The organism is Flavobacterium sp. TR2 (assembly GCF_025252405.1).
Classification (GTDB): Bacteria; Bacteroidota; Bacteroidia; order Flavobacteriales; family Flavobacteriaceae; genus Flavobacterium.
In genome coordinates this window covers 4,266,764-4,382,106 of the sequence record NZ_CP104307.1, presented here as the reverse complement: position 1 = coordinate 4,382,106, position 115,343 = coordinate 4,266,764, and the positions used below count along the sequence as shown (strand labels likewise).

Here is a 115,343-nt window from a genome sequence, read left to right as displayed (position 1 = left end):
GAAAAAGTAATATTGTTTCTACAAAAGCGAATTTGGTAAATGAAGGTATTTTGTCTGGTTTTCGTGATGAGAGCAATGTTAAATACTTGTGGAATAAAGTCAAAAATGCATATACAGTAAATGGAGAAGAAAATGGCAAAAAGTATCCTGTAGAACCTATAAAGACTTTAAAAGACAATCCAGTAATTTGGCTTATTTATAATTATTCTGAAAATTGTAAACAAATAAAATATATTCATACCAGATATGATCAAATTACTGCAATTATAGCTGAGAAAGATAAAATAGCGGCGCAAGAAAAATTAGAAACCTATATTAGGGCAATTAGCATTATAACGGCTAAAGAAGATCCTAATATTTATTCAGGATTTTTAGGTTGTGATAATGATGAAGGGGGAAAGAGTAATAATGTTTTTGCTATAAATAAATCAACATTTAGTTTGCCAGACGAGTATTCTGTTGTTGCATCTGATGAGAATGAAATTAAAGATAATATGCCGATTATAATTGACAATGATAGGCGAGGGGCAAGGATAGATAATGAGGAACAAGATCGAAGTTCAAGTACAAGTTTGTTGCCATCGAAAAAAAATAATGCAGAGGAAATTTATAAAGAAGTAGCAACCTTGTGGAATAATTATGAAAATTCAATTTATGAAACTCATTTAGCTGTTACAGATTTTGATTCTATTAATAGGGCTGCTTTTGCTAAAGAACTAAAAAAATTAGATGGTAAAAAATTATTAATGCCTTCATTAATTAAAGATAAAACATTGGAAAGGGTATCTGAAAAATTCCTTCAAGATTTTTTTGAAAATAAAATTAAAGGTTTCATGAATACTTCAACTGGACTTTATAATTTATATAATAGTGAAAATAGAATAAATTACGGAACAGCTGGTGCTACTTTACTTCATCATTTTTATCAGAAAGCAGGGGGCGACTATTATAAAATGAAGGTAATAGCTGATGCTATTTATAAAGCACAAAAAGGCAAAGAGAGTATTGATAATATGATAAAATTAATAGATCAAGTTTTTCAACATAAAATGAAAGAGGCAAAAATTGAACTTGATAATAATAAATTTTTGGATAAACCATTGGATAATGCTTGGTTTAGTAAAGGAATTGCCCAGCAAACTTTTCCTAGTTTTGAATCAGATGTTTTATTGAATATAAATTTTCAATCAGGTATGCCACAGACGAGAATTGATGAAGAAGTTTTTGGTCTACTATGTATTGGTGGAACACAGGCGGCGAAAGTAGCCGTGAAAGATTTTAAACCTATAATAGACGAAAATAGTTTAGGTTATGAAGCTACCGTAATACTACAATATTTAGATACTTTCGGTGTATCGGAAGGTGATTTTACAAAAGATTTAAAGGAAAAAGGAATATTAAATCTCAGTAGTTTTAATTATAGAGGAGGAGTAATGGCACAGTGGGTGCTTCAGCACCAATACGGGTATAAACCTTTTGATGATTATTTGACATATATTATAAAAATGAAAAAAACATGGAAAAAATAAAAGAAATATTTAAGCATTTTTATGTCTCAGAAATTCCATTCCTAATTTTATTTACTTATTTATTGGTATTTATAAAACAACCAGGAGAACTTTTTGTTTTATTTATGATTATATATCTGGTTCAATTTTCAATATATAATTTAATCTTAACGATATTATTTTATTTTTTTAATAAAACTGTATCAAAAAAAACATCGCTTATTTTCATAGTTTTATTTTCGGGCCTTTTAATATATCTATTTTGTCAGAAAAATTATTTTGAAGGGCTTTCAATTGATTATTATAATTATCATAGAAAATATATAATTTCTTTTCTTATAACTCATATAGGACAAGTCATGCTCTGGTTATGTCTAATAATAAATCAGTTTTTAGTTAAATTTTACTATATAATTTGGGCAAAAATCATAAAATCACTGAAGAAACATTAAGTATCCTTTAATTTCGAATGTACAGAGATGTTAAAAGAAGATATAAGTTTATTGACTAAAAATATGCTCAACGATTAAGATATAATGAAAGCAATACTAGAAGATATTTTAAACGACAATAATTTGCTAAATATTAATAAAGTTTATCATTTTTTTGAAAGAACAAATGATATTTTAATTATTAAGTATGATGGAATTAGAGATAAAAATAAATATACGATAATTATAATTGGAAAAGAATCAAGATTTGAAACTATCAATGTCGAAAATGATGATTTGCAAATCGGACTCAGGAATGTACTTGTTAAATATAAAAATCATGTTATTTAGTAAGGTATTGTGTTGAAGTATTATATAATTAAACATGATTTTTATATCTGCAATCATTCTATATATTAATAAAAAACTATGAAAATAACATACTCAATAATTTCAAGAGGGCATTTGATAATTAATTATGGTGATATGTCTGTGACTATAACTGGAGAGCTTATTTTAGATCCTCCTACATTTTATGCAGATATAATTGCTTTAAAGGCATGGGAAGTGCCAAATTATCAGGAAATAACAGAAGAAGAAAAGAAAGACATGATTGATTATATCACAAATAGAAGTTTTGATGAAATAGGCACAAAAATAATATTCGATTGAGAAATTTAGTTGTTTTATCATGTTGTTAACGCGAGTATTTCATTCGTGAACACAAAGTGATATATAAATTAAAAAACGTTCATTGAAATAGAATAAATACAATCTTGCAAAAGATTGAAAAGTACGAAGTTTGAAGATTTGGTAGCGCGTGTACGAGCGAGACGCTCGCACCAGCGTGAGGGGAATTTTGATTTTTGATTACTCATTTGAATTAACTCTTTCTGAAAAAATAAAGTTTTATGGAGAATAGAAAAAAAATATTAAATGAATTAATGATTAGATTAGGTTTAATTGTAACAACTATAGTGCTAGTTTTTTTCAATAAGTTTTGCAATTGATATATTTTCTGATTTTTCTATTTATTTAAATAGAGATGAGTATAAACGTGGAAATATGATCGTTACTAGGATTGGCGAAGATTCATACGAAAGTCCGCATCTATTTGCAAATGGAAAAGTGGAGAATATTAAAACTTCTATATATTTAGGATTAGAAAAAGAAGTTGAGATTAAAAATTATTACCCTATTTTATATAAACGAGATGGAAAGCAATCTTTTTTGATCACTAAAGATTTCAAAGAAGCTCAGAAAGCGGGGAAATTAGATGAAATGATAGAAGCTTTCGAGATTTTTAGAAAAAATAATATTAAAAAACCATGTTTATGAAATTAGATAGTCAACACTTTTATAAAGCTTTAAAAAGTAATACAGAAATTATAGCAACAGAATTAGAAGAACTTAATTATGGTCGAATGTTTTGGAAATTCGATTTTCTTGTAAATAATGAAAAAATCGATATTCCATTGTTGCAATGTGAATTTGAAGGACTTTTTGTAAATCTGGATCATTTTAAAATGGAGTCTGAAAATGGAAGATACATTTACATTCCAAAATATAACCCTGTTATATTCAATACAGATTCTAAAGAATTTATAGAGTATAAATCTCCTATTGAGCCTCGGAATAATGATTTTGTGAGAAATTATTTTTTTGATAACAATTTGATTATTCTTCACGAAAGAAGTGTTTATAGAATCAATTTGGAGACAGGTGATATTGCACATATTTCATTCGAATTCGGAAGTGTTCTGTTGAATGATATTTATTTTTTAGATGGAAAATATGTACTAAAGTTTAAGAATTTGAGCAATTACGAAGATGAGGAAAAAGAAATTAAATTGTAGTATGATGAAAAAAATTGTAATTCTATTTTTTGTATTGCATTCGTGCTTTTCTTATTCACAATGCCTTAAGTTTTTGATGGAAGATTTAGCAATAAATGGTAAAGAATTTAAAGCGCTCGTTAATGAAAATTCAGGTTTTAAGGCTTGGCAAGTTTTAGCGCAACATGCTCCATCGCTTCGTACAGATTTGAATGAGTTAAATTTAGTATCTAAAAACTTAGAAGCTATTGAAAAAGCTGGAGGTTATACGAAATGGAAAGGATTGAAAGGTGTTGGAGAAACTAAAAATCTTAGTAAATTAATTACAAAGTATGAATATGGAGAAGTTTTTGTGTTTCTCGAGGATGGAGTTAGTCAGGTAGGATACGGTTTTTTGGAGGGAAAATATATTAAGTTAGAAATTAATGTAAAAATTGGAGATGAAGGTGCTAGACTTGCAAAAGGATCTGATGTATTTAATGAGTTATTAAAAACTATAAAAGAGAATGCCGTTAATATGGAAATAAAGGGAATTTCAGGTACATGGATGGATGGACTAGCCGATAATTTAAATACGTTTAATGATCTGATTCTAACAAAAGTGAATAAGGGATTAATGACAGAGAGTGAAGCCGCTCTAAGTACGTTTACTGGAAAAATGGCAAGCAAAAATGGCTATACAAAAGTTGAGAGTATAAGTGGACCAAAGAATGCAGATGGTTCATATAAATATGTTACATCAGTAAAATTCGTAAAATAATGTTTGAAGTATATGTAAGTAAGCAGAATAATGATCATTTAAAAAGATTTATTATACCTAGAAATAAAGGATATAATATTTCTACTTGGATTTTGATAACTATTAAAGGGAATAAAGAATTCCTTATGGAAAGATTTTTTGAAGAACTGGAAATAATAGAAGAAGAATGGGAATTAAAATCAAATTATGCTTTTCCATCAGCACTTATGAATGAGTTTTTAAGGTTAGATTTTGATGATGAAAATCTTAAATCTTATTTGTAATATGTATGGTTGATGGAATTATTATCCTGAAAATTATAATGCTATAAAGTTTAAGATAGCAGAATATACTCCAACAGTTGAAGAAGTAGTAGATAAAGCTTTGATTTACAAAACTATTCAGTTATAAAAAGAAAAATATTTGCTAGTGAGGATGTTGCTCGTGAACGCAAAGGGATATTTTAATTATAAATACGTTCATTGAAATAGAATAAATGTTTTTATTAGAGATTAGAAAGAGTATATAGTCAGGAGACTGCGCATAGGAGGAGTTATGGCACAGTAGGTACTTCAGCACCCATACGAGTATAAACCTTTTGATGATTTTTGAGATAAATTATAAAAATGAAAAAAAAACATGGAAAAAATAAAAACACAATTTATTATTAGTAATAGTGTAGTTCTACTTATTTCATTGCTAGGCTATTTTGGGTCTAATTCTTCCCTCAAAGAATTAATATTCCCACTATTTATTTTTAGTGTTTTTATAAACTTAATATTATTATATCTTATATACTATTTAAATGGTATTAGTTGGAGCATGCTTTCAGTTTTTCTTTTTATATTGATTTTGAGATTGATGTTCATTATTAAGATAAATTATGATGAATATACTAATTATGAAAATTGGCAATACTACAATCATAAACAAATAATATCGTCTAAAGTGGATTTGATTATTGCTAAGAATTTATTAGGCATACAGTATTTTCTCTTTATGATTTGTCTTAATTTACTAACAAGTTTTATAATGTCGATAATTAGATTTTTAAAAAAAAGAATAGAAAAGAAAAAAGAATAATTTTCCCCTGCTAGCGCGAGCATCTTGCTCGTAAAAGTAGAGTGTATTTAAAATATAAAACGTTTTTTATTTGAGCAAAAAAATGATTTTAAATAAATATGAATAAGTAGTTTTTTACTTACTAGAAAAAGTTAATTTAGCGGCCTAAAACTGTAAGAGAAAAATTGAATATGTTTGATAGTTTTTAGGAAGAGATAGTCTAAGTGAAAAGTAAAATTTAATAAATAAAAGTGCCAATTTGCTTAAAAAGTAAAAGGTGAATATTTGATAAAAAAGAAAAAAAATAAAAATTTACGCGTGAAAAAAAATATTTTAACCCTAATAATAATGCTAATAAGCATTTGTGGGTTTGCACAAAAATTAAAAATTGATAAGGGAGAAATAAAACTTGACGATAAAACGATAGGTTTTGTAGAGGGTAAAAAACCGCTTTTTACCATTTTTAGCCTAGATAAAAATTATTCAATTACAGCCGAACTAAAGAAAGCGCCAAACGAGGAGTCTTTAGTATTGCCGTGGATTGAACTTAAAGTTCAGACTACGGGAAAGAGCAACGAAATTGAATTTAGAAGTAGAAAATTCAGTGCCTTCAACTATGACCGCAGTGTTGTCTACGAATTATTAGAGAGAGATATGATAGGAGCAGAAGGTTTGAACAAAGAAGCAATTGAAAGTTTTATAAATGGAGCATCGGCAGGTATAGCCGCAAAGCGTTTAGGAGTTCAGGGAGAAGTGGATAATGCGAACAGAATTGCAGATACTTACCAATTATCGATTGATGATTATGGCACTATTTTTAGCATTAAAGCTCAAAATCAAAATCCAGACGACAAAAGAATTGGATTTATAAGAATGACTTCGCCTTCTTCAAACGGAGATTTAAAATATGAGGTTGTAGATCTTGATAATAACTTGATAGGAACATGGTTTGCGAGAGGAGGAATGTACTCTGGCTACGAAAAATTATTAAATCAAGAGGTTATCACATTTAATGGAAATGTGTTTAAAGCGGCCTTTGAGAATAGAGGAAATCCAATAGGTTATAAAATGAGTCAAGATGTAACAGCTATGAATATTGTTAGGGTGTTGGTTGGCAATGGCTATACTTTAGGAAGTCAGTTTAAATAAAATAATGAATTAATATATAAAATGGTAAAAATGAAGAAAAGAGTTTTATTAGTAGCAATGCTACAGCTTTTTATGGTGTTAGGTGGGTGTAGTTCAGATTCAGGAAATGATTCAAGTTCTGTGGATAAACAAAAAATAACTGCTGATTATGTCGCTGATGTTGCTAGCACAAGTGATTTTGTAATATCAAATGATAATAGGGTTTATCTATATGGAGAAAAAGATTTCGAATTAAAAGAAATTGATTTAACAGGTAAAGTCACTTCGCTTAAAGCTTTTCTCGATGCAAATTTTTTAAATAGCAGACTGTCAATTTCAAAAACTGGCGAGATTTTTTTAATTAGCCCAGAGAGTGATTTGAACAAGGATAAAATATTTCGTTTTGAGAATAATTTCAAAGAACTGAATATTTTTTACACGATGAAACCTGTAAGCTCTCCTTTCGCAACTAAAATTAAGCTTACTTCAATTGCTGAAAACAAGGATAATACGTATTTCGTATATGATTTTAACAATAAGCAGATGAAAAGATTTATACCAGAATTAAATGGGGATGTCTTTGTTGCAGGATCGGAAAAAAGAGAAATAAAAGATGGAACGGGATTAAATGCTGGGTTTAGTATAGTAACTAAAATACTTTCGCAAAATAATGTTTTATATCTAATTGATAATTTCGATCCAGGAAACAGTGAGAAATCGTTTAGTTCTAATATTAGAAAATTAGAATATGTTAATAATGAGTGGAAAGTAACAACTCTACTTTCGAGTACAACAGAAACTTTTATTGATCTTGCTTTTGACTCTAAGAACGAATTCTATGTTTTAATTAAAGATAAAGGGATATCAAAATTAAATCTTCAGAGCAACACTTTAAGTGCTTTTAAAGAAGGGCAATTTGAAGTTAGAAAAGAAAATCATTTTTATGGTTTTCCTTCTAAAGATATTCAATCAATGAAAATTAAAGGCGACGATATATATATAACGTATGCTAATTATTTGATCAAAATCTCTGATTTCCAAACAAAGTTTGCTGCAGCAGAAAAAAAATAAAATAAAAAAACACTGCAGTTTTTTAATAGCTGCAGTGTTTTAAAATGCCCTGAATGAAAAAAACTTTACTCTTATTTTTACTTATTGTTATTACTTCATGCTATCAGGAAACTGCTATAGCCATAGATGGTGATTTTACGACTTCGTATGTTGATCAGGATGAATCGATACCCGTTATTATTAAAATTGATAGTAAAATAACGGGTGCAGATACGTATGAATGGACATTTGAAGGAGGAAATCCGTCTGTTTCAAGCTCTAAAAATCCGGGTGAGATTTTATATAACAAGCAGGGTACCTATACCATTAAGCTAACAGCAAAAAATGTAGATGGTGAGAGCAGGGAATTTACAAAAACCGTCGTAATAAAAGACGGAATCAATATTGATTTTACTCATGAAATTGTAAAAAGCAATTATTCGCCTGTTGAAGTAATCTTAAAGAATGCCACTGCTGGAGAAGGACTGACTTTTAAATGGGAGTTTCAAGACGGATCGCCAGCTTCTTTTACAGGAAAAACTCCGCCCAATATTGTATTTACGACTCCAGGAGAACACACCATAACTTTGACTGTTTCTAATGGTTTTGAATCTGATAAGCAGACTAAAACGATTACTGTTGCGCCTTATCTAGTAAGTTTGTTTGCCTATGAGCCAAAGTTTGAAGATGACGATTATGAAGCTCCTGTAACCATTAATTTCACTAATAAATCAGTTAGTGCGACAAGTTATAAATGGAGTTTCGAAGGCGGAAATCCTGCTGTTTCGACAGAAAAAAATCCAACAGTTATTTTTGCTAGCGCAGGCACTCATGAAGTTACTCTGGAAGCTATTAATGACAAAACTAGCCAGATTTTTAAATCGACAATTACGGTGCTGTCAGATACAAACCTGCGCACATTCGTAAATGTTAAATTAGGAATTAACTCGGCACACAACGGAAATAATATCGGAGCAATGTTCTCGACTGTTACGCGAGAAGTTTACAAAGCAAACGAAATTAACGATCAGAATAGCAGTTTAATAGATATTGTATTTCAAGGTTTAAACGGCAATTTTACATACAACAGATTCATTTCTCCCGATCAGGCAAACAATTATGGTTTCTTGGCATTAAAAAATGCACAAAGCACCATTTTTGTAAACTCTCAAAATTTATGCAATTGCGGTCTAAATTTTACAGAAGCACAATTTGACAGTATGGTAAATGATGCGCCTTTAAAATCATTAAGTATAAATTATACAGCGGGAGGAGCACAGGAATTTGGTTTTACCTATCCCAGAATCATTTTATTTAAAACGCAAGACGGCAGAAAAGGTGCCATTAAAATTAAAGAAATGGTAAAGAACAGTACCAGTTCTTATATTTTATGTGACATCAAAGTTCAAAAACAATAACCAATAAATGAAGATAGAAAAGAATAGAATCTTGTTTTGGTTATGTATTGTTTTTGCCTGTTGTTTTTGCAGGAAAGGATATGCGCAAGATGTAGATTTGGAAAATTTTTATAAGCCTAATTTTAAAGTTACGGGTAATATTAATGCCAATATGATGTATTATAATTCGAATGTTGAAAATGGGCGTGAACCTTTTACGTACCTGTTTTCGGGAAGTTTAAACATCAGTGCTTTTAATTTTAGCGTACCATTATTTTACAGTTTTACCAATCAGGGAAATAATTTAGGCTATACCGCACCATTTGATTTTAATAGGTTGAGCATTATGCCTAAATACAAATGGGTAAAAGCGTATATCGGAAATGTAAATATGACTTTTTCTCCTTACACCCTAAGCGGTTACCCTTTTAAAGGAGTTGGATTAGAACTTACTCCAACAGGTCCTTTTAAAATTGCCTTAATGGGGGGACAGCTGCTTAAAGCTGTTTCAGAAGAAAATGCTATGGGTGGAGTTCCAGTATACCAGCGTTTTGGTTACGGGGCAAAAGTAGGTTTCGAGAAAGCACAATATAAATTAGGATGGATTGGTTTTTACGCCAAAGACAATGCCAACTCATTAAATATGGTAAATGATAATGGGGTTACACCAAAAGAAAATTTCGTAAACAGTTTGATTTTTAGTACCTCTTTAGTCAAAAACTTAAATTTAAATGTAGAATATGCTTTGTCCGTATTAACAGATGACACTAGGAGCAAAGCCATTTCGGGTGGAGGGTTTCGAGACAAAATATTTTCTAGCAAAGAAAGTACAAGTTATATGAATGCCGTAAATGTCAATTTTGATTACAATATTCAAAAGAGCACTGTTGGATTAACATACGAGCGCATCGATCCGAATTACAATACACTTGGAGCATTATACTTTAATAATGACTTGGAAAATATTGCATTGCGTTTTGCTAGACCTTTTTATCATGATAAAATAACTGTTTCAACCAGTTTAGGATTCCAGAAAGACGATTTGGAGAAAGTAAAAAAGCAGGATACAAAGCGTGTAGTTGGCTCTATTAATATGAACTATAGAGTAACAGATCAAATAAATATTACAGGAAGCTATTCTAATTTTTCAACTTACACTAATAAAAAATTAGACCAGTTTGAACTGATAAACAATCCAAATGTAGTGCAGGCAGATACATTAGATTACAGGCAATTATCGCAGAATGCCAATGTCAATATGTCTTATGCTTTTGGAAAAAAGAGAAATCAAAATTTAAATTTCAACTATAGCATTGCCGGACAGGCCAATGAACAAGGAGGAATAATAAGAAAAGGGCAGGCAAGCACAGTTCAAAACTATAATTTAGCTCACACCGTTAGTTTTCTTGCCACTAAAATTGCCTTAAATAGTTCGCTTAATTATACCAGCAATGAGGTGAGCAGAAATAATAATTCTTCGATGGGAGCTTCAGTTGGGGCTTCAAAGAAATTATTCAAGGACAAGTTAAACACCAATCTTGGGTTTCTGTATAATAACACACAAGGAAACATGAATTCAAGTTCTGTATTTGGTATTAAGTTCAATAATAGTTATGTCATGCTCGAAAGACATAATTTCAGCCTAAATGTTATTTCGATGTTTAGGAGCAGTACGAATACTCAGAAATTTAACGATTTAACGGCAACTTTAAATTACACTTGCTCACTGGATAAGATTAAAATGCCAGCCAAGAAAGAACATAAAAAAGAAAAAGAAGAGGTCTTAGACCCTATTCTAAAAATAAACTACAAAGAGAAGACTTACCAAGGTACAAGAAACGAAATTATTAAGCAATTGCAGGATATGCAGTCAGCGCTTCGCCCAATGCCAAACGAAGATTCAGATGATTTGCAGCATTTGCTGACGCTGACTACTTTGACCCCAGATGAGGATAGTTTTAAAGAGAAAGCTTTAAATTATTTAAAAGCCTATGATTTAAATAATGGCATCTTAGATAAATATGACAATTACATTCTAGAAACTGCAAAAAGTTTAAAAGAAGAAATGATTCGTAAAGACGAAGGGTACGAAAACGATTATGTGATGGCTCTAGGAAGGGTAAATAAACATAAGATGCATGGTGTAAATGAAAAAGACGTAACAGACAAAGTCAGTTATAATTCGTATTTAAAACTCGTAGATCGAAAAAATAAAAAGTTGCAACCTTTAATGGTTCATAGATGGATGTTCAATGAGATAACTATACTTTCAAATACGCCGGTAGATCAGATTTCTAAGAATGAAAATCTTTCTGCCTTTAGCAAAGCAGAACTTGGACATTTCTTTAAGATGATGAAAGAGAAAAAAACGGATGCAGCACTAATTGAGGAAATAAAAATCAAATTGATTCCATTCTATCATGATTTAGCGCTTAAAAATGTAAAAGATGAAGATGTTGATTTTAAGTTTTTAAAGAATAACTAGTAGTCAAAAGAAAATGCGCTATATAGCCAAAGAGCGCATAAAATATAAAAGAAGTTAGTATGCTTTATTTTTCAAAAAAACAGAATGATTTGCTTATGAAAAAGAATTACAAAATACACTTTGCAGCCTTACTGATCTTATTGTCGGTTGTTTTTTCTTATGGGCAGGATATTGCACCTCCTAAAGAATTAAGTGCGGCTTCGAGTTCTATACAAAAGATTGAAGCTTCTGACCGATGGGTAGATAAATTTTCGAATGAAGATTTGGTAGAGCTCCCAATTGGTATTAGAAAAACCATAAGTAACGTTCAGTATTCTATTGGAGTTACAAAGGCTACTTTTACGCCAGAATATACCACTTTGACTGTTTTCTGTCGAGTTGATATTCCGCAGAAAGATAAAAACGGACAGCCGATGCAGCTTTTCTTTGGTGCAAATAATGTTAAGTTATCGCATCAAGGAGGTATTATAGGCGAAGCCAAATTAGTATTGCTAGGCAATGTCGATATTCCTTTTAGCGACAATAAATGGCAAGTATCTCTATATGGCGGTTTTGATATGGCAACTGGCAATGTGAATGATGACTTAACCTATGTCACAATTGACTGCGACGGTTTTAAAGAAATGAAAATTTCAGGAGCAGTTGAGTTTTCAAGGGATTTAATACTTCCAATTGATCCAGTAACCAAAACAGTCGATGAGAAAAAAGCAACAGTTCCTAAAACCTATTATAACGGAAAAACAGCTCAGATTCCTAATCGTGTTAGAGGAGAGTTTAACTTCTTGGCAGGCAGTTGGAATGATATTTTAGTCAATGTGACGCTGCAGCCTTTTGTTATGAAAGACAAGCGCAACGGGAAAGATTTTGAAGGTAATTTTCAGTTTTTAGTCAGTAATGCCGTTTTAGATTTAAGCGATTTAAGAAATAATCCTACCGTAGTTTTTCCGGAGTATTATGCAAAAAATGCACTTTTAGCACCAAGTCAGGAAGCATGGAAAGGAGTATTTGTCCAGACTTTTGATGTAGGCCTGCCAAAAGAATTTCAAACCACAGATACAGCTTCAAGTAAAGAAAGAATTCATGTAGGGGCCCAAAATCTTATTATTGATAAGTTTGGAGTTTCGGGAACTTTTTATGCAGATAATGTTTTTCCGTTAGATCGCGGTATTACGAGTCAGGAAAAATCTTGGGCTTATTCATTAGACCATATCGATGTCACTATTGCGGCCAATACTTTTGTAAAAGCAAATTTAAGAGGTCAGATTCTTTTGCCAATTAGTAAAGTCGCGCAAGAGAAAAAAGAAAAACCAGCGACTCCTGCACCTGCAACTCCTGCAAGTGCCGCAAAACCTGAAAAAGCCCCGCAAACGAATAGAGCGGGATTAGAATACAATGGTTTTATATCAATGGAGGAACAGCAGTTGGTCGTAGTGACAAAAGATTCAATTGCTTTCGATATTTGGAAAGCGAGAGCACTGCTGCTGCCTAATAGTTCTATTGAATTAAAATTAAAAAACGGAAAATTTTTGCCTAAAGCCAATCTAAACGGATCCGTTTCATTTGGTACGAACAAAGCCGCAACAGATGATGATGCTGTAGAAGGGAAAAAGACCGTCGATTTTAAAGGAATTTCTTTTGAAAATCTGCAATTGCAGACCGTTTCGCCAATTATTTCAGTTCGAAATATGGGGTATAAAGGTATGGTTACCTTTGGTAATTTCCCTGTTTCCATCGGTAATATAAATGTGGCCATTAATGGAGATGATTCGAGAATCGATTTTGATTTGGGAATCAATTTGATGGATGAAAATAGCGGTGCTGGAGCTACCGCAAGAATTGGGATCTTAGGCAAAATGGTTGATGATGGGTATAGGCAGCGCTGCAAGTATAACGGATTGGATGTTTCGGCTATAAGCGTTAATTGCAAGTTTAGCGGACTTACCATTAACGGAAGTCTTATCCTCATGGAAAAAGATCCTGTTTATGGAAACGGATTTAATGCTGATCTGGAAGTTGATGTTGCAGAGGTAGTCAATGTAAAGGCAAAAGCTATTTTCGGACGCACGAGTTTTAGATATTGGTATTTTGATGCGTCTGTAAAAATTCATACCACACCGTCGCCTTTTATGATCAATGGTTTTGCTGGTGGCGCCTACTATAAAATGCGTCGAAATGAGGACATAGCCATTAGTGAATTCTCTCCTTCAGGGCTAAGTTATCGACCAGACGAGAAAATAAATTTAGGGGTTAAAGCCTTAATTTACTTTTTTGTCGGTTCTGAGAAAGTTTGCAATGGTGAAGCTGGATTCGAAATCGCTTTTAACTCAAAAGGAGGTGTAAACAGGCTAGCGATTTTTGGTAAAGCAAAAGTGATGGCCGAAATAGAAGGATTGGGAGATATGGCTTCTTTAGTCCAAAAAGTAAAATCTAATTTGACTGCAAAGAAGAGCCTTTTGAATATGAGTACAGGTGAATTGGTAGGTTCTTTTGTGAGTGCCTTTCTTCCGAAAGCAAAAGAAGCGATACCAGAGCCCTTAACAGATGCAGTAGGAATAAAAATGGCATCTGCTATCGAATTTGATTTTCAAAACCATTCGATGCATGGGACAATGGATGTATATATCAATACGCCAGGTAATTTCCTTTCTGGAATTGGAGAAGGCGGAAGAGCAGGTTGGGGAGTTTTCCATAAAGATCCGCAAGATTGGTATATGTACATGGGAACGCCAGATGATCGATGCGGTGTTAAAATTGGGGTAGCAGGAATGTTCTTAAAAACCACAAGTTATTTTATGGCAGGAACATTGCTTCCTGGAAGTCCGCCGCCGCCCGCAAAAGTAGCGAATATTTTAGGTGTCGATTATAAAGAGCTCGACTATATGCGTGATGAGAATGCATTAGCAAATGGAGGAGGTTTGGCCTTTGGAGCAAGTTTAGATTTTGATACTGGAGATTTAAGCTTTTTACTGTTTTATGCTCGTTTTCAAGCAGGAATGGGATTTGATATTATGCTTAAAGATTATCAAGAAGCCAGATGTTCTAACACTGGAAAAACTGTGGGGATAAATGGCTGGTACGCCAACGGGCAGTCTTACGCTTATCTGCAGGGAGAACTTGGAATTAGAGTTAAATTATCATTCTTAAGATTAAAAGTTCCTATAATTTCAGGAGCTGCCGCTGTTTTATTGCAGGCAAAACTCCCAAATCCAGTTTGGATGCGAGGTTATATGGCCGGAAACATGAATATTTTAGGAGGATTGATCAAAGGAAAATTCCGTTTTAAATTTGAAATTGGAGAAGAATGCCAATTTGAAAATGCATCGCCGCTTGGAGGCATAAAACTGATAACAGATGTAACTCCAAAACAAAGTTCTTCAGATGTAGATGTTTTTGCCGTACCGCAAGCCGCATTTTCTATGAAAGTAAACGAAGCCTTTGTAATTCCTGAAGATGCTGGAGATGTGACCTATAAAGTAATTTTAGAGAAATTTAAAGTGTTTGACGGAACAAAAGAAATTCCTGGAACCTTTGAATGGACAAGTATGAAAGACAGAGTCAATTTTGTTTCAACAGATATTCTTCCTCCGCATAAAGAATTGAAAGTTCAGGTTGAGGTGAGTTTCCAGAAAATGGTAAATGGTTCTTTTCAGCCCATAAAAGTAGACGGTAAAGTAGCAACCGAATATGAAGAAAGAATTTTTACAACAGGTGGAGCGCCAAACCATATTCCGCTTACTAATATTAAATATTCATATCCGATTGTAGATCAGAAGTATTTCCTTGAAGAAGAATATCCAAAAGGATATATTCAGCTTAAGCGCGGGCAGGACTACTTGTTTGAAGATTCAAGTTGGGAGACCAGCATTAAGATGGATCAAGATGGAACTTCGAACTCAAAAGCTGTAGCATTTAATTATGATACAAGCTCGAATGAAGTATATTATAACTTGCCAAATATCGATCAGGAAAAGAAATACAATTTTTCAATCGTAAGTAGTTTGAAGCAGAATGCAAACAGAAACACAAGTTCTAGTACAAAAACAAATACGATTAGCAATGAGGGTAATGATATACAAATAAAAGAAAACCAAGCCGATGCTTTATCCAAAGCAGAAGGAACCATTGACCGTTTAAGCTATTCATTCAGTACGAGCAAGTACAAAACTTTTGGATCTAAAATGAATGCAATTAACACGCAGAGCTACAACTTTGGAGTGCTTTACTCAGACGTAATTTATTTGAGCAATACGATTTCTAGTCAGGAAGCATTTGACATAGTTGAGCTTGTAGGAGTAGCTTATAGTGATAATAAACCTGTCGTAACAGCAGAATCTAAATTAAATGACCAGTATTACACAACAGATATTTATCCGTATTTGTACAAAGATTATCCTTTAAACGGTAATTTCACTATAACCAATAGAGATACGAGCGAGTTTGGAGTTATTCCTGCCAAAGCAATACCGCTTAGCGCCTATTATATGACTAGTATAGAGAACGATATTAATCAGTCATGGACAAAAGGTAATTTTCCGTACAAATATAATATGCCATTGCTTTATAAGCAGGATTGGGTTGATTTGAACAATCAGATAGTTAATTCTTATATTAATGGAGAGCCTAGCATTGCAGCGCTTGCTCAGAGATTTATAAACAGCAATTTCCAATTCATGCGTTATGGAAATTACGAAATACTAATGAAGTACAATCTGCCAGGAAATAAACAGGCAAACGAATTCGTTTATAAGTTTAGAAACAATAATAACTTTAGGTAAATTCTAGAAGAGAAATTGTAACCCTATGGTTGTATTTTAGCATAAAAACAAACCCCGTTTGATAACGTTCAAACGGGGTTTTGCATTTTAGCAGCTATTCATTTTTTCTTAATTGGCCGTTAAGAATTATCGTCCCATACTTTAATTAAAACCTTCTCTTTTTAATCGCATCAAGAAGGTTTACGTCATTCTTTCAAAAAGATAAAACATTTAAAGAAAATTTGTAAATTAGTGTTTTGTAATCGGTTGTTTGTTAGGTGAATAACTTAAAAATAGCCGATGGATTTAAAAAAAATAAAGTCTGAATATTATTTCCCCGTCTATCTACGGTTTACGTTCTTTCTGCTTTTTTATGGTTTTAGCTATGTTTCATTCGTTTAAATGATAACTTATGTATAAAAAAAATCAATTCTATTGCCTAACACCTGAATGGCAGGAAGAAATGGCCCGAAAACTTCAGGGAAAATTTATTGATGACAAGATTATAACCTTTCCCGAAACTTTGGGTCGCGGATCTACCTTTTTTATTCAGATTGTTCCTGGTATTGCTGCAGTTCTAATGGATTTTGTATTGGCAGCTCCCTTAAAAATTGATCGGATTGAAGACGAAATTGAACGATATGTTTTTCATTTTGATTTAAGCGAAGGAGAAAACAATATAGCTATTCGCAATAAGAATAAGACAGTTGGAAACGCTGTAAAACTGGGCTTGTCTATTTTTAATAATCAGCAGCAGTACTATTTTGAACCTGCAATAGGATCAAGAGTTTTTGTAGTTCGGCTTTTTGTGGACAAGAAACTGATGAATGAGCTAATAGAAAACAATCCTGAAAGCGAAAATATGCTTCAAAAAATTAAATTCTCAAAAAAGAAACTTTTCTATTCTTCAGATATTGACAGTGAAAGTTTGCTGATGCTGGCCAATTTACGCGAAATCCCTGTTACAGAAACTTCTTTCGATGTACATATTAAGGGCATTGCTTTAAAGTTGCTAGCCAATGTTTTGCTTATCCTTGCAAAACCACAAGAAGAGAGTAATGAGATGACGGTTTCAGAAAGAGAAGGCATATTAAAAACAGGAGAGTACCTGTCTGAAAATGTTCATCAGTCATTTCCATCCATTCAGTTTCTCGCAAGAATAGCAGGCGTGTGCGAAACAAGATTTAAGATTTTGTTTAAAAAACTTTTTCAAACAACCTCGCATGACTTTTTTACCCAAGAAAAAATGATACTGGCCAACAAGCTTTTACAAAGCGGAGATTATAAAACTTTGAATGAAATTATCGAAGAATTGAACTACTCAAGTTCAAATCAATTTACGGTCAAATATCTCAAATTTTTTAAAAGAAAGCCAAGTGAAGATTTTATAAGAAAGTATGATAAAATTAAGGAGTAAGGTTAGCAGAGCTGCAAAATTTAATTAACATCATTTGCCGTTTTATTTTACGCTTTTCTAATAAAGGTGTAAGGAGAAACGCCATAGTGCTTTTTAAATTTTGAAATAAAATAGGAGTAATCTCCAAAATTCAGTTCATCAACTACTTCAGAAATAGTTCGCTTTTCTTCCGATAGAAGTTCCTTCGCTCTATGCATTTTGTTGGTCATAAAAAAAACATTTGGCGTAAGGCCGGTAATTTTGCAAAAAAGTTTTTTAAATTTTGATTCGGACATATTAGCTTCTCTTGCGATCGTGCCTATTGACGGAAAAGGTTTATTGCCATTTTGTATTAAAAAATCCTGAGTTTGTATGATACTTAAAAAATCGATTTGGTTTACTTTTTCTACAATAATGCTATTCTTTAGCATTTGGTCGAGATAGTCAGAAACCAATAAATGTGCAGTAGCAATTAAGCTGAGATCAAATGTGCTGCCCAATGGTTTAGCCTTACGAAACTCTTCTAAAATAAGATTGCTTTTAAATGAAATCCTGTCAAATTTTATAAAAACATTTTTTTCGGGATCCATAATCTTATCAATTTGATCTCGAAAAAGATGATGTTTCTCGGCATATTTTTTTATGTTAATTTTTTTTATAAAAATGCAGAGTGCAAAAGTTCTTGTTCCTTCTTTTACATGATACTGCGTATCCAATATGCTGTCAATAATCGACAAATTATAGCCATAACAGCCAAGATTGTATAAAAAGTAATTATTACTGATGTTGGCTTCTCCGTGAGTAAGATCATAATAAATTCCGACAAAATCATCTTTTGTGTTTTTCTGTAGAAAAAGAATTTCAGTATTATACTTTACATCAATATAGAGTGCAGTAACACCGTCTCCGCAGTCTAAAAAATATCTCACGCCAGTATTAATTTCTTCTGGAACGACAATAAAATTACCTTCTATTTTTCCGTTAAGACTCTCAGTATATGGTTTAACCCAAGTTAAATCTGCACCAAACGAATGTTCAATTGTTTTCATCTTTTCTAAGCCTTTTGACATACAATATAAAAAGTTTAAAACTCAACTGCATAAAAAGATTCTAGGGCAATATTACAATTGTTATAAATTTTTAATAATGGAGAGATATGCTCGCATATTATTCTCAAATTTAGTAAAAATATAAATATAAAGTATTGATTATTATTGATTTATGTTCGATTAAGAATAGGTTTTAAACTATTTCAGACATACCGTGATACAAGGAGGTGTAAATTATTGTGTTTTTCATTTTAGATTTCTAAAAGAATAAAGATTGGCTTATTTCAAAGTTATGAATAAAAGTTGTGGTTATTTTTTAAGTTGTTGGTAATCAATGTATTTTGATTGTTTTTTTGTAAGGTTTTGGTTATATGTATTTTTTATTTGGACTTATTGCAATGTTTTTATGGCTTAATTCTAGACTCTTGAATTTTAGGTACACCTTAAATTTGCCCTTCAAATAACAGCAGATTTTTTACTAATTTTTTTTATCCTTTACTATAGCCGCCCCCTATGTAAAGAATAAAAGCAAGTTTTTTTTCTAAAAATTTATGAAAAGAATTACTCAGCATTATGGGGCGGACTTAGAATGGGTGCATTCTGTCGCAAAGCAATATGGAGGAAAGGTAAAAGGAAATTTTATTGTCGTTCCAGAAGAAATTAGCACTGGACCACGATATTATTTAAAATGTGGAAAGGGAATTGTTGCATTATATTTAGATCTAGAGTATAAGTCTGACTTATGCTTAATCCAAAAAAATCTCAAACATGATTTTTTAGGATTGTATTTTAATCTTTCACAATCGGAAGCGAAGTTTTCATGTGGAGACGATTCTGATACTGTCGGTTCTTGGGCGTACAATCTAGCTTGTATTGATAGCTCTTCAACGTTTCAGTTTGAAGTTAAGGCCGGAAGCCGAGTTTTTTTGTTTTGCATTTTCATAAAAAAAGAGGCAATAGAATTACTCATAAAAAAAAATGGATTAGGCCTTAAAAGTAAAGGAATAAGCAAAATATTAAATCCCTCAAAACAAGATTATATTGAGTGGGATCGAATGAATAATGTCAGTTTCCATATCCTAGATGATTTGCGAAACCAAGAAGTAGGCGATATTCTTTTTGATCTTAATATGATTGGTACTGTGAATATCCTGCTATCAGAATATTTAAGTAAGCTGTCAAACAATAGAATTGTAATTAGGAGCATTAATGAAAAAGACTTACGCAACATTATTCAAGCACAGCGCTATTTGGTTGAGAATTTAGAAAAAAAATTCCCTGGAATAAGTTTTTTGGCATTGGAAGCAAGTATGTCAGAATCAAAATTCAAGAGACTATTTTATCAAATGACAGATATGTCGCCAAATTCCTTCTTTATAGATAACAAACTTGTCAGAGCAAAACATCTTCTGGAAGAAAAAGAGTTGACGGTAACCCAGATTTCAGATCAGTTAAACTTTGGAAGCCTTACTTTTTTCAGTGCCCAATTCAAAAAGAAATTTGGCATACTTCCAAAATTATACTCACTTCAATTGTAATATTATGAAAGAATTAAAACATAGCTATTCGCATGACATAGATTGGTATCATAAATGTGCAAAAGATATTGATGCGAACGTTATCAACGATAAAATTATCATATTCCCTCCAGATATTGGTTCTGGGACATCGTATTTCTTGCCAGTTACAAAAGGAGTTTCGGTTGTGGTCATAGATGCAATATTTACAAATGATATAGTTGTAAAAAGATTAGATTCTCATAATGATTTGTATATCCTGCATTTTGATTTAAGCGAGAAAATAAATCGTGTCAATTTGATAAATGACTCGTCTTGTGAGTTAGGATTGAATGTTACATCAGGTTTTTCTGTTTTTCATAGCGCTGTAGGAAGTGTTCTTCAGCCTTTAAAAAACAGGAGGATTTTTACCGTGCGAATATTAATAGACAGAAGTAAGCTCATAGATTACCTTATAAAAAAAGATAAATCCTTAAAGAATATTGAAAAAAGGATTTTGTTTTATAATCATCTTAATGCGCAAAGCAAAATTCTAATTAATACGCTCAAAGTCAGATCTGTATTTGATACCGATTTTGAATTATATTTAAAAGGGATAACAATGAAATTATTGGCAAACTTCATTGATACCTATACCCATCCAACTAAAAAAGAGATGCGTAGTTCTCAAAAACAGGCACTGAGAGATACCCATGATTTTTTAATTAAGAATGTTTATGGAAAATTTCCAGGCTTGAAAGCCTTAGCCCGAATGTCTCGTACATCTGAGAGCTTGTTTAAAATGAACTTTAAAGCTTTGTACGACGAAACCCCATATAGATATTTTATTAAGGAAAAGATGCTTCAGGCTAGCAAACTGCTAAAAAGCGGGGCTTTTTCAACCATTCGGGAGATTTACATAATGCTCAATTTTGAAGATTTAAGTTGCTTTAATGCTAAGTATTCCGAAATTTTTGGAAGAAAAGCTTCTGCCGATTTTGTAAAAAAAGCAGAAGGAAAAATCTAAATTTAAAATGTAAAAAATCAAAAAAATTAACCCGACAATTTTTTTTGCCAAAATCTCATATTTTTTCATGAGTCAAACCTTACTATAGATAATAGTGTGGTGCAGTGTGTTGTGGTTGAGTTGTTTATGTTTTTAAAGACAACGGTTTTTTGCATCCAATCTAAAATAATATTGTGCCTTATCCTTATTTTTTTTCGCCCGATGTTAACCATCTCGAGCTCTTCATTGGTTGTAGTTTTGCCGAAGTATTTGTAAGAGAGTGTGGAAGTTATGATTCTGAAAGATAAATAAAGAAATCATAATGGGCACCATAAAAAGATTAAAAATTCAGACTTAAAAAAGTCATAGCGCATATTGAAAAGAATATTTTTTAGAAGTAGAAGTAAAATCAATTATAAATGAAGAAAAAGTACATAAGATGAAAGTGATAAATGAAAATAAAAGAGATGTTTTTAATAAGCAGTTGCAGATTTGTAGAGCGGTGTGTTTGAAGGCGGTTGAATATATTATTAAGTAAAGGGGGTAAATTGATACTATGAAAAATTACAATGTTTTTAGGTTTATTGCTGCGTTAGGCTTGTTTTACAGCTTCGAAACCCATGCTCAGGTAAAAATCGGGAGCAACCCTACAAAGATAGATGCAAATGCTAATCTTGAGGTAGAAGGGGCTAACGGCTATAAGGTTTCTGTAAACAGACAAGGCAAACTAATAATTAAAGACGGCTCTGAAGGTGTTGGAAAAGTATTGCTTACAGATGCAAATGGCGTAGCCACATGGGTTAGGCTTATAGAAAACCAATCTGGCAAAACGGGTGCGCCAGATCTGCCAGGCTCAGGACTTCCAGGCGCACCCGCAGAAGGCGTTAATTTTGTAACAAACGACTCCGGCCTGTGGATCTATAATCCGGCTGATAAAGCATGGTCTCTTGTAAAGGGGGCAAAGGGTGATATTGGCATTAGCGGCGGTAATGGAGCGCCTGGAACGGCGGGTTCTGCCGTACCGGGCAATTCAAATTTTTATATTGATCAGTCTACAGGCACTGTATATATACTTGCACCAGGTGCAGATCCTTCTAAACCTGCAAGCTGGCTGCCTATTAATGGCACAAATGGCATTGATGGCAAAAACGGTATCAACGGAGGAAACGGAATGCCGGGAACTTCAGGCACTCCAGCTCTTGACGAAACGGTTCAAATGTATATTGATTATTCGACAGGTATCGTATACGTAAGAGATCCAAAAGATAAAAATAAATGGGTTCCTCTAACAGGAATTAAAGGAGACACAGGAGTCGACGGAAAATCAGCGTTTGATATCTGGAAAGAAATTCCAGGCAACGAGAATAAAACGCAGGCTGACTTTGTTTCGGGAATTACTGGTGCAGCAGGAGCTACGGGTGCGGACGGAAAATCAGCATTTGAAATCTGGAAAGAAATTCCGGGCAACGAGAATAAGACACAAGCTGACTTTGTTTCGGGAATTACTGGTGCAGCAGGAGCTACGGGTGCGTGATCCTGCAGATGTAAATTTGGCATCTGTTAATAATGAGTTTAGTCCAAATGTTGGGGCTGGAGTTTATTTGCATTCTGATAAAACATATATCGGAATATCAGTTCCGGCTTTTTTACAAACCAATAAATATGCAGATAATGACCGTGCAATTTATCTGGACAAAATGCATTTCTACTTAATTGGAGGGCACGTTTTTGATTTGTCAGATAACGTTCAATTTAAGCCTGCTTTTTTATTAAAAGCCACTCAGGGTGCGCCTTTACAGCTTGATTTATCCGGTAATTTTATGTTTAGCGAAAAATTTGTTGTTGGAGGTGCTTGGAGATGGGGAGCAGCAGTGAGTGCCATGGCCGGTTTTCAGGTTACTAGAGGTATGTTTATAGGATATGGATATGATAGGGAAACCACCAATCTGACGCATTACAATTCAGGTTCGCACGAGTTGTTCTTAAGGTTTGAAATATTTAAAAAAGGAGTAGGTTTTGTTTCACCAAGATTCTTTTAAAAACGCTATAACATTATGAAAAAATCAATAAAGTATTTAGCAGTAGCATTCTTATTTGCTTATGGTTCTTACGGACAGCAGAATCAAATGAAAAAAGGAAATAATGATTACGAAAAATGTGCTTATGTAGACGCTGTTAAAGTATATGAAAAAGTATTTGAGCGGGGCTACAAATCAGCTGATATGCTGAAGAAATTAGGGAACGCTTATTATTTTCAGGCAGATTATGCAAATGCAGCCAAGTGGTATGGCGAACTTTTTGCGCTGCCGGACAGCAAGGAAGCAGAATATTACTATCGCTACGCGCAGTCCCTCAAAGCTACCATGAATTATGCTAAGGCAGATGAAGTTTTAAAAGAGTTTTCAAAAATGGATAAGCAAGATTCCAGAGCAGTAATGGCTATGGATCAAAAAAATTATCTTGATGCCATCAAAAAAAACTCTGGCAAGTTTACCGTTAAAGATGCAGGAATTAATTCTGATAAATCGGATTATGGAAGTGCCGTTTTAGGCAAAAAAATAATATTTGCTTCTGCACGCGGGAATAACAAAATGAATGAATGGAACGGTGAAAATTGTACCGACTTATATGAAGCCGATCTAAAAGATGACGGTTCATTTGGTACTCCGTCTAAATTTGGAGGCGACTTGAATACCAAGTACAATGAATCTACTCCGGTATTTACAAAAGACGGTCAAACCGTATATTTTACCAGAAACAACTATATGAATGGTAAAAAACGCATGAACAAGCAAAACATAATATTGCTTAAATTATACAAAGCTACCAAAGTTGGAGACAAATGGGGAAACGTTAAAGAACTTCCATTCAATAGTAATGATTACAGTGTAGCGCATCCTGCTTTAAGTCCAGATGAAAAAACACTATACTTTGTTTCGAATATGCCCGGAACTCTAGGAGATTCGGATATTTTTAAAGTAAGCATCAACGGAAATGATATGTACGGAACTCCGGTAAATCTGGGGTCAGGGATCAATACCAAAGGAAGAGAAAGTTTTCCTTATGTTACAGATGCAAATGAAATTTATTTTGCATCAGACGGACATCCGGGACTTGGAGGATTGGATATTTTTTCCGGAAGTATTGATAGCAAAGGTGCCGTAAGTAACATTCAAAATTTGGGAGCTGATATTAATTCGGCTCAGGATGATTTTGCATACATCATCAATACGGTTACAGGAAAGGGATATTTTTCTTCTAACAAAGTTGGAGGAAAAGGTTCTGATGACATCTATAGTTTTGAGAAGAAAAAATGTACACAGGAATTAAACGGAGTGATCACAGATGCCGAAACTGGAATTATCTTGCCGGGCGCAAAAGTTAGTCTGTTTGAAATGAACGATTTATCATTGAAAAATTCAATGCTGGCTGATGCCTCAGGAAAATATAATTTCACGGTAGATTGTGGGAAGCACTATAATGTAAGGGCCGAAAAACCAGAATACACTACCAAAGAAGTGGCTATCGCAATACCTGAGATAAGCGGAAAAACAAGTTTATCACTGTCAATTTCACTTGAAAAATCAAAATGCAGAGTTGTTGTCGGAGATGATTTAGGAAAATGCTTCAATATAAAAAACATATACTTTGATTTGGACAAATCAAATATTCGTGCTGAAGCCGCTTTGGATTTAGAGAAAATTTTGGTAGTCATGAATGAAAATCCAACAATGGAACTCGACATTCGCTCGCATACAGACTGCCGTGCTTCGAAAGCCTACAATATGGCATTGTCTGACAGAAGAGCCAAATCAACTATTCAATGGTTAATTAAAAATGGTATTGCACCAAACCGATTAACAGGTAGAGGATATGGCGAATCGAAATTGGTAAACCATTGTGAGTGTGAAGGTAAAGTTGCCACTCCTTGTACTGAAGAGGAACATCAGGCCAACAGAAGAAGTGAGTTTATCATCACAAAAATTTAGGAACTAGGTACTTTTATTGATGCAATTTGGTTTGCATTATCTTTCTAAATTAAACAATAAAAAGCTTCGATTTAATATCGAAGCTTTTGTCATAATATTTTTTTTATTTTAAAATTTAATGTTTTGCTAGTAAGACGTTTATATCATAATGTGTTTGGTTTTTTTAAGTTTAAATTTAAACATAGAAGGCTAATTCATTACGCTTTGTTAACTGCTGTCATTTTGTTGCAAATAATTGTTATCGCAATTTGGTACAGCGAAAAAGTTAATCAATCTAAAACAGAAGAAGCTTTAGATTCTGCGAGCACTTTGAATAAAATAGCTCATTTTACAAATAAGATAAATCGTTCATTTATTAATTCTCAAAAGAATTTTAACGATTATAAAGTGCAAAATGATAAGAAATCGTTAGAAAAATATATAGCTTCTCTTAACGGATTAAACAATCTGATTGATAGTTTAAATCTAATATCGAATAACAATGAAGAATTTGCGAAAATTTTAATTGAAAGGAATAAATCGCAAGTAAATATTCAGGTATTAAAAGCAAATATTGATTCTATTATCGATTTGCAGATTAATCCTGATAAAAATAAGATATCAAAATTATTTGTGCTGGATAAATTTGAGTACAAGAAGATTTTAGATAGCATTAAAACAGAATCTTATGTAAAAACAGACAGCGTTACAAAAAAAGGACTGTTTGCAAGATTAGGAAATGCATTAGCAGGAAAAAGTGAAGTTCAGAAGGAACAGGTAAATACAACTATTACAATGAAGTATAATAATAAAATTGTAACCGGAAGTATTGAAGAGCAAATGGCGAACATATTTAATACGACTTACGATTATTATGGACAGCAATTTAAAAACCTAAAAAATAATTTTGCCAATTTAAGAAACCAGGATGCAAGATTAATGGAACTCAATAACCGCTTGCTTACTATAGAAGGAAAATTGTTGCCAACTTACAGCGATTCGATTAGTATTCTTCAAGATAATAATCAAAAACAATTACAGGATAGCTCAGACTCCAATAAAATAGTCAGAAGTTACACGATTGCCATTTTGATTGTAATAATGTTAGTATTATCAATTTTAATTTTCAGTTTTACCACAATTTCATTTCAATATGAAACAAGACTTACTGCTGCTCATTTGAAAATAAAAGAAAATCTAAGTTTTAAAAACAGAATTGTGGGTATGATAAGCCACGAAATTAGATCTCCACTGAGCATAATTTCTATGTATAGTAAAATGATAAGTTCTTCTATAAAAGATCAGGAAATTCAAGAATCCTTTAAATCGATTCAGTTTACAACAAATTCATTGCTTCTGCTCACAAATCAGATTCTGGAATATTCAAAAGATGAAAATCGTACATTGAAATTAAACAAAACAACATTTAAATTAGTAGATGAAATTGATCAAATTATTGTGTCAATAAGTTCCCTTGTAGAAAGCAAGGGAAACAAAATTGAAGTAGAATCTAACTTACTATCCAATTACGAAATCAGTTCTGATCTTATAAAGATTCATCAGCTTTTTTATAATCTGATTGGAAATGCAAATAAATTCACAAAAAACGGATTAATATCAATTGCTGTTGATTTTGAACTTATAGAAGATAAAAAACTTAATCTGAAAGTTGGAATTAAGGATAACGGGATAGGAATCTCAGAGAGTGATCTAAAAAATGTATTCCAATCTTATTATCAGGGAACTGTTTCAGAAAATGTCAAAGATTTAGGAGTAGGTTTGGGGCTAAATTTATGCAAAGAAATAGTTGAATTATTTGATGGAGAAATTAATATTGAAAGTCAGATTGGTATTGGAACAAAGGTTATTTTCAATTTGATTTTGAATGTGGTTTAGAACTGAAGTTTCTTCGGCGAAAAGAACAGTTCTACTAATGTTTTTTTATTAATTTATCTGTAATGCTTACTGTTCGGAACTAAAATAATTCTCTTCAGATTTTTTTTGCGTAACGTAGAATTTGCACTACAAAAACATAGGCTTTTGATCTATACCAGACTGTTTTTTTTATACGCTATTTTGCAAATTAAATTGGTCATTATTCTGTGATTGAAAAAAGTATTCCACAAGAATTTTTGGGCAATGAGAAATAGTACTAGTGACTTTGCAATTAATAGTAAAATGAAATGAAAAAAGAGTTTCAGAATGATGTTCAAGGTTTAGATCAGAATGTTTCAATCCTTAGGGAGCCAATGAAGCAGAGTGAAAAAGGCCTTTTGGGAATTTTCAGTGCAGATAATAATTCTTACAGCTACTTTGTAGAAGTTGAACAGGACATAGGAGTGTTCTATATAGATGAAACCTGCACCGATACAATTCAGTTAGCAAGTAAAAGTTCTAAAGATGATTTTGTGTGTCTTTATTATACTATTTCTGATGAAAATTCGGAACTAGTATTTAAGATTGGGTCCGAAATCATAAAAGGATGGGGATACAATTTTTTTAGCACTAATAGATTTTTGAAAGTTGAACCGAAAAACAAAGAAACGAAAGTCGATGTGTTGTGTATTTTTATGAGAAAAGAAGTGATTGCTAGACACCTTGAGAACATTAAAGGCTTTGAAAAAAAAACGTTTTTTAATGAATATTATAGTCAGAGCAATGCTTTAAGATATGAGCAGATCAGTGGCGAAAGTTTTCAACTTCTCAGAGATCTCCAAAAACTTCGACAACAGGGAGGTTTTAATGATTTTGATGTCATAGGCACTGTTTATCTGCTCTTTGCCGAGTATATTAAAAAAATGTCAGAACAAATGCTTAAAAATTCATTAATCAGCAGAAGAAATGAAGAAAGAGTAATCAAAGCACAATATTATATGCTCAAAAATATAGATAAACAATTTCCAGGAATTGAATATCTTTCGCAGTACTGCGGTATTTCGAGTAGTCTGTTCAAAAGATCATTTAAAGAAGTTACAGGATATACATCCTATAATTTTTTTATAGAAAATAAGCTTTTTAAAGCAAAGGAACTTCTTGAAGAAAGCGATTTAAGTATAGCTACAATTTCAAATGAGTTAAATTTTAGCAACCCATCCTATTTTAGTATTATGTTTAAAAAAAAATTTGGAATGCTTCCTAAATACTACAGGAAATAAATTTCAACTGCTTTGTTATGGCATTTTCGAGCAAGCACTTATAAAATTCAAATTATAGAAAATAGTGCTTTTGGAAGGATAAATGTGCATTTAAAGTATCCTAGAAAAAGATAAAGAAAGGTAATTATAATTCAAGTTTCATTCTACAATGAATTAAAAGAGGGACATTTAGTCCCTCTTTTAATAAGCTCTCCACCGAAAGCGGAGAATTATAGCGCCACTTTCTATTTACTTCATCATAATATCAAAACAAATGCTAATTATTGGAGAAATAAATTAGCATTCCTAATAAAATCATCCATTGGCCTCTTATTAAATTGTTGAAAATACCTTCTGTTTAATGTGCTAGAATTGCAATAATTAAGATCGTTGCTTATCGTATTAAGTGTTGCAAAATTCCCGCTGGTAAGAAGCTTTTTGGCAAGTTTCATTTTTTCAGCTATGAAAAATTTAGCTGGTGAAGTAAAGTTTTGCTGTTTAAAAGCTATTTTGTATTTTGATGTAGACATTCCAGCCATATTAGCCAATACTTTAATAGAAGGAAAAGAATCATGTAAATTGGAAAGCAGGTAAAACTTGGTTTTGTCGACCGCTTCCTTATTCTTAGACATAATTTTAGCAGCATAAGGCGAAGTGCCTCTTTTTAATAAATTAGCCGTTAGCTTCAGTGTAATTCCCTTCAGAAAAGAATCAAAAGATATGTCATGAATGTTTTTATTCTTCAGCTGATGCAGCAAAATAGTGCTATCAATGTCTGTTTTTCCATAGAAATTAAAAATGTTGTGTACAGCAAAAGAATCGTTCAAAGACTTGATTTTTGCGCAATGGTTTTCAAAATCTGGAAATAATCTTTTGTCAATTAAAAGCTGAAGAACAAATGTTTTTTTGCTCAACTGCGGCTCATAGCAATGAGGAATATTATTGTCTGTTATATTATAGTTAGGTTTTTCATAAAAACTCATCTGAACATCTTCATCTTTATCATTGATGTTAGTATCTGTATCGCTTAAATCGTAAGAAACAATAAAAAAGTTTCCATCCGATATTTCTCTGCTAATAGTAAGAGGCGTTTTAGCGTTTAAATTTAGCAAAGAAACAGAAATTCCAGAGATAGCCTGTGTAAAATACAAGTACCCATCGGCTGTATCTTTCGGAAACGCAATTATGGTATTTTTTAAAACCTTGGCGTCTATTTGCTCAGCCAGCTTGTCCAGCCATTGAGGAGTTAAAGTGAAATTGTATGATATTGTTTTCATAATTATTGTTGATTGATTAAAAAAAAAGTATTGTAGCCTTTTGTTAATTTTTCGGACTCTTTATTTATTTTCACTGTATATTAAAAGTAAAATGAAATAATAGTAATATTTGTAGTAACATTTAGAAAACTAATGAAGCGCAAATGCTACACGCTTTAAGTTAAACTGAGCCATATAGACGCTGTTCTAAAAATTAAACAGTATTCAATAGGAAGGGAATGTCATATTTCAAGGAGAGTTGTGGGTAAAATAGGTTATCCTTCGGTTTCCTAATGATTCTATAATCATTTAATACATTAATATGATTCTGATTTAGTAAAATTTCGAAGGATTGTAATGCTGCTTTTTGTTTGAAATTTACTTTTGTAAGTAAAAACTTTATTTTTGCTTAAAAACTTTAAAATGTAAATGCTATGTTATCAGAAAGTTAAATAAAATTTTGAAAAAAAGTCAAAAAATAATCATCAAAAGTCTTGTGCAAGCAAATAAACTGACTACCTTTGCACCCGCTTTGAAACACAAGCGAAGACAGAAGAAACAACGTTCGTAGACATATTGAATTGACAGCCGTCTTATCTGAAAGATAAGGCAACAAAAGAATAAGAGTAATGGAATCGAGAGATTCGAAAAGAACCGATAGGAAAGGCATCGATAATATAATATTAAAATATACGATGAAGAGTTTGATCCTGGCTCAGGATGAACGCTAGCGGCAGGCTTAACACATGCAAGTCGAGGGGTATGCCGATTTATCGGCAGAGACCGGCGCACGGGTGCGTAACGCGTATGCAATCTGCCTTCCACAGAGGGATAGCCCAGAGAAATTTGGATTAATACCTCATAGCATCATGTTCCGGCATCGGGATATGATTAAAGTCACAACGGTGGAAGATGAGCATGCGTCCCATTAGCTAGTTGGTAAGGTAACGGCTTACCAAGGCTACGATGGGTAGGGGTCCTGAGAGGGAGATCCCCCACACTGGTACTGAGACACGGACCAGACTCCTACGGGAGGCAGCAGTGAGGAATATTGGTCAATGGACGCAAGTCTGAACCAGCCATGCCGCGTGCAGGATGACGGTCCTATGGATTGTAAACTGCTTTTGTACGGGAAGAAACACTCCTACGTGTAGGAGCTTGACGGTACCGTAAGAATAAGGATCGGCTAACTCCGTGCCAGCAGCCGCGGTAATACGGAGGATCCAAGCGTTATCCGGAATCATTGGGTTTAAAGGGTCTGTAGGCGGTCTTGTAAGTCAGTGGTGAAAGCCCATCGCTCAACGGTGGAACGGCCATTGATACTGCTGGACTTGAATTACTGGGAAGTAACTAGAATATGTAGTGTAGCGGTGAAATGCTTAGAGATTACATGGAATACCAATTGCGAAGGCAGGTTACTACCGGTGGATTGACGCTGATGGACGAAAGCGTGGGTAGCGAACAGGATTAGATACCCTGGTAGTCCACGCCGTAAACGATGGATACTAGCTGTTGGTGGCAACATCAGTGGCTAAGCGAAAGTGATAAGTATCCCACCTGGGGAGTACGAACGCAAGTTTGAAACTCAAAGGAATTGACGGGGGCCCGCACAAGCGGTGGAGCATGTGGTTTAATTCGATGATACGCGAGGAACCTTACCAAGGCTTAAATGCAGACTGACCGATTTGGAAACAGATCTTTCGCAAGACAGTTTACAAGGTGCTGCATGGTTGTCGTCAGCTCGTGCCGTGAGGTGTCAGGTTAAGTCCTATAACGAGCGCAACCCCTGTTGTTAGTTGCCAGCGAGTGATGTCGGGAACTCTAACAAGACTGCCAGTGCAAACTGTGAGGAAGGTGGGGATGACGTCAAATCATCACGGCCCTTACGCCTTGGGCTACACACGTGCTACAATGGCCGGTACAGAGAGCAGCCACCTCGCGAGGGGGAGCGAATCTATAAAGCCGGTCACAGTTCGGATCGGAGTCTGCAACTCGACTCCGTGAAGCTGGAATCGCTAGTAATCGGATATCAGCCATGATCCGGTGAATACGTTCCCGGGCCTTGTACACACCGCCCGTCAAGCCATGGAAGCTGGGGGTGCCTGAAGTCGGTGACCGCAAGGAGCTGCCTAGGGTAAAACTGGTAACTAGGGCTAAGTCGTAACAAGGTAGCCGTACCGGAAGGTGCGGCTGGAACACCTCCTTTCTAGAGCCTGAAATGTTAGCCGGAAGGCACGTTTGGGAAATGGGATGCCAAGACTGCAGGTTTTGGATCTTGAAATTGCATTACTCTTGCTGTTAATTTAAAGAAATAAACTTTTAAGTAAAAAAAAAACAGAGTCTCGTAGCTCAGCTGGTTAGAGTACTACACTGATAATGTAGGGGTCGGCAGTTCGAGTCTGCCCGGGACTACTTTTTAAAGCTTAAAGAGAAGGAAATTCTGGATGCTGGGATTCGCCAAAAGAAATTAGAGAAGAATAAGAAATCTAAAATCTGAATTCAAAAATCTAAAATTGAAAATGGGGGATTAGCTCAGCTGGCTAGAGCGCCTGCCTTGCACGCAGGAGGTCAACGGTTCGACTCCGTTATTCTCCACCAAGGGCTATAAGCTATAAGCTGTAGGCCGTAAGCTGAGAAAGCCTAAAGCATACTGCTTTAAGCCTAAAGCATAAGAAAGTTCATTGACATATTGGGATAAGAAAATAATAAGAAAGTAGAAAGCGTTTTTATTAGCGATAATAAAAACAAAGAAAAACGGTCATAAATGATTTTATGATTGGTGCAATAAGCAAAATAAGGGCGCATGGGGAATGCCTAGGCTCTCAGAGGCGATGAAGGGCGTGATAAGCTGCGAAAAGCTGCGGGGACGGGCACACACCGACTGATCCGCAGATACCCGAATGGGGCAACCCGCTATATTGAAGATATAGCACACCGATAGGTGGGCAAACCCGCTGAACTGAAACATCTAAGTAGGCGGAGGAGAAGAAAACAAAAGTGATTCCGTAAGTAGTGGCGAGCGAACGCGGATTAGCCCAAACCAGAGCTGTTACGGCAGTTGTGGGGTTGTAGGACCGCGATATTTCATGCATAAGGAACCGGAAGCTTCTGGAAAGGAGCGCCATAGAGGGTGACAGCCCCGTACGGGCAACAAATGTAATGGATAGCGGTATCCTGAGTAGGGCGGGGCACGTGAAACCCTGTCTGAATTCGGCGGGACCATCCGCTAAGGCTAAATACTCCTGAGAGACCGATAGTGAACCAGTACCGTGAGGGAAAGGTGAAAAGAACCGTGAATAACGGAGTGAAATAGATCCTGAAACCATGCGCCTACAAGCGGTCGGAGCCCTTTAGTGGGGTGACGGCGTGCCTTTTGCATAATGAGCCTACGAGTTAACGCTGCTGGCAAGGATAAGTGGTTAAGCCATGGATCCGCAGCGAAAGCGAGTCTGAATAGGGCGCTTTAGTCAGTAGTGTTAGACGCGAAACCGTGTGATCTACCCATGGGCAGGTTGAAGCTGTGGTAACACACAGTGGAGGACCGAACCGGTTGACGTTGAAAAGTCTTCGGATGACCTGTGGGTAGGGGTGAAAGGCCAATCAAACTCGGAAATAGCTCGTACTCCCCGAAATGCATTTAGGTGCAGCGCATAAATAAGTTATATAGAGGTAGAGCTACTGATTGGATGCGGGGGCTTCACCGCCTACCAATTCCTGACAAACTCCGAATGCTATATAATGTTTCTATGCAGTGAGGGCTTGGGTGCTAAGGTCCAAGTCCGAGAGGGAAAGAACCCAGACCATCAGCTAAGGTCCCCAAATATATGCTAAGTTGAAAGAACGAGGTTTGTCTGCCCAGACAGCTAGGATGTTGGCTTGGAAGCAGCCATTCATTTAAAGAGTGCGTAACAGCTCACTAGTCGAGCGGACGAGCATGGATAATAATCGGGCATAAGCATATTACCGAAGCTATGGATTTGCATGTATTTGCAAGTGGTAGGGGAGCATTCTGACAGGGCAGAAGGTATTCCGTAAGGGGTGCTGGACCGGTCAGAAAAGAAAATGTAGGCATAAGTAACGATAATGCGGGCGAGAAACCCGCACACCGAAAAACTAAGGTTTCCACAGCTATGCTAATCAGCTGTGGGTTAGTCTGGACCTAAGGCGAACCCGAAAGGGACAGTCGATGGCCAACGGGTTAATATTCCCGTACTTCTTATTGCTGTGATGGGGTGACGGAGTGATGAAAGCGCCGCGAACTGACGGAATAGTTCGTTAAAGCACCTAGCTATATCTTTTATAGGCAAATCCGTAGAAGATGGCGAAATGCGATAGTACTCGGAGTCTTCGGACAAAGAGATAGTGCGCCTAAGGGCTTCCAAGAAAAACCTCTAAACTTCAGGCAGTAAGAACCAGTACCGTAAACCGACACAGGTAGTTGAGGAGAGAATCCTAAGGTGCTCGAGAGATTCATGGCTAAGGAATTAGGCAAAATAGACCTGTAACTTCGGGAGAAAGGTCGCCCCGAGCAATCGGGGCCGCAGTGAAGAGGTCCAGGCGACTGTTTATCAAAAACACAGGGCTCTGCAAAATCGCAAGATGAAGTATAGGGCCTGACACCTGCCCGGTGCTGGAAGGTTAAGAGGAGATGTTATCTTCGGAGAAGCATTGAATTGAAGCCCCAGTAAACGGCGGCCGTAACTATAACGGTCCTAAGGTAGCGAAATTCCTTGTCGGGTAAGTTCCGACCTGCACGAATGGTGTAACGATCTGGACACTGTCTCAGCCATGAGCTCGGTGAAATTGTAGTAACGGTGAAGATGCCGTTTACCCGCAGTGGGACGAAAAGACCCTGTGCACCTTTACTATAGCTTAGTATTGACCTTGGATAAATGATGTGTAGGATAGGTTGGAGACTATGAAGCGGCGTCGCCAGGCGTTGTGGAGTCATTGTTGAAATACAACCCTTTGTTTATCTGAGGCCTAACCCCGCGATGTGGGGGACAGTGCTTGGTGGGTAGTTTGACTGGGGTGGTCGCCTCCAAAAGAGTAACGGAGGCTTCTAAAGGTTCCCTCAGTACGCTTGGTAACCGTGCGTAGAGTGCAATGGCATAAGGGAGCTTGACTGAGAGACATACAGGTCGATCAGGTACGAAAGTAGAGCATAGTGATCCGGTGGTTCCGCATGGAAGGGCCATCGCTCAAAGGATAAAAGGTACGCCGGGGATAACAGGCTGATCTCCCCCAAGAGCTCATATCGACGGGGGGGTTTGGCACCTCGATGTCGGCTCGTCACATCCTGGGGCTGGAGAAGGTCCCAAGGGTTGGGCTGTTCGCCCATTAAAGTGGCACGCGAGCTGGGTTCAGAACGTCGTGAGACAGTTCGGTCTCTATCTACTGCGGGCGTTAGAAATTTGAGTGGATCTGATTCTAGTACGAGAGGACCGAATTGGACAAACCTCTAGTGTATCTGTTGTCCCGCCAGGGGCACCGCAGAGTAGCTACGTTTGGAAGGGATAAGCGCTGAAAGCATATAAGCGCGAAACCCACCACAAGATGAGATTTCTTTTAAGGATCGTGGAAGATGACCACGTTGATAGGCTACAGATGTAAAGGCAGTAATGTCACAGTCGAGTAGTACTAATAATCCGTAAGCTTATGCACAGACTTTTTCCTCCCGGGCAATCGGGAGGAAGGAACTTTCTAAAAAATAAAGCTTATTTGTTTCTTTATCCCAGTATGTTAAAATATTTGCCCGTCGCGGGCAGTCTTTAAGCCGAAAGATTAAAGCCAAAAGCCGAAAGGCTTTAAAACTTTAAGACTTGTGACTTTGGACTAAAAACCTTAAGGTGGTTATTGCGGCGGGGCTCACCTCTTCCCATCCCGAACAGAGAAGTTAAGCCCGCCTGCGCAGATGGTACTGCAGTATTGTGGGAGAGTATGTCGTCGCCTTTCTTTTGAAAACCCCATCCGTTACGGATGGGGTTTTTTTGTATGCGGAATTTTGGCTCTCCGCAAAAAATGCTCTTGCAGCGCCGCAGGCCCGAAATCCCCCTGCCGCAGGGCTGCGTTAGGGATGGGAGCGGCATCCTTTTGCGGGATATGCAGGACTTCTTTTCCCCGCAGACCCCGACCGCAAAAGATACAGCGGACAGCCCGGCCCGAAGGGAAACGCTATCAGCATTTGAAGCTTGATGCTACTTGAATTTATTTGCCAGTCAATTTTAGAAAGTAATCTTATATTTTTTAGATTTTTTCAAAATAAAACCTAAAAGAGAGGTCCACTGTATAAACCTCTCTTTAATTATATCTTTATCGATAAATCTTTCTAATTTTATCTGTACTTTATATTAATGCTAATAATATCCGAAGTCATATTAGTGGTTCTGGTATAATGACCGTAACGTATCTCTAAAGTGTTCCAGTGTTTAAGGCCAAAAATACCATTTGGCGGAGTAAATTTCATTCCCATTCCAAAGAAACTACTGTCAAACTTTGACAAATCATAATTGCTGGTGTAGAATTCGTCAGCTGCAGTATGTTCTCCATAAGGTTTGAAATACTTGGTTCCAGTTTGGGTGTAATATCTGTAAAAAGGACTTATTGAAAAAGCTTGGGTAAGCTTTACAGGAATTTCCAAATCCGCTGTGTGCGCTTTCAAATTCCAGTCATCAGTATAATATCGATAATATGCTCTAATGATCATATTATCACCCAGAAAATAGCTTGCTCTGATGGCTAGAGGAATTTTAAGTCTGGTGTCGGGCATTTTCTCTTGATGCACGGAGCCATCTAAAAAGTAAACTCTGTGAAATGGAAGACTTAAATAGCCGTTTTGGCTAATTACATCTCCAATTAGCATTATCTGGAGGTTTTTATTTATAACCTGAGAATAGCTTAAAGTTCCTGCAAAAGTATTTCGGCTGGCACTGCCATATCCTTCATTTCCTGAAGGACGAAGCTCAATAGGTTCAATCAGTTTTAACTGATCGATAAATGTCTGGAATTTGGCGGTAAACTCTCCATTTTTGTTTCTTGTTTTCTGAGAGAAGGAAATATTCCCTCCAAACGACTGATAATCAAATTCGGTCGAGGATGAAATCCCTATAGCATAAGCTCTTCCTTTTTCTTCATTCTCTCTTAAATAAGTCAGCGAGGGATAAAAACGATTGTCTGAAGAAGAAGCTGATGAATTGGCACTTAAATCAATCATATCTGACGACGCAGAGGTATAATGGTCAATTCCTGCTTCAATATCAAAAGTATGTTTGATTCCAGTTTCTCCATATTTAATCAATCGAACATCTATTGTATTGGCAATATCAGTAAGATGCTCAGTACCAATTCCTCCTGTAACGGCAGAATTGTTTCCATCTTGCTTATAGTAGCTTGACACTAGATTGACTTCTTCGAGTTTTAATTTTTTGCTTTTATAGCCCGTAGAGTCTGTCGGGACATTCTGTGCTCTTGATTGGAACAATGCCAGAAGAGCAGCTCCTGTAAGGATTATTCTTTTCATTTTTTTTAATATGAAAATTAGTTGCAGCCGCAGCCTCCGCCGCTTTTTCCTGAATTTGCCCCGGAAGCCCCTTCGCGGTAGGATTGGGAGCTAAGTTCCGTTTTTTCAATTTTCCTGTTGGAAAGGACCATTTCAGAATCGTTGAGTTTTCCTTTCTGATATTCCTTTACACTAGTACAGGAGGCAAACAGCAGGCCGGCAAGAGCAGTACTGCATAATAATGCAAATTTTTTTTGCGTTGGCTTTTTCATTTCAGACGTATGTTTTTGGATGTGTAAATTTTGTTGCTATCGTCAATTATAATGCAGTATAGATCAGGTATCTGATCTATTAAAAATAAGCCCGCTCTAATTCCCATAACGGCTATTGGAGTAGCCATTGCATCTGCAAATTCTGCATTTGAAGCGATAATGGTCACGCTTTTGATTCCGGTTATGGGAAGGCCTGTTTTTGGGTCAATTGTGTGCGAATATTTTTTACCGTCAATGGTTATAAATTTTTCGTAATTTCCTGAAGTTGCCACTGCTTTGTTTGATATCTCCATGTAGGAGAAAGCAGCGTTTGGAGAGTTTGGATCTGCCACTCCAATGGTCCATTTTCTGCCGTCTGGCTGCAGTCCCCAAGCAGAGAGATCGCCGCTGGCATTAATGATGCCGCTTTGGACATTGTGTTTAAGCAGGACTTGCTTGGCCATTTCAGCAGCATATCCCTTTCCAATGCCGCCAAAACCAATCCTCATTCCTTTTTCCTTCAGAAAGACAGTTGTATTTTCCCTGTCAAGTATAATATTTCGATAATCAATAAGATGTACCATTTTTAGGGCAGTTGCAACGTCTGGGAGTTTGGTCATGGTTTTGTCAAAATTCCAAAGACTTTTGTCGATGCTTCCATAAGAAATATCAAATGCTCCTTGGGTTATGCGGGAGATTCCGATAGATCTTTCGATAAGATTAAAAACTTCCAAATCTACTTTGACAGGCCTGATTCCTGCATTCTGGTTGATTAGATTCGTCTGGCTGTCTTCTTTGTAAGTCGTCAGAAGTTTTTCAATACGTCTGATTTCTTCAACGGCGAGATTGATATTCTCATTTCCTGTTTTTTCATTGTTGGCAACAACTGTAATGGTAAAGTTGTTTCCCATTAGTTTTAGGGACTGAGAGTATTTATGGCTTTGGCCTATACTATTTTCGGCTTTCACAGATTGCTTTTATTTCGGCTGTCCATTGTTCTGGTGAAGATTCAGGTTTTCCATACCAGGTTTTAATTACTTTACCTTCAGAATCAAGAAGAAGTGTCAAGGGGAAATTTCCTTCTTTATTATATATTTCGGCTAAATCTTCGTTGCGCTTTACCTGCTGGTCTGTTCCAATATTTTTCTTTTTTCGGGGAAAATCAGCGTTAACCAGCACCAGGTTTTCATTTGCCATAGCAGTGAAAACTTCACTTTCAAAATAGTCTTTGCGCAAGACGATGCAAGGTCCGCACCAGTCTGAACCGGAGAAGTTCAATAGAATTAATTCGTGTTTTTCCTTTGCAGTTTTTTTTGCATTATTAAAGTCAGGTTCCCAGTTAATTGGCAGGACTGTCAGTAAAAGGAATAATGTAATTAGTTTCATTTAGCAGTCTGTTTTTAGATATATACGAAATAACGAATTGCATTGAATCTTATTTTCCCATCTTGCTTAAGATTGAATTAATTTTTCTAAGCAGTCTGAACCCCAAAAATGTATCCCACCAAGGCTGATGCTGCCATTGCGAAAGTACCCCAGATACAGATGCGCAGAACAGCTTTCAAAATATTTGATCCTCCTGCCTTAGCTGCTAAAACTCCTGACAAGGCCAAAAAAAGTATCGAAAAGCCATATTGATAAAATACCATATCTTTAATAGGCGCAAAAATAGCAATCAGCAGAGGAAGCAATCCTCCGACGATAAATGATACTGCAGATGCGAGAGCAGCTATTAAAGGATTTGCTCGGGTAACTTCGGTAATTCCAAGTTCGTCTCTGGCATGAGTTTCGAGTGCATTATGTGCAGTTAATTCTACTGCAACTTGATGGGCAAGTTCTTTATTTAGGCCTCTCTTAATATAGATGTCTGCTAATTCTTTCAGTTCCTCCTCGGGCATGGTTTGGAGTGCATATTTTTCTCTTTTTAAATCAGCAGATTCCACATCTGACTGTGAACTTACTGATACATACTCCCCAGCAGCCATAGAAAGAGCTCCCGCAACCAATCCTGCTAAGGCAGCAAGTAAAATAGGCTCTCTCGTCACGCTTGCTGCTGCAACACCGATGGCTAAACTTGTGGTGGAAAGAATTCCGTCATTTGCGCCAAGAACTGCAGCTCTTAGCCAGCCACTTCTGTTGATATAATGGTTTTCAGTGTGCATAGCTTAAATTATAATGATTTAATCGAGTTGGGAATTCTGGTATTTTTCTGCGCTTCTCCAAAATTAGATTTTACTTTTCCATTTTTGAAAATCATAAATATGAATTTGGCGTACATTTGGACTTATACTAAAGGAAATTTTCAAAATAGAATCCCTATATTGCTATAATTCATTTAAGACAGATAGGTTAGTTTTTCTGTAAGACTCTTATCCCAGAAGTTTTTTTGATTGTCTATAAAAAAGTAATTAGGCTACTGTTAGGAAAATCCTTCTTATTTAATTAGGAAATAATTAAAAATACTAGAGATATGCCCCAAAATTGACTTGGGGCGCTTTGCTTTACATTTTTGTAATGATGAATTCGCTTCGGCGGTTGACTTGATGCTGTGCTTCTGTACAGGGAACTCCGTTAGAACAATTATTAAGCAGTTGGGTTTCTCCATAACCAATGGCACTTTCTATTCTTTCGGGAGCGACGCCTTGAGAAATTAAATAATCTCTTGTGGCTTTGGCTCTTCGGTCAGACAATTCCAGATTGTATTGGTCATTGGCGCGGGAGTCGGTATGCGATTCGATTTTGATGACGACAGTATTGTACTGATGCATTAAAAGAACCACTTTGTTTAGTTCGATTGCGGCATCATAACGGATTTCTGATTTATCTAAATCAAAGTAAATAATTCCGATTTTTATTTTTAAAAGACCATTTTCGCGAACAACCAAAGCTGGATCTAAACCAACTATAGCTTCAGTTCTTCCTGAGCTGTTTGCTGTTGTAACGGCTTTAGCATTATTGTTATAATTTTCTTTTGAGACTTCGATTGTATACGGCGTATTGCAATTTACATTGCTATTAAAATCGTATTTTCCGTCGAGTTGAGAAACAGTTTCAGCGACTTTTATTCCGTTTGCATTTTTAAGCGTTACCATAGCTCCGGCAATTCGGTTATTTGAAATTGCATCAAAGACATAACCGCTTATCGCTTGATTGCACGATCTTTCAAAAGAATAAATATCGTCATCGCCTTTTCCTGTTTTTCTATTAGAGCAAACAAAGCCTCTATTGGTAGCTTCGTTTACAATGTAGCCAAAATCGTCCCTGTTGCTGTTTAATGGCGCTCCGAGATTGGCTGGAGCATCAAAAACGCCGTCATTTATTCGGCTTTCAAATACGTCTAAACCTCCTAGACCCAAGAATCCATCAGAAGAAAAGTAAAGTGCCTGATCGGTAATGTACGGGAACATTTCGCGTCCTGTTGTATTTATTTTTTCGCCTAAGTTTTTTGGCTGTGAGAATTGATTATTGCCTAAAATATCCACTACAAAAATATCTGTAGAACCAATTGTTCCAGGCATATCCGATACAAAATATAACTTTTTGCCGTCTTTGCTTACCGACGGATGCCCAACAGAATAGCTGTCACTATTAAAAGGCAGTTCCTGAATATCTTTCCAAGAAACTGTGCCATTGCCGTTTTCAACTGCTGTAGCAGAAAAAATCTTTAGATTATTGATGCCTTTGCTGTCGCGTTTTAATTTTCCGTTATAATTGTTTCGGGTAAAATAAATCGTTTTTTCGTCTGGAGAAAAAGCGATGCAGGCTTCGTGATATTTGGTGGTAATATCCTTTCCAAAGCGTTCTTTAAAAGTGACATTCGATTGTGTTTCGCTTATTTTTCCTAATTGCATATTAAGGTAAGGCTGATCATTCCAACCGTATTTTTCAGTTTTAAAATATGAAGAATCAATTGTCGTAGAGTAGACTAAATCTCCTCTGTAAAACATTGGTCCAAAATCTGAATAGGCAGAATTAATGTCCAAATTTTCAAGGACAAAAGATGGTTTTATATTTTCAATATCTTCTAATGTCACATTTTTAAGAGAAAAGTTCTTGGCTCGTGCGTCTGTCGATTTTTGTTTTTCAGCGAAGCTCTTCATCCATTTCTTGGCAAGTTCATAATTTTGAATCCCTTGCAGCGACTGGGCATAACGAAATAGATACTCAGACGAAACTTCATTAGGATATTCCGCAATCAGTTTGCCGTACCATTTTGATGCGCTTGACATTTTTGTATTAAAATAATAAGCATCTCCAAGCCGCTGAAGCGTTTCTTTTGATGCGTCTCCATTATTGATGGAAAGCTCGTACGATTTTGCGGCTTCCACATAATACATCTTATCAAAAAGAGCATCGGCAGTTTTGTTTTTGGTTTGTGAATGAATCAGCTGTATAACCAATAATGCGAGTATAGTAATTGTTCTTTTCATAGACTATCCGTATTAAAAGAATCTTGGTGATTTTAATCCTTTTTTGCGTGAAACCAGTTCAAAACGAAGCATAATTTCATGTGTGCCGCTGTTGTAATTCTGCAAAGCAGTTGTCGTATAATCATAAGCGTAGCCAGCCATAATCATTGGTGTAATCTGGATTCCGACAAGACCGCTTACAGAATCTGAAGTACGATAAGAAGCTCCAAGTGTCAATACATTATTGAACATGAAATTGGCTGAAAAATCGGCAATCATAGGAGCTCCTGCAACATATTTTACAAAAACGGCAGGTTTAAATTTGGTATGTGCCGAAAGATCAAAGACGATACCTCCAATAAGATAAACGTGTATTCTCTGATTGACTAAATCTTCGCTGATATCGTCATAAGTGTAGCGTTCTCGGGTCATGAAATTCGGAATAGAGACTCCTATATAATCTCTTTCTCCATGCCAGTACAACCCAGCGCCCACAACAGGCAGGAATTTGTTGGTAATGTTTTCACGAAATTGCACATCGGGATCTTTATAGCTTCCTTTAGACCAATCGATATTGATGACACGCCCGCCGCCTTTTAGACCAAAGGAAAGTTTGTGCGTTTCGCCAGATTTAATGGTATAAGAGAAGTTGGCATCTAAGTATTGCTCGTCTGTTGGTCCAATTTCTTCGTTTACAATGGAAATTCCAAGACCTACATTTTTTCCGACAGGAGTGTCTAATGAAAAACTTTGGGTATCTGGAGCGCCTTCTATACCAACCCATTGCGTTCTGTAAATGCCTGTTATGGCCAGATGTCCTAACGAACCCGCGTAGGCAGAGTTTACGGTGAGTGTATTGTACATATATTGCGTGTATTGCGGGTCCTGCTGTGCAAAGGCTCCACATATCGAGAATAGAGTAATTATCGCGAAAACCTTTTTTATATTTTTAATCATAGCCAATTCTATTTTGGTTAATCCTATTCTTAAATTTTTCTTTTTTTGGATGGCTTATTTGAGGTAAACCCATCCAGAGGTCTTTTTAGATCCGTCTCCTAAATCAAGAATATAGAAATAGGTACCCTCAGGAAGCGTTTTGGCAGAGCCGTCTGCTTTTCCATCCCAAGTATTTTTATAGCCTTTTTGGTAGTAAACCAAATTACCCCAGCGGTTAAAGATCTCCAGCTGATTATTTGGATACCTTTCGATACAGTCAATATAGAAGAAATCGTTCTGGCCGTCGTCATTTGGTGAAAACTCATTGTAAATTTTCAGACAGTTTGGCGAAACGGTCGCACTATCCTGATTGTTTGCCGAATTGGTATCGATCTGATCCAGTTTTGTTAAATGTGCTGTGTTCAGATAATCATTAAAATCAACCACTTTAACCGTTATGGTTAAGGTCTGCAGAGTTCCTGCATTAATAGAAGGAATGCTCCAAATACCAGTTTTAGCATCATAAGATCCTGAACTCATAGTTGAACTTACAAATGAATATCCTTTTGGCAGCGCATCTTGAACTTCAACATTTGTGGCTGTTATGCTACCTCGATTTTCTGCTGTAATGGTAAAGGTTACCTGAGAGTCCATTGGAACATCGGTTTTATCTACTTCCTTGTTGATGGCTATATCTGTTGCAGGGACATTGATAAATTCAGAATCTTCATCATCTTCGCTTTGATCTCCGTTATCGTTATTTGGAGTAGAATCCGGATCAAATTGATTGCTGGCAGTTACCTGAGCAATATTCACATAATCTGTACTTTCCAATCCAAGCGGATTAACAACAGTGGCTTGGTAGGTTAATGTAATGCCTCCTACAGGAACAGCGAGATTAACCCATTTTATTTTATTGTTGCTGAAAATTCCGCCATTGTTGATATTAGAAATGTTTTTGAGACCGAGAGGAATTATATCTTCAACGGCAACTCCAGTCGCTACACTTGGCCCATCATTATTAAGCTGAATCGTGTATGTTACAACTTCGTTTACATTTGCATTTTTATTGCTCACAGTTTTTTCAAGACTTAAATCTGCCTGAGAGATTTTGATTGTCAGACTGTCGTAATCGTCTTCTGTTGTAACTCCATTGTTTGGTGTTGAATCAGGGTCGGGAAGGTTGCTGGCGATCACTTCGGTAATGTTTGTGTATTCGCCCGCTGCACCCGTCGGTTTATTTACGGTAGTGTAAATATCCAGTGACTGATCGGTTCCATTTGGAATATTGCCCACATTCCAAACACCTGTAATATAGTTATATAAACCGCTTGTCGGACTGCTGGTTTGATAGGCAAATCCTGGTGGAAGCAAGTCTTTTACGCTTACGCCAGATGCATCTCCAGGCCCGTCGTTGGTTACTGTGACCGTAAATATAACGGTTGACCCCACATCATATACTGCGTTTTGATTTAGTGCAGTTTTATTGATAGACAAATCTGCCATTACAATTACAGGCGTAACCGAAATACTGTCATAATCATCTTCAGTTGTAATACCGTTGCCAGGGGTACTATTAGGATCAGATTGGTCAGCGGTCATAATTTCTGCAATATTCAGATATTCGTCTGGTGTTCCAGTTGGGTTTTTTACTGTAGCTGTTACAATTAAAGTATGGCTATTTCCCGGAAGTATAATTCCCGGTGACCATATTCCTGTTATTGGACTATAGCTTCCTGATGTTGAATTGTAAAAAACATACGTATAACCCGATGGAAGAATATCTTTTATAGTAACGCCGGTCGCAATGCTTGGACCAGAATTTCTTACAGTTACCGAGAATGATATTCGTTGGCCTACAGCAGGAGTGAGTTCGTTGTTTACAACTTCTTTTATTAGCGAAAGATCTGTTAGTGCCGCTACTGGAATTATAAAAGCAGAATTCATATCATCTTCTCCTTCAACCTGATTGTTTGGAGTCGAGTCAGGATCCAATTCATTTGAGGCATAGACTTCAGCAATATTTCGATAATTTCCTGTCGAGTTAACTATTGCAGATATTAATAAAGATTCTGAGCTTCCGTTTGGTATTGTGCCGATATTCCAAATTCCGCTTGTTTCAACGTATTGACCTTTTGTTGCGCTATAGACTAAGTACTGGTATCCGCTTGGGAGCTGATCTATTACTTTAACGCCTGTTGCGTCTTGCGGTCCGCTGTTTGTTACTGTTACCTCAAAAGTGATGGTTGCACCAAATATTGGATGAATATTACCGCCGACAATTGTTTTTGTAAGAGATAAGTCAGCCATATGAACTGTAGGAACGGTTCCAATTTCGGCATAATCATTTTCGGTAGTAACGCCATTTCCAGGCGTTGAATTCGGATCTGGCAGCGCGCTTGCTGTTACTTCGGCAGTATTCAAATAATTTCCTGTCGAATTTACAACAGCAGTTATTCGCAATACTTGTGAATCTCCGTTGATTAATGAACCGATAACCCATTTACCTGTTGCAGCATTATAAGTTCCTTTTGTAGAGCTGTAGTTAGCAAATGTGTATCCAGAAGGAAGCAAATCGGTAACTTCGACTCCTGTTGTGTTTTGAGGCCCGTTATTAGTCACAATTAGCTCAAAAATAACAGAAGAACCTATTAATGGTGTTGCATTATTAACGGTTTTAGTTAAAGATAAATCTGCTGCTTGTGCATTTGGAGTAACCGTTGCGGTAGCATAATCGTCTTCTGTTGTAACTCCGTTGTTTGGCGTTGAATCAGGATCAGGAAGAGCACTGGAAGTAACCTCGGCCACATTTACATAATTTCCTGTTGGGTTTACTATCGCTAAAAGTTGCAAAGTTTCTGATTTTCCATTAATCAAATTGCCGACTGTCCATACGCCACTAGTAGGATTGTAAGTTCCTGTAGAAATGGTAAAATTAGAATAAGTATAACCACTTGGCAATAAATCTGTAACGGTAACTCCAGAGGTATCCTGAGGACCATTATTAGTTACAATTATTTCAAAAGTGACTAGAGAGCCAACTAGCGGGTTATTATTATTTACTGTTTTGGTCAATGATAAATCTGCAGTTTGAGCTATAGGTGTTGTAGTGGCCTCAGCATAATCATCTTCTGTTGTAACGCCATTGTTAGGAGTAGAATCAGGATCAGGCTGGCTGCTTGCCGTAATTTCTGCACTATTAGTATAGTTTCCTGTGGCATTTACCAAAGCAGTTATTTGCAATGTATAAGAATCTGAAACAGGCATATTGCCAACTGTCCAAATACCTGTAGATGGATTGTAATTTCCTGTTGTTGCGCTGTACGATACGTATGTGTAGCCTGAAGGCAGCAAGTCTGTGACAGCAACTCCATTTGCTTCTTGCGGCCCAGAATTGGTCACTTCAATACTGAAGGTTACCTGTGCGCCCACAAGCGGAGTAGCATTACTTACCGTTTTGGTTAGAGATAAATCTGCTGATGTTGGAATAGGTGCTGTTGTAGCTTCTGCATAATCGTCTTCTGTTGTGATTCCGTTGTTTGGCGTTGAATCAGGATCAGGAAGATTGGCTGCGGTTACTTCGGCTGTGTTTAAATAAATGCCGCTAGGATTAACTCGCGCAACAATCTGAAGCGTTTCAGAATCGCCAGTCACTAAATTGCCCACATTCCATATTCCTGTTGCGGTATCGTAAGTTCCGGTAGAAACCGTAAATCCAGTGAACGTATAACCAGACGGAAGCACATCTGTTACCTGAATGCCAAAATTATCCTGAGGCCCATTATTGGTAACCACAATCTGGAAGGTAACAATAGAGCCGACTAATGGTGTCGGATTATTGACTGTTTTGGTTAATGACAAATCTGAAGATTGCGGAATAGGAGTGGTTGTTGCCGTTCCGTAATCGTCTTCAGTCGGTATGCCATTATTTGGTGTCGAATCTGGATCAGGAGTGTCGCTATTAGTTACTTCGGCAATATTAGTATAATCTCCTGTTGGATTTACTATGGCATTGATTTGCAATGTTTCAGATTCACTGCTTTCTAATATATCCAATGTCCATAAACCAGTTGCGCTATCATAGGTTCCGCTAGTAGCATTAAAACTGCTGAAAGTATAACCAGAAGGCAATAAGTCGGTTACCTGAACTTGAGCTGCGTCTTGCGGACCGCTGTTTGTTGTAATAATGCTGAAAGTCACTGTAGAGCCAACTAGAGGAGTAGCATTGCTAACCGTTTTTGTCAATGATAAGTCTGCGGATGGAGGTATAGGTGTTACAATAGCATTATCTTCATCATCCTCGCTTTGATCGCCATCGTCATTATTTGGCGTACTGTCAGGATCGGGCAAATCACTAGCGGTAACTTGCGCAATGTTAAGATAATCGCCCGTAGGCAATACTTTAACATCCAAAATAAGAGATTCAGAAACGCCAGAATCAACCGTACCCACATTCCATATACCTGTTGCACTGTTATATAAGCCAGCAGAAGAACTATAGTTTACATATTGATAGCCTGAAGGAAGCAAATCGGTTACCTGTACTCCAGTTGCGTTGTTCGGGCCGTCATTCTTAATAATAAGTTCAAAAGAAATCTGGCTGCCCACTACCGGGGTCGTATTTCCAGCCACCACGTTTTTAACTAAAGACAAATCAGCAGATGGACCAATAAAAATAACTTCAGCATCATCTTGATCGTCTTCAGTAGGAACATTATTATTTGGGACGCTATCAGGGTCTGGCAAATCGCTAGTGGTTATTTGCGCTGTGTTGACATAACTTCCTAACGGATTGACAAATGCATTAAAAGTTAAATCTATATTCGAATTGGTAGGCAGAGAAAGATCCTTCCATTCCAAAGTAGCGCTTGCTACCTGATAGGTGCCGCCGTTTGAAACAGAGCCGGGTATTAAAGTATAGCCTACAGGAATAATATCTTTTACAGTTACTCCAGTTGCATTTCCAGGGCCTAAGTTGGTCACATTTATAGTAAAAGTAACTTGTTCTCCGGCCGCGGCAGAAGTAGGAGTGACAGATTTCGTAAGTTCTAAATCTGCTGATTTTAAAGAAACTGATACTGTGGAGATATCATCTTCTGGCAATCCATTTCCAGGAGTACTATCTGGATCGAGCTGATCTGCGGTCTGTATTTCTGCCGTATTAAAGTAATCGTTCATTGATGTCACAACATTTACTTTAGCGGTAATCTGCAAAGAAAGTGTATTTCCATTGTTCAAGTTGCCCACATTCCAGATTCCTGTAAGATTATTATACTTTCCTGCTCCATTGTCACTCACGTAGGTGTATCCAGGAGGCAGTTTATCGGAAACTGTTATTCCAGTTGCATTATTTGGCCCGCTATTAGTTACTGAAATGGTAAAAATCACATTGTCATTTATGCTAACTGTAGTCGGAGAAACCGTTTTTATAAGTGATAAGTCGGCTACATCAAGAACTACTGTGGCACTGTCTTGGTCATCTTCGGAAGGGTCTTGGTTGTTAGGCGTACTATCCGGGTCAAATTGATCTGAGGCAATCACCTCTGCAGTATTTACATAAGATCCTCCTGAAGGCAGAATAGTAGCTTTAAAAGATAAATTTAAAATACTGCCACTTGGAATAGTTAAACCGCTCCAAGTAATGGTGTTGTCTCCAACATTGTAAATTCCTGCTGAAGTGACAGATCCCGCTACAAGTGCAAACCCAAGCGGAATATAATCGCGTACGGCAACATTGGTAGCCGTAACCGTTCCGCCTTGAGCGTTGTTATTAAAAACATTAATATTGAAAGTGACTACGTCGCCAGCGCTTCCTGTAGTTGGTGTTACTGTTTTGGTTAATTCTAAATCAGCAACAGCTAATATTCTAAGAGTCATTGTGTCTGATGAAACAGCACAATTTCCGTTTGTTACATTCCATTGAAGCGTATAAAGGCCAGGGATGGTTCCAGTTACGGCTGTTGTTGGGCTAGAAGGATCAGTAAAGCCTATTGTGCTAGGGCCTGCAGTCTGTGTCCAGCTTCCGGTGCCGACTGTTGGAGCAACAGCGTTCATGCTGATAGGTGAAAACTGAGGAACAATCTGATCTGGTCCTGCATCGGCAGTCGAAGGATTGGCATATATCGTTACTAGAACAGAATCTTCAGAGAAACATCCGTTTGAGTTAGTTGTGGTAACAGTCCATTTAAATTCATAAGTTCCTGGTATTAGTCCTAGCATTAAAGAATTTTCATTGTTCGGCGATGCGATACCGGCTGTATTCGGACCAGAAACCTGCGTCCATGTACCTAAACCAGATGTTACTGCTGCAGCATTCATGGTAGCGCTGCCAGGATCGCATAGTTCTTGATCGGGACCAGCATCTGCTATAGATGGTGGCACATCGTTAAAAGTTATTTCTACCTGATCTGAAGTAGGCTGGCAAAGAGAAGGATTCGTAAACGGACCATTAGTTACGGTCCATGTTAAGATGTAGGTGCCCAAAACATCAATATTCGATAAGGTAGTTTCAGGACTGTTCGGATTGTCAATAACAGCATTTCCTCCGGGAGGCTGGGAGAAAAATGTCCAAGTACCTATACCAACTGCTGGAGGAACCGCTGCGGTTTTATAAGTAGTTTGGCAGGCAACAGTATCATCAGGCCCCGCATCGGCAGCACTTGGAGGTGCATTCATCTCAATTCGGACAATATCGGAAAGAGTTCGGCAATTATTGCTTTTGAATACCCATTCAAGAATGTAAAGTCCAGGAACGGTTAGGTTTGAAACTGTTGTCAGTGGTGCCGATGGGGTATCGATAACTGCTACGCTTCCTTGCGGCTGATAGACAAATCGCCATTCAAACGTAGTAACATCTGGAGGAGGGACATTTCCGCTCATTGTGGCAACACCGCCAACATCACTGATACACAAAGTTTGGTCTGGCCCTGCATTTGGATCAATGCTCGCACCGCTGAAAATGGTAATATTTACAGAATCTGAAGTTGCTGTACAAGTCGCACCGTTTGGAAATGTAGTGGTGCTGGTGGTAAATGTAAAAACATAATCATTTCCGGGAACCACAGTCGCATTGGCAATGTAGCTATTTGATGGTGACTGTGTAATGATTACATCTGCAGGATTTCCAGTTGTACTGGTCAGTGACCATGTTCCAGTTGAGTTTTCATTGGCCATAAGCTGTACGCTGGTAACATCGCAATAGGTTTGGTCTGGTCCTGCATTTGCGGCTGGATCAACTACAACAACCACATCATCAAAACTGCCCGGACATAAAAAAATGCTTTTTGCAGTTATTGTCCATCTAAATGTATAGGTGCCCGCTATAAGACCATTAATTGCCGTATTCGGTTTAGAAGGATCTACAATTAAAGGCTGATTAGGAGAACCTGTAAGTACAGACCATTGGCCTGATTCGAAAAAGCTGTCATAGGAGCTACCAGCCATAACTGCGGTAGTGTTGTTGCAAATGTTCTGATCTGGACCTGCCGCAGCTGGATGAGGCGGAAGCCCGATGGTAAGATTGATATCGTCAAATGCCTCGCCGCAGATGCCGGCATCAACCGTCCATCTGAATATATAATAACCGCTATAGTTAAAGGTAAAAACAGCATTTGGGTCATGAATGTCGCTAATGGTATAATTTCCAACACCAGAAATCCTAGTCCATGTACCTGTTGTTCCAGCGCTTTTTATTGCTGCCATAGTTACGGTACTGCCGCAAATTTCTTGATCTGGACCCGCATCTGCAATTGGCGGAGTTTCAGCAACTGTTACAGAAACACTGCTTTCGCTAGGAAGGCAGGTTCTCAATATTGAAATAATTGACCATGTAAAAATATAGGTTCCGTTTCCGGGAACGGTCACCATTGTATTTGGATCATTTACGTCTGTAAAAACAACTCCAGCAGATGGTTGTACGCTCCAAGTACCAGAATCGGTAAGCGCTGGCGTGTTTCCGCTAAGATTAAAAGTTGTTGTGCCTGAAGAATAACAGGCATCTGGTCCTGCATCTGATGTTGTAGGCGCATTATTGTTATTGGTTATAATAGTTACGTTATCAGAAACTGCTCCTCCGCAAGAAGGTCCGGGATGCGAATAAGCAACTGTCCATTGCAATTCATAGGTAGAAGAAGGTGTCAGAAAACCAGAAGCAATAGCATTTGGATCATTTACATCTGAAAAAGTAATGATATCTGGACCTGAAATTTGGCTCCAAGTACCAAATTCTCCACGAGGGGCTTGAACAGCCGCAAGGGGCACTTGCGAACCAGCACACGTTACTTGATCAGCTCCTGCATCGACATTGCCTATTGAACTGTCTGAAACATAAACAGTAACTGTTGCTACCGAAAAACCGCAGGTAGCACCACCGCCTTTTGTAATGTACTGAAAAACATATGTACCCGAAATAAGATTAGTGACAGGCGTATCTACCGCAAAATTATCCGCAATTGTAGCTGTATTGGGACCGCTCAGCTGGCTCCAAAAATGCAAGCCGTCATCTGTGCTTACGCCAGAAAGAACAGTACTCGTGTCGCCGCAAGGCAGACTGACATCGGTTCCTGCATTAGATGGAGTAGGTTCGCCAGAAACCAGTATATTGAGAGTATCAAAGCCAAAATCACATTCAACAGCTAAGGCTCCACTTTGTTTTCTGATAAATTCAACAGTATATTCACCCGGGGCAGTAAGGGTTAAGGTAAGAGAATTTCCAACATCTGCTAAAGCAGTCGGAAAAGGCGCTAAAGGAGAGAGTGGAGGACCGCTTACAATACGGTATTGATTGGAGCCTGTTCCAGTTACCGTAAGCGGAATTGTAAATACAGTAGCATTACAGCTTCCAACAATATCCTTTCCATCATTTGCAACAATAGTCCTAGTTGGGCCATTATATTGCACGATGTAATCTTTGGTAAAAACACAGCCCGTATTATTATTTGTAAGGGTATAGCGAAAACGGTAAGGGTCTCCTCCCTGAAAAATATTGGTAACAAGTGTGGTAGGATTTGTCGGAGAAACAATTACAGCGCCAGTATCTCCCGAAACCTGCGACCAAGCAACAGTTTCACCTGCATACAAAGGTGTCTGCGCGACAAGAGTAACTTGATTTATAGTATTATCGCAAAAATATATATTTTCATCCCCGCCAGGAAGTTGTGTCACATCCTGAGTTGCAGGCGGTACAGTAATTACCACAGTATCATTTCCTGAGGCGCAAGGCCCCGTAACCGTCCATCTGAAAGTATAAGTTCCTTCAACCAGATTTGAAATGCCTGTATTGTAGGCATTTGAGTTGCTTATAGTTGGAGTATTTGGTCCGCTAACAAATGTCCATTGTCCATTTTGTCCGTTAAGTCCGCATCCGCCATAAGTTCCACTTAAGTTAGTAGACTGCGTAGTGGTATAGCAATTGCTTAAAGTCTGATCTGGCCCTGCCGAAACAGGTTCTACACCTCCATAATTGGTTACGGTTATTTGAGAAGTGGTTCGGCAACGCTGCCCAGGGGCATATTCTGGTCCTTCAATAACCCATTGAAGCGTTGTAACACCGCAGCTGGTTGTTGGCAATGTTATTGTTGAGGTAGCTAGATTTGGAAAATTGATGATAACTCCTGCATTGTTTGCGCCTACGATTTCCCAGTATCCTGTTTCTCCAGTATTTTGAGGAGTGTTTGCAATAATGGCTAATGTCCCATTATTATTAGGGCAGCTGGCAATATTGGCACCAGCATTGGCTATTGTTATGGGTTTTACATTAACCACTTTATCCTGATAGGATTGAATCCCATCGCTGCAAGTTGCGCTATATCTGAAAATATAAGTATTGCCTCCTGTATAGCCTGAAACTGTTGTGCTTACGCTAGTCGGCGAATCAATAGTTACTGCAGGTCCTGAAATTTGAGTCCATTTGACCGTGCCGATAATCGGTGTCGGATTATTTCCAGTCAAAACTAAGGCATCAGTTTCACAAATAGTGACATTCAGTACTCCGGCATTTACAGTACAGTTTTGCGCATTTATAGCGATAGAGGTTAAAAACAGCAGAATAAGGAGAGAAAGTTTTCTGTTAAAATTTTTAATCAGCATGAGAAGGTAAATCTGAACCATAAGCAATCAGGATATGAAAGACAGATTTAAAAACTGCCTTATATTAATAATTACAATGTTGCATTTAACTTGCAGTGAAGGTTTGTTAATTTAGACAGGGGGTATTTCAAAATTAGAAAAATAAAAGACTGATTTTTTGTTTTTTATGTTTCAGATTCTAAAATGAAACAACAAAAATGCAATTTTTACCAATAGGGTAGTTGTCTGTAAAAAACTTAAAAACAGTACTTTAAGGTGGTTTTATTTGCTTGGTGAAAGAAATGCACCTATTTTGTAAGCATTTTTTCTAAATAAAAGGATTTTTTAGCAGCGTGTAGACTTATTTTTTTGTTTTTAAGTTTTTTGCTGGCTTATGGCTTTGGTTTCAAGATTTACTTTTATGCTAGAGGTCCTTTATGATTGTCGGCAGCGATTTATCACTAAGGAAATGATCATGGCAACAGTTTCAAACCTAAACGTTTTTGACCTTAATTTTGCAGGATTTCTGTTTTCAAAAACTCAATGTGCCACGATTCAGTCATAGAGATTTTGAGCAGTTAAAAAAATATGAAAAACAATATAAAATAAAAAAGCCTGCAGATCCAAAGATTTGCAGGTTTTGTGGGGAGAGCAGGATTCGAACTATATCATGAAGTCCTGTCTAAACTATGTTTTATAAAATGTCTTTGTACAAAGTGCAATTATTCTGCATCCAAATTCAGATTTTATTATTTCAACATTAAATCATACACAAAATTTAAAAGATGTAACTGTTTGAATTATAGTAGTGGTGTGCTTTTTTGTGTCACAAATGCATTAAAAATATTGAATATTCTGATTAAGAAATTTAATTCTCTGATGTACAGCCCCGAAAGATACCAACTCCATAGTATATTTGATTTTAGTTTAAACTGAAAATTCGGTTTTTTGTGCTATTCCTAAATATTTTACGATTTCATTGCTAATGTTTTCAGCGGTAAAGCCGAATTTTTGATCTAAAACCGATGCTGGAGCTGAGTAGCCAAAATGATCTAATCCATATACAATTCCTCGAGAACCTGCTAAACTTTCAAGATTAATAGGAAGCCCTGCCGTTAAACCGAAAACCAATCCATCTTTAGGAATAATACTTTCTTGATATTCTTTTGGTTGAGATCTGAAAACGCCTTCAGAAATTATAGAAGCAACATTTATTTTTAATTGTTTTGTTTTTTCCAATTCAGAGGCTGCTTCTAAAAGAGTGGCAACCTCAGATCCGTTTCCGATCAAAGTAAGATCTGGATTTTGGTTTTCTTTAATTAGATATCCCCCTTTTTTAGCTTGTGATGCAGTTGCAAATTTTGGATCCTTGTACGGAAGATCTTGGATGTTTTGTCTTGAAAGGATTAATGCGGTAGGAGTTGTTTTATTTTCAACTGCCATTTGCCAAGCTACCGAAGTTTCAGTCGCATCGGCTGGACGCAGTGCCAAAAAGCTTTGACGGCCAGAATGGTTTTTAATTTTTTCTAAAAGCCTGATCTGAGCTTCTTGTTCAATTGGCTGATGTGTTGGTCCGTCTTCTCCAACTCTAAAAGAATCATGCGTCAATACATATTTTACAGGAAGTTCCTGAATTGCAGCAAGACGCATGGCTGGTTTCATATAATCAGAAAAAACAAAGAAAGTGGCTACAACAGGAATTACTCCGCCATGTAAAGCCATTCCGTTTGCAATTGCGGCCATTGTAAGTTCGGCAACACCAGCTTGAAGAAATGCTCCACTAAAGTCGCCTTTTTGCATTACTGAAGTCTTTTTCAAGAAACCGTCCGTTTTATCGCTGTTAGATAAATCTGCAGAAGAAACAATCATGTTTTCTACTTTTTCAGCCAAATAGCCTAAAACCTCCGCAGAAGCATCGCGTGTTGCTGCATTAGCTTTTTGAGTTATAGAACCGAAATCCATTTCAGGAAGTTCTCCGCTGAAAAACTGCTCTATCTTTTTAGCAGATTCAGGATTTTGTTTTTCCCAAGCCAAAATTTTTGATTTCCTTTCTGCAGCATCCTTAGTTTTTTGTTCTAAAACTTTTTTATAATGGCCTTCAACGCTGCTGTAAATGGCAAAAGAATCTTTTGGATCAGCGCCCAAGTTTTCAAGTGTTTTTATAAAGTCAGCTTTTGTTGCTCCAATAGGTTTGCCATGAAGTTCGCACTGTCCTTCGTATAGTGTTCCGTCAGAAGTAACGCAGCCTTTTCCCATAATTGTTCTTCCAATAATAAGCGTAGGTCTTTTTAATTCGGCATTTGCGGCGTTTAATGCGGAGCGTATTTGAGTATGATTGTGAGCGTCAATAGTGATGACCTTCCATCCCCAAGATTCATATTTTGCGGCCGTATTTTCACTCGTTACTTCGTCAGTCATAGAAGATAACTGCACATCATTAGAATCATAAAACATGATAAAATTGTTTAATCCTAAATGTCCTGCAATCCTTCCTGCTCCCTGCGAAATTTCTTCTTGAATACCTCCGTCTGTTATAAAACCATATATTTTGTGATCGAATAGATTATCGAATTTTTCAGATAGGAATTTAGCGGCAATGGCAGCTCCAACACCCATAACATGGCCTTGTCCCAATGGACCAGATGTGTTTTCAATACCTCTCTTTACATCAACTTCAGGATGGCCAGGCGTTACAGAACCCCATTGTCTGAAGTTTTCAAGATCTGTTTTTTCATAATTTCCCAAAAGATAGTACTGAGCGTACATTAAAGCGGATAAATGTCCAGCGTCCATAAAAAAGCGGTCTCTGTAAATCCAGTTCATTTCGGTTGGATCATATTTCAGATATTCAGAATATAAAATGTGCATAAAATCTGCTCCTCCCATTGATCCTCCAGGATGGCCAGAATTGGCTTTCTCAACCATTGATATTGCTAAAGCTCTAATATTATCTGCTGATAATTGGTCTATTGTCTTATTCATTTTTAGGTTTTTTAATAAATGCTAATGATATGCCTTTGACTAAAATTAAAATCCAAAGGCGCTAATGATTAATTATTGTTCTATTTCTAAAGTTTGAATTATACTATTGCTTTTTGTTTGATTTTTTTCATTAGGCTGTGAACCTCCAACTGCAATTTGAATTTTGCTTTCATATGGTTTTAAGGTTCCGTTCTCGGTTACATAAGAAAGGTCTTCTGGAGATAGAGTAAAATTGACCACAGTACTCTGACCAGGCTTTAAATTGAACCTTTCAAATCCTTTGAGGCTTTTTAAAGGAGATTTTATGGATGCATTGGGGGTAATTAAGTATAATTGCGCCACTTCTTCTCCTTCCATTTTTCCTGTATTAGTTACTTTAACAGAAATATTGGCTGGCTGACCCTTTTTTATTTTTGCAGGAGCTTTTACTCCGCTGTATTTAAATTCAGTATAGCTTAAACCATACCCAAATCCGTACAGAGGAGTGCCTTTAAAGTAACGATATGTTTTATTGTCCATTTTATAATCAACAAAAGAAGATAAATCAGAATCGTCTTTGTAAAAGGTAACTGGAAGTCTTCCTGCAGGATTGTAATCGCCAAAAATGACATCGGAAGAGGCCGTTCCAGCAGATTGTCCGCCATACCATATGTTTAGGATAGCTGGAATGTTTTCTGCTTCCCATGGCACAGCTATTGCGCTGCCGGTCATCATTAGAAAAACCACTGGTTTTCCAGAAGATTGAAGCGCTTTTAGAAGTTTTGTCTGTACTTCTGGAAGTAGGATGGAAGTACGGTCTCCACCATTAAATCCAGGCGCATCAACAGGCATTTCTTCTCCTTCAAGCTGAGGAGAAATGCCTCCTACATAAATAAAGGCATCTGCATTTTTATGACGCTCAATTAAATTCGTAAAATCTGTTTTTATAAAATTCCCTGTTTGCAGAGCCACTTCAGCTTTTCCTTCACCTTGCCAATATTCCAACACTAATTTATAAACTGAATCTTTTTTGGTTTGCAGTTTGTAGGTTTTTGCTCCCCATCTGTTTTTTTTCCAGGCATCTATAACTTCTTTACCGTCAACAATAAACCTATAACCGTCATCTGCGGCTACTTCAAAAGTAATAGAACCATCTTCATCTGCTTTAAAATTGGTAGTATAGCGTACCGAAAAATGATTTGCTTTGATGTTTTGGGTAATCATTTCTCCTTCCTGCCAGAAATTATTTATTTCAGATTCAGTTGTTGTAGTTTCAGGTTCGCCAGATAGTGCATTGTTACTAAAATATTCAGCTTTAAAGCCTTGTTTTCCTTCATAAGAATAACAGCTCTTTAGATCTTTGTAAACCAGTAATGTATCATTTGTAAAGGTGATGGCTTTTTCGTAAACCACTTCAGTTTCAGGGCTAACTTTCTCTTTAATGCCTTGTAATACTGTTGTTAGTTTTGATGGAGTTCCATTGTAATTTCCAAGTATTGAGATTGAATTATCTGCATTTGGACCTAAAACAACAATTTTTTTCAGTTTTTTGCTTAATGGAAGCGTATTTCTTTCGTTTTTAAGAAGTACTATAGATTGTCTGGCCATTTTAAGAGCATGATCCTTATGCTCATCTGATTCTAGAACTGAATTTGGAGTCTGTGCATATTTAACCATTGAAACAGGATCAAACATACCCAGTCTAAAACGGATCAAAAAAAGACGTTTTACAGAAGCATCAATCTGTTTTTCAGTAATTTGCCCGTTTTTAACAGCTTGAACAAGCGATTTATAAGCATCAGTTCCGCAGTCAATATCTGTTCCATGAAGTACTGCGTCGGCTGAAGCAGATGCAGCATCAGAATGTGTTTTATGATTTTTGAAAAAATCATCAATAGCCCAGCAGTCAGATGTGACATAACCAGTAAATTTCCATTCATTTCTTAGAATGTCATTCATTAGGATATCACTGGCGCAACAAGGCTGGGTTCTAAAGGCATTGTAAGCACACATAACTCCTGCGACTTTAGAGCTGGTGATTAATTTTTTAAAAGCAGGCAGATACGTGTCCCAAAGTTCATATGGAGTTACATCCACATCAAAAGTGTGGCGTAGAGATTCTGGCCCGCTGTGTACAGCATAATGTTTTGCACAGGCTGCAGCTTTAAGATATTTAGGATCATCTCCTTGAAGACCTTTGACAAATGCATCGCCTAAAATAGCTGTCAGATAAGGATCTTCTCCATAAGTTTCTTGTCCGCGTCCCCATCTAGGATCTCTAAAAATATTAATATTTGGGGTCCAGTAAGTAAGTCCTAAATAACGTTCGTTGGTTCGATTAAGTTCAACAGCTTTATTGTAAATGGCCCTGCCTTCTAGAGCTGAGTAATCAGCCATTTTGAAAAGTGAATTTTTATCAAAAGTAGCAGCCATTGCAATCGCCTGCGGGAAAACGGTTGTTTTAAAAGGAGTTCTAGCGACCCCATGAAGCGTTTCGTTCCACCAGTCATAAGCAGGAATTCCCAGTCGCGGTATAGCAGGCGCCGCATTTAGCATTTGTGCTACTTTTTCTTCTAATGTTAATTGCTCCACTAAGTTTTCTACTCGTTCTTCAAAAGTGAGATCAGTATTTTGAAAAGGAAATTTGGAATCTTTATTCTGTGCAGTGCACCAAAGAGAGATTAATATCAGGATCTGATATTTTATTTTTTTTGTTTTCATATAAATAAATTTTACTGATGTTGCGACTGATGAAGTGCTGTGTTTTTTATTTTAAAATAAATTGCAACCGATTGTGTAAAGAAAAGAAAAATAATTTAACTTTAGAGTGTTATTTGATAAATAATGCCATTTTACTGTTTTTTTTAATTATTTTTGATGATAAATGTTTACGTTTTCTATTGGTTATAAGTAAATTTGTTATAAGTAAATTTGTTATGTAAAACGAAAACAGGCGGTATTGAATTGCTGTACTAACTTTTTAAATTAGATTCAAAATTTACGACTAATCATAATAGTAATGGAAGAAAATAAATATGTAACGATTTATGATATTGCTGAGAGGCTTAATCTGGCAACATCTACTATTTCACGAGCTTTAAAAGATCATCACACGATAAGTGATAAGACGATTAAAAAAGTGAAAAAAACCGCTGAAGAAATGGGTTTTGTCCCGAATACTTTAGCGGCAGGCTTGCGTGGAAACAAAACCAGAACCATTGGCGTTTTGATTCCTACTGTTACACAGCCCTTTTTATCTTCTCTGATTAGCGGAATCGAAATCGCGGCTCAAAAATCGGATTACACCGTAATTATTATGCAGTCGCACGACTCATATGAAGAAGAAGTAAATATGGCCAAATCTTTATATAGCAATCGCGTAAGCGGCGTCATTTGTTCTCTGGCAATGGAAACAAGCGATACAGCTCATTTCCATCAGTTTTCAAATAATAATATTCCGTTGGTTTTTGTGGATAGAGTTCCAAAAGGATATAATACTTTTAGAGTTGTAATTGACAATTATACAGCAGGTTACAAAGCAACTAAACATCTTATTGAACAAGGTTGTATCCGTATTGCCTATTTTTCAGCTGGTTCAGAATTAGGAAACTTGTATAACGAAAGGAAAAGAGGTTATATTGAAGCCTTAAAAGATCATAATATCGAAGTGGAAGAAGAATTAATTATCAACTTAAATTCGGTTACATATGAAGACGGGGTAAAGGGCAGCAACGCTTTATTTGATTTAAAGCCAATTCCGGATGGATTGTTTGCACCAGGAGATATTTTGGCTGTAAGCGCAGTTCAAACTGCAAAAAAACGCGGAATCAGAGTCCCCGAAGAGTTTAAGGTAATTGGTTTTAATAATGATCCAATTTCGCAGATTATTGATCCAAATATATCGACTATTACGCATCCAGCAGAAAAAATGGGAAAAGCAGCAGCTGAAATTATCATTAAGAATTTGAAATCGTCTAAAAATGACGATGCGAAAGAAATCACTTTTTTAAATACAGAAGTACTCGCAAGAGAATCTACCCAGAAATAATTATTTTTTAAGATACGACAGAGCAGGATAGTTTTTGTAATTATCCTGCTTTTTTTGTTAAATAAATTATTTTTTTGAAAAAAAGGCATCCAAAATTTTTTTCTTAAACAACAATCCTATATTTTTACGCAACCGATTGCAATTATTGTTTTATTTAGAATAATGCATTTTTCGGTTCAAAATTTTATTATATGCTTTTAATAAGGAGTAAAATATTGATGTTGTAAAAATGAAATTGTAAAGAATAAATTAAAGCCAATGACTTCATTAAGATTTGTTTTCCTGTTTCTTATTATTTCCTTTTCGACTGTAGCGCAAAAGGATTATAAATTGTGGCTTCAGTATAATACAGTTGCCAATTCAATAGTAGCTTCTGAATACAAGAACAATCTTAAAGGTATTGCAGTATTAGGAAATTCTGAAACCATTAAAATTGCTGAAAAAGAACTCAAAACTGGATTTGTGGATATGTTAGGAAGTATTCCTGAAATCAGAAAAGACGCAAAAGGAGAGAATAATCTAATTGTTGGCTCACAAATGAATTTAAGTTCCGAAATCAAAACAGAATTGCAAGCTGATTTGAATAAAATCAATAATGAAGGTTTTATTATCAAATCCATTTCACTTAAAAATAAAAAGCAAATAGTCATTACAGGAAAGAATGATATTGCTGTTTTGTATGGCGTTTTTCATTTCCTGAGAATATTGCAAACCAATAAATCGGTTAAAGATTTAAGTATTGCTGATTCTCCAAAAACAAATATCAGAATCTTAAATCATTGGGATAATCTTGACAGAACGGTAGAACGTGGTTATGCTGGATTTTCGTTATGGAACTGGCAGAAACTTCCAGATTTTATAGACCAGCGCTATATTGATTACGCTAGAGCGAATGCCTCAATTGGAATTAACGGAACGGTTTTAACCAATGTAAATGCAAACGCTTTAATTCTGACTCCGCAGTATTTGGAAAAAGTAGAAGCATTAGCCAATGTTTTCAGACCTTACGGAATAAAAGTCTATCTAACGGCAAGATTTTCGGCGCCAATTGAAATCGGAAATCTAAAAACAGCCGATCCAAAAGATCCTGAAGTGATTAATTGGTGGAAAAATAAGTCGGCTGAAATCTATAAACGAATTCCAGATTTTGGCGGATTTTTGGTAAAAGCTAATTCAGAAGGTCAGCCAGGTCCTCAAAATTATGGACGAGATCATGTTGACGGAGCCAATATGCTGGCCGATGCCGTTGCACCTTTTGGCGGCGTAATTATGTGGAGAGCCTTTGTGTATTCTGAACATGATGCCAATGATCGCGCCAAACAAGCTTACGCAGAATTTCAGCCGTATGACGGAAAATTCAAAGATAATGTAATCGTTCAGGTAAAAAACGGAGCGATTGATTTTCAGCCAAGAGAGCCGTTTCATCCGTTATTTGGTGCGATGCCAAAAACGCCTTTAATGATGGAATTTCAAATCACACAGGAATATTTAGGTTTTAGTACGCACTTGGTTTTTCTGCCTAAATTATTTCAGGAAGTTTTGGAATCTGATACCTACCAAAAAGGAAAAGGTTCAACTGTAGCCAAGGTTATTGATGGCACTTTATATCCAAATAAACTAACGGGAATTGCCGGTGTTGCTAATATCGGAAACGATTTAAATTGGACAGGACATCCTTTTGCGCAAGCCAATTGGTACGGTTTCGGAAGATTGGCATGGAATCCGTATTTAGATTCTGAAGATATCGCTGAGGAGTGGTTAAGAAGTACATTTTCTAATGATGAAAATTTTATTAAACCAGTAAAAAATATTATGATTGAATCGCGCGAAGCCGTTGTCAATTATATGACTCCGTTGGGTTTGCATCATATTATGGATACGGGACATCATTACGGGCCAGGACCTTGGGTTTCCAATTTATCAAGACCAGAATGGAATCCAACTTATTATCATAAAGCAGACAAAAATGGAATTGGTTTTGACAGATCGAAATCGGGTACAAATGCCGTTTCACAATATGCTCCAGAAGTTGCCAGACTTTTTGATAATTTAGAAACCTGTCCAGAAAAAGATCTTTTATGGTTTCATCATCTTTCATGGGATTATAAATTGAAAAACGGACAAACGCTTTGGAATGGTTTAGCGCTAAAATATCAGGAAGGTGTAAATCAGGTTAGAGAAATGCAGAATGTTTGGGACAAAACTGAAAAATATATAGACAGTGAACGCTTTAGTGAAGTGAAAATGTTGTTAGAAATTCAGCATAAAGAAGCAAAGTGGTGGCGCGATGCCTGTTTGCTGTATTTTCAGCAGTTTTCAGGAAAAGAGCTTCCTGCTGGAGTAGAAAAACCGACACAGACATTAGGGTATTTTAAATCATTAAAATTTCCTTTTGCACCGGGAAATGGATAAATAAATTGGATAATTGTAACATCGATGACGCAGATTCGCTATTGCGAAGACACAGGAAAAAACGGATTTTTTCCAATTAAAATGATAAATAAAAAATCTGTGTAAATCAGCGTTTTTGCAACAGTGAATCCGTTTTATCAGCGTACTAAAAATATAGCATAAAAATTATGAGTAAGAAAACGGCAATTGTAACGGGAGGAAATTCGGGATTAGGTTTTGCAACGGCAAAAAAACTTTGTGACAACGGAATCACAACTTATATAATTGGTAGATCGAAAGAAAAAACAGAAGACGCCTGTAAAGAAATTGGAGAAAATGCCATTCCTGTAATCTTTGATTTAAATGATTTGAAAGGAATTCCGGCAATGATTGAAAGCATTACCAAAAATAGTCCGATTGATATTTTGGTCAACAACGCTGGAATCAATATGAAAAAAGAAATTCCGGAGGTAACTAATGAAGATTTCCTTTCGATAATTCACACCAATTTATTGAGCGTTTTCGCCGTAAGCAGAGAAGTCATTAAAAACATGAAAGAAAACGGAGGCGGAAGCATCATTAATATCAGTTCGATGGCATCGCAATATGGAATTCCAAAAGTAATTGCGTATTCGTCAAGCAAAGGCGCTATTGAAGCGATGACGCGTGCTATGGCTGTTGAATTGGCTCAATTTGGTATTCGCGCGAACTGCATTGCTCCAGGATTCATTAAAACCAAAATGTCATCAACAGCACTTGATAACGATCCGGAAAGAAAAAATAAAGTATTGGGAAGAACGCCAATGGGCTATTTAGGTGAACCTTCAGACATTGCAGATGCGGTTTATTATTTTGCTTTAAGCGAATCAAAATATACTACAGGTACAGTTTTACCTGTTGATGGCGGAAATAGTATTGGGTTTTAATTGAGAAAATGCCACAAAGGCGCTAAGTCACGAAGTTTTATTTTAAAAAACTTTGGAGAGAAAAACTTTACGTCCTAGCGCCTTTGTGGCATTAAAAAAAAGAAGTATGATAAAAATGCAGCAAACCATGCGTTGGTTTGGACCTCAAGACAACGTAAAACTTATCGATATTAAGCAAGCGGGTGCAACGGGAATTGTAACAGCATTGCATCAAATTCCTGTCGGCGAAATCTGGACTGTTGAAGCAATAAAGGAAAGACAGGAAATCATTGGCACTTACGGATTGGAATGGACTGTAGTTGAAAGTCTTCCTGTTCATGAAGAAATCAAACGTGCTTCTGGAAATTATTTGCAATATATTGAAAATTATAAAATCAGTTTGCAAAATCTTGCGGAGTGTGGCATTAAAATCATAACCTACAATTTTATGCCGATTCTGGATTGGGTGCGAACGAACCATAATTTTATAAACGAAGATGGAAGCAAAGCTTTATTTTACAATCAGGATGCATTTACGTTTTTTGATGTTTTTCTTTTAAAAAGACCCAATTCAGAAAACGATTATGCTGATGCTGAAAAAGAAAAAGCGTTACAGTTTGGAAATCAATTATCGGAAGAAGAAAAAGCATTATTGTTTAAAAATGTTTTGTTAGGACTTCCGGGAAGTAAAATCAATTTTACGGCAGAACAAATTTTGTCTCTTTTAGAAAATTATGCTGAAATCGACAATCAAAAGCTAAGAGAAAACCTGATTTATTTTTTATCAGAAGTAACTCCGATTGCGGAGAAAAATGGACAAAGATTAGCCATTCATCCGGATGATCCCCCGTTTTCGGTTTTAGGTCTTCCAAGAATTGTCTCAACAGAAGAAGATTTGAAAGCGATTTTTGATGCCGTTCCATCAACAGCAAACGGATTGTGCTATTGTACAGGTTCGTTAAGTGCCGATCAAAAAAACAATCTGGAAAAAATAATAGACGATTTTGGAGACCGAATACACTTCTTACACCTGAGAAATACCATCCGCGAAAGCGAAACTATTTTTAGGGAATCAGAGCATTTAAACGGTGATGTTAAAATGGAAGTGATTGTTGAGAAATTGTTGATGCTAATGAACAAAACCAAAATAAGCCTTCCAATGCGTCCAGATCACGGTTTTCTGCATAGAGTTGATGAAACTACGGAGACCTATCCAGGCTATTCGTTGACAGGTAGATTGAAAGGTTTGGCCGAATTACGAGGTTTGGAAATGGGAATTGGATATAAATTGAATTTGTAATTAAAGTTTTCTAAATCTAATGTGATGAGAATTTCTCGCAAAGTCGCAGAGTCACAAAGTTTTGTTTTGAAAAAGCTTAAAAAAGAATTGCTTTGCGACTCTGCGATTTTGTGAGATTAAATAAAAAAGTTTGTGACGATATGTGTTCAAAAATTAAAACTTCATACCTAATCCTACTATTTTTCCTAATCGGATTAAGCACAAATTCGTATGCCATAAATCCAGAGAAATATGTAGTCAATCAGGCTTCTAGTGAAAATTTTCCTTTAGTAAGTAATGGGAAAACAGCTTCAATTTTGGTTAACGATAAAGATTATGCAGGAGTTCTAAAAGTGACAGGACATTTAGAAAATGATCTTTTTAAGATTTCCGATTTACATTCGAAGAGAATAAAAAAGATTTCAGAAGCAGAAGATTTTGTTGTTATCATTGGCACGCTTGGAAAAAGTGAAATTATCGATCAATTAGCTAAAAAAGGAAAAATAGACGCGAATCAGCTTCAGGGAAAATGGGAAAAATTTACCACGCAGATAGTTGAAAATCCGTTTAAAGGAATCAAGAAAGCGCTGGTAATTGCAGGTTCAGATAAACGAGGGACGATTTATGGAATCTACGATTTGTCTAATCAAATTGGCGTTTCACCTTGGTATTATTGGGCAGATGTTCCGGTTAAAAAACAATCAGAATTGCATATTCTGCCCGGAATTCATTCACAGGGAGAGCCAAAAGTAAAATACAGAGGAATTTTTATAAATGATGAAGCTCCAGCACTTACAGGTTGGGCATTTGAGAAATTTGGCGGATTCAATTCGAAATTCTATGATAAAGTTTTTGAATTGATTCTGCGAATGAAAGGCAACTATTTATGGCCGGCAATGTGGGGCAGAATGTTTTATGTAGAAGATCCGCAGAATGCTGTTTTGGCCGATGAATACGGAATTGTAATGGGAACTTCGCATCACGAACCCTTAACGAGAGCCCATGCCGAATGGGGAAAATCTAACGGGAAATGGGATTTTACTGCCAATTCAGAAGCTTTGATTCAATTCTGGAAAGACGGAATTAAACGTATGGGAAACAAGGAAACCATCGTTACCATTGGAATGCGTGGCGACGGCGACGAACCTATGACGGAAGGAACTGCGATTGAGTTATTAGAAAATATTGTAAAAACACAAAGAGATATTATTTCACAAGTTACGAAAAAGCCAGCGGAGGAAACTCCGCAAATATGGGCGCTTTACAAAGAAGTTCAGGATTATTATGACAAAGGAATGACAGTTCCCGATGATATTACGCTTTTGCTTTGTGATGATAATTGGGGAAATATCCGCAAACTTCCAGAATTGGATTCGAAACCCAGAAAAGGCGGCTATGGAATTTATTATCATTACGATTATGTTGGCGGCCCAAGAAATTACAAATGGATCAACACGAATCAAATTGAAAGAGTTTGGGAACAAATGGATTTGGCGTATCAATACGGTGTCGATAAAATCTGGATTGTAAATGTGGGAGACATCAAACCAATGGAATTTCCGATTGAATTTTTCTTGAACATGGCGTGGAACCCTGAAAAGTTCAATGCTGGGAATTTAGAACAGTATTATGCAGATTGGGCTAAAAAGAATTTTGACAATCAGTTTACAGCTGAAATTGCAGAGATTTTGAAATTATATACAAAATATAATTCACGAAGAAAGCCTGAATTATTAGACTCAAGAACATATAGTATTACAAATTATAATGAAGCAGATAGGATTGTTGCAGAATATCAGAGACTGGTTGAAAAAGCTAATTCGGTAAATGAAAAATTGAAACCAGAATACAAAGATGCTTTTTATCAGCTGGTTTTATTTCCTGTTTTGGCAAGCGCTAATTTAAATGAATTGTATGTAGCGCAGGCTAAAAATCAATTGTATGCAGAACAGGGAAATGTCGTTGCAAATGATTATGGCGTAAAAGTAAAGGCGTTATTTGAAAAAGATGCCGAGCTCACAAATTATTATCATGCCCAAATAGCCAATGGGAAGTGGAATCACATGATGTCGCAGACACATATAGGTTATGATAATTGGCAGCAGCCTGAGAAAAATGTGATGCCGAAGACTAGAATAATCGAAAGTCCCAATCAAGTCAAAGCAGGAATTTCTGCTAAGAATTCTGCAAAGGAGGAGATGTTAGATGCTAAAAATAGAGATTCAGATCATATTAAAGGTTTTGTTGAAGAGAACGGTTACATTTCAATAGAAAGTGAAAATTATTCTAAAGCAATAAATTCAGATTCTGTAAAATGGACGATAATTCCAAATCTTGGAAAAACATCATCAGGAGTAACTTTAAAGCCTTCGAATAGTAAACCTGTTGAGATTTCGGAACAGTCTCCAAGGTTAGAGTACACTGTTTGTTTTTTTAGCAAAGGAAAAATAAAAGTAAATGCCTATTTTTCGCCAACAATCAATTTTAAAAAGGGAGACGGATTAAAATACGGAATTGCTTTTGACAATGAGAAACCGCAAATCATGAACCTCAACTCAGATACTTCGGAAAAAGCTTGGGCAGAATCTGTTGCGAATAATATTAAAATAATAACCTCAACTCATAAAATTGAAAAAGCAGGAAATCATGTTTTGAAAATTTATGCCATTGATCCTGCTTTAGTGCTTCAAAAAATTGTAATTGAAACCCAAGAAGGAAAAGTTTTACAGTCGTATTTGGGACCGCCGGAGAGTTTTAGGAAGGAATGATTACTATCTCCGTTAAGAAAAAAAACTATTAACTATTTAAACCAAAAAATATGAAATGCATTAAACCTTATTTAGTTGCCGTCACAACTTTGCTGGCTGTCAGCTGTACATCGCAAAAAGAAACTGCTTCATTAAAAGATGCTTACAAAGATGATTTCTACATTGGAACCGCTTTAAGCGTTGATCAGATCGAAGAAAAAGACAAAAAAGTTGATTCTTTGATTCGAAAAGAGTTTAATGCGATTACGGCCGAAAATATCATGAAATCTATGTTTACGCATCCGCAAAAGGACAAATACGATTTTACTTTGTCTGATAAATTTGTGGCGTATGGAGAGAAGAATAAAATGTTTATTCATGGACATACTCTGATATGGCACAGCCAATTAGCACCTTGGATGGAAAAAATTGCTGACAGTATAGAAATGAAAGCGTTTATGCAAGATCATATTACGACAATCGTTTCCAAATACAAAGGCAGAATCAACTCTTGGGATGTTGTAAACGAAGCTTTGAATGAGGATGGAACTTTAAGACAATCTGTTTTTTTGAAAGCATTGGGCGAAAAATATTTGGTTAACGCTTTCAAACTAGCAGCAAAAGCAGATCCAAAAGCAGAATTATATTATAACGATTATAATATCGAAGAACCTGCAAAAAGAGCAGGAGCGATTGCTTTAATCAAAAAAATAAAAGCCGAAGGCGGAAAAGTTTATGGAGTTGGAATCCAGGGACATTGGCGATTGGAAAGTCCATCAATCGAAGAAATAGAAAAAAGCATTTTAGAATATTCGGCTTTAGGACTTAAAGTAGCGTTCACAGAATTAGATATTACGGTTTTGCCAAATCCGTGGGATTTGAAAGGAGCAGATGTCAATCAGAAATTTGAAGGAAATGCAAAAATGAATCCATATCCTGAAAGATTACCCGATTCTGTCCAGACACAATTGGCAGAACGTTACGCATCGATTTTTAAACTATTTTTAAAGCATAAAGACAAAATCAGTAGAGTTACTTTTTGGGGCGTTCATGATGGACAATCTTGGCTAAACGATTGGCCGATTAAAGGAAGAACCAATTATCCGCTTCCGTTTGACAAGCAATTAAAGCATAAACCAGCTTACGACAGTATTTTAAATCTTAAAGAAACTAAATAATAACTGCTAAAAAGAGTTGAATTTTTATAAATTAATTAACAATCGGTTGTGATTTGAAAAATAAATTAAATAAAGAAAAGTAAATTTGTAAAATATGTTTTTTTGTATAATTTTACACAACCGATTGTTTTAATGAAAATTGCTATGATATTAGCAGTTAAAAGGATGAGAAATGATCAAAAAAATTGAATAACTTTATTTTTAGAAACCACTTTTGCTTACGTAACTAATCAATAAAATGACCACAAACCCACGAATGACTAACATTTCACAAAAACTATCCATCAAAGAAAAAATCGGATACAGCTTAGGTGACTTAGCAGCCAATTTAGTTTTTCAAACTTTGATGACGTATTTGGCGTATTTCTATACCGACATTTACGGCTTATCGCCAACAGATTCTTCGATCATTATGCTGATTGTTGGATTAGTAGCAGCTTTTATTTTTAATCCGATTATTGGGGTTTTGGCAGACAGAACCAGTACCAAATGGGGAAAATTCAGGCCGTGGATTTTATTGACAGCGATTCCGCTTGGAGTAGTGGCTTTATTGGCGTTTTCAACTCCCGATTTCTCATACAAAGGAAAAGTAATTTATGCAGTTATCACCTATACTTTGCTGTTGCTTTTTTATGCAGGAAACAACCTGCCATATTCTGCTTTAAGCGGAGTTATTACGGGTGATATGAAAGAACGAAATAGTATGTCATCCTACCGTTTTGTTGCGGTGATGTTTGCCCAGTTTTTCGTTCAGGTTTTTATGCTTGGGATTATCAAAAGTGCCGGAAACGGAGATAAAGCGATCGGAATCGAAAAAGTAATGACTGCGTTGGCCATTATTGGAACAATCATGCTTTTAATTACTTTTTTAACTACAAAAGAAAGAATAATTCCCAAACCAGAACAAAAGTCAAGCGTAAAAGAAGATTTAAGCGATTTAATCAAAAATAGACCGTGGGTAATTATGCTTTCCCTGACGACTTTGGTTTTTGTGACTTTGGCAATGAAAGGCGGTTCGTATGTATATTATTTTGAGAATTATGTAGATAAAGAACAATTGGCTGCTTTTATTCAGCCTATTTTGGATTTTCTAACCAATATTGGGTTGAATCATTTTGGGAATGATCCTGTTTCAGCAGGTTTCGGACTCTTTAATGCAGGCGGAATTATCTTTATGATTGTCGGAATTACATGGTCTAAAAATCTGGCAGACAAATACGGAAAAAGAAATGTTTTTGGGGTGTTTTTATTCATCTCGACTTTATTCATTATTGCATTCTATTTTTATCCCTCAACATCAATTAGTCTGATGTTTTTCTCTCAAATTCTGCACGGATTTTTCTACGGAATTACAATTCCGATTCTTTGGGCAATGATTGCCGATGTTGCCGATTATTCAGAATGGCTCAATAACCGTCGTGCAACAGCAATTATTTTCTCTGCGATGATGGTTGGACTAAAAACAGGATTAAGCATTGGAGGTGCTTTAACCACTTTATTTTTGGGTTATTTCCATTACGTTCCAAATGCACCAGAGCAGTCTCAAACTGCCATAAATGGAATCAAATTACTGGTGAGTATTTTTCCTGCAATTCCATTTTTAATTGGAGCCGGATTGCTGTTTTTCTATAAAATTAACAAAGAAATGGAAGTGCAGATCGAAACCGAACTAAAACAAAGAAGAGCTTAATCATTTAAACAAAATATTACTATGCCTGAAGATAGCATTGAACACATTAATTTTGAGGAAATTAATGACCTGGCGATTTCAAAGCCTTTAGTGTCCCATATGTACACAGCCGATCCTTCGGCACATGTATTCAACGGAAAAATTTACATTTATCCATCACATGATATTGATGCCGGAATTCCGTTTAATGATAATGGCGATCATTTCGGAATGGAAGATTACCATGTTTTTTCTATGGAAGATATTTCATCAGAAGCAATAGATAATGGTGTTGCGCTTCATGTAGATGATGTTGCTTGGGCTGAAAAGCAAATGTGGGCACCTGATGCAGCTCATAAAAACGGAAAGTATTATCTGTATTTCCCAGCTAAACGAGCTAACGGAATTTTTCAGATTGGCGTTGCCATTTCGGATTCGCCAGTTGGGCCTTTTCTTCCTGAAAAAGAAGCAATAAAAGGAAGTTACAGCATAGATCCTGCTGTTTTTGAAGATGAAGATGGTAAACATTATATTTATTTTGGAGGAATATGGGGCGGACAGCTTCAGAAGTACCGTAATAATCAGTACGATCAAAATAACGAAGAACCTTTGGCTGAAGAAAAAGCTTTAGGGCCAATAGTAGCTTTGTTAAGAGATGATATGTTGGAATTTGCGGAAGAACCAAAAGAAATTCAAATTTTGGATGAAAACGGAAAAGTGATTTTGGCAGGCGATAACAATCGTCGTTTTTTTGAAGCTTCTTGGGTTCATAAGTATAACGGAAAATATTATTTCTCGTATTCGACAGGCGACACGCATTTTATTTGTTATGCTATTGGCAACAATCCGTATGGACCATTTACATATCAAGGAAGAATTTTGAATCCAGTTGTAGGTTGGACATCACACCATTCAATTTGTGAAGTAGAAGGTGAATGGTATTTGTTTTACCACGATTCGAGTTTGTCAAAAGGCGTGACACATTTAAGAAGCATGAAAGTGACCAAAATTGATTATTTGGAAGATGGTTCGATTATTACGATTGATCCATACGGAATAAGAAGATTAATTGATTAGGGCTTTTTGCGTAAAAAAATTTCGCAAAAATTACAATCGGTTGTGTTGTGGTGTCTCGACTGATTTTAACGAATTGGGAACCAAAGCAGCGGCATTTATTACGCATGACGAAGAAACAAGGTTTTATGTGCCGACAAAATTAATAATAAGAGAATCATTATAGTATGTATTATATCGGTTATGATATTGGAAGTTCTTCTGTCAAGGCAGCTTTGGTAGAAGCAGAAACGGGTAAAAAAGCAATCGTTTTGAATGAGCCTCAGAACGAAATGGAAATCTTGTCTATTCACCCAGATTGGGCAGAGCAGGATCCTGAAATCTGGTGGAAGCACATTTGCACCGCAACGAAAAGAGCAATTAAAGAGTCAAATATTGATGCATCTAAAATTCAGGGAATTGGCATTTCGTACCAAATGCACGGGTTGGTGATTGTAGACAAAGAAGGCGCTCCGCTGCGGAATTCAATTATCTGGTGCGACAGCCGCGCGGTTGAAATCGGGAATAAGGCTTTCGCCGAAATTGGGCAGGAAAAATGTATGGAGCATTTGCTGAATTCGCCAGGAAATTTCACGGCTTCGAAACTGAAATGGGTTAAAGAAAACGAACCGGCAGTTTACAATAAAATTGCCAAATATATGCTTCCTGGAGATTACATCGCTTTGAAACTGACAGGCGAAGCAACCACTACCAAAAACGGTTTGTCTGAAGGAATGCTTTGGGATTACAAAGAAAACAAAGTAGCCGACTGGCTTTTGGATTACTACGGAATCGATCAGTCTTTGACGCCAAATATCGTTGAAAATTTCACGAATCAGGGAGCTGTCACTGAAAAAGCTTCTGCAGAATCTGGACTTCCGGCAGGAATTCCGATCGTATACAGAGCAGGAGATCAGCCCAATAATGCTTTGTCATTGAATGTTTTGAATCCGGGCGAAGTGGCGGCCACAGGCGGAACTTCGGGCGTTTTTTATGCGGTAAGCGAGATGTCTTCCGGAAAAAGCACTAGAGTAAATAATTTCGTTCACGTAAACTACGAATTGGAAACGCCTAGAGTGGGTAAGCTTTTAAATATTAACGGAGCAGGAATTCAGTACAGATGGCTCCGAAATAATATGGGCAGCGAGAGTTACGAGGCGATGAACGAAAAGGCTTCGAATATTGAAATCGGATCAGAGGGCGTTGTGGTAATTCCGTTTGGAAATGGCGCTGAGCGTATGTTCAACAATAAAACGATCGGAACCCATTTCTTAAACCTCAACTTAAATATTCACAACAGTGCACATTTGTTTAGAGCTTCTCTTGAAGGAATTGCTTTTTCGTTTGTGTACGGAATGGAATGTCTGAAAGAGGATAACGCAGCGATAAATGTCATAAGAGCCGGAAATGATAACCTTTTCCGTTCGGAAATTTTCTCCAATACCGTTGCGACTTTAATCGGTCACGAAATCGAGATTTACAACACAACAGGAGCAGTCGGCGCAGCGCGTGCAGTTGGCTTAAAAGATGGCGATTACAGCAAGTTTGGAGCTCATGTAAGCGACAACGACCATGTCATGACGTTTTTACCGCTTCACAACAAAGAACCGTACGAAGCGGCTTATCAGAAATGGAAAAAAGAATTAGAATTAATATTAACTACTAAATAAAAAAAAATCAAATGATAGTTTTAGGAGATAAAGAATACTACAAAGGCATTAGCCAGATTAAATTTGAAGGGGCAGCATCCGATAATCCTTTGGCGTTTAAATATTACAATCCAGATCAGGTTGTAGCTGGAAAAACAATGCGCGAGCACTTTAAATTTGCTATCGCTTACTGGCATACGTTCTGCGGACAAGGGAGCGATCCATTCGGACCGGGAACTCAAAACTTTGCATGGGATGCTTCGTCAGATCCGTATCAGGCTGCAAAAGATAAAGCAGATGCAGCTTTTGAATTCATAAGCAAAATGGGATTCGATTATTTCTGTTTCCACGATTACGATTTGATTGCTGAAGGAGCCACTTTCGCAGAATCAGAAAAACGTTTGGCTTTTATTACTGAATACTTAAAACAGAAAAAAGCAGAATCTGGAATCAAATTGCTTTGGGGAACTTCAAACTGCTTCTCAAACCCTAGATTCATGAACGGTGCGGCTACAAATCCAGATTTTAATGTAGTGGCAAGAGCGGGTGGACAGGTAAAACTGGCTTTGGACGCAACAATCGCTTTGGGCGGAGAAAACTACGTATTCTGGGGTGGTAGAGAAGGTTATATGTCTTTGCTGAACACAGATATGGGAAGAGAATTGGACCACATGGCGCAATTTTTAGCGATGTCTAGGGACTACGCAAGAGCGCAAGGTTTCAAAGGAACTTTCTTCATCGAGCCAAAACCAATGGAGCCATCAAAACACCAATACGATTTTGACTCGGCTACCGCAATTGGATTCTTGAAAGAATACGGTTTAGACAAAGATTTCAAAATCAATATCGAGGTAAACCACGCTACTTTGGCTCAGCACACTTTCCAGCACGAATTGGAAGTGGCGGCAAAAGCAGGAATGTTAGGAAGCATCGATGCCAACAGAGGAGACTACCAAAACGGTTGGGATACAGACCAGTTCCCAAACAACATTCAGGAGACTACTGAAGCGATGCTGGTTTTCCTAAAAGCTGGCGGACTGCAAGGTGGTGGAGTTAACTTTGATGCTAAAATCAGAAGAAACTCTACAGATTTAGAAGACGTTTTCTTAGCGCACATTGGCGGAGCAGATACTTTCGCAAGAGCTTTACTGACAGCTGATAAAATTATTGCTTCTTCTCCTTACGAAAAATTAAGAAAAGAAAGATACAGTTCATTCGATTCTGGAAAAGGTAAAGATTTTGCTGATGGAAAATTAAGTCTAAAAGATCTTTACACAATCGCGCACGAAAATGGAGAGTTAAATCTTCAAAGCGGTAAACAAGAATTGTTTGAAAACATTATCAATCAATATATCTAATTGCTTTAGATTTTAATATTAAACCTAACAGGTTTTAAAAATCGGTAAGGTTTCTTAAAATAACTTAGTGAGAAATAAATTAAGAGCATCTAAATTTTAAATATGATAGTTATAAAACGTTAATATTAAAAAGAAGGATTCTTCTAGGTGAAAACTTCGAAAATGTGTATTAAGATTATGGCTTTTTTGAATCGAGATTTACGAAAAATAGATTGAAGGTTTAGTTGCTATTTTTTGAAAATTGAAACGAATAAAAAGTCAGTTTGATAAAATAATAGGGAGTATTTTTTATTGAAGGTTTTTTGAAGAGCAGAATCAATCGAAATGCACATTTTTGACTCACTAAAATTTAGATGTACTGCAGTGCGTTTCTCCAATTAATCACAAACCAAAAAAACTTATGAAATTTTTTATTGACACTGCCAACCTTCAAGACATCGAAGAAGCGCAGGCTTTAGGTGTTTTAGACGGTGTAACCACCAATCCGTCTTTAATGGCAAAAGAAGGCATTACAGGAAAAGAAAATATATTAAACCATTATCTGGCTATTTGTAATATCGTTGACGGAGATGTTTCGGCTGAGGTAATCTCAACCGACTTTGAAGGAATGGTAAGAGAAGGCGAAGAGCTTGCCGCTTTGCATCCGCAAATTGTTGTCAAATTACCCATGATTGGTGACGGTGTAAAAGCTTGCAAATACTTTTCTTCAAAAGGAATTCGCACCAATGTAACTTTAGTTTTTTCTGCTGGTCAGGCTTTGCTTGCCGCTAAAGCTGGAGCCACTTACGTTTCTCCATTTTTAGGAAGATTAGATGATGTTTCGACCGACGGAATGCACTTAATTTCTGAAATCAGAGAAATTTATGATAATTATGATTATCAAACTCAAATCCTTTCAGCTTCTGTAAGACACACCATGCACATTATCAATTGTGCGAAAATTGGATCAGATGTTATGACGGGGCCACTTTCTGCAATTAAAGGTTTGCTGAAACATCCTTTAACAGATATTGGTTTAAAACAATTTGTAGAAGATGCGAAGAAGATGAATCTTTAGTGTTTTTATTTCCTTTTTATAGCTTTAAAACTCTCTTCTAGTTATTTAGAAGGGAGTTTTTTTTTATGGAATATAAGCAACCGATTGTTTGTTTTTGGTTTTGAATGAAATATGTTTTTTTATACTCAACTTGTTGATTTATAGTTTGCAAGATTGGAAAACTCTTATTTTATATGGAATTGTGATGGTTTTTGTTTGAAAGATCTTTTATAGTTTTACTACAGCGGTTTAGTATTTTTTCAAAAAATATTAAATTTTAACTTTTTATATTTTTTTTAAGATTTTGAAGTAAACGATTTATTATCTCTAACGTTTTCGTTGTATTAAATCCTGTTTTTAATAATTGTTTAATATTTTGGCAGTATAAAAAAGGAATCTGTTTTTTTAGGAAGGTATTTTTTTTAAAATGACAAATAAAATTAACGCAACCGATTGTGTGTTACGAGTATTTTTTTATATTTGTAATAAATACACTTATAAGGTTAATGGTATATTTAACTGTTAAAGTATTTTGAAGAACTAACCAACAAAAACCAATTTTAATAATTAAATCAGTTTTTATGAATAATTTTTTTATTGCAAGTAAATCAAAGCATATAAAAAGCTTCGGTTTTTTGATCTTATTGTTTTTGGTCTCAATGCAAATTAAGGCACAAACAACAGTTACAGGAACAGTGTCGGACGCGAATGGTCCAATTCCTGGTGTGAATGTCAATCTAAAAGGAGCAAAAAACGGAGTAAGTACAGGTTTCGATGGCAACTATGTTATAAGTGTTCCTTCAAATGGTGTTCTTGTCTTTAGCTTTATAGGTTTTAAAAGCCAAGAGATTAGCGTGAATGGAAAGGCAAAGATTAATGTGCTTCTGGAGGAAGATTCAAATAATTTGAAAGAAGTAGTTGTAATCGGATATGGTACTCAGATTAAGGAGGCTGTTACCGGATCGGTTGCTTCATTAGGGGGAAAAGAATTAAATGAAGTGCCTGCCGCTAATATTACCCAAGCTTTACAAGGAAGACTTGCAGGGGTCGAGATGACGCAAACTTCTTCTAAACCTGGTGCCGCAATGCAGATAAGGATTCGCGGTACAAGATCTCTTACCGGTAGCAATGATCCTTTGGTAGTGCTAGACGGAGTTCCGTTTGCGGGTTCGATAGGAGACATTAATCCTGCAGATATTAAGTCTGTGGATATCTTGAAAGATGCTTCTGCCACCGCTATTTATGGTTCTCGTGGAGCAAATGGTGTAATCTTAGTGACTACTTTAAAAGGAAAGAAAAATCAGAAAGCTACATTTTCATACAATGGTTTTAGCGGAATTAAACAGGTTTTCTCAAAATATCCTATGATGGATGCTACTAAATTTGCTGCTCTTCGTGACTATACAGGTTTATATGTAGATGGTGTTGACGAGAAAAGAAATGTAAATACAGATTGGCAGAATTCATTGTACGGCTCTGGAGAAATGATCAGCCATGATGTTAGCGTTTCTGGAGGAACCGAAACAGGCGCTTACAATGCAGGTCTAGGATATTATAAAGAAGAGTCAGTTCTTCCTGGCCAGAGCTATGAGCGTTTTAGCCTTAGAGCAGGTTTAGACCAGCAGATTAATAGATCTATTCGCATTGGATTTAATACCAATAGCAACTACAGTATTACAAATGGTGATAATATCGGAACAGGAACTATACTGCAGACTTCACCTCTTGCTAATCCGTACAATGCAGATGGCTCTTTGAAAAGAACAGTGAGCATGGCAGCAGATGACCAATGGGTTTATACTAGAAAATCTATTGAAAATTTAGGAGATGCTTATGTTAACTTAAATAGAGCTTTCAGTTCTTACAATAATATTTTTGCGGAAATAAAAATTCCTGGTGTTGATGGTTTGAAATATAGACTAAATACAGGTTTAAACCTACGTACATCAAATGCTGGATACTATGAAGGTCAGGGAGTTTTTGACGTAAACCCGACAACACTTTCTAATGCTGCAATAACAAACGGCTGGTCTACACAATGGCTGTTAGAAAATTTGCTGACTTATGATAAAACGTTTGCACAGAAACATACAATAAATTTTGTTGGTCTGTATTCTAACGAACAATATACCGGACAAAGTTCGAGAGTGACTCGTAACGGAATTACTTCTGATGCTTTCCAATTTTATAATTTAGGGCAAAGCGAAGAAGAAGCTGTAATTAATCCTGCAGATCAGGATTATACGCAATGGGGATTAACATCTTATATGGCTAGGTTAATGTATTCTTATGATAATCGTTACTTTATATCTGGAACAGTTCGTTCTGATGGTTCATCAAGATTATCTCCTGGAAACAAATGGGTAACTTATCCTGCTGTATCTGCTGGTTGGACACTTTCAAATGAATCATTCCTAAAAGATGTGAAATACATTGATTTATTGAAATTGAGAGCTGGATATGGAGAAACTTCAAATCAAGCGGTATCTCCTTATGCAACGTTGGGAGCTTTAAGCACAAGACCATACAATTTTGGAAGCAATAATTCAACAGGAGTATATGTTACTGAGCTTCCAAATCCTAATTTAGGATGGGAGTTTTCAACTACATGGAACTATGGTTTAGATTTCGGATTTTTTAATAACCGTTTATCAGGTACAGTTGAATATTATAAAACAAATACAAAAAATCTATTGCAGCGTGTAGGACTTCCGGCAACGTCTGGTGTAAGCAGTTATGTGGCTAACGTGGGAGAAACTGAGAACAAAGGTTATGAAATTTCATTGAACGGAGTTATTCTTGATAATCCTAAAGGTGTGACATGGTCTGTGGGAGTTAACTTCTATAAAAACGAAAACAAACTTGTTGCTTTGGCATCAGGTGCTAGCCGTGATGAAGCAAACAACTGGTTTGTTGGATATAATATTAATTCAATCTTTGATTATGAAAAGATTGGAATTTGGCAAGAAGGCGATCCATATATGTCAATTCTTGAGCCAGGGCCAACAGGAATTAATCAGCAGGGAACAGTCGTAGGATCTATCAAAGTGAAATATACAGGAGATCATGATGCTAACGGTTCGCCAACTCGTGCTATTAATGCAAGCGATCGTCAAATTATAGAAACAGATCCAGATTTTCAGGGAGGTTTCAATACTAATGTAACTTACAAAGGATTCGATTTTAACGCAGTAGGTGCCTTTAAAAGCGGAGGTGTATTAATAAGCACATTATATGGAGGAGCAAGCTACATGAACCTTTTAAACGGACGTAGAAGCAACGTTGATGTTGACTACTGGACTCCTGATAACAGAGATGGAGAATTTCCTAACCCGAGAGGTATCAGAAGTGGTGATAACCCTAAATATATGTCTACTATGGGGTACTTTGATGCTTCTTATGTAAAAATTAGAGCAATGACTCTTGGATATACTCTTGATCAAGACTTTACAAGAAATTTAGGCATCGATAAATTAAGACTTTATTTCACAGTGCAGAATCCGTTTGTTTTATTTTCTCCATATCATGATAAATCTGGAATGGATCCTGAAACGAATTCATTTGGTGACGAAAATCAGGCTGTTGCCTCTTATCAGAGAAGATTTTCTGTTATCGGCACAAACACTCCTGCAACCAGAAATTATTTATTTGGACTTAATTTAACATTTTAATCAGAACAGATATGAAACTATATATTTTTAAAAATTTAATCATAGGATCAACCGTTTTACTTTCATTAGCAGGCTGTTCCGATATATTGGAGGAAAAACCTCATGATTTTTATGAACCAGGTTATTTTAAAACCGAACAAGGCGTTAAACAGGGATTGACTTCCCACTATGCTCATTTGCGCTGGATTTACGGACAGGCTTATTTTTACAACGCTTGCCAAACAGGGACAGATGAAGCAACGTACGCACAGAGTGCAGACGGGAATTTTAAAGATCACGATTTATCTGGTGTGGGTATTATTAATCCAACTTCAAGCCGTTCAGATGTTTTATGGAATAACTCTTATTATGATATCAATACTGCTAGCGGTATTATCGAAAATGGTGCAGCCGTTGGAGTTGCTAGCAGTTTAATCGCAGAATCTAAATTTTTTAGAGGGTTTGACTATTTTCTTTTAGTGCAGACTTTTGGAGGCATCCCTTTGGATTTAGGCGCTGGGGAATTAAAGTTTAACAGCAAGCCTTCAAGATATTCAAAACGTAATACAGTTCCTGAGGTATATACAAAAGCCATTTTTCCAGATTTGGTTACAGCGGTTAAGGATCTTCCAGATGCGCCTAGATTGACTGGTACGGTAACTAAAACTGTAGCGCGATTATTTTTGGCAAAGGCATATCTTACTTATGCTTGGTGGTTAGAAAACCCAAATAATATTCCAACTTATCCAGATGCTCCAAGAACAGATCCAGATGGACATAATGCGCAATGGTATTTCCAGAAGGCTTATGATCTGGCTGTTGAAGGAATTAATAACCCAGGGTCTTACGGATTGCTTGATTCTTATTATGATGTTAATGCAGGAGCAAATGACAGAAATAAAGAAGTGATGCTTTTTGCAGATCATACGCAAGAAAGCGAGTATTACAATGGAGCTAGCCTTACGTACGGTAGCGGTGGTGCTCCAGATAACTTCTCAGGTTGGATGGTGACTTGGAACTATACTGCTATAAGAAGTAAAAACGGAACAGCGGCAGTTTCTTCAGTACAAAGAGAGGCAAATCAATTTTTAGGACGTCCATGGACAAGAATGGCTCCGCCTATTGAAGTTTTTACGAATACTTTTGCAGATAAAACAAATGATTCAAGATATGATGGAACTTTTACAACAGTATTCAGAGGGAATTGGAACCTTCAAGGGACAGGTCTTACTGGCGTGGCAACATTAACTAATGCAAATGGTCTGACAATTAAACCAGGCGACGCTGTTTTAAGCTTCCTTAATGATGAACCATCAACTGCAATCACTTATCCTTCTGGGCAAGGTGACAGCGGAGTAGGTGCAGGAGTATTGCCAGGAAGAGCAGATTATGTGATTTCTCCAAAAGGCATTAGCAGAATCGTATATCCAGGTTTCTGGAAACTTGGGCCATATAGAACAGACAATGCCGGAGGATTAGGACAGCCGAATGCCGGAAGCACAAGACCATTTCCAGTAGCAAAATTCTCTGAATTATATTTGGTTGCAGCCGAAGCAGCTGTTAAAGGAGCTACAGGATCTTGGAGTGCCAGATCGCTTGTAAATGTATTAAGAGCTAGAGCAGGAAAATGGAAATGGGATAATAATGGTAATACTGCTAAAATTCAGGATAATAGTGCTGCTATGACCAATGCGACTCCAGCCGTAATTGATATTAACTACATTCTTGCTGAACGTTCACGCGAATTTTTTGGCGAAGGTTACCGCTGGTATGACTTGGTAAGAACACAAAAATGGAATGAAATTGCAGGGAAATATTCTATAGGAGGATCCAACTACGGACAGCATACGCCAGAAGTAGTAACCAGAACAATTGATGCGCATCATTACCTAAGACCAATTCCGCAGGGACAAATCGATGGAATGGAAATGTCTGCTGATGAAAAAGCAGCTTACCAAAATCCGGGATATTAAATTTTATTTTTCTAAAAACTAATGCGAAGCAAATAAGATCAATTTTATAAATTATCTTATTACGGTTTATTAATTAGTTTTAAACAAGCCGGGAGAAATCCTCTCGGCTTTTCAATATTTTTCGAATGCACTTTAACAAACCTATAAAATGAGTAATAAAAAAAAGATTTTTATATCAGCTGCTGTTCTGTTTTGCTCTATACTTACGCAGGCTCAGGAAAGCAGTATACAAAAAAAGAAAAGCAGTAAAGACCCAATTTTTTCAAATGCAACTTACGTGGGAGATGATCAGATTTATAAAAATAATCCGTTAAAAGAAGATGAGTTTTATTCTCCAATTCTGCAGGGATGTTATCCTGATCCAGCCATTACAAGAAAAGGTGATGATTATTACATGGTTTGCTCTTCATTTGCGATGTTCCCTGGGGTGCCCATTTTTCACTCTAAAGATTTAGTAAACTGGACCGATTTGGGTGGAGTATTAAATAAAGTTTCAGAGTTCAATCCTCATGATACGGGAATTAGCGCTGGGGTTTATGCTCCTGGCATTACATACAATCCTCACAATGATACTTTTTATATGATTGTTACTGCTTTTACAGGCGGTTTGGGGAATATCATTGTAAAAAGTAAAGATCCTAAAAAAGGATGGGGAAGTCCAATTAAATTAGCTTTTGATGGAATAGACCCTTCTATTTTTTTTGATGACAATGGAAAAGGGTATGTCGTGCATAACGATGCTCCTGATAAAGGAAAAGAATTGTACCAGGGACATCGCGTAATTAAAGTTTGGGAATATGATTTAGAAAAAGATCAGGTTATTCCGGGAACAGATAAAATTATTGTAGATGGCGGGGTTGATCTTTCTAAGAAACCAATTTGGATAGAAGCTCCACATTTGTATAAAAAAGACAATCATTATTATTTAATGTGTGCCGAAGGAGGTACAGGAGGAAATCATAGCGAAGTTGTTTTTATTAGTGACAGTCCAAAGGGGCCTTTCAAACCAGCAAGCAATAATCCAATCCTAACGCAGAGATATTTCCCTCAAAACAGACCCAACAAAGTTGATTGGGCAGGGCACGCAGATGTAGTGCTTGGTCCAGACAATAAATATTATGGCGTGTTTTTAGGAATTCGTCCAAACGAAAAAGATAGAGTAAACGCAGGGCGTGAAACTTTTATGCTGCCAGTAGACTGGTCAGGAACTTTTCCTGTTTTTGAGAATGGTTTAGTTCCAATGGGACCAAAACTTAAAATGCCAAACGGTGTTGTAAACAAAACAGGCAAGGATGGTTTTTTCCCTAATGGCAACTTTACATTCACTGAGAATTTCAAATCAGAAAAATTAGACTACAGATGGATTGGATTGCGAGGGCCAAGAGAGCATTTTATTTCTATTGTTAAAAAGGGTTTACAGATAACCCCATTTGCGGTAAATATTAAAGAATTAAAACCAACGTCGACATTATTTTACAGACAGCAGCATAATACTTTTTCTTTTTCAACTACTTTAGAGTATAAACCAGAATCAGAAAAAGATTTGGCAGGAATAGTGTGTCTTCAAAACGAACACTACAACTATGTTTTTGGTGTTACGAAGAAAGGAAAAGATACTTACATACTGTTGGAAAGAACAGAAAACGGACAATCGGAAATTGTATCAAGCGCAAAAATAGAAATTAAAGGAGCATTACGCTTGCAAGTTAAAGCGACAGGCGACAATTATCAGTTTAGCTATGCTTTGAATGGTGCTGATTTTGAAAATCTTGGCAATCCTGTTTCAGGAGATATTCTCTCAACAAATGTCGCTGGCGGATTTACAGGAGCTTTGGTAGGATTATATGCCACTTCATCTAATAATTCACATCCGAAATAAAAATTTAAAACTCCCATTTATTTCAATTAAAAAAATGATTTATGGGAGTTGTTTTTTAATAGCAGCATTCATCAAATTTTAGTAGAAATGATAAAAAGATATTTAAAATATATATTGCTTTTACAGCTTTTCACTTTAATAATAGGATGTAAGCCCAATCAGCCACTAGCAAATTCTTCCGAAAAAGCAGCCACTGAAAATTGGGTCGGATCATGGGCTTGTGCGCCAATGCTTGTAGAGCCAAACAATATGCCTCCAGCTCCAGGTTTGGCCGAAAATACACTTCGTCAAATTATAAAAGTTTCGATTGGAGGAGAGCATATTCGACTGCGTTTCTCAAATGTATTCAGCGATCAGCCTACAGTTTTAAAAAAGATAAGCATTGCCAATGTTCTTGATGCTCCCACGATTGACAAAAACACACAAAAAAATCTCAGCTTTAATGGAAATCAAGAAGTAACATTAAACCCAGGTCAGGAAGTATTTTCAGATGAGCTGAATTTTCATTTAAAAACAGGTCAACTGCTAGCCATAACCATTTATTATGGAGACGCATCGCAAAAAACAACCGGGCATCCTGGATCGAGAACAACGTCTTATATTTTGTCGGGAGACAATCTCAATAATGACGTTTTCTCTGAGGCTGTAAAAACAGATCATTGGTATTCTATAGTGGGCGTCGATGTCGTGGCATCAAAAGAAACATCAAATATTGTTTGTTTAGGAAACTCCATAACAGATGGCCGTGGATCTGGAACAAACAAACAAAATCGCTGGACAGATATTCTAGCGGCTAGATTGGCAGCCAATAAAGCAACTCAAGATATAGGAGTTTTAAATTTAGGCATAGGCGGAAATTGCGTTGTAAAAGGCGGACTAGGTCCAACAGCATTGGACCGTTTTGACCGTGATGTCCTTTCGCAGAGAGGCACAAAATGGCTCGTAATTTTAGAAGGAATAAATGATATTGGCGGAATTAAACGTGCAGAAGATGCACCTATAAAAGCACAGGAAATTATAGACGCTTACAAAATTATGATAGAAAAAGCACACGCCAAAAATATAAAAGTATATGGCTGTACAATTTTGCCTTTTCAAAAGTCGTTTTACGATGCACCTTTTAAACAGGAAGCAAGAGATGTTGTAAATGCATGGATACGAGACAACCATTTTGATGCAGTAATAGATTTTGATAAAGAAATGGCTTCGGAAACAGACGCTAAAACCATTTTGGCAAATATGCATGACGGTGATTTTTTGCATCCTAATGAATTGGGATATCAGAGAATGGGCGAAGTAATAGATTTGAATTTATTTAAAATTTAATTTAAAACACATAGAAACATAGATTTTTATTGCTTTGGTTAAGATTACCAAAAAAAGCAAGCTTTAACACATAGCTATGTGAATTGAAATTAGTGAAACGCCTTTTTAACGATGCTTCGGGGCTATGTTTCTATGTGTTAAAAGTAATTTCATCCAACGGGGTAATCATTATTTAAAAGATATATTAGCCAGTTTGTTCTGGCAGTAAAAACAACTTTAATAAGAAATCATGAAATCAATAATTAGATTTTTCGCAATAACAGTTCTTTTTTTAACGGGACAGAATGGATATTCTCAAGATCCAAATTTTCATGTTTATTTAAGTTTTGGACAGTCCAACATGGAAGGCGCTGCTCCGATAGAAGCTGAAGACAAAATAAATATTGATCCTCGTTTTCAGGTTCTGGAAGCTGTAAACTGTCCTGATCTGAATAGAGAAATGGGAAAATGGTATACCGCAATACCGCCATTATGCCGATGCAAAACAGGGTTGACACTAACAGACAATTTTGGAAGAACAATGGTTGCCAATCTTCCTAAAAACATAAAAGTAGGAATAGTAAATGTGGCTGTCGGAGGGTGTAAAATAGAACTTTTTGATAAAGATAACTTTGAGAACTACATGAAAACAGCGCCAGATTGGATGCTGGGCATGATCAAGGAATATAACGGAAGTCCGTATGCAAGACTTGTTGAAATGGCAAAAATTGCGCAAAAAACAGGAGTTATAAAAGGCATTTTACTGCATCAGGGAGAATCTAATACAGGAGATACACTTTGGCCTAAAAAGGTAAAAATAGTATACGATAATTTAATGAAAGATCTGAACCTCAATCCTAAAAAAGTGCCATTGCTTTCTGGAGAGACCGTTCATGAAGAACAAAAAGGAAAATGTGCCAGCATGAACAAAATCATTGCAACATTGCCTCAGACCATTCCAACCTCTTATGTGATTTCATCAAAAGGCTGTGCAGTGGCTCCAGATTTCCTGCATTTTAGCGCAGCGGGATACAGAGATTTAGGGAAGCGTTATGCAGAAAGAATGCTTTCGTTATTAGGCTATAAATCAGATAGTCCAAAGGAGCCATTTATAGTTCAGGCACCATTTGGATTTGACCAGTTAAACCCGGCAGTTCCAGCAGGAAAAGTAGAAACGGTAAGCTATGATTCAAAGACAGTTGGAACAGTAAGAAAGGCAACAATTTATACACCACCCGGATTTGGCAAAAACAAAAAATATCCAGTTTTATACCTTTTGCACGGAATTGGCGGAGATGAAAAAGAATGGCTTAACGGTGGAAGTCCGCAGATTATATTAGACAATCTTTACGCAGAGGGAAAATTACAGCCTATGATTGTGGTAATGCCAAACGGAAGAGCCATGAAAGATGACAGCGCTACTGGAAACATAATGGCGCCAGACAAAGTGCAGGCATTTTCAGACTTTGAAAAAGATTTATTGAAGGATTTAATTCCTTTTATTGAAAAGAAATATAATGTTTACAAAGACAGAGAGCATCGCGCCATTGCAGGATTATCTATGGGTGGCGGACAGTCTCTCAATTTCGGATTAACCAATTTAGACAAATTTGCATGGGTAGGCGGATTTTCGTCGGCTCCAAATACAAAGAAAACTGAAGAATTAGTGCCTAATCCTGAAGAAACCAAAAAGAAGCTGAAACTGCTTTGGATTTCCTGCGGAGATAACGATTGGCTGCTTGAAAACAGCAAACGAACTCATGATTACTTATTTAAAAATAATGTACCGCACATTTATTATCTAGAGCCAGGAGTTCATGATTTCAAAGTATGGAAAAACAGTCTATATATGTTCTCACAGTTATTGTTCAAACCAGTTGACGAATCAAGTTTTGCAAAATATACGGTTTTAGGGACCACAGCTCAAACCAACATACGTAATGCAAAATATCCTCAGATCCTGCCTGACAACAGAGTAATTTTTAAAGTAAATGCGCCTGAAGCATCAAAAGTGCAGATCGATTTAGGAAGAAAGTACGATATGCAGAAAGACGGTCAGGGAGTTTGGAATCTTACAACCGATGTGATAAACGGAGGATTTAATTATTACTCCCTCTTGATTGACGGTGTGGCAGTTGCAGATCCGTCAAGCGAGACTTTTTACGGAATGGGACGTATGGCCAGCGGAATAGAAATTCCGAAAAGAGATGGTGATTTCTATGAATTGAAAACCGTTCCGCATGGTGAGATAAGAATAATGAAGTACTTTTCGAAAGGGACTAATTCATGGCGCGAGATGTATGTTTATACGCCGCCGGGATATGAAACTTCAACTGAAAAATTCCCTGTATTATACCTTTTGCATGGAGGTGGAGAAGATCAAAGAGGATGGAGCACACAAGGAAAAGCAAATTTGATTTTGGATAATTTAATTGCCGAAAACAAAGCAAAGAAAATGCTTATTGTAATGCTTGACGGCAATATGGGAAATGCAGGCGGTATTGCTGGTTTTGGCGAAGAAACATTAAAAGCATTTGAAAACGAACTGAAAAATGAAGCCATACCTTTTGTAGAAACTAATTTTAAAATTGCAGCAGGCAACAAAAATAGAGCCTTAGCAGGTTTATCAATGGGAGGGCTTCAGACACTTTACGCAGGAATAAAAAACTCAGATATGTTTTCAAGTCTGGGCATTTTCAGTTCAGGCTGGTGGGCAAACAATCCAAAATTATCAGATCCTCAATATGAGTTTATAAAAAAAAATGCCTCATCTATTAATGCTAATCTAAAAGACTTTTGGATCTCGATGGGAGGAAAAGAAGATATAGCATACGAGAACTGTAAAATTATGATGCAGAAATTCGACCAGCTAGGCATTAAATATAGCTACAGCGAGTATTCTGGCGGACATACATGGCCAGTATGGAGACATGATTTAATGATGTACTCACAGTTATTGTTTAAATAGCAAAATGTATTGTTAAATGAGAAAAAGACATGAAAAAGTATTCATTTAATCTGCTGTTTTTCTTTGGGATTTCCATATTCGCTCAAGCGCAATCAGATCTTAAACTTTGGTACAAAACTCCGTCAGGTGATGTTTGGGAAAACGCATTGCCAATAGGAAATGGTTTTCAGGGCGCCATGGTTTATGGGAATGTCGGAAAAGAAATTCTTCAGTTAAATGAAAGCACCGTTTGGAGCGGAAGCCCTAACAGAAATGATAATCCGCTGGCAAAAGAAGCTTTGGCTCAGATAAGACAATTTCTTTTTCAGGGAGAATATAAAAAAGCCGAAAAACTCATCAATGAGACTATCATTACCAAAAAATCTCACGGCCAGATGTTTCAGCCTGTCGGGAATTTGGAACTGAATTTCCCAGATCAGAAACATTCCGATTATTATCGTGAACTGGATATTGAAAATGCAGTTGCAAAAACAATGTACAAAGTAAATGGAGTGACTTTTACGAGAGAAGCTTTTACCTCTTTTACAGACAGAGTTTTAGTTATTAGACTTTCAGCCGATAAGCCTGGACAGCTATCATTTGCAGTTGGTTTTACATCAGAACATAAGAAGCAAAAAATTATAATTAATAATAATGAAATTTCACTTTGGGGAAAGACAAGTGATCATGAAGGAGTAGAAGGAAAGGTTCAGTTTAATGCATTGGCAAAGTTAAAAGTCGAAGGCGGAAATATAAGTGCAGTTGATAATACTTTAAAAGTCGATAAAGCAGATTCAGCGGTAATCATGGTTTCTATAGCTTCAAACTTTGTAAATTATAATGATTTAAGCGGTGATGAAAATAAACTCGCTAAATCTTATCTCGATAAAGCGTTTGTCAAGAATTATGATAAGATGAAAACCGCCCATATTGCTGCGTATCAAAAGTATTTCAAAAGAGTAAAACTTGATTTAGGAGCTACAGAACAAGCTAAATTGCCTACAGACGAGAGACTATCCAATTTTAGAAATGTTTCAGATCCTTCTTTTGTAACCTTGTATTATCAATACGGAAGATATCTGCTAATTTCTTCCTCACAGCCTGGAGGTCAGGCTGCAAATCTGCAGGGAATCTGGAATCGCAGCATGACACCGGCATGGGACAGCAAATATACCATCAACATTAATACCGAAATGAATTACTGGCCAGCCGAAAAAACAAACCTTTCTGAAATGCATGAGCCTTTGCTGAAAATGATTCAGGAGCTTTCAGAGACAGGACAGGAAACCGCCAGAGTAATGTATGGAGCGAGAGGCTGGATGGCGCATCATAATACCGATATTTGGAGAGTTAATGGCGCAGTTGATGGCGCTACGTGGGGAGTGTGGAATGCGGGCGGAGGATGGCTGAGCCAGCATATTTGGGAACATTATTTATATACTGGCGATGCGGCATATTTAAAGTCTGCTTACGAAATATTAAAAGGAGCAGCTCTTTTTTATGCTGACTTTCTTGTGGAAGACCCTGCAAACGGATGGCTGGTCATAGCACCTGGAAATTCACCTGAAAATACGCCAATAGCACATCAAAATTCGGCAATGACAGCAGGTTCTACCATGGACAATCAAATTGTGTTTGATGTTTTTAGCACGCTGATAAAAGCTTCAGAAGTTCTACAGAAAGACGCAGCATTTGCAGACAGTCTTAAAATACTGAGAAAGAAACTGCCTCCTATGCAGATAGGCAGATACAATCAGCTTCAAGAATGGCTCGATGACGTGGATGACCCAAAAGATAATCACCGCCATATTTCACATTTGTATGGTTTGTATCCGTCTAATCAGATTTCGGCGTATAGAACTCCAGAGCTCTTTGCCGCTGCAAAAAATACACTGCTGCAAAGAAGCGATGTATCTACAGGATGGAGCATGGGTTGGAAAGTAAACTGGTGGGCAAAAATGCAGGACGGCAATCATGCCTACAGCTTAATTCAGAATCAGCTGACACCGCTTGGCGTAAATCACGAAGGAGGCGGAACCTATAATAACCTTTTTGATGCGCATCCTCCTTTTCAGATCGATGGTAATTTTGGCTGTACTTCTGGAATCACCGAGATGCTGATGCAGAGTTCAGATGGAGCAATGCATCTGCTTCCTGCTTTGCCAGATGCCTTAAAAGAATACGGACAAATAAGCGGTTTAAAAGCGAGAGGAGGTTTTGAAATAAAAGATTTAAAGTGGAAAAATGGAAAAATAATCGCTTTAACTATTTATTCTAATCTGGGCGGCAATCTAAGATTAAGAACTCCTAATGAGCTTATACTAAAAAAAAGCAAAGATTTGAAAATAGCATCAGGAGAAAATCCAAATCTATTTTTTGCAGTGGAAGAAACCGAAAAACCAATTATTTCTAAGGAATCAAACCTTCAGCTTCTAAAAATTAACACATCTTATTTGTATGATAGGATGACTGAAAAAGGGAAAACCTATACTTTTTACTTTCAATAACTTCAAACTCAATTTATAATGAAAAAGACAATTTTATTTTGCCTATTCGCCCTATTGATAGGAGCCAAATTATCGGCTCAAATGAAGCTATTTGATTTAAGCGAAGTAAAATTAAAAGAAGGGCCATTTAAAAATGCTCAAGATGTAGATCTAAAGTATATTTTAGCTTTAGATCCAGATAGACTTCTAGCACCTTATTTATTAGAATCTGGGCTTCCGCCAAAGGCAGATCGTTATGGCAATTGGGAAAGTATAGGATTGGATGGGCATATCGGCGGACATTATCTTTCGGCTTTAGCTATGATGTATGCATCTACAGGAAATAAAGGGCTTAAAGATAGATTAGACTATATGCTTTCAGAATTGGCGCGCTGTCAGGCTAAAAATGGGAACGGTTATGTTGGGGGTATTCCGCAAGGAAAGGTTTTTTGGGATCGTATCCATAAAGGAGATATTGACGGAAGCAGTTTTGGACTCAATAATACTTGGGTTCCTATTTATAACATTCACAAACTTTTTGCTGGTTTAATTGATGCTTATCAATACACTGGAAGTGAGCAAGCGAAAGATATAGCAATAAAATTAGGAGATTGGTTTATGGAATTAATCGGACCGCTTTCTGATGAACAGGTCCAGAAAGTCTTAGCTACAGAGCATGGAGGCATAAACGAAACTTTTGCCGATTTGTATATCATTACCAAAAACAAAAAATACCTTAAAACCGCCGAAAAATTATCGCATAAAGCCTTATTAAATCCCTTATTGCAAAAAGAAGACAAACTCACAGGACTTCACGCTAATACTCAAATACCAAAAGTGGTTGGTTTTGAAAAGATTGCCAATATTTCTGATAATAAAGAATGGTCAGATGGTGTGCAATATTTTTGGGATAATGTCACCCAAAAACGCACAGTTGCCTTTGGAGGAAACAGTGTTGGAGAACATTTTAATCCTGTTAACGATTTCAGCGGCATGATCAAATCGAATGAAGGGCCAGAAACCTGCAATTCGTACAATATGGAACGTCTAGCCAAAGCTTTGTTTCTCGATAAAAATGATGTGCGTTATCTGGATTTTTACGAAAGAACACTTTACAATCATATCCTTTCGAGCCAGCATCCCGAAAAAGGAGGTTTTGTATATTTTACGCCTATTCGCCCTAATCATTACCGTGTTTATTCTCAGCCTCAGACAAGTATGTGGTGCTGTGTGGGAACGGGACTTGAAAATCACACCAAATATGGAGAATTAATTTACAGCCATTCGCAAAATGATCTTTTTGTAAACCTTTTTATTCCATCGGTTTTAAAATGGAAAGAAAAGGAAATAGAGGTAGAACAAACCACAAAATTTCCATATGAGAATCAGACAGAATTAGTTTTAAAACTTAAAAAATCAAAAAGTTTTGCTTTGAACATTCGTTATCCAAAATGGGCTGAAAGTTTTGAAATATTAGTGAATGGAAAAGAACAAAAAATCGAATCCAAACCATCTGAATATATTACGATTTCAAGAAAATGGAAATCAGGAGATAAAATAAGTGTCAGATTTAAAACGTCAATACATTTAGAAAATCTACCAGACGGTTCCAATTGGAGTGCATTTGTCAAAGGGCCAATTGTGCTGGCGGCCAAAACTTCGACAGAAGGATTAGACGGATTGTTTGCAGATGACAGCCGAATGGGACACGCCGCAAGAGGCAAATTTATGCCACTTGATAAAGCCTATGCATTGGTTGGGGATAAAGTAGATTATGTATCGAAACTTAAAGAAATAGGGAACTTAAGATATAGGTTAGATTCATTAGAATTGGAACCTTTTTTTGAAGTGCACGATGCCCGTTATCAAATGTATTTTCAAACCTACTCCAAAGAAGAATATAAAGAAAAGCAGGAGTTGCTGAAGAAGCAGGAAATTGAAGCTATGGCGCTTGAAGCCAAAACAATAGATAAAATAAATTGCGGTGAACAGCAGCCAGAAGTCGATCATTTGTATAAAGGTGAAAAAAGCAATTCTGGTTACGAGGATGGAAAGTTCTGGCGAAATACGCGCTCTTATATTTCGTATCAAATGCTGAATAAGAACAGTAAAGGTCAGTTGCTGCAAATCAGTATTTTAGATGAATTCAACAGCGATAACATTATTATTCTCATTAATGAAAAACCAGCTGTAATAACATTATCTAATAAAAAGACAATCAGCATAAAAATAGATAACAAGGAAGTGCTGAATATTAAAATTCTGGCAAAAGACGGAAAAATCAGTCCAAAGTTTTCTCAGCTTAGAATTGTAACAGAGTAACACATCATATTTCCTTTAGAAATGCCAAAAATCGAAACCGAAATGAAAACAAAAGATTTTATATATGCTGTTCTGATAATTTTATTGAACGTATTCACAAGCCAAGCTCAAAAAGACAAAGCCCATAATCCCATTATTTTTGCAGATGTTCCCGATTTATCTATAATTAGGGTTAATGATGCTTATTATATGAGCAGTACTACCATGCATATGAATCCTGGGGTGCCAATTATGAAATCCAAGGATTTAGTGAATTGGGATCTTGTTAATTATGCCTATCAAACTTTAGAAGATCATGATGACCGACTGAATTTAGATTATGGCAAAAATGACTACGGAAGAGGTTCATGGGCAAGCAGTCTGCGTTATCACAATGGTGTGTATTATGTAAGCACTTTTTCGGGAACAACGGGTAAAACTTATATTTTTTTTACAAAAAATATTGAGAAAGGGCCGTGGAAGAGAACTGTTTTAAACAATTCCTATCACGACCATTCTCTTTTCTTTGATGATAATGGAAAAGTGTACTTAGTTTGGGGAGGAGGAAAAATTCAAATTGTAGAATTAAAAGAAGACTTGTCAGAAGTTAAAGAAGAGACTAAGAAAGTTTTAATAGAAAATGCCAATGCTCCGGCGCAGAGTGATATCATGCTGCCGGCAGAAGGATCACAGCTTTTTAAAATTAACGGAAAGTATTATTTATTTAATATCTGCTGGCCCAAAAACGGTATGCGCACTGTAATTATACACAGAGCAGATACTATTGCTGGACCATGGGATGGAAAAATTGGGCTTCAAGATCAGGGCGTTGCCCAAGGCGGGCTTATTGATACTCCAGACGGCAGATGGTTTTCGTATTTATTTAGAGATGCAGGAGGTGTAGGACGTATTCCTTATCTGGTTCCTGTAAAATGGGAAAATGGCTGGCCAATATTGGGCGAAAATGGTAAAGTGCCTCAAAATTTAGATCTTCCTGCCAATAAAAGCTTAATTCCTGGAATTGTAAATTCAGATGAGTTTAATAGTAAAAAAGGACAAAATGATCTGCCTTTGGTTTGGCAATGGAATCATAACCCAGATAATGCAAACTGGTCTGTAAAAGAAAGAAAAGGCTATTTAAGACTAAAAACATCCAGAATCGATAGCAGTTTCACGCAGGTAAAAAATATTTTGACACAGAGAACCTTTGGGCCTGTATGTTCGGGAACTACTATGCTTGAGCTTTCAAATATGAAAGAAGGAGATTTTGCCGGACTTTCATTGCTCCAAAAAGATTTTGGTCTGGTTGGAGTAAAAGTAGATCAGGGAGCAAAAAGAATTGTGATGATGGATGCTGAAAAGGGAAATCCAAAAGAAGTTCAAAGTATTCCATTAAATCAGGACAAAATATATTTTAAAGCCGAATGTGACTTTAGGAATCAAGCAGATCAGGGAAGATTTTATTACAGTTTAGACGGCAAAAAATGGATCAGCATTGGAAAATCTATTAAGATGCCGTATACCATTCCGCATTTTATGGGCTATAGATTCGGGTTGTTCAATTACGCTACTAAAACTGCTGGAGGTTTCGCCGATTTTGATTATTTCAGAATTGATGAAAAGATTTCAGAAGCGAAATAGTCCTCATAAAACGCATAATAAAATGAATATAAAATCTACATTCAGTTTAGCTTTGTTTCTGTTTACGATTGCCTATTCGTATGGACAGAAAGCAGTTTTGACTTCTCCCAATCAAAAAATAGTGGTTGCATTATTTGACAGTCAGAATACTAATTCTGGAAGCTGGTATTTGCAGGTGAATTACGGCAATAAAGACAGACATGACGCAATAATTCCAAAAATAGATTTGGGAATTGTACGAAACGACCAGACCTTTTCAAAAGACTTAAAATTAAAAAAGATTGGCAAAACTGTGCTTATTAAAGAGCAGTACAAAGCATTGCACGGCAAAAAATCGGAACGCTCCAATACGGCAAATGAAGTGGTTTTGTATTTTGAAAATGAATCGAAATCCCTTTTAAACATAATTTTAAGAGTGTATAATGACGGAGTCGCATTTCGTTATGAATTTCCAGAAAAACAAGGAACTTATACCATTTCAGATGAGTTAACGGCTTATTCTATTCCTGAAAGTACAGAAAGATGGCTGGAAAAGTTTGATTTGTCCAATGAAGGGCTTTACAATAGCATGAACAATGGTGATGTACAGCAGGATTGGTGTTATCCAGCGTTGTTTAAAGCAAAAAATAGCCCTTGCTGGTATCTGATTCATGAAGCCGATTTAGACCGAAATTATGCTGCTTCTAAACTGGCTAATACCCAAAATAAAAACCAGTATAAAGTAGCGCTTCCTGGAACAGAAGAAGGCGTAGGAGAGCCTTTTGCTAAAATAACATTGCCTTGGAAATCGCCTTGGAGGGTTGTAATTGTGGGAGAACTTGGAGATATTGTCAAATCTACATTAGTGGATGATGTGTCGAAACCTTCTGTTTTAAATAATACAGATTGGATTCAGCCGGGTGTTGCGTCATGGAATTATTGGTCGAATAACCACGGAACAAAAGATTTTAAAACGGTGACTCAATTTGCCGATTTAGCAGCGGCCATGAATTGGCCTTATACACTTTTGGATTGGGAATGGGATCAGATGGAAAATGGCGGTAATTTAGAAGATGCTATAAAATATATTCATTCAAAAGGAATCAAACCTTTAATGTGGTATAATTCAGGTAAATTTAAATGGATCACTTCTACACCTGTTGACCGAATGCTGACTCACGAAAACCGAGTTAAAGAATTTGAGAAGTTAAATAAGCTTGGCGTTTACGGGATAAAGGTTGATTTTTTTCTAAGTGAAAAACAAGAAATCATAAAGTATTATTTGGATCTTTTAGAAGATGCTGCGAAGTATAAAATCATGGTCTATTTTCACGGATGTTTGGTGCCGCGCGGATGGCAGAGAACTTATCCGCATCTTATGACTTATGAAGCTGTCCGTGGTGCCGAATGGTACAACAATGGGCCTGAATTAACTACGACGGCACCAGAACATAACAATACATTGGCTTTTACCCGTAATGTCGTAGGATCAATGGATTACACTCCTGTAACGTTTACAAATTCTCAATTTCCGCATATCACCTCTTATGGACATGAACTGGCATTAAGTGTTGCATTTGAATCAGGTATACAGCATATGGCTGATAGACCAGAAGGATACTATGAATTGCCAGATGCGGCCAAAACTTTTCTAAAGAGCGTTCCCGCATCTTGGGACGATACAATTTTAGTTGATGGATATCCAGGGAAATATACGGTTATCGCTAGAAGAAAAGGAGCAGATTGGTTTATTGGCGGTATTAATTCAGGAAGAAAAGAAAAAATCCAGAAGTTGAAATTTGATTTTTTACCAGATGGACAAACGTTTAAGCTCACCTTAATTGCCGACGGGAATCATGATAAAGCTTTTAATACCCAATATTTATTGGTAAGCAAAACAAGTTCTGTTGATATTAAAATGTTAAATCAGGGAGGTTTTGCAGCGATGTTAGTAGTAAACAAATAATGAATGTTATATGCTTTTTAAACTTAAACTTATAGCTCCTTTTTTTCTGATATTTTTATTTGGTTTTAAAAATATAGATAAAAGTTATATTCTAGAAAAAGACCGTCTTTTGATTCCGTTAAAAGAAGGAATGCTGCATATCATTCCTATAACGGAGAACTCTATTAGAATTCAGTTACGTGCCGAAAACACAAAAGAACTGCAAGAGCTGATTTTGATAGAGAACCTTGCTGTTCCCGTTTTTAAAGTTGCATCAATAAACAGCAAGGATCATTTCCTGAGATGATAAAGCAACGCAGATTTAAAATTATAAAAATATCTTCAGATCACTTAGAATCAGGTGCATCTGCAAAAGAATTGGAAAAAATAATTAGTTATAACGGAAATCAAATTTCGGTAAAGTTGTAATGAATAATAAAGTATCAAATCATATAATTCAAAATTTTTTAAATTAAATATTATGAATAAAAGCACCCATAAAATTATAGTTTTCTGCTTTCTTATAATGCTTTCTTTTCAAGGAATTGCCCAAAGCGATATTAAGCAAAAGCCGATAATCCAGACAAAATATACTGCTGATCCAGCTCCAATGGTTTACAAGGATACTGTTTTTTTATATACTTCTCATGATGAAGATGATGCAAAAGGTTTCAAAATGCTTGACTGGCTTTTGTATACTTCCACAGATATGGTAAACTGGACCGATAGGGGAGCTGTAGCCTCTTTAAAAGATTTTAGCTGGGCAAGACAAGACAACGGAGCTTGGGCAATCCAGACTATTGAGCGTAATGGGAAATTTTATCTATATGCACCAATGCATGGAAATGGAATAGGCGTTTTAGTTTCAGATAGTCCTTATGGGCCTTTTAAAGATCCATTGGGAAAACGATTAATAGATACTGATCATAAATGGAATGATATTGACCCATCTCCTTTTATAGACGATGATGGACAAGCTTATTTGTATTGGGGTAATCCGGATGTTTATTACGTAAAATTAAATGAGGATATGATCTCTTATTCGGGCGATGTGATAAAAGAACCGACTAAACCGAAGAATTATCAGGAAGGACCATGGATTTACAAAAGAAAAGGAAAATATTACCTGTCTTATGCTTCAACCTGCTGTCCGGAAGGAATTGGATATGCTATGAGCAATTCTCCAACAGGACCGTGGGAATACAAGGGAATGGTCATAGAAGCCAGCGAAAAAACAAGAGGGAATCATCCGGGAATTATTGATTATAAAGGAAAATCGTATGTTTTTGGGCATAGCTATGATGTCATAAAAAGACAAACTTCTACATTTTATGAAAGACGCTCGGTGGATCTGGATGAAATCATTTATAATCCTGACGGAACGATAAAAACACTGTTGTATTTCTCCGTTGATGGACCTACTGCTGTAGGAGATATTAATCCTTTTAGCCGTGTTGAAGCCGAAACAATTGCTTGGAGTGAAGGAGTGAAGTCAGACAAAAAGGATCAAAAAGGAGTTTTTATAACCCAGATTGACAATAATGATTACATAGAAGTTAAAGCAGTTAATTTTAAGAAATCACCAAAAGAATTTTTTGTAAATGCATCTTCTGTTTTGGGAGGTAGAATAGAAATACATCTAGATGATAAAGATGGAGCACTTTTAGGAGTGTGCGATATAAAAAACACTGGAAGCGTGAATAATTGGAAAGATTTTGCCTGTAAGGTTAAAAACGTAAAAGGTCTTCATAATGTCTTTTTTGTATTTAAGGGTGAGGGAAAATCAATGTTTAATTTAGACTGGTGGACTTTTAAATAATTTTTAGTTCTAGTTTAAAAAGTAAAAAATAAGGAAGATGTCAATTAAAATTTATTTAAAAAATTTAAGGTTTTTAACAGCATTTAGCATTTCTGTATGCGGTTTTGCCCAAAACCCTATTGTACAGACAAGCTATACAGCAGATCCGGCGCCAATGGTTTACAATAATAAACTGTATTTGTATACTTCGCATGACGAAGACCATTCTACTTGGTTTACCATGAACGACTGGAAATTGTACACTACAGAAGATATGGTAAACTGGACAGATCATGGAGCGGTATTATCGTATAAAGATTTTAGCTGGGCTAAAATGAATGCTTGGGCAATTCAATGCATAGAAAGAAAAGGGAAGTTTTATTTGTATGCGCCAATTACAGATAATCAAGGGCGAAATGGCATTGGTGTTGCAGTATCTGACAGTCCGTATGGGCCATTTATAGATCCGTTAGGAAAACCTCTGGTGCAAAATAGTGACGCAGATATTGATCCAACCGTTTTTATCGACGATGATGGACAGGCTTATTTATTGTGGGGCAATCCGGTTTGCCATTATGTGAAATTAAACGAAGACATGATTTCTTATACCGATGAGGTAAAGATATTTCCAAACACAATTGAATCGTTTGGAAAGCGTACCGGAAAAGAAGATCCCCGCAGACCTACCACTTACGAAGAAGGGCCGTGGCTTTATAAAAGAAACAAATTATACTATCTATTTTTTGCTGCTGGACCTATTTCCGAGCATATAGGGTATTCTACAAGCAAAAGTCCGATTGGGCCGTGGAAATATCAAGGAGTTGTAATGCCAACACAGGGAGAGAGTTTTACCAATCATCCTGGAGTAGTAGATTTTAAAGGAAAAACATATTTCTTTTACCATAATGGAGCTTTACCAGGAGGCAGCGGTTTTACTAGATCTGTGGCAGTTGAAGAATTGTTTTTTAATTCTGACGGTAAAGTCAAAGAAATGAACATGACAGAGGGAATTAAAAAAGGAATCGGAACTCTGAATCCGTATGCTAAGTCAGAAGCAGAAACGATAGCTTGGTCTAAAGATGTAAAATCTATGCAGAATAAGGAAGTTGGCGTTTTTATTACAGCTATGAAAAACAATGCCTTCACGAAAGTCAGAGATGTTGATTTTCGTGAATCGGGTGCTTCAAAATTTATAGCTCGTGTAGGTACTACGCACAATGGAAATGTATCAATGGAAATTAGACTTGATAGTCTGGAGGGAGAATTGATAGGAACAGTAAAAGTTCCTATGACGGGAGGAAATGATAGGTGGGCTCTCGTTACAGCAGATATCAAAAAGGTTTCTGGAGTGCACGATCTTTATTTTATATACAAAGGCAATGCCGCTGAAAAAATCATGTATTTTGATTATTGGATGTTTTCGAAATAACATTTTTAGCTAACCCTACTTCAGTAAAAAGAGTGTAATCATTACAAAAAGAAAAATCTTCAAAGTTTATGAATCTTAAAAAAATATTATTCTTGTGTTTAGTTAGTTTCTTTAAACTAAACGCCCAATCAGTGGTAAAAAGTCCGGATGGAAAACTTGCCGTGTCGGTTTCTGTAAACAACGGAATGCCCCAGTATAGTGTAACATTCAATGAAAAAACGTTTATAGAAAAATCGCCATTAGGTTTAAAAACAAATGCGGGAGATTTCAGCTCTGGATTAACTTTGGAAGCAAATAGCATCCAAAATAAAATTGACGAATCGTATCAGCTTCGCAACATCAAAAAAAGCAGCGTGCATTATACGGCCAACGAAGCTGTTTTTTCGTTCACAAAAGAGGGCAGACCGGCTCTTGATGTGATTTTTAGGGTGAGCAATAATAATCTGGCATTTAAATATAAAATATATCCGCAAAAAGAGACGCTTTCCTGCGTGGTTCAGGAAGAGGCTTCGGGATTTCTGATGCCAAAAGGAACCACGACATTTCTGTGTCCGCAAAGCAATCCGATGACCGGATTCGCAAACACAGCTCCCAGTTATGAGACTTCCTATACGCTGGGTGATGCCGTCGGAAAAAATGGCTGGGGAAATGGATATACGTTCCCGTGTCTGTTTAAAGTAAACGACGGATGGGTCTTAATTTCTGAAACGGGAGTCGACAGCGGCTATTGTGCCAGCAGGCTGATCGGACATGAGAACGGATTATATTCAATCGGATTTCCGATGCCGGGAGAAAATAACGGAAACGGGACGACATCGCCGGGAATCCCGCTTCCGGGAGAAACGCCATGGCGCACCATTACAATTGGAGAAACGCTTGCTCCGATAGTGGAGACCACGATTCCGTTTGACCTGGTTAAGCCAAAATATGAGGCCTCTAAAGAATACCAGTACACAAAAGGCACTTGGAGCTGGATTATCAAAATGGATAACAACACTACGTTTCCTGTGCAGAAGCAATATATTGATTTCAGCGCTTCACTGGGATATGAAACCATTTTAGTCGATGCGCTTTGGGATACGCAGATTGGCCGCGATAAAATAGAAGAATTAGCGGCATACGGAAAGCAGAAGGGCGTTGGGCTTTATTTATGGTACAATTCAAACGGGTATTGGAATAATGCTCCGCAAGGCCCGAGAGGATTGATGGATAATGCGGCGATCAGAAGAAAAGAAATGGCTTGGATGAAAAGCATCGGAATCAAAGGAATAAAAGTAGACTTTTTTGGCGGCGACAAGCAGGTGACCATGAAACTGTATGAAGACATTCTGACGGATGCCAACGAATTCGGAATAATGGTTATTTTTCACGGCTGCACCCTGCCTCGAGGCTGGGAACGAATGTATCCGAACTACGCCTCCAGCGAAGCGGTTCTGGCAAGCGAGAATCTGCATTTCGGACAGCAGAGCTGCGATAATGAAGCTGTAAATGCAGCAACGCATACTTTTATAAGAAATGCGGTGGGAAGCATGGATTTTGGCGGAAGCGCTTTGAACAAATTCTACAATAGCGATAACATTCCCAACAAAGGCTCTAAAAGAATGACTTCAGATGTATTTGCTCTAGCAACTTCAGTGCTTTTTCAGAGCGGTGTGCAGCATTTTGCTTTGGCGCCTAATAATTTATATGATGCTCCAGACTGGGCCGTAAAATTTATGAAAGAAGTGCCGACAGTCTGGGATGAAGTCCGCTTTCTGGAAGGATATCCAGGCAAATATGCTGTGATGGCCAGAAGAAAAGGAGCAAAGTGGTATATAGCTGGAATTAATGCTGAAAATAAACTGTTGAAGATAAAAATAAAGTTAGAAATGCTTAATTCTGGAGCGACAGTAAATTATTATGCTGATGACGATCAGTTAAACGGAAAAGTAAATAAATTGATAGTAGGCAAAAACAAAGAAGTTGAACTAAAAATACCGAAAAATGGAGGTATAGTAATCACAAATTAAAACGTTTTACTGCTCCATTCTTATATAAGCCAGCTTATTGGTTAAGCTGGCTTTTTCTTTCCAAGTAGCATCCATGTTTTTTGATGTGATGCAATTATTACAATCGGTTGTTTTTAGCTTCTAAATTTACTTTCTATTGAATCTATTACGCTTCAATTTTGGGCTAATGTACTGATTTTATGAATCTATTGTGGTAATATGCTTACAATGTAGGACTGCTTAGAATATTAAGTGTAAAATATACAATTGTTAATAATTTTGAGGATTAGTTGAAAAACCAATATTGTTTCTAGTTGAAACTGTTTTTAAATTATCAAATATTCATAAAATTGTAATAAAAAATGTTTAATGCGTTTTTATTTATTCATTTTTTTATTAAATAATCAATGAAATTTCAAACAATCGGTTGTGTAATTCGTTTTTTTATATATTTTTGTTAACATAAAATTCACATTCATTTCTCAAAAGCAAACCGAAGATTTCATTAATCAAATAATGGAGTCAGATGAACTATAAAAAACTTACTAACCAATCTTTTAAACCGCAAAATAATGACTCACAATTCGACATGAAGCAATGATAATTATAAGCAGCTATCTATTGTTCGACAGGAGAAGTTTTTTCCTTGTATTTATACTGCTTATCAATTAAGGAAGAGATAAATAAATAATTAGTTCAAACATCTTAATTAATATGAGAATAAAATTACGTGGAATTTTTATTGGCTTGAAGTATCTGCCTTTAGGAGTTTTGTTTCAGTTTTTGTTTACAGGTGCATTGCAGGCTGCTGAGAAGGCGAAACCTTTCGAAAAAGCAGTATTCCAGACTAATCAAGAAATTATAATAACAGGACGTGTAACCTCTGCCAATGACCATTTGGGAATTCCGGGGGTAAATGTTGCCGTAAAAAACGTGCCGAATGCGATTGCTGTTACTGACATAGACGGTAAGTATGTTATAAAAGTTCCGTCGTCAAAATCGATTTTGGTTTTTACAAGCGTAGGGTTTAAGCCATTGGAGATAGCCGTAGAAGGTAAGTCTGAAATTAATGCAGAAATGAAGCAAGATCAGACCGATTTGGGAGAAGTAATTATTGTTGGATACGGAAAACAGAAAAAAGCAAGTCTGGTTGCCTCCATTGCACAGGTTTCTGGTAAAACGCTAGAACGTGCAGGAGGGGTTAACAGTATTGGTGCTGCCTTGACAGGTAATGTGCCTGGATTAATCACTTCTGCCAGTACTGGTATGCCAGGTGAAGAAGATCCGCAGCTTTTTATTCGTGGAGCCAGTACTTGGAACAATGCACAGCCACTTATTTTAGTAGATGGGGTCGAAAGATCAATGAATAGTGTCGAAATCACTTCTGTAGAATCTGTTTCGGTTTTAAAGGATGCCTCTGCTACTGCAGTTTACGGAGTTAGAGGGGCTAACGGTGTAATTCTCATTACGACCAAACGAGGCCGTTCTGGTGCTGCACTAATCAGAACCACTGTCAATACTACAGTAAAAGTGCCTTCAGAATTGCCAGCCAAACTGGATGCTTATGATGCGCTTATGGTTAAAAATAGGGCAATTGAATACGAATTGGCGTTAAGTCCTTCAAGCTGGAACGATTATCTGCCACAGGCTATAATTGATAAATACAGATATCCTGCTAATACTGCTGAAGCTGAACGCTATCCGAATGTTGACTGGCAGAAAACGCTTTTTAAAGATTATGCAATGTCTTACAATGCAAGTTTGAATGTAAGCGGAGGAACCAAATATGTGAAGTATTTTGCCAGTGCCGATTTTGTAAGTGAAGGAGATCTTTTTAAAAAATATAACAATAATAGAGGATATGATGCGGGATACGGTTATAACCGTTTAAATGTTAGAAGCAATTTAGATTTTCAGATTACGCCAAGCACTGTCTTTAAAGTTGGACTTGCCGGTTCTCATGGTGTTAAGAAAAGCCCTTGGGGAGCTTCGGGAAGTGAGTATCCAATGTGGGATGCGGCTTATTCGACAGCTCCAGATGTGTTCCTGCCTTTTTATGCAGACGGTTCTTGGGGGTATTACGCGCCAAATCAGGGAAAAGCTTCTAACTCTGTACTGAATTTAGCGATAAGTGGGGTGCAATATGTAACCAATACAAAGTTAAATACCGATTTTACGCTGGAGCAAAACTTAGATAAAGTAGTTAAAGGGCTTAGTTTTAAAGGAATGATTGCTCTTGATAATACTTTTGTGGAGAATAACAGAGGGGTAAACGATTTATATAATGATGTACAGCAGAAATGGATAGATCCAAACACCGGACTGGTGCTTTATAAAAATAGTTTTGACTTTAATAACCGATTTGATTTTCAAGAAGGGGTTAAGTGGTCGCCTAGTGCAGGTACTGTAAATGATGGGGCTTCAGTTCGTAATCTTTTCTATCAGCTGCAATTAAATTATCATACCAAAATTGCCCAGAAACATGACATTGGTGCTTTGGGGCTTTTTAACAGATATCAGACTGCTACAGGAAGTGAAATTCCGCACTTCAGAGAAGATTGGGTTTTCCGTACCACTTATAACTACGCCGACAAATATTTTATTGAATATAACGGAGCCTACAATGGATCGGAGAAATTTGATAAAGAAAATCGTTTTGCATTTTTCTCTTCTGGTGGGGTAAGCTGGATCGTTACCAAAGAAAATTTCATGAAAGGAACAGCATCATTTCTAGATTTGTTAAAATTGCGTGCCACTTATGGAGAGATTGGTGATGACAACGTTAACGGAAGATGGCTATATATGTCGCAGTGGGCTTATGGAGGCAATGCACTGATGGGAGTGACAGGCGAAGCTGCAGAACAGAGTCCGTACACTTGGTATAAGGAAGCTTCAGTCGGTAATCCTGATGTTCACTGGGAAGTAGCTAAAAAGAGTGATATTGGGGTTGACTTTGGGTTTTTCAAAGGATTGGTTTCAGGTACCTTTGATTGGTATAGTGAAGACCGTAGCGATATCTTATTGGACGGTCTTAGAAGAGCAATACCTTCTTATTATGGTGCAGTAGCTCCAGTTGCCAACCTTGGACAGGTTCAGAATAGAGGTTATGAGCTTGAGCTTAAATTTAATTATACTTTTGGAAGTGGCCTGAATCTGTGGCTGAACACCAGCATTACGCACGCCAAAAACAAAATCATAAGTGCCGATAATCCCGAGTTGCTGCCAGATTACCAAAAAGGAGAAGGAAAAGCAATTGGACAGAGTTACTCGTATGTTAGCAATGGCTTCTACAATACATGGGATGAATTATACGCCAGCACTATTCATAGCACAAATGATGGACAAAAATTACCAGGCAATTATAATATCCTAGACTTTAATGCAGATGGTGTTATAGATGCGAAGGATAATATTCCGTTCGGATATTCTGGGACACCCCAAAATACATACAACACCACTTTTGGAGTAAACTGGAAAGGCTTCAGTGCATTTGTTCAGTTTTACGGTGTAAGCAATGTTACCAGACAAGTGGTTTTAACCAGTTTGTCCGAACAGAATCACGTGGTTTACGATCAAGGATCTTATTGGTCAGCTGATAATACAAATGCCGATTCTCCAATGCCTCGCTGGCTATCTACTGCAAGCAGTTTTAATAATGGAAGCAGATACATGTACGATGCCTCATACTTGCGTCTAAAGAACGCTGAGATTGCCTATACATTTGACGGGAAATCTAAATGGGTAAAATCTGCAGGTCTGCAAAGTATTCGAGTATATATAAACGGAAACAACTTATATCTATGGTCAAAAATGCCAGATGATAGAGAATCTAATTTTGCAGGAACAGGATGGGCGTCACAAGGAGCGTATCCAACTGTAAAGCGATTTAATCTGGGAGCCAATATTATATTTTAAACTGAGAATTATGAAAAAATATATAAATACTATAGTAAAGTACAGCATTGTCTTAAGTACGCTTTTAATTTCAGGATCATGCGAGGATTATCTTGAAAAATCATCAGATTCTGATATTTCGTCAGAAGAGGCATTTAAAAATTTTGAAAATTTTCAAGGCTTTACAGAAGAATTGTACCATTGCGTTCCTGATTTTACAAATGCCTATTGGACCAATTCATGGAATTGGGGAGAAGATGAAATTCAGTCTACAGCTCGTGATTTTCATTTTGTATGCAAAATAGATAAAGGAGATTTCTGGGGATGGCAGACTGAATTTGACGGATGGCAGGCAGGCTGGATGAACAGAAGAAATGTAAGCACAAATAGCGACCGTTTTGCTAAAGATTTGTGGACTTTAGGATGGGCAGGAATACGTAAAGCTAATATAGGACTGGCCAACATTGATAAAATGACCGAATATACAGAGGAAGAAAAGAAAATGATAAAAGGGCAGCTTTTATTTTTTAGAGGCTGGTTTCATTTTCAATTCATGCAGTATTTTGGAGGGCTTCCTTATATTGATCAAGTGCTTCCTAGTGATAAGCCCTTAAAATTGCCAAGACTTACCTATCAAGAATGCGCAGATAAAGCAGGAAGCGATTTTAGAGAGGCTGCCGATTTACTGCCGGTAAATTGGGATGATACTACTGTTGGAAAGAGAACTTTAGGAAAAAATGATCTGCGCATTAATAAAATAATGGCTCTTGGTTATTTGGGAAAAAATTATCTATGGGCAGGAAGTCCGTTAATGAATAAGGTCTCTACAGGTAATGCTGGTTATGATGCCGAATATTGTAAAAAAGCGGCAAAGGCTTTTGCTGAACTTCTGACTATAACAGAAAGCGGTGCGTCTCAGTATAAATTGGTTCCATTTAGCAAATACAGTGATAATTTTTACACAACAGGAGGTAACTGGAGAATGCCTGGATCAACAGAAGCGATTTTTAGAGGACCTTATTTTGGCGCAAACGGATCGAATTGGGGAACTTCAAAACAATATCAGCCGGCTCCTCAAATTTGTGATGGTGATGTGAAGTTTTTGCCAACAGCAAATTATGTTGACAATTACGGAATGGCAAATGGAATGCCGATTAAAGATATTACGAAAGCGGATCCAGAATCAGGATATGATCCGCAATATCCTTGGAAAGGAAGGGACCCGCGTTTTTATAATGATATTGTATTTGATGGCGTAAAATGTGTTACAGGATCTATGCCTGCAAACGAAGAGCAAAACAGATATGCCAATCTTTATACTGATGGAAGCTATAGAAATATCAGCTCAGGCAGTAGAACGGGATATTTGCTGTATAAATTCATTCCAAGAACAGCCAATAAATTTGATGATGGTTTTGGGTACGGAAACAATCTTAATATCCACCTTCCATGGATGCGCCTGTCAGATATCTATATCATGTATGCAGAAGCTGCCGCAGTAGGTTACGGCGGTGCAGCAGGAAAAGATCCGCAATTTTCAAAAACAGCTGTTGACGCCATAAATGTGATTCGTGACAGAGCTGGCGTTGGCCATGTTGCAGCTGTATTTACAGGTGGTTTAGATGCGTTTATTGGAGAAGTAAGACGTGAACGCGCAGTTGAATTGAGTTTTGAAGGACACCGTTTTAACGACTTGCGCCGCTGGATGCTTTTAATTGATAGTCCGTATACTTTAAAAAAGTCAATTGAATTTGATAGAGCTGGTCCATTAGATGTAAATAATCCAAGCCAGAACAAAGTGCTTAATATTCGCGAGGTGGTCATATTGGAGCGAAAATTTTCTGAAAAGCATTATTGGCTGCCATTAAAAAATGCAGACGTAAATATGTATATGGAGTTTTCACAGAATCCAGGATGGTAGTTCATAGACTATTTTAATAAACTAAAAAAAATATAGAATAATGAAATTTATACAGCTTAAAATAGTGCTATGTTTTGCAGTATTAACTTTGTTACCTGCTAAAATCCTTGCACAAAATAATCAAAAAATAAATTTAACAGGGATTATAACTGGAGCAGAAGGCAAACCTATTGAAAATGCGACTTTAGTAAGTAGTTCGGATAATGTTTCGGTAACGACAGATGCTACAGGAAGCTATTCGATTACAGTAACACCAGATGCCGATTTAGTAGTGCAGGCGCCAGGATATCAATCGCTTTCGGTTAAAGCTTCTACCGGAATAGACGATTTAAGTCTTAATCGCATTGCGGCAGACCAAGTGCAGATTGCTTTCAAGAAGGAAGATGCTCAGAATTTAATGGGAGGCGTTTCATATATAAATGTGCCTCAAATAATAGACAAAAATTATACGACTTACAGTCTTGATGGAGTTCAGGCTCTTGTGGGAGGTTATAATGGAAGTATATGGGGCATGGGAGGCGATTTGGTATTAGTAGATGGCTTTCCAAGACCGGCCAATTCAATACTTACTACTGAAATAGATCAGATTACTTTTTTGAAAGGAGCATCTGCCGTGGCACTTTACGGAAGCCGTGCCGCTAAAGGAGTGATTTACATTACAACCAAAAAAGGTAAAATTCAAAAACAGCAGATTACATCAAGACTAGATAATGGCGTGTTTATTCCAAAGAGCCTCCCTAAATATCTGGGATCAGCAGAATATATGCAGTATTACAATCAAGCGAGAGTTAATGATGGTTTAGATCCTTTATATTCAGATGAAACGATCTATAATTTTGCTTCGGGGAAAAATCCGTACCGATATCCGAATGTTAATTACTACGCACCTGAATACATAAAGAAATTTTATTTTAATTACGATGCCAATGTCGAAATTACTGGTGGCAATAAAGTAGCTAGATATTTTACAAATGTCAATTTTCTATCTCAACAGGATCCTTTGCAAGATTTTGGTGAAGCTGCCCATAATAACATGAATAGATTTAATATTAGAGGTAATGTAGATCTTAGTGTTAATGATAGAATTTCTGCGACTATAGGTGCTAATGCCATTTATTCAAACACAAGAGGAGTGAATACAGATTATTGGCAAAATGCGGCAACTTTAAGACCGCATCTGTTCAGCCCTTTATTGCCAATTAGCATGATTGAGCCAAATGATAAGGCAACATTGGCTCTTGCTAACAGCAGTAATTATATAATAGACAATCAATATCTTTTGGGCGGTACGCAGCTTAATCCGACAAATCCGTTTGCAGCAATTTATGCCGGAGGATATAATACCTTCACAAGCCGTCAGTTCCAATTCAATACTGGCGTTGACGTGAAGTTGGGAGATTTATTGGAAGGTCTTTCATTTCACACTGATTTTGCTGTAGATTATGCTACCTCTTATACTCAGTCTTACAACAATTCATATGCTACTTATGAGGCAAATTGGAATACCTACGCAGGATTTGATCAGATAACATCTTTAACAAAATACGGAAAAGATGCAAAATCTGGAGTGCAGAACATTAGCAATAGTGCTTTTGATCAAACCGTGGCTTTTTCAGGACAGTTTAATTATGTAAAAAAAATAAAGGAGCAGCATAATATATCGGCTATGCTTACAGCTTCAGGATTTCAGCAATCACGATCTGAAGTGTATCATAAAACCAGTAATGCTAATTTGGGGTTAAACTTAGGGTATAATTTCAATCAAAAATATTTTGCAGAATTCAATGGTGTATATGTTCACTCAGCAAAATTTGCTGAAGGAAACCGTGGGGCATTTTCTCCAACGATGTCTGTTGGATGGAAATTATCAGAAGAGGAGTTCATGAAGAGTGTAAGCGCGATCGATTATCTTAAATTGACAGCTTCTGGGGGTGTTTTAAATACCGATCTAGACGTAAACAGTTATTATTTATATCAGAGCATCTATACTCAGACAGATGGTGCTTGGTTTAGCTGGAGAGATGGTGCGCTTAACAGAAGTACAGACTCAAGAAGAGGTGAAAATTTAGGCCTTACTTTCGCAAAAAGAAAAGAGATAAGCTTTGGTCTTGAAGGTTCGTTCTTCGAGAAATTAATAACATTGAACAGCAATTTTTTCATTAATAAATTTGAAGGAAATGTTATTCAGGCAGCAAGTTTATATCCTATCTATTATACGACAGGCTGGCCAAACACTTCGTTTATTCCTTACATCAATTACAATGATGATAAACGTATAGGCTTTGATTTCGATTTGAGATTTAACAAAAAGGTCGGAACTGTAGATTTAGCGCTTGGCTTTACGGGAACTTATTTAAATACTGAAGCTTCAAAACGTGCAGAGCTTTATGAAGACTCTTATCAAAACAGGCAAGGCAAACCTTTGGATGCTTTATGGGGACTTAAAAATGATGGCTTTTTTAGAGATGCAAATGATATTCAAAACTCGCCTTCTCAGACTTTTGGACAAGTTAAACCAGGAGACATCAAATATAAAGATCAGAATGGCGATGGTATAATTGATGTGAAAGATGGGGTTTATTTGGGTAAAGCAGGATGGAACGGAGCTCCGTTTACTTACGGAGTTAACTTTACGGCTAAGTGGAACAACTTTACATTCTTTACAATAGTTACAGGCCAGACTGGTGCTTACGGCATGAAAAATAACTCTTACTATTGGATAGATGGAGAAGATAAATATTCTGTAAATGTTCGCAACAGCTGGACAGAAGAAACAAAAGATACGGCAACATTCCCTCGATTAACGTCATTGAATAGCGATAACAATTACCGCTCATCAGATTTCTGGATTTATAGCACCAATAGGATTGATCTTTCTAAGGTTCAGATTACATACGATTTTCCAAAAAAAGCGCTGAGTCAGACTTTCTTCAATGGCCTAAGTGTTTATGCGCTAGGAGCCAATCTTGCAACCATAGCAAAAGAGAGAGAACATATGGAATTGAATATTGGCAGTGCTCCGCAAACTAGATACTTCAATCTAGGTCTTAAAGCATTATTTTAAATTTTAGAAACACTTAATTTAATTAATATGAAAAAAATAAAACTATTAACTTTTATATCAATTGTGTTTGTTTTTTGCAGCTGTGATGACTTGATTGAACCTGCTATAGAAAATAACAGGGGATTGAAAGATATGTACGCGGAAGCAGAATATGCTCAGGGAATTCTTTTAAATGCTTATACAAGATTGCCTGGAAATTCTTGGTCTTTCAATGATGTGGCTACAGATGATGCTGTTACCAACGATATCAATAGCAACTATCTTAAAGTGGCAACGGGGCAGTGGACCGCCAATTTTAATCCATTAGACCAATGGACAAATTCAAAAAGCGCAATACAATATCTAAACATATTTCTTGCGGAAGCCGATAAGGTAAAATGGGCAAAGGATGATAATGTTAGTGTATTGTTTAGAAATCGACTAAAAGGCGAAGCTTACGGTCTGCGTGCACTTTATATGTACTACTTATTGCAGGCACATGCAGGTGTTGCAACAAATGGTGAGTTATTGGGAGTTCCGGTTTTATTAGAGCCTCAAACTTCAACTTCAAACTTCAATGTTGGCCGCAGCTCATTTGAGGATTGTATGAAGCAATTGTACGCCGATGTTGCAAAGGCTGTTGAGTTGCTTCCGTTAGATTTTGAAGATGCTACGGCTTTGCCTCCTGGATATGATAATTTAGCAGATTATAATCGTGTTTTTGGGCAGTACGCTAGACAAAGAATGTCTTCTAGAATTGCGCAAGTGGTAAGAGCTCAAGCGGCTTTATTGGCGGCGAGTCCTGCATTTAGCTCTGGAAGCACTACTACTTGGGAAAGCGCAGCTAAATATGCAGGGGAATTATTAAATCTGAATGGTGGCATTGCAGGTATCGATCCGAACGGTTTAAACTGGTATAATAATGCGGCTGAATTGAGCAGTTTAGGAGGAGGAGTAAATCCGAAAGAGGTAATTTGGAGATCAGATATTGCAGAAAGCAATACTTTAGAAAGCGATAATTTTCCGCCAACACTTTTTGGAAAAGGGCGTGTTAATCCAACTCAAAATTTAGTGGATGCTTTTCCTATGGCGAATGGATATCCTATTACAAATCCGGCCAGTAATTATAATGCTGCCAATCCGTATGCTAATCGTGATCCGCGTTTGCAGAAATTTATCTTAGTCAATCAGGCTACAGCGGGTGTAAACAATACTGTTATTACTACAGCAAGTGACGGAAGCACAAATGACGCACTAAACAAAGTCGGTACATCTACGCGAACAGGCTATTATATGAAAAAATTATTGCGTCAGGATGTTAACTTAAATCCAAATGCAGTTAATAATCAAAGGCACTATAAGCCTCGTATGAGATATACAGAGCTGTATTTGATTTACGCTGAAGCAGCAAATGAGGCATGGGGGCCTTTGGCTAGTGGTTCTGCAGGATTTTCGGCTTACGACGTAATTCAGGCACTAAGAAAAAGAGCAGGGATAAGCCAGCCCGATTTGTATTTGGAATCTATTAAATCAGACCAGTCTGCGATGCGCAATTTGATTAGAAACGAGCGTCGATTGGAATTATGTTTTGAAGGTTTTAGATTTTGGGATTTGCGCAGATGGAATTTAAACTTAACCAGCGCAGCAGAAGGAATGAAAATTCAAGGAGGTGCCTATCAAAAAATTACTGTAGAAAATAGACTTTTTCAAGAGTATATGAATTATGGCCCTATACCATATTCTGAAGTTCTTAAGTTTAACGCTCTGATTCAGAACAAAGGATGGTAGAATTATTTCTACCTAAAATGTCTATTATATAAATGTATAGAAAAATGAAAAACAAGATATTTTTAATGGCCGCGGTTCTCTTTGGCTTTTTGACAGCATGCACTAACGATGATCAAAATTTTGATGATTACGAATATTCAGCAGTTTATTTTGCTTATCAGTTTCCTGTTAGAACCATAACTTTAGGAGAAGATATATTTGATACATCGCTAGATAATGCGCATAAATGCAAAATTATGGGAACCTTAGGCGGGGTTTATGAGAATAATAAAGACGTAACAATTGATGTTTCGGTTGCCAATTCTCTAACATCAAATCTTCTGTTTAAAAGCGGAGGCGATCAGATTGTTGCCATGCCTTCAAATTACTACACACTTTTGAGCGATAAAATTGTTATTCCGAAAGGTCAGATTTCTGGAGGAGTCGAAGTGCAGTTGACAGATGCTTTCTTTGCAGATCCTCTTGCCATAAAAAAGACCTATGTTATTCCGCTTCAAATGACGAAAGTTATGAATGCCGATTCTATTTTATCAGGAAAAGCATTAGTTGCAAATCCATTAAGACCCTTAGCTTCCGATTGGAGTATAGCTCCCAAAGATTATGTTTTTTACGCTATTAAATATGTAAATCCTTGGGATGGATTTTATTTAAGAAGAGGTAAAGACACTTTTGTTGGAAATAACGGAAACACCGCGCTTAATAGAGTAGTAACCCGTCACAGCCAATATGTTGAGAAAGATCAGGTTAACAGGATAAATACCTTGTCAATGAAGACTATAGATTTTCCTGTTACTATTAAAGATAATACGGGAACCAATATTAATTTTAATCTGGTGCTCACATTTGATGATAATAATGCTTGTACTGTTTCTGGAAACAATAGTGCTCAGTTTACAGCAACCGGCACAGGTAAATTTGTGAAAAGAGGGGAAAAAAACAGCTGGGGAAGCAAGGATCGCGATGCACTTTATTTGGATTATAAAGTGAATTTTCAAGATTTTAGCCTAACAACCCAAGACACATTAGTACTTCGTGATAGAGGCGTAACTGCAGAATTATTTACGCCAGTTGCCAAATAATTGAAATTATTAAAAGTATAAATTTAAACGATATGAAGAAATTATATAAAATGGCGCTACTGTTCTGCACTGCCGCAGCAGTCTGGTCCTGTGCTAATGATAGTGTTTTAGATTTCGAATATGCCAAACCAGAGTCCATTGCCAATCAGGAGAAAATAGATGCTTACAAAGATTTAAAGACCTATGTTAACAGATCTGGTAATCCAGATTTTAAACTAGGTGCCGGAATTTCATTATCAGATTATGTTTCAGGTGGAATTGTTAAAAGGCTTGTAGATCGAAATTTCGACGAAATCACCACAGGATACGAAATGAAGCATGGGGCAGTAGTTAAAAATGATGGCACGTTTGACTTTTCTGGAATTGAAAAACTGCTTGCCGCTAGCCAGCAATCTGGAGTTACAGTATTTGGACATACATTATGCTGGCACGCCAATCAAAATGCAGCTTACTTAAAGGGCCTTATTGCTCCTGTAATCATTCCATCAACAGGAGGACCAAGTTGGGATCTTGTAACAGGCAATGATTTTGAATCAGATAACACATCCAATTATCAGGTTAATTCAAATGTAACGATGGCATATACTGCAGCTGGCGAAGGTGCAAATGGAGTAGGCAGAGCGCTTAAATTAACCAATGCCGCAGTTCGTGCAAACGACTGGGAGGCACAGTTATTTATAAAATTTTCTCCAGCTGTTCAGGCAGGTGAAAAATACCAGTTGTCAATGGATGTCCGTTCAGATGTAAATGCTTCTTATTCTACGCAGGCGCATGTAACGCCAGGAGCCTATAAGCACTGGGATTTTTTCGGAACAATTTCTTCAACGCCAACTTGGACAACCTACACAAAAGAGATTACCGTTTCGGCTGAGCAGGCAACTTGTGGAGCAATAGCCTTTAATCTTGGAAAAACAGCAACTAATTACTATTTTGATAATATTACATTAAAGAAGTACAATCCGACAGGAGGAAGCACAATCATTGAGAAGACTCCAGAAGAAAAGAAAAATATCATTAATCAAAGTTTGGAGAAATGGATTTCAGAAATGGTGAAAAAATGCGCACCTGCAGTAAAAGCTTGGGATGTGGTTAATGAGCCGATGGATGACGGCAAACCTTACGAATTAAAAACAGGTATTGGAAAAACTTTGGCAGCAGACGAATTTTTTTGGCAGGATTATTTAGGTAAGGATTATGCGGTAGAGGCATTTAGATTGGCAAGAAAATATGGCAATCCAACTGATAAATTATTTGTAAATGACTATAATCTTGAATACAATTTGGACAAATGCAGGGGGCTTATTAAGTACGTAGAGTATATTGAAAGTAAAGGACAGAAAGTTGACGGGATTGCAACACAGATGCATATTAGCATTAATTCGAATAAAGAAAATATTGCAGCAATGTTTCAATTATTGGCGGCAACAGGCAAGCTTATTAAAGTTTCAGAATTGGATATTGCAGTAGGAACTGCAGATGTGACCGAAACTATGCTTCAAAAACAAGCTGAAATGTATAAATATGTTGTAGATATGTATTCAAAGTATATTCCAGCCAAACAAAAATATGGCATTACGGTTTGGGGAGTTAGCGACAGCAAAAAAGATTCTTCTTGGCTTCCTGGCGAAAAACAAGCTTTATGGGATATCCAGTTTACCCGTAAACCAGCCTATGCACGATTTGCAGATGGATTAAATGAAATGAAGTAAATATATTTTTAAGTGTTTTTTGTAGCCCGATGCAATTGCATCGGGCTTTTTTATTAAATAGGGTTTGTTAGTTTAAAAAAACGGCTATTTTTTTAACAACCGATTGTTATTTTGACTTTTTCTATTCCTTTTTAAATCAATATCAGTATAAGATAAATTGCAAAATCGATCATTTTAACTAATTTTAGTAAATTTTTACTGATATTTTAGAAGTTTTTTAAGGATTTTACTCTCTTTTTTCAATATTATATTTTTTGTAGAAAGTTGGTCAGTTAGCCGCTGAATTATAATTATTTATTTTAAAAATTATTTATAAAATGAATAATTATTAATTTTTTTAAGATAAAAATATTTTTAATGTTTTTATTTGTATTATTTTTTGAGTTTTTTTTAAATAAATTATTAAACAACCGATTGTTTTACGAGTTGTTTTTTTATATTTGTTGATGATATGTTGTTTCTAAAATTGATTCATATCCAAATAGTCTTTTTTACAAAAAAAGATTTTAAGCATAAACAGAATAAAAGAATACATATGAACCTTTACTAATTAAAAAAACAAAAAACCATTAACTATTTAAACCAAACAAAAAACAATTAATATGAAGTTAAAACTCAAAATTGCACTAATCGGACTGCTGTTAGTTGGCAGTCATAGCATAATGGCACAATCAAAGACCATTCATGGCGTGATTACCGACCCTTCAGGATTTCCGTTGCCGGGTGCCAGTATTAATGTAGTAGGTACGCAGAATAGCGCATCAACAGATTTTGACGGTAAATACTCTTTAAACGGAGTTAATCCTACCGATAAAATAACGTATTCATATGTTGGCTTAGTTTCGCAGACTATTACTGTAGGCGAAAGAAGCTCAATCAATGTGACTCTTGTTCAAAACACACAAAATTTAAATGAAGTTGTAGTAGCCTATGGTACTCAAAAACGAGCTAAAGTTACAGGAGCGATTTCTACGGTAAGTTCAAAAGATATTGCCGCAGTGCCTATTACCAATGCTGAATCTGCTTTGCAAGGACGTGCAGCAGGGGTTACAGTGGTAAATGGCGCGCCAGGTTCTAATCCTACAGTTAGTATTCGTGGTCTGGCTACAATGGGAAACAGTGCTCCTCTATATGTAATTGATGGAGTTTTGACTGGGAACCTTTCTGGTTTAAGCCCGAATGATATCGAGAGCATTTCTGTTTTGAAAGATGCTTCTACAACCGCTTTGTATGGTTCTAAGGCATTTAACGGGGTTATTATGGTTACTACCAAAAAAGGGAAAAAAGGCCCGGGTCAGTTAAACTTTAGCACTTACGTTGGTGGACAGGAAGTGACAAAAAGATACAATGTTTTAAACACGCAACAATATTTGCAATATGCTAAAGATTTAGGAAGCGACTTAACAGCAAGGGCAGCTGAGTTTGGAAATATCAATACCAACTGGCAGGACCAGATTTTTC

63 protein-coding genes, 2 tRNA genes and 3 rRNA genes (2 of these 68 running past the window's edge) are annotated in these 115,343 nt (G+C 36.6%); 56 read left to right on the top strand and 12 right to left on the bottom strand.

Annotation, left to right across the window (positions count from 1 at the left end; translation table 11 throughout):
* From N4T20_RS18705 to N4T20_RS18645, 13 genes are all read left to right on the top strand, one after another.
* Nucleotides 1-1,529 carry the 3' portion of a fibronectin type III domain-containing protein gene (locus N4T20_RS18705; RefSeq protein WP_260670585.1) on the top strand. It extends 2,767 nt beyond the left edge of the window, so only the last 1,529 of its 4,296 coding nucleotides appear in the window; its start codon lies beyond the left edge, outside the window; the stop codon is at nucleotides 1,527-1,529.
* A gap of 515 nt (nucleotides 1,530-2,044) precedes the next feature.
* Entirely contained in the window at nucleotides 2,045-2,290 is a 246-nt protein-coding gene (locus tag N4T20_RS18700) for a hypothetical protein (RefSeq protein WP_260670584.1), read from the top strand.
* Nucleotides 2,291-2,368: 78 nt separating this feature from the next.
* A complete protein-coding gene (locus N4T20_RS18695; RefSeq protein WP_260670583.1) occupies nucleotides 2,369-2,611 on the top strand; it encodes a hypothetical protein in 243 nt (80 codons plus the stop codon).
* A gap of 393 nt (nucleotides 2,612-3,004) precedes the next feature.
* On the top strand, nucleotides 3,005-3,277 hold the full coding sequence (locus N4T20_RS18690) for a hypothetical protein (RefSeq protein WP_260670582.1): 273 nt from the start codon (nucleotides 3,005-3,007) through the stop codon (nucleotides 3,275-3,277).
* Nucleotides 3,274-3,795 carry a hypothetical protein gene (locus N4T20_RS18685; RefSeq protein ID WP_260670581.1) on the top strand — a complete coding sequence of 174 codons (522 nt, stop codon included), beginning with the start codon at nucleotides 3,274-3,276 and terminating at the stop codon, nucleotides 3,793-3,795. Before N4T20_RS18690 ends, N4T20_RS18685 begins: the two co-directional genes overlap by 4 nt.
* Nucleotide 3,796: 1 nt before the next feature.
* A complete protein-coding gene (locus tag N4T20_RS18680; RefSeq protein WP_260670580.1) occupies nucleotides 3,797-4,534 on the top strand; it encodes a hypothetical protein in 738 nt (245 codons plus the stop codon).
* Complete coding sequence (locus N4T20_RS18675; RefSeq protein WP_260670579.1) at nucleotides 4,534-4,797, top strand: hypothetical protein; 264 nt, start codon at nucleotides 4,534-4,536, stop codon at nucleotides 4,795-4,797. The genes N4T20_RS18680 and N4T20_RS18675 overlap by 1 nt, the downstream gene beginning before the upstream one ends.
* Nucleotides 4,798-5,923: 1,126 nt before the next feature.
* Nucleotides 5,924-6,724, top strand: coding sequence for a hypothetical protein (locus tag N4T20_RS18670; RefSeq protein ID WP_260670578.1), 801 nt, complete (start codon nucleotides 5,924-5,926; stop codon nucleotides 6,722-6,724).
* Between the two features lie 30 nt (nucleotides 6,725-6,754).
* A complete protein-coding gene (locus N4T20_RS18665) occupies nucleotides 6,755-7,774 on the top strand; it encodes a hypothetical protein (RefSeq protein WP_260670577.1) in 1,020 nt (339 codons plus the stop codon).
* A 53-nt stretch (nucleotides 7,775-7,827) separates the two neighbouring features.
* Entirely contained in the window at nucleotides 7,828-9,171 is a 1,344-nt protein-coding gene (locus N4T20_RS18660) for a PKD domain-containing protein (protein ID WP_260670576.1), read from the top strand.
* A gap of 7 nt (nucleotides 9,172-9,178) precedes the next feature.
* Nucleotides 9,179-11,635 (top strand): hypothetical protein, encoded by a 2,457-nt coding sequence (locus N4T20_RS18655; RefSeq protein ID WP_260670575.1) that lies wholly within the window; start codon nucleotides 9,179-9,181, stop codon nucleotides 11,633-11,635.
* Between the two features lie 95 nt (nucleotides 11,636-11,730).
* Nucleotides 11,731-16,410: a hypothetical protein gene (locus N4T20_RS18650; protein WP_260670573.1), complete on the top strand. Its 4,680-nt coding sequence runs from the start codon at nucleotides 11,731-11,733 to the stop codon at nucleotides 16,408-16,410.
* 391 nt (nucleotides 16,411-16,801) lie between these two features.
* Nucleotides 16,802-17,806 carry a helix-turn-helix domain-containing protein gene (locus N4T20_RS18645; RefSeq protein ID WP_260670572.1) on the top strand — a complete coding sequence of 335 codons (1,005 nt, stop codon included), beginning with the start codon at nucleotides 16,802-16,804 and terminating at the stop codon, nucleotides 17,804-17,806.
* Nucleotides 17,807-17,853: 47 nt separating this feature from the next.
* Here the strand turns inward: N4T20_RS18645 and N4T20_RS18640 are convergent, their stop codons facing one another.
* Nucleotides 17,854-18,834 (bottom strand): AraC family transcriptional regulator, encoded by a 981-nt coding sequence (locus tag N4T20_RS18640; protein ID WP_260670571.1) that lies wholly within the window; start codon nucleotides 18,832-18,834, stop codon nucleotides 17,854-17,856.
* A gap of 551 nt (nucleotides 18,835-19,385) precedes the next feature.
* Here N4T20_RS18640 and N4T20_RS18635 point away from each other — a divergent pair.
* The 7 genes from N4T20_RS18635 (at nucleotide 19,386) to N4T20_RS18605 (ending at nucleotide 28,459) form a co-directional block, all read left to right on the top strand.
* Nucleotides 19,386-20,372: a helix-turn-helix domain-containing protein gene (locus tag N4T20_RS18635; RefSeq protein ID WP_260670570.1), complete on the top strand. Its 987-nt coding sequence runs from the start codon at nucleotides 19,386-19,388 to the stop codon at nucleotides 20,370-20,372.
* 4 nt (nucleotides 20,373-20,376) lie between these two features.
* A complete protein-coding gene (locus tag N4T20_RS18630) occupies nucleotides 20,377-21,357 on the top strand; it encodes an AraC family transcriptional regulator (RefSeq protein ID WP_260670569.1) in 981 nt (326 codons plus the stop codon).
* A 535-nt stretch (nucleotides 21,358-21,892) separates the two neighbouring features.
* Nucleotides 21,893-22,870 (top strand): hypothetical protein, encoded by a 978-nt coding sequence (locus tag N4T20_RS18625; protein WP_260670568.1) that lies wholly within the window; start codon nucleotides 21,893-21,895, stop codon nucleotides 22,868-22,870.
* A gap of 16 nt (nucleotides 22,871-22,886) precedes the next feature.
* The gene (locus N4T20_RS18620; protein ID WP_313771878.1) at nucleotides 22,887-23,375 is read left to right on the top strand and encodes a type IX secretion system membrane protein PorP/SprF; all 489 of its coding nucleotides are present in this window, start codon (nucleotides 22,887-22,889) and stop codon (nucleotides 23,373-23,375) included.
* Between the two features lie 15 nt (nucleotides 23,376-23,390).
* Nucleotides 23,391-25,325 carry an OmpA family protein gene (locus N4T20_RS18615; RefSeq protein ID WP_260670567.1) on the top strand — a complete coding sequence of 645 codons (1,935 nt, stop codon included), beginning with the start codon at nucleotides 23,391-23,393 and terminating at the stop codon, nucleotides 25,323-25,325.
* A 222-nt stretch (nucleotides 25,326-25,547) separates the two neighbouring features.
* Nucleotides 25,548-27,200, top strand: coding sequence for a HAMP domain-containing sensor histidine kinase (locus N4T20_RS18610; protein ID WP_260670566.1), 1,653 nt, complete (start codon nucleotides 25,548-25,550; stop codon nucleotides 27,198-27,200).
* 287 nt (nucleotides 27,201-27,487) lie between these two features.
* Nucleotides 27,488-28,459, top strand: a complete 972-nt coding sequence (locus N4T20_RS18605) for an AraC family transcriptional regulator (protein WP_260670565.1) — start codon at nucleotides 27,488-27,490, stop codon at nucleotides 28,457-28,459.
* Between the two features lie 260 nt (nucleotides 28,460-28,719).
* Here the strand turns inward: N4T20_RS18605 and N4T20_RS18600 are convergent, their stop codons facing one another.
* Nucleotides 28,720-29,715 carry an AraC family transcriptional regulator gene (locus tag N4T20_RS18600; RefSeq protein WP_260670564.1) on the bottom strand — a complete coding sequence of 332 codons (996 nt, stop codon included), beginning with the start codon at nucleotides 29,713-29,715 and terminating at the stop codon, nucleotides 28,720-28,722.
* 671 nt (nucleotides 29,716-30,386) lie between these two features.
* Between N4T20_RS18600 and N4T20_RS18595 the strand changes: the two genes are divergently transcribed.
* The 5 genes from N4T20_RS18595 (at nucleotide 30,387) to rrf (ending at nucleotide 35,649) form a co-directional block, all read left to right on the top strand.
* Nucleotides 30,387-31,900, top strand: a 16S ribosomal RNA gene (locus N4T20_RS18595).
* Nucleotides 31,901-32,032: 132 nt separating this feature from the next.
* A tRNA-Ile gene (locus N4T20_RS18590) sits at nucleotides 32,033-32,106 on the top strand.
* 109 nt (nucleotides 32,107-32,215) lie between these two features.
* Nucleotides 32,216-32,292: transfer RNA gene (locus N4T20_RS18585), tRNA-Ala, on the top strand.
* A gap of 184 nt (nucleotides 32,293-32,476) precedes the next feature.
* Nucleotides 32,477-35,358: ribosomal RNA gene (locus N4T20_RS18580) — 23S ribosomal RNA — on the top strand.
* A gap of 181 nt (nucleotides 35,359-35,539) precedes the next feature.
* Nucleotides 35,540-35,649: ribosomal RNA gene (rrf, locus tag N4T20_RS18575) — 5S ribosomal RNA — on the top strand.
* Together the 16S, 23S and 5S rRNA genes with 2 tRNA genes alongside form the textbook arrangement of a ribosomal RNA operon.
* Before the next feature lie 379 nt (nucleotides 35,650-36,028).
* Here rrf and N4T20_RS18570 read toward each other — a convergent pair.
* The 10 genes from N4T20_RS18570 to N4T20_RS18525 form a co-directional block, all read right to left on the bottom strand.
* The gene (locus N4T20_RS18570) at nucleotides 36,029-37,213 is read right to left on the bottom strand and encodes a DUF3570 domain-containing protein (protein ID WP_260670562.1); all 1,185 of its coding nucleotides are present in this window, start codon (nucleotides 37,211-37,213) and stop codon (nucleotides 36,029-36,031) included.
* A gap of 17 nt (nucleotides 37,214-37,230) precedes the next feature.
* On the bottom strand, nucleotides 37,231-37,464 hold the full coding sequence (locus tag N4T20_RS18565; RefSeq protein WP_260670560.1) for a DUF4266 domain-containing protein: 234 nt from the start codon (nucleotides 37,462-37,464) through the stop codon (nucleotides 37,231-37,233).
* Nucleotides 37,461-38,354, bottom strand: a complete 894-nt coding sequence (locus N4T20_RS18560; RefSeq protein WP_260670559.1) for an FAD:protein FMN transferase — start codon at nucleotides 38,352-38,354, stop codon at nucleotides 37,461-37,463. Before N4T20_RS18560 ends, N4T20_RS18565 begins: the two co-directional genes overlap by 4 nt.
* Before the next feature lie 40 nt (nucleotides 38,355-38,394).
* Nucleotides 38,395-38,829 carry a thioredoxin family protein gene (locus tag N4T20_RS18555; protein ID WP_260670558.1) on the bottom strand — a complete coding sequence of 145 codons (435 nt, stop codon included), beginning with the start codon at nucleotides 38,827-38,829 and terminating at the stop codon, nucleotides 38,395-38,397.
* An 86-nt stretch (nucleotides 38,830-38,915) separates the two neighbouring features.
* The gene (locus N4T20_RS18550; RefSeq protein WP_260670557.1) at nucleotides 38,916-39,605 is read right to left on the bottom strand and encodes a VIT family protein; all 690 of its coding nucleotides are present in this window, start codon (nucleotides 39,603-39,605) and stop codon (nucleotides 38,916-38,918) included.
* A gap of 339 nt (nucleotides 39,606-39,944) precedes the next feature.
* A complete protein-coding gene (locus N4T20_RS18545) occupies nucleotides 39,945-41,873 on the bottom strand; it encodes an OmpA family protein (RefSeq protein ID WP_260670556.1) in 1,929 nt (642 codons plus the stop codon).
* A gap of 12 nt (nucleotides 41,874-41,885) precedes the next feature.
* Nucleotides 41,886-42,809: a type IX secretion system membrane protein PorP/SprF gene (locus tag N4T20_RS18540; RefSeq protein ID WP_260670555.1), complete on the bottom strand. Its 924-nt coding sequence runs from the start codon at nucleotides 42,807-42,809 to the stop codon at nucleotides 41,886-41,888.
* A 54-nt stretch (nucleotides 42,810-42,863) separates the two neighbouring features.
* Nucleotides 42,864-52,895, bottom strand: a complete 10,032-nt coding sequence (locus N4T20_RS18535) for a PKD domain-containing protein (protein WP_260670554.1) — start codon at nucleotides 52,893-52,895, stop codon at nucleotides 42,864-42,866.
* An 885-nt stretch (nucleotides 52,896-53,780) separates the two neighbouring features.
* On the bottom strand, nucleotides 53,781-55,835 hold the full coding sequence (locus N4T20_RS18530; protein ID WP_260670553.1) for a transketolase family protein: 2,055 nt from the start codon (nucleotides 55,833-55,835) through the stop codon (nucleotides 53,781-53,783).
* A gap of 72 nt (nucleotides 55,836-55,907) precedes the next feature.
* Complete coding sequence (locus N4T20_RS18525) at nucleotides 55,908-58,535, bottom strand: glycoside hydrolase family 3 C-terminal domain-containing protein (protein ID WP_260670552.1); 2,628 nt, start codon at nucleotides 58,533-58,535, stop codon at nucleotides 55,908-55,910.
* Between the two features lie 298 nt (nucleotides 58,536-58,833).
* Here N4T20_RS18525 and N4T20_RS18520 point away from each other — a divergent pair, with 298 nt between their 5' ends.
* The 31 genes from N4T20_RS18520 to N4T20_RS18370 form a co-directional block, all read left to right on the top strand.
* Nucleotides 58,834-59,862: a LacI family DNA-binding transcriptional regulator gene (locus N4T20_RS18520; RefSeq protein ID WP_260670551.1), complete on the top strand. Its 1,029-nt coding sequence runs from the start codon at nucleotides 58,834-58,836 to the stop codon at nucleotides 59,860-59,862.
* 258 nt (nucleotides 59,863-60,120) lie between these two features.
* Complete coding sequence (locus N4T20_RS18515) at nucleotides 60,121-62,274, top strand: alpha-glucuronidase family glycosyl hydrolase (RefSeq protein WP_260670550.1); 2,154 nt, start codon at nucleotides 60,121-60,123, stop codon at nucleotides 62,272-62,274.
* A gap of 167 nt (nucleotides 62,275-62,441) precedes the next feature.
* Nucleotides 62,442-63,179 (top strand): SDR family NAD(P)-dependent oxidoreductase, encoded by a 738-nt coding sequence (locus N4T20_RS18510; RefSeq protein ID WP_260670549.1) that lies wholly within the window; start codon nucleotides 62,442-62,444, stop codon nucleotides 63,177-63,179.
* Between the two features lie 115 nt (nucleotides 63,180-63,294).
* Nucleotides 63,295-64,458, top strand: coding sequence for a mannonate dehydratase (uxuA, locus tag N4T20_RS18505; RefSeq protein WP_260673124.1), 1,164 nt, complete (start codon nucleotides 63,295-63,297; stop codon nucleotides 64,456-64,458).
* Between the two features lie 140 nt (nucleotides 64,459-64,598).
* Nucleotides 64,599-67,205: a glycosyl hydrolase 115 family protein gene (locus N4T20_RS18500; protein WP_260670548.1), complete on the top strand. Its 2,607-nt coding sequence runs from the start codon at nucleotides 64,599-64,601 to the stop codon at nucleotides 67,203-67,205.
* A 50-nt stretch (nucleotides 67,206-67,255) separates the two neighbouring features.
* Nucleotides 67,256-68,362, top strand: coding sequence for an endo-1,4-beta-xylanase (locus N4T20_RS18495; protein ID WP_260670547.1), 1,107 nt, complete (start codon nucleotides 67,256-67,258; stop codon nucleotides 68,360-68,362).
* Between the two features lie 256 nt (nucleotides 68,363-68,618).
* A complete protein-coding gene (locus N4T20_RS18490) occupies nucleotides 68,619-70,052 on the top strand; it encodes an MFS transporter (protein WP_260670546.1) in 1,434 nt (477 codons plus the stop codon).
* Between the two features lie 21 nt (nucleotides 70,053-70,073).
* Nucleotides 70,074-71,108, top strand: a complete 1,035-nt coding sequence (locus N4T20_RS18485; protein WP_260670545.1) for a glycoside hydrolase family 43 protein — start codon at nucleotides 70,074-70,076, stop codon at nucleotides 71,106-71,108.
* Nucleotides 71,109-71,272: 164 nt separating this feature from the next.
* Nucleotides 71,273-72,754 carry a xylulokinase gene (locus N4T20_RS18480; RefSeq protein ID WP_260670544.1) on the top strand — a complete coding sequence of 494 codons (1,482 nt, stop codon included), beginning with the start codon at nucleotides 71,273-71,275 and terminating at the stop codon, nucleotides 72,752-72,754.
* Between the two features lie 11 nt (nucleotides 72,755-72,765).
* Nucleotides 72,766-74,091: a xylose isomerase gene (xylA, locus tag N4T20_RS18475; RefSeq protein WP_260670543.1), complete on the top strand. Its 1,326-nt coding sequence runs from the start codon at nucleotides 72,766-72,768 to the stop codon at nucleotides 74,089-74,091.
* A gap of 400 nt (nucleotides 74,092-74,491) precedes the next feature.
* Nucleotides 74,492-75,148, top strand: coding sequence for a fructose-6-phosphate aldolase (fsa, locus tag N4T20_RS18470; RefSeq protein WP_260670542.1), 657 nt, complete (start codon nucleotides 74,492-74,494; stop codon nucleotides 75,146-75,148).
* A gap of 560 nt (nucleotides 75,149-75,708) precedes the next feature.
* Nucleotides 75,709-78,798: a SusC/RagA family TonB-linked outer membrane protein gene (locus N4T20_RS18465; RefSeq protein ID WP_260670541.1), complete on the top strand. Its 3,090-nt coding sequence runs from the start codon at nucleotides 75,709-75,711 to the stop codon at nucleotides 78,796-78,798.
* A gap of 11 nt (nucleotides 78,799-78,809) precedes the next feature.
* Complete coding sequence (locus N4T20_RS18460; protein WP_260670540.1) at nucleotides 78,810-80,750, top strand: RagB/SusD family nutrient uptake outer membrane protein; 1,941 nt, start codon at nucleotides 78,810-78,812, stop codon at nucleotides 80,748-80,750.
* Between the two features lie 148 nt (nucleotides 80,751-80,898).
* On the top strand, nucleotides 80,899-82,629 hold the full coding sequence (locus N4T20_RS18455) for a glycoside hydrolase family 43 protein (protein ID WP_260670539.1): 1,731 nt from the start codon (nucleotides 80,899-80,901) through the stop codon (nucleotides 82,627-82,629).
* 87 nt (nucleotides 82,630-82,716) lie between these two features.
* Entirely contained in the window at nucleotides 82,717-83,955 is a 1,239-nt protein-coding gene (locus N4T20_RS18450) for an SGNH/GDSL hydrolase family protein (protein WP_260670538.1), read from the top strand.
* A gap of 229 nt (nucleotides 83,956-84,184) precedes the next feature.
* A complete protein-coding gene (locus tag N4T20_RS18445; RefSeq protein WP_260670537.1) occupies nucleotides 84,185-86,902 on the top strand; it encodes an alpha/beta hydrolase-fold protein in 2,718 nt (905 codons plus the stop codon).
* A gap of 29 nt (nucleotides 86,903-86,931) precedes the next feature.
* On the top strand, nucleotides 86,932-89,388 hold the full coding sequence (locus N4T20_RS18440) for a glycoside hydrolase family 95 protein (protein WP_260670536.1): 2,457 nt from the start codon (nucleotides 86,932-86,934) through the stop codon (nucleotides 89,386-89,388).
* Nucleotides 89,389-89,406: 18 nt separating this feature from the next.
* Entirely contained in the window at nucleotides 89,407-91,689 is a 2,283-nt protein-coding gene (locus N4T20_RS18435) for a glycoside hydrolase family 127 protein (RefSeq protein WP_260670535.1), read from the top strand.
* 42 nt (nucleotides 91,690-91,731) lie between these two features.
* The gene (locus N4T20_RS18430) at nucleotides 91,732-93,309 is read left to right on the top strand and encodes a glycoside hydrolase 43 family protein (RefSeq protein WP_260670534.1); all 1,578 of its coding nucleotides are present in this window, start codon (nucleotides 91,732-91,734) and stop codon (nucleotides 93,307-93,309) included.
* Nucleotides 93,310-93,331: 22 nt separating this feature from the next.
* Nucleotides 93,332-95,254, top strand: coding sequence for a glycoside hydrolase family 97 protein (locus tag N4T20_RS18425; protein WP_260670533.1), 1,923 nt, complete (start codon nucleotides 93,332-93,334; stop codon nucleotides 95,252-95,254).
* 10 nt (nucleotides 95,255-95,264) lie between these two features.
* Entirely contained in the window at nucleotides 95,265-95,540 is a 276-nt protein-coding gene (locus tag N4T20_RS18420; protein WP_260670532.1) for a hypothetical protein, read from the top strand.
* Nucleotides 95,541-95,714: 174 nt separating this feature from the next.
* On the top strand, nucleotides 95,715-97,052 hold the full coding sequence (locus N4T20_RS18415; protein WP_260670531.1) for a glycoside hydrolase family 43 protein: 1,338 nt from the start codon (nucleotides 95,715-95,717) through the stop codon (nucleotides 97,050-97,052).
* A 37-nt stretch (nucleotides 97,053-97,089) separates the two neighbouring features.
* Nucleotides 97,090-98,460: a glycoside hydrolase family 43 protein gene (locus N4T20_RS18410; protein WP_260670530.1), complete on the top strand. Its 1,371-nt coding sequence runs from the start codon at nucleotides 97,090-97,092 to the stop codon at nucleotides 98,458-98,460.
* Nucleotides 98,461-98,528: 68 nt separating this feature from the next.
* Nucleotides 98,529-100,469, top strand: a complete 1,941-nt coding sequence (locus N4T20_RS18405; protein WP_260670529.1) for a glycoside hydrolase family 97 protein — start codon at nucleotides 98,529-98,531, stop codon at nucleotides 100,467-100,469.
* Nucleotides 100,470-101,162: 693 nt separating this feature from the next.
* Nucleotides 101,163-104,363 carry a SusC/RagA family TonB-linked outer membrane protein gene (locus tag N4T20_RS18400; RefSeq protein WP_260670528.1) on the top strand — a complete coding sequence of 1,067 codons (3,201 nt, stop codon included), beginning with the start codon at nucleotides 101,163-101,165 and terminating at the stop codon, nucleotides 104,361-104,363.
* A 10-nt stretch (nucleotides 104,364-104,373) separates the two neighbouring features.
* Nucleotides 104,374-106,263 (top strand): RagB/SusD family nutrient uptake outer membrane protein, encoded by a 1,890-nt coding sequence (locus tag N4T20_RS18395; RefSeq protein ID WP_260670527.1) that lies wholly within the window; start codon nucleotides 104,374-104,376, stop codon nucleotides 106,261-106,263.
* A gap of 40 nt (nucleotides 106,264-106,303) precedes the next feature.
* Nucleotides 106,304-109,327, top strand: coding sequence for a SusC/RagA family TonB-linked outer membrane protein (locus N4T20_RS18390; protein WP_260670526.1), 3,024 nt, complete (start codon nucleotides 106,304-106,306; stop codon nucleotides 109,325-109,327).
* A 27-nt stretch (nucleotides 109,328-109,354) separates the two neighbouring features.
* Complete coding sequence (locus tag N4T20_RS18385; protein WP_260670525.1) at nucleotides 109,355-111,094, top strand: RagB/SusD family nutrient uptake outer membrane protein; 1,740 nt, start codon at nucleotides 109,355-109,357, stop codon at nucleotides 111,092-111,094.
* A 44-nt stretch (nucleotides 111,095-111,138) separates the two neighbouring features.
* Nucleotides 111,139-112,173, top strand: a complete 1,035-nt coding sequence (locus N4T20_RS18380) for a DUF5627 domain-containing protein (RefSeq protein ID WP_260670524.1) — start codon at nucleotides 111,139-111,141, stop codon at nucleotides 112,171-112,173.
* 32 nt (nucleotides 112,174-112,205) lie between these two features.
* A complete protein-coding gene (locus N4T20_RS18375) occupies nucleotides 112,206-113,882 on the top strand; it encodes an endo-1,4-beta-xylanase (protein ID WP_260670523.1) in 1,677 nt (558 codons plus the stop codon).
* Nucleotides 113,883-114,484: 602 nt separating this feature from the next.
* On the top strand, nucleotides 114,485-115,343 hold the start of the coding sequence (locus N4T20_RS18370) for a SusC/RagA family TonB-linked outer membrane protein (RefSeq protein WP_260670522.1). It continues 2,150 nt past the right edge of the window; only the first 859 of its 3,009 coding nucleotides appear in the window; the start codon lies at nucleotides 114,485-114,487; its stop codon lies off the right edge, out of view.

What these genes read in the sequence shown, in the direction of transcription:
- N4T20_RS18700 (WP_260670584.1), top strand. Translation starts at nt 2,045, where the DNA reads ATGAAAGCAATACTAGAAGATATTTTAAACGACAATAATTTGCTAAAT.
- N4T20_RS18695 (WP_260670583.1), top strand. Translation starts at nt 2,369, where the DNA reads ATGAAAATAACATACTCAATAATTTCAAGAGGGCATTTGATAATTAAT.
- N4T20_RS18690 (WP_260670582.1), top strand. Translation starts at nt 3,005, where the DNA reads ATGATCGTTACTAGGATTGGCGAAGATTCATACGAAAGTCCGCATCTA.
- N4T20_RS18685 (WP_260670581.1), top strand. Translation starts at nt 3,274, where the DNA reads ATGAAATTAGATAGTCAACACTTTTATAAAGCTTTAAAAAGTAATACA.
- N4T20_RS18680 (WP_260670580.1), top strand. Translation starts at nt 3,797, where the DNA reads ATGATGAAAAAAATTGTAATTCTATTTTTTGTATTGCATTCGTGCTTT.
- N4T20_RS18675 (WP_260670579.1), top strand. Translation starts at nt 4,534, where the DNA reads ATGTTTGAAGTATATGTAAGTAAGCAGAATAATGATCATTTAAAAAGA.
- N4T20_RS18670 (WP_260670578.1), top strand. Translation starts at nt 5,924, where the DNA reads ATGCTAATAAGCATTTGTGGGTTTGCACAAAAATTAAAAATTGATAAG.
- N4T20_RS18665 (WP_260670577.1), top strand. Translation starts at nt 6,755, where the DNA reads ATGAAGAAAAGAGTTTTATTAGTAGCAATGCTACAGCTTTTTATGGTG.
- N4T20_RS18660 (WP_260670576.1), top strand. Translation starts at nt 7,828, where the DNA reads ATGAAAAAAACTTTACTCTTATTTTTACTTATTGTTATTACTTCATGC.
- N4T20_RS18655 (WP_260670575.1), top strand. Translation starts at nt 9,179, where the DNA reads ATGAAGATAGAAAAGAATAGAATCTTGTTTTGGTTATGTATTGTTTTT.
- N4T20_RS18650 (WP_260670573.1), top strand. Translation starts at nt 11,731, where the DNA reads ATGAAAAAGAATTACAAAATACACTTTGCAGCCTTACTGATCTTATTG.
- N4T20_RS18645 (WP_260670572.1), top strand. Translation starts at nt 16,802, where the DNA reads ATGTATAAAAAAAATCAATTCTATTGCCTAACACCTGAATGGCAGGAA.
- N4T20_RS18640 (WP_260670571.1), bottom strand. Translation starts at nt 18,834, where the DNA reads ATGAAAACAATTGAACATTCGTTTGGTGCAGATTTAACTTGGGTTAAA.
- N4T20_RS18635 (WP_260670570.1), top strand. Translation starts at nt 19,386, where the DNA reads ATGAAAAGAATTACTCAGCATTATGGGGCGGACTTAGAATGGGTGCAT.
- N4T20_RS18630 (WP_260670569.1), top strand. Translation starts at nt 20,377, where the DNA reads ATGAAAGAATTAAAACATAGCTATTCGCATGACATAGATTGGTATCAT.
- N4T20_RS18625 (WP_260670568.1), top strand. Translation starts at nt 21,893, where the DNA reads ATGAAAAATTACAATGTTTTTAGGTTTATTGCTGCGTTAGGCTTGTTT.
- N4T20_RS18615 (WP_260670567.1), top strand. Translation starts at nt 23,391, where the DNA reads ATGAAAAAATCAATAAAGTATTTAGCAGTAGCATTCTTATTTGCTTAT.
- N4T20_RS18605 (WP_260670565.1), top strand. Translation starts at nt 27,488, where the DNA reads ATGAAAAAAGAGTTTCAGAATGATGTTCAAGGTTTAGATCAGAATGTT.
- N4T20_RS18600 (WP_260670564.1), bottom strand. Translation starts at nt 29,715, where the DNA reads ATGAAAACAATATCATACAATTTCACTTTAACTCCTCAATGGCTGGAC.
- N4T20_RS18570 (WP_260670562.1), bottom strand. Translation starts at nt 37,213, where the DNA reads ATGAAAAGAATAATCCTTACAGGAGCTGCTCTTCTGGCATTGTTCCAA.
- N4T20_RS18565 (WP_260670560.1), bottom strand. Translation starts at nt 37,464, where the DNA reads ATGAAAAAGCCAACGCAAAAAAAATTTGCATTATTATGCAGTACTGCT.
- N4T20_RS18560 (WP_260670559.1), bottom strand. Translation starts at nt 38,354, where the DNA reads ATGGGAAACAACTTTACCATTACAGTTGTTGCCAACAATGAAAAAACA.
- N4T20_RS18555 (WP_260670558.1), bottom strand. Translation starts at nt 38,829, where the DNA reads ATGAAACTAATTACATTATTCCTTTTACTGACAGTCCTGCCAATTAAC.
- N4T20_RS18550 (WP_260670557.1), bottom strand. Translation starts at nt 39,605, where the DNA reads ATGCACACTGAAAACCATTATATCAACAGAAGTGGCTGGCTAAGAGCT.
- N4T20_RS18545 (WP_260670556.1), bottom strand. Translation starts at nt 41,873, where the DNA reads ATGAAAAGAACAATTACTATACTCGCATTATTGGTTATACAGCTGATT.
- N4T20_RS18540 (WP_260670555.1), bottom strand. Translation starts at nt 42,809, where the DNA reads ATGATTAAAAATATAAAAAAGGTTTTCGCGATAATTACTCTATTCTCG.
- N4T20_RS18535 (WP_260670554.1), bottom strand. Translation starts at nt 52,895, where the DNA reads ATGGTTCAGATTTACCTTCTCATGCTGATTAAAAATTTTAACAGAAAA.
- N4T20_RS18530 (WP_260670553.1), bottom strand. Translation starts at nt 55,835, where the DNA reads ATGAATAAGACAATAGACCAATTATCAGCAGATAATATTAGAGCTTTA.
- N4T20_RS18525 (WP_260670552.1), bottom strand. Translation starts at nt 58,535, where the DNA reads ATGAAAACAAAAAAAATAAAATATCAGATCCTGATATTAATCTCTCTT.
- N4T20_RS18520 (WP_260670551.1), top strand. Translation starts at nt 58,834, where the DNA reads ATGGAAGAAAATAAATATGTAACGATTTATGATATTGCTGAGAGGCTT.
- N4T20_RS18515 (WP_260670550.1), top strand. Translation starts at nt 60,121, where the DNA reads ATGACTTCATTAAGATTTGTTTTCCTGTTTCTTATTATTTCCTTTTCG.
- N4T20_RS18510 (WP_260670549.1), top strand. Translation starts at nt 62,442, where the DNA reads ATGAGTAAGAAAACGGCAATTGTAACGGGAGGAAATTCGGGATTAGGT.
- uxuA (WP_260673124.1), top strand. Translation starts at nt 63,295, where the DNA reads ATGCAGCAAACCATGCGTTGGTTTGGACCTCAAGACAACGTAAAACTT.
- N4T20_RS18500 (WP_260670548.1), top strand. Translation starts at nt 64,599, where the DNA reads ATGTGTTCAAAAATTAAAACTTCATACCTAATCCTACTATTTTTCCTA.
- N4T20_RS18495 (WP_260670547.1), top strand. Translation starts at nt 67,256, where the DNA reads ATGAAATGCATTAAACCTTATTTAGTTGCCGTCACAACTTTGCTGGCT.
- N4T20_RS18490 (WP_260670546.1), top strand. Translation starts at nt 68,619, where the DNA reads ATGACTAACATTTCACAAAAACTATCCATCAAAGAAAAAATCGGATAC.
- N4T20_RS18485 (WP_260670545.1), top strand. Translation starts at nt 70,074, where the DNA reads ATGCCTGAAGATAGCATTGAACACATTAATTTTGAGGAAATTAATGAC.
- N4T20_RS18480 (WP_260670544.1), top strand. Translation starts at nt 71,273, where the DNA reads ATGTATTATATCGGTTATGATATTGGAAGTTCTTCTGTCAAGGCAGCT.
- xylA (WP_260670543.1), top strand. Translation starts at nt 72,766, where the DNA reads ATGATAGTTTTAGGAGATAAAGAATACTACAAAGGCATTAGCCAGATT.
- fsa (WP_260670542.1), top strand. Translation starts at nt 74,492, where the DNA reads ATGAAATTTTTTATTGACACTGCCAACCTTCAAGACATCGAAGAAGCG.
- N4T20_RS18465 (WP_260670541.1), top strand. Translation starts at nt 75,709, where the DNA reads ATGAATAATTTTTTTATTGCAAGTAAATCAAAGCATATAAAAAGCTTC.
- N4T20_RS18460 (WP_260670540.1), top strand. Translation starts at nt 78,810, where the DNA reads ATGAAACTATATATTTTTAAAAATTTAATCATAGGATCAACCGTTTTA.
- N4T20_RS18455 (WP_260670539.1), top strand. Translation starts at nt 80,899, where the DNA reads ATGAGTAATAAAAAAAAGATTTTTATATCAGCTGCTGTTCTGTTTTGC.
- N4T20_RS18450 (WP_260670538.1), top strand. Translation starts at nt 82,717, where the DNA reads ATGATAAAAAGATATTTAAAATATATATTGCTTTTACAGCTTTTCACT.
- N4T20_RS18445 (WP_260670537.1), top strand. Translation starts at nt 84,185, where the DNA reads ATGAAATCAATAATTAGATTTTTCGCAATAACAGTTCTTTTTTTAACG.
- N4T20_RS18440 (WP_260670536.1), top strand. Translation starts at nt 86,932, where the DNA reads ATGAAAAAGTATTCATTTAATCTGCTGTTTTTCTTTGGGATTTCCATA.
- N4T20_RS18435 (WP_260670535.1), top strand. Translation starts at nt 89,407, where the DNA reads ATGAAAAAGACAATTTTATTTTGCCTATTCGCCCTATTGATAGGAGCC.
- N4T20_RS18430 (WP_260670534.1), top strand. Translation starts at nt 91,732, where the DNA reads ATGAAAACAAAAGATTTTATATATGCTGTTCTGATAATTTTATTGAAC.
- N4T20_RS18425 (WP_260670533.1), top strand. Translation starts at nt 93,332, where the DNA reads ATGAATATAAAATCTACATTCAGTTTAGCTTTGTTTCTGTTTACGATT.
- N4T20_RS18420 (WP_260670532.1), top strand. Translation starts at nt 95,265, where the DNA reads ATGCTTTTTAAACTTAAACTTATAGCTCCTTTTTTTCTGATATTTTTA.
- N4T20_RS18415 (WP_260670531.1), top strand. Translation starts at nt 95,715, where the DNA reads ATGAATAAAAGCACCCATAAAATTATAGTTTTCTGCTTTCTTATAATG.
- N4T20_RS18410 (WP_260670530.1), top strand. Translation starts at nt 97,090, where the DNA reads ATGTCAATTAAAATTTATTTAAAAAATTTAAGGTTTTTAACAGCATTT.
- N4T20_RS18405 (WP_260670529.1), top strand. Translation starts at nt 98,529, where the DNA reads ATGAATCTTAAAAAAATATTATTCTTGTGTTTAGTTAGTTTCTTTAAA.
- N4T20_RS18400 (WP_260670528.1), top strand. Translation starts at nt 101,163, where the DNA reads ATGAGAATAAAATTACGTGGAATTTTTATTGGCTTGAAGTATCTGCCT.
- N4T20_RS18395 (WP_260670527.1), top strand. Translation starts at nt 104,374, where the DNA reads ATGAAAAAATATATAAATACTATAGTAAAGTACAGCATTGTCTTAAGT.
- N4T20_RS18390 (WP_260670526.1), top strand. Translation starts at nt 106,304, where the DNA reads ATGAAATTTATACAGCTTAAAATAGTGCTATGTTTTGCAGTATTAACT.
- N4T20_RS18385 (WP_260670525.1), top strand. Translation starts at nt 109,355, where the DNA reads ATGAAAAAAATAAAACTATTAACTTTTATATCAATTGTGTTTGTTTTT.
- N4T20_RS18380 (WP_260670524.1), top strand. Translation starts at nt 111,139, where the DNA reads ATGAAAAACAAGATATTTTTAATGGCCGCGGTTCTCTTTGGCTTTTTG.
- N4T20_RS18375 (WP_260670523.1), top strand. Translation starts at nt 112,206, where the DNA reads ATGAAGAAATTATATAAAATGGCGCTACTGTTCTGCACTGCCGCAGCA.